Raw genomic sequence first — 115,343 nt, forward strand, 5'->3', positions numbered from 1 at the left:
GCCACTCGGGCGGCGCATTTCTATCTGGTCCTCGGCGACCTCGTCCGCACCACCGAGATCACACCCGAGTCGTTTCTGGTCCACAAAGATGCACTCCTGACGCATATGCGTGAGTTCAGCTCGGATCTGACGCGGTACGCCCCGAAGTTGGCGGAGGCCATTGCCGTCGTCGAATCGACATCCATCTCGATGCTGATCGAGCGTGCCGCAATCAGTGATGAGCGGGTCTTCCTGACCATCGACGAGCGTCGTGCCGACTGGCAGGCGCGGTGGTCGGGTCTATCTCATTGGTTCGTGGCTGCGGAGGCCGAACTCAGTGAGTCCGAACGACTACGTGAAGGCACGATGAGCGCCATTGCCGCGGTGTTGTCGCTGCTTCGACGGGTAACCGAGACGCGCAGAGGTGGTGTGAGCCGCGAGAGTCAACTCCGTCACCTCGCAGGTTGGTTCGCCAACACTGCGACCGAGGACAGTGCGCACGCTCTTTTCCATGCCGTGTTCGGTCTCGGCAGGCCCCGTCATCTGTCCATGGTCCACCCGGATGCGGACATCATTCCCACATCTCGATCCTGGTGGGAAGCCTCTCCCGTCGAAATCTCTCGCACCTTGGCGGAAACCGGTCGCGCACCGTCGCCCGGCCTGCCTGGCCGCGTCCAACGCAACGACGGCGGGATTCGTCGCCTCCGTGAACAGCAACTCGCCGCGCAACGCACTCGCAGTGCCGCAGCTCGATCTTTGGCCTCGGTTGGTGTGTACGACCGGACGCTGAACGAGGAGGAGACCGAAGTGTTGTTGAGCTTGCTCAATGCGGCGCTCACCGCCCGGGTCCGGGTGAGTGGTCGTACGTCCGGCTCGACGGGTTCGGACAGTGGTGTGAAATTGACACTGACCGACTCCGAAATATCGACCGTCGTCCGGACGACGCGTGGACGGCTACATCTGGATCGGCTGCAACTCGAGGTTGCGGATGTGACGCGCCGGTGAGAGCACGCGAAATACCCTCTCTGGCACTCGATTCCTATCAGCGTGCGGCGCGCGTTGCGTTGGCGAACCATCTGGTGACGGCGACGTACCCGGACCGGATCGCTCTTCCGCTTCTCCGTAGATGGGCAACGGAGCTTCGCGAGGATCTTCTCGAGTTGTTCGGCTATCGCCTCGAGGTCACCGAAACGACAGCCCGCTTGTTTCCGGTTCTCGACGCGCTCGATTCGACCCAGCCTGCCCGAACCGCCTCGGACCGCGTCTTCGATCGACGCAGATACGCCTACCTGGCGTTGTCCTTGGCTGCGCTCGGCCGAGCAGGCAATCAGATCACGCTCTCCGAACTCGCCGACCACGTAGCCGCCGAGGCAGGGCAGGTGGACGGGGTGGAACTTGCGACCGACCGCGCTGCGGACCGAGATGCGTTCGTCGACGCCGTCGGCTGGCTGGCCGCGCGGGGCGCAATATCGCTCGCCGATGGTGATGCAGGCGGCTGGGCGAACAACCCGGCTTCGGGTGAGGCTCTCTACGACATCGAGCGATCAGTGGTCGTGGCGATGTTCCGTCCGCCCCGAGCCGTTCAGCACCTACGTTCGGTCACCGGTCTGCTCGTGGGATCCGACGACTCGACCGAAGACAGCGATGAGGACGGGCAATCCCGACCGCCGATAGATCCCAAGGAGACTCTCAAAAAGGTGCGCCGTGCACTGGTCGAGCATCCCGTCGTCTATTTCGACGATCTCGATCAAGACGGTCGCACCGCACTCGCTGCGGTACGGACAGTGGCCGACGTCGAACTCCTGACCGGTCTGATCGCCGAGCGTCGCGCCGAGGGCGTCACGTTGATCGATACATCCGGGCGGATGTCGGACCTCCGCTTCCCCAGCACGGGAACGGTCGCTCAAGTCGCACTGCTTCTGGCAGGTGAGATATCGGACCGGGTGATCGATCCCGATGCCCCCGAATTGGCACACCATCCGATTCCCGAGGACGGCGACCTGATCGACCTCATCGACTCGGCAATACCTGGAGGTGGGGTTTTCGACGACCTCGCCGAGTTCGGTGGGCGTGGTCGAACCGTCGAAGGCTCTACTTTCGAGCTCTACCCTTTCGTGGAGAACAGTTGGGTGAACGGCGCGGTCGCAGGCCTGGTCGAGAGGTACGGACGCACGTTCGCGGCCCAATGGCAGGCCGACCCGATCGGTCTCGGTGAGCGAGCGGTCGGCATGCTGCATCGACTCCGGCTGGTGCACATCATGTCCGGCGGGATACTCGTTCTACCCGTCATCGCTCGCTACCGCGATGTGGTGATCAGTGTGCGAGACCGGGTACCCCAGGATTCTCTCTTCGAGTCCACAGAACCGAGTTCGCATTCTCACACCACGGAAACCGAGGCGCACTAGATGACCGCACATGCTCAGCGCTTCCGCCCGACCCGCGCCGGAATCATCAATCTGTGGGACTACCGCGATCAGGAATTCTCCTTTGCCGACGGTCGCCTCGTGCTTCGTGGACCGAACGGCTCGGGAAAGACCAAAGCGCTCGAGGTTCTGTTTCCCTTCGTGCTCGATGGACGAATCGAACCGAGGCGGTTGAACCCGTTCGCCGGTGAAGAGCGCACGATGAAGTCCAACCTTCTCTATCGCGGTCAGGAGAGCGCGCACTCCTATGTATGGATGGAGTTCGGGCGGGGCTCACGCGAGGATCCCGAGTCCGTCACCGTCGGTATCGGAATGCGCGCAAGTCGACAGAACGACAAGGTCACTCGCTGGTACTTTGTCGCCGACGGCCGTGTCGGCGTGGACTTTTCACTCCTGGGGTCCGACGATCGGCCGCTGACCAAGAAGCAGCTTGCCGATCAACTGGGCACCGACGCGCTTTCCGACCGGCCGGTCGACTACCGAGCGGCCATCGACGCTCGGATGTTCGGTCTCGGCGCGCAGCGTTACGACCAATTGATCAATCTGATCTTGACGTTGCGTCGTCCGCAGTTGGCAAAGAACTTGGATCCCAAGGGGCTCTCTCAGGCACTGACCGACGGTCTGCGCCCGCTGGACGAGCAACTGGTTCTCGAAGCAGCGCGCTCGTTCAGTGACATGGAAGAGGTCGGTCGCGCGCTCGAAGGCTTGACTCGGGCAGATCAGGCCGCCACAACCTTCGTCGGCGTGTACGCGAAATACCTTCGAGTGCAAGCTCGCTCGGACGTGGAACAGATCAGCCGCAGACTCGAGTCCGTTACCCACGCAACCACCGCACACTTCGCGGCCGCGGCACTGAAGGAACGCCGGTTGTCCGAGCGCGCTGCCGCGGAAAAGCGATTCGACGACGCCGAACGAGGCCTGGACCAAGCTCTCGCCGACCGCGAAACATTGCAGCGATCGAGTGCCTACGAAGGCAAACAGCAACTCGACGATCTCGCTGAATCGGCAGCGAAGCTGAAGATCTCCGCCGCCCAGCAGTCCGAGCGTGCCGGTAAAGCGCAGGCGGATCTGGCGCAGCGTTCCACCGAGGCCATCGACGCCGAAAGCTCGGTACGCGACTCGGTCGCCGCACTGACACGCGCCGAGGACGATCTCCAGATTGCTGCCGAGGACGCCGGCATCGCGTGGGCGTCGATGCCGGCCAGTGCGCGCACCGACCAGTTCAGCACGGCACTGCGCGGTCACGCCGAGGAACGTGACGGTGATGTGCGTGCCGTCCGCGATGCGCTCAGCACCGTCGAAAAGGCGATGACCGAACGCGCCCGTGCAGACAGAAGCGCCTCGCGTGCAAGAGAATTACTCGAAGCTGCTCGCGCGTCGGTCACCGAAGCCGAAGCTGCCGTGGAGTTGGCTCGTGCGCAGTATGCGTCGGGACTCCGGTCCTGGTGGGCCGAGAACTCGGCCCTGTACTCGGCTGCTGGAATCACCGTCGCCGCATTCGATTCCCTCGACGCTGCGGTACCTCACATCGGCGAGGACGACGCACCGAGCCTGGATGCCGTCCTTGCCGAGGCTTCGGCCGAGGGCCTCGAGAACGTGCGCGGACGGCGGACGCAGGCGGGTGCCGCCGCTGCAGCGCTGACCGAAGAACTGGCATCGATGCGTGCCGAACATGACCTCGTCACTGCTCAACGCGACGATGCTCCCCCACCGTTCGCAGCTCGTACGTCCTCGCGTGACGGGCTTGTCGGAGCGCCGCTGTGGCAACTCGTTCGATTCGCCGACGGCGTGGAACCTGCTGTAGCTGCTGGTGTCGAAAGCGCATTGCAGGCTGCGAACCTTCTCGACGGATGGATCTCGCCGACCGGCGCTCTCGGGTCCATGGAGTCGGACCAATTTCTGGTCGGCGTACCGAAAGCCGAGCGTCCGACGGGCCGCACGCTGGCTGACGTCCTCGAGGTCGAACCTGGAACGGACGTGCCAGAGGTCATGGTGCGCGATGTACTGACCTCGATCGCACTGCTGGAGGAAACTGGCGCATCGAAGAATGCGGTGACCTCGATCGGCATCGACGGGCGCTACTGGCAAGGCGTTCAACGGGGACGTCACGTCAAGCCGGATGCGGAATACATCGGGGCTACTGCCCGTGCGCGTCGTCGGGCTACGCGGCTCGCCGAACTGGACACCTCGATCGAAACGGCCGGCATGTCCTTGGCGGCCGCCCGCGAAGAGGAGCAGTCGGCGGCCGAACTCCTGCGCGGCCTCACGGTTGCTGCGAAGAATTTGCCGAAGGTCTCCGGAATCGTCAAGGCGCAGAAGACTGTCACCGAGTCGGCGGGCGCCCTTCGTACCTCACAGGCAGGTTCCACGGCCGCGGACAGTGAGCTCGACCAGGCTATCGCGGAGCTCTCGGCGAAAGAGAGACACCTGCGGAGTACCGCGGTCGCCCACCGAACTCCCCATAGCGCACGGGATATCGACTCACTCGCTGCAGCGATCCGGCACTTCGAGAACCAGGGTGGTCTCGTCCTTCGTCGCCGAGGCGAACACGTTCGCGAAGCCGAGCGGGCACGCGAAGCACAGAACCGATTGGAAGAATCCACCGGCCTCGCCGAGGAGTTGGCCGAGGAGTCCGCGATCGCACAGGAAAACCATCTCCAACAGGTTCAACGGTTGGACATCCTCACCGAGAAACTCGGATCCACCGCCGAACAGATCAACGCCGACCTGGAGAAGGCACGCGAAAAGATCGAAGCATGCAAGGTCGAGCAGCGCGCAGCACGCAAAGCGGACAAGGAAGCCGGTGAGGCGATCGGTAAGGCCGAAGGTGCATGCAACACAGCCCAGGAGGGTCTGCGCGCCGCGCTCACCGAGACACTCGACGACACAGCACGCCTCGCCCCGTATGCCCGCAAAGATCTACTCGCCATCCTTGGTGTCCACGAGCTCTATTCCTGGCCATCGTCCGACTCCGCGTGGCTCACTGTCGAACAGATCCTTTACCGAATTCAGAGTGCCTCGTCACCTGATGAAGAGATTTCGGTGCTGCCACCGGTGGTGCACCAACTGCACACGGCGCTCGACGAGGCCACCGCGTCGGTCAAGGCCGGCGACTCCTACCGCAAGAGCACGCGGACTGCGTTGACCGGTGCTTTGCAGGAATTCGACTCACAGCTGGCGTCGTCCGGGCAGGACTACCGGTTGCAGTGGGACGCACCCGACGGATTGACCATCGTCCGTGTGCAGGACGAGCAGGGATTCACCTCGGTCGGAGAGTTCGCTCACCGTATCGGTGACGCGCGGTCGAATCAGGAGACGTTGCTCACCGAACACGAGCGTCGGATTCTCGAGGATGCGCTGTTGACCGGCTTGGCGCAGCAGATCCACGAACGCACCGTCGATGCCCGCGAGCTCATCGCGCAGATGTCTTCCGAGATGAAGCAACGGAAGATGTCCTCTGGCAACACGATCGGTGTGCATTGGGTCCTCGCGGACAATCTCGACGAAGGCGCACGAGCGATCTCGAAGCTACTCGATCGTGATGCGTCCGGACTGAATTCGGACGACCTCGCCTCCATGCGCGCACATTTCGCGTCCGAGATCAGAATCGCCCGCGCGGCACACCCGGAGCGTTCGTACCCCGAGATTCTGGCCTCCACGCTCGACTACCGCCGTTGGCGGGTCTTCTCGTTCACGCTCATTCGCGGCGACGGCACCGAGGATCGCCTGACGGTCGCGCGTCACAGCGCGTTGTCCGGCGGTGAGCAATCGGTGTCTCTACATCTACCGTTGTTCGCGGCCGCGCACGTCATGCTGTCCTCGGCCGATCCGCACGCACCCCGGTTGCTGGCACTCGACGAAGCCTTCGCCGGCGTCGATGACAACGGTCGTAGTGAACTGCTCGGTCTCAGTGTGCAGTTCGATCTGGATCTGTTCATGACGGGCTACGATCTGTGGATCACCTACTCCGATGTACCCGGATGTGCGCACTACGACCTTGCGCATTCGGCAGCGGAAAACACTGTCAGCGCAGCGTTACTCGTCTGGGAGAACGGTGAACTGTTCGCCGAACACGATGGTTCCGATCTAGCCGCCGCTCTGGGTTCGCCGTTGACACGACGCGTGCCCACTCACGCCGAAGGCGGTCTCGAATTTGTCCGGTAACGAAGAACTCGGATGGCGAAACACGCCGGAACTCGACGCACTCTTGGCCGCCGCGCGCAAGAAGTTGGAGTCGAACTACCTGTTGGTCGGTGGCAACATCACCGTGCACCTGGGTGAGCCGGCAGAGCTATGGCGATTGTGCAGTGCAATTTCTCGATCCAGTACCGGCCTGCACAGCCGCGCCCAGACTACGAAACTCGATCTTGCCCGTTTCGACGAATGGCTCGCCCACCCACGAAACGGTGGGATCGGCTTGATTGCAACTCTCGACGCCGTCGCTCCGCTACAAGACAGAAAACAAATCGCATCCGACAAGGCCGCGGTCAAGGCCACTGCCCTCGCCGACGCGCGGGCTCTACTCGCCGAAACAACCGACGACTGGGCCGAGCATTGGTTGTCCTCGTTGCTGAATCAGGACGGCACACTCGGAGGACGCGTGGCCGTCGACGCCCTACGGGTGGCGGCACGGGTGTTGACGATCCTTCCCGTCGACGGCTTGTCGTTGACCGAACTCGCCGAATACGCGTGCGGGGACACCAAGGCACTTTCCTCCGGTGGTGCCCCCCGTCTTGTTCTCGACGCACTCTCGCTCCGCGAGGGAATACCCCGTCCAGTCGACCCCGTCGGCATTCGGTTGCTGTGGGAAACTGCAGGAGTCTCGGTCGACGCACTGTCCAGCAGGGTTCTCGTGTTCGGGTATCGAGTCGACGAAACGCACACCGTCGGCCGGTGGCTGAACGACGCTGCAAACGCCGGAATTCCGTTCCCACTCACCCTCGACATGGCCTCGCGCGGCCCGCTCACCAATATCGCAGATCGAATCTACGTGTGCGAGAACGTAGCAGTCGTCGCGGCCGCCGCTCGATCGTTGGGAAGTCGTTCCGCGACTCTTGTCTGCACCGATGGCCAGCCGTCGGCTGCGCTGCACAAACTACTCTCGGGCGTGCGGGCAGGCACGGAACTCTTCTGGCGCAACGACTTCGATTGGCCAGGCCTACAGATGACCGCTCGCGCCCGCTCGCGCTACAACGCCGTCCCATGGCGGATGGATGCGCAGTCGTATGCTCGTGCGCTCGACGCACGAACTTCCGAACCGTTGAAAGGCCATCCGGGGCCGAGTGAGTGGGATCCTGATCTTGCGGCGGCGATGCACGAGTCGGGACGTGCGGTCATGGAAGAGCGTCTCGTGCCCGACCTTCTTCTCGACCTGGCGTAGTCCGGTGGGGACGGTTGATCCCGGGCTATGAAAGCCCGGGATCACTGCCGGTTCGAAGGGCGTATCAGCGCAAGGGCACGCCGAGGAGTGCGTCGACGGCGTCGGCGAATGCACCGGGAGCGGTGGTGTCCGATCCCCCGCGTTCGACGGCGAAACTTGCCCACGCATCAAGTGCATCGAGAGCCCTCGGTGTGTCCAGATCGTCGGCCAAGTGCTGACGGAGGCGAACCACTGCGTCTTCAGCGCTGGCGGCCGACTCCAGTGCAGCTGCCTTGCGCCACAACGCCAACCGAGTATGTGCACGTTCGAGAACTTCGTCCGTCCACGGACGATCCTGACGGTAGTGCCCGGACAACAGACCCAACCGAACTGCAGCCGAATCGACATTGTCGGCGCGAAGCTTCGACACGAATACGAGGTTGCCGCGACTCTTCGACATCTTCTCGCCGTCGAGACCGATCATCCCGGTGTGCACATAATGCCGAGCGAATCGACCGCCACCGGATACAGCTTCGGCGTGCGCGGCGGAGAACTCGTGGTGCGGGAAGATGAGGTCGCTGCCGCCACCCTGCACATCGAAACCGGTCCCGATGCGATTGAGCGCAATTGCCGAGCACTCGATGTGCCAGCCCGGCCGGCCAGGACCGAACGGAGACGGCCACGCCGGCTCACCCTTGCGCTCTGCACGCCACAGGAGAGCATCGATCGAGTCCTTTTTCCCTACTCGATCCGGGTCGCCTCCACGCTCGGCGAAGAACTTGTCCATCGTCGCCCGGTCGTAACCGGACTCGTAACCGAACTCGGGCGTAGCGTCCGCACGGAAATACACATCGGGATACTCGGCGTCGTCGACGACATACGCCGCACCCGAAGCGAGCAACTTCTCGACCATGTCGATGACCTCGTCGATGGATTCGACAGCACCGATGTAATCGCGCGGAGGCAGAACTCGCAGCGCCTCCATGTCCTCACGGAACAAGGCGATCTCACGATTACCGAGGTCGATCCAGCTTTCGCCGTCGCGGTCGGCTCGTTCGAAAAGTGGGTCGTCCACATCGGTGACGTTTTGTACGTAATGCACCTCGTGACCCGCATCGCGCCACAGTCGGTTGACCAGATCGAAAGTTAGATATGTCGCGGCATGCCCGAGATGTGTCGCGTCGTACGGGGTGATTCCACACACGTACATCTTCGCCACTTTGCCGGGTGTGACCGGTCGCACTTGCCGATCTGCCGTGTCGTAGAGCCGGAGCGTAGGCCCCTGGCCGGGGATCGAGGGAACGGCTGGTTCGGACCAAGACTGCATGAAGACGAGCCTAACGGAGAGCCTTCAGAAGGCGGGCCACGGTATCGGCCTGCTCGATTGCGGCTCCGGCATCACCGGATTCGCCACCAACGCACGGGCTCGGCCGAGCAGGGACTCGATCTCCTCGTCGGTGATGTGCCCACGAAGTCGTGGTTCGACCACGGTGGTGAAGGACTCGACGAAAGCGACGACGTCGGACATAGCAGCGTCGTCGATCGCGGTGCCGGCCCAACCCCACAGCACCGTCCGAAGCTTGTTCTGCGAGTGCAGACAAATGCCGTGGTCGACGCCGTACACATATCCGTCCATGCCCTCGAGGGCATGGCCACCCTTACGGTCCGCGTTGTTGATGAGCACATCCAGCACTGCCATCCGCTGCAGGCGAGGATCGTCGGCATGAATGAGCGAGACTTCCTCGCCATCGCCGTCGTAAGCCTGCATGACCGGTATCCATCCGGTGGGAACGAGATCCGGCCTGCAGATATCGACCAGGTCGAGCGTGCGGCCGCGCTCCCCGTCGCGGTCCGGCGTGTCGATCCACCGCTGCACCATCCCCGGGCCGAACGGCCCATCCCGAAGAATTGTGGTCGGAATTACATTCCAACCCAAAGAGTCCGACACCTCGTACGACGCGATCTCTCGCCCGGCCAAGGTCCCATCGGGAAAGTCCCAGAGCGGCACTTCTCCGCGAACAGGCTTGTAGACGCACCGAACCGTGGACGTCTCACCGTCGTCCCCGGTGCCCGTTGCCTCGCAGACCAACGTCGCGTTGCTGGCCGACACCACTCGCCCGATGATGGTCAACTCGCCGGTTTCCATCACCTTGCGGCCCGCGAACGGCGGCCGGTCTTCGGTCAAAGCTCTTCGCCAAGTTCGCCGGCCGAGCCGAAGGTGGCATCTCGCTTGTATCCATTCGATCGAATACAGGTGTGTCCGTCCTGGGTCAGCGGCTCACCACACAAGGGGCACGGCGCACGGCCGGCAGCAATCACCCGCTCGGATCGAAGTGCGAACTCCCGTGCCGCGAGCGGCGTCAGGAAGACGCGGACTGCATCGGGGCCTTCGTCGGTGTCATCGAGGACGACAGACTCGTCGACCTCGACCTCACTGATAGCCAGGAGTTCTACCACCACCGCGTTCGCATCCGCGTCCCAGCCCAGACCCATGGTCCCGACCCGAAACTCGGTATCGATCGGAGTCATCAACGGACTCGTGTCGCCCAGTTCGGCTTCCTCGGGCGGGAACTCCGCACCGAACCGTCGTTGAACTTCGTCCAGCAGCAAACCTATCCGGTCTGCGAGAACCTGAACCTGCTGCTTTTCGAGCGCGACCGAAACGACGCGAGCGTCGTGGACTGCCTGTAGAAAAAACGAACGATCGCCTGGCTCCCCCACGGTTCCCGCGACAAAACGATCAGGGGTGCGGAAAACATGTATTGCGCGTGGCATTGCACCTCCTGGAGCTTCATTCTCGGATCCGAGAACTCGGACCCGAACTTCATTATCCGCTATCGGCGGGCCTACGCTCCGGAACCGCCACCGGGCACCGCATCGGAGTCCATGCTCGGTGCCGTCGGAACCGCAGGTACCAACGCGGTCAAGTCGAGACCTGTGTCGTTCGTCCGAAGCACGAACGGCCTGGTCGAGCTGTACCGGACGACACTGACGGAGGCAGGATCAGCAACGATACGTTGGAACGAATCCAAGTGGCAGCCCAAGGCGTCCGCGAGGATCGATTTGATGACGTCACCGTGTGAGCAGGCCACCCAGAGGACATCGCGGCCGTACTCCTCCGCGAGGCGCGCGTCGTGTTCCCGGATCGCGAACACAGCCCGCGACTGCACCTGAGCCAGTCCCTCGCCACCAGGGAACACCGCCGCGGACGGGTGTTGCTGGACCACCTTCCACAGCGGCTCCTTCACCAAATCCTTGATCAATTTTCCCGTCCACGACCCGTAATCGACCTCGATCAGCCGTTCGTCGACCGTCGGAGTCAGACCGCGCCGGGCGGCAAGAGGTGCCACCGTTTGCTCACACCGCTGCAGCGGTGAGTGCACGACCTCCTCGACCGGAAGCCCGCCCAATCTCTCCGCAACATGAGCGGCCTGTTCCAGTCCGCGGTCGTCGAGTGCGACACCGGCCGACCGCCCTGCCAGAGCGCCCGCAGTATTCGCAGTCGAGCGTCCATGTCGCAACAAGATCACCGTCATGAAACCCAGCCTAGGGCGTCTGGCGAATCAGGTGGCCGACACCACGCCCGCAGACAGCAGCGCCATCACGCCGATGCCGAGCACGATGCGATATCCGACGAACCAGTACAGCGAGTGATTCGCAACGAACTTCAGCAGCCATGCGATCGAGGCGTAACCAAGTGCGAACGCGACGACGGTCGCGACCAGCAACTGTGGGCCGGAGGCGTTGAGACCTTCCCCGGCAGGCTCGAACGCATCGGGCAACGAGAACAGTCCGGACGCAGTCACAGCCGGTATGGCGAGCAGGAACGAGAACCGCACGGCTGCTTCGCGTTCGAGACCCATGAACAGGCCTGCACTCGTAGTGGCTCCTGACCTGGACACGCCGGGAATCAACGCCAGACATTGCGCGGCACCCATCACGAGCCCGTCCCGTGTGGTGATTTTCTCCAGTGGCCGCTTCTTGGATCCGAGGTACTCGGCGACTGCGATGACGATGGCGAACACGATGAGCATTGTTGCGATGAGCCACAAGTTGCGTGCCCCGGTTCGGATCTGGTCTTTGAACAGGATCCCCAACAGCCCGATCGGGATCGTGGCGATGATCACGTACCAGCCGAGCCGATAGTCGAGATCGCGCGCCGTCTTGTCGAGGATTCCGCGGAACCAAGCCTTGACGATTCTCACGATGTCGCGCCAAAAGAACACGAGCACCGCCGCCTCGGTTCCGAGCTGTGTGACAGCGGTGAACGAAGCTCCTGCATCGGACCCGAAGAAGACGCTCGAGACGATTCTCAGGTGTCCTGACGACGATATCGGTAGGAACTCGGTCAACCCCTGCACTGCGCCGAGGATGATTGCCTGAAGCCAACTCATGGACTCACCGATCATCCTCGAACCTCCCCGAAGGTCGACGAGAGCATAGGGGTTCGGTTGAGGAAAGGTGCGCAATTCACGGCCCGACGGTACCTGGCGCGGCTCGCCCGGATCGACCGACACTCGCACCGCCGCCACCGGCGCACTACTCTGCTCACCTGGCGCCGTTTTCGTGATCGACTCAGAAAACCGACACCATCACAATCGACAAGGAATGTTGAAGAACTATGAAGCAGCGATCAGTCGGCTCCAGTGGCCTGCGCGTGTCGAGGATCGGACTCGGCACGCTCGGATGGGGCAGCGGCACCGACGGTGACGACGCGGCTGCCCAACTCGCTGCCTTCTCCGACGCCGGAGGAACACTTGTCGACACCTCACCCGTATACGGGGATGGACGAGCACAAAGAGTGCTCGCGGAGGTCCTCGACGACGTCGTCCCGCGCACGAACCTGATCGTGAGCAGTGCAGCCGGTATCGAAACCACGAGTGGGCACTACCGCATCGACTGCTCTCGGCGAGCACTACTCGGCCAACTCGATGCAACGCTGCGTGATTTGGGTACCGACTACCTCGATCTGTGGCAAGTCGCGGCATGGGATGCGAGCACGCCCGTGGACGAGATCGCATCCACCCTGGACTACGCCGTATCGAGCGGGAAAGTTCGGTATGTCGGTGCACGTGGCTATCTCGGCTGGCAACTGGCGACTGCGGCTGGAGCTGCGGGCGCAGGCCACATCGTCGCGACGCAGGCCGAGTATTCGCTTCTTGCCCGTGGTATCGAGGACGAATTGCTACCGGCCGCGCTTCATCACGGTGTAGGCATCCTCGCTGCTGTCCCGTTGGCCGGCGGAGTACTGACCGGAAAGTACCGACACGGCACGCCGGCGGACTCACGAGGTGCCGACGATCTCCACGCAGGATCGCTTTCCGGCTACCTCACCGACGCTGCCGTCAACGTCGTCGACGCCGCTGTCATGGCCGCAAGTGGCCTGCAAACTTCACCTCTGGCAGTGGCCTTGGCCTGGGCGCGCGATCGCCCGGGTGTCAGCTCGGCGATAGTAGGAGCCAGGGACCTCGCACAATTGACCGGGGTACTCGTCGCGGAAGACCTCGAGCTGCCTGCGGCCATCACTTCCGCATTGGACGACGTCAGTAGCTGACCGCGTGCCTACGCCGTCGCGTTCTGCCGCGCTCGAATCCGGTCGAGTATCGACACGATGCGCTGAAGAAACGACCGCGGGCTCGACAGCTCCGGCGAGCCCGGGCTCAGCTCGTCTGCATCTGTCACCGCGTCGCGGACAGCGGCGACGATACTGCGCTGATCGGTCAGATCGATTTCGGTCACCGACTGTTCCACGACGGCGATGACGTCCGACTTGCCCGGAACCTGCTCGAGCAGGTTCTCGCGATACATCTCCACGTACAGCGTCGACTTGTGCACGCGGAATGCGAACTGTCGGCCGTCTGCGTTTCGACCGAACCCATTCGCGTGCGCACCGACGGTGATCTGTTCGACGACGAACCGGCGCGTATCCGACACTTCCACGGAGCCGGAAATAACAGGGCGACCAGCTGTAACAGGGCGATGAGAACCCTCCGGTCGACTGAAATCTTTGGTAGTTACCATCTCGACTCCTCGTTCTCTTCCCGGAAAACACGGTACCGCCACCTTGCTTCGACCGCACTCGGGTAGTCCGACAGTGTCGACTTCCAACTCATCAGGCAGGGTGGACTCGACACTTCGTTCCGCTACGCCACACCATGGCACCTTTTCAGACGCACGACCACAGCATCCAGGAGCAGGCATTCCCATGAGAGACAGACGTTTGCGGTGGCGAACTCTCGCCGCGGTCGCGGCCACCTCGACGATCTTGTTGGCGGCCGGTTGTTCGGGCGACGGAGCCGACGAGGCCGATCCGGTGAGCGTCGAACCCTTGACCGGGGTCAGCTCCCCCGAAACCTCGACTCCCCCGGTGGGGAGCATCACGGCGTCTCGGTCCGGGATTCACTTCACCTCTTTCGACTCTGCCACGCGCAGCGTTCTCGCGCTCGACGACAGTTTTTCGAACCTGCTGGTTTTCGATACAGGCGACGGCAACGCCGAACCACGTGCAATATCGCTACCGGGCGAGGCAGCCACCATAGTGGCCCCCGGCGACGGGACAGTCGTGCTGCCGATGAACGGAAGCCTCGCACGCGTCGAGATAGGCGACTCGAAGGTCACCTCGACGGAAGTCGATGCGAATCTGCTCAGTGCTGCAGTTCTCGAGGACGGCAGAACAGCGGTGGGAGATGATCGTGGTTCGGTTCACATTCTCGAGCAAGACGGGACGGAATCGCAGACCATAGACGGTTTGACCTCGGTCGATGCCCTGGCCTCGACCATGTATGGGCTTGCTGCTCTGGATCGAGATCAAACCTCCGTCACCGTCGTGGATGTCGCCGACGGTTCCCTCGGCATCGCCCTCCGCGCCGGCGAGGGTGCAGCCGAGCTGGACACCGACCGGTTCGGGCGAATCTTGGTGACCGATGCCACCGGAGAAGAACTTCTCGTGTTCTCCTCGGACGAATTGTTGTTGCGTCAGCGCTTTCCTGTCGATGCGCAGCCGTGGGCCGTCACCTACGACAACGAGACCGACGTCGTATGGATCAGCGTCCCCGCCCTCAACCAAGTTGTCGGATACACGCTCGACACGGGAATTCCTGTCGAGGTTTCCAGGTTCGCGACTGTAAGGCAGCCGGACTCCCTCGCGATCGACTCCGCGACGGGTGATTTGCTTGTGGGGTCGGCCGCCGGTGAGGGATTACAGCGAATACCGGCAGGCGAAGGCCGGTAGAGGCAGCGAGAGTCGAGGCGATAACCCACGGTGTCGAAGAACAGCTATGGGAGCGGGCGGTTCCCTCGAGAGTGGGACTTGACGTCCGAGGAGTGGGACTACGTTCCACTTCGCCTGCCGCCGGATGTCACACGGGTGACGGCCTCGATGCGGCTTACAATCCAGGCCGAGTTCGGCGGCTGGGAACTCTCGCGCATGCGCGTGTACACCGACGGAAGTCGGCGGGTGCTGCTCAAGCGAAAGAAAACTGCCGAGCATATACCCGATCCTGGAATATGAGACCCGAGTATCAAGAGGGAAAGAAGAACTGTGGGCCAGACCTTGTACAGCGCGCTGCTTCGTTTGATGTTCTTGCTGCAGCCGGAGCGAATCCACCATCTCGCGTTCGCGACCATGCGCGCGCTGACGACCTTTACGCCGACGAGAAAGCTTCTCTCGCGAGTATTCGTCGTCGACGATCCCCTACTTCGAAGCACAGTTTTCGGCGTGGACTTCCCTAGACCACTCGGTCTCGCCGCAGGCTTCGACAAGAACGCGGACGGCGTGGATGCATGGGGGCCACTGGGCTTCGGGTTCGCCGAGGTAGGAACGGTCACCGCACAACCGCAGCCCGGTAATCCGACTCCCAGGCTGTTCCGGCTGCCTGCGGACCGCGCCCTGATCAACCGAATGGGCTTCAACAACCACGGCGCCGGCAACGCCGCCAACGTGCTGCGGAACCGCCGAGGCGGTGTACCGATCGGCGCGAACATCGGGAAGACGAAGGTCACGCTCCCCGCCGACGCTGCCGCCGACTACACCGCAAGCGCAACGCTTCTCGGGCCACTGTCCGACTTCTTGGTGGTGAACGTCAGCTCGCCGAACACCCCAGGGTTGCGGGACCTTCAGGCTGTCGCGTCTCTACGGCCAATCCTCGAGGCTGTGCAAAGCGTCGTCACGGTTCCCATCCTGGTCAAGATCGCACCCGATCTGTCCGATGAGGACATAGACGCCGTCGCCGACCTTGCAGTCGAGTTGGGACTGGACGGGATCGTCGCGACCAATACGACGATCGACAGGTCGGGCCTGCGCACCTCGGCCGAGGAAGTCCAGTCCATCGGGGCAGGCGGCTTGTCGGGAGCACCGTTGGCGGACCGCTCGCTCGTGGTTCTACGACGGCTGTACGCCCGAGTTGGGACACGCATTGCCATCATCTCGGTCGGTGGCATCGAGTCGGTGGATCAAGCCTGGGAACGCATCACCGCGGGCGCGTCACTGATCCAGGGCTACACAGGTTTCATCTATGGGGGCCCGTTCTGGATGCGTCGAATCAACAAGGGCATCGCCGGCAAATTGCGAGCGCACGGGTTCACGTCGTTGTCGGACGCGGTCGGATCGGATCACCGCCGCAGCTGACACAGCAAAAAGGCCGTGTTGTGCACCATCTGCACAACACGGCCTTTCTTGTGCATTGGGGCCTATCGAGCCTCGTACACACCCGTCAGGACGGCTCGTCCGATCGCGTGCGAGAACAGGTTGAAACCGAGAAACGCCGGCGTTGCCGTTTCGTCCACTTCCAGTCGCTCGACGTCGACCGCATGGACCACGAACATGTAGCGGTGTGGTCCATGACCCGCTGGAGGTGCCGCACCGATGTATCGAAACAGACCCGCATCGTTCTTCAACGTGACAGCAGCACTGGGCACACCCGTACCGCCGTCGTCACCGGCACCCGCGACTAGCGAAGTCGTCTCGACTGGGATGTTCGCTACCGCCCAGTGCCAGAAACCCGACGCCGTCGGTGCGTCCGGGTCGAAGACGGTGAGTGCAAAACTTTTGGTGCCTTCGGGAAACCCGGACCAGGAAAGTTGCGGCGAATTGTCGTGGCCGCCGGCGCCCATGATTCCGCTCAACTGCTGGTTATCGAGAGTGCCACCGTCCTGAACATCCTCCGAGGTGAGTTCGAAGGAAGGCAGTGCGGGAAGTGCGTCGTAAGGGTTGTACGCCATCAAAAGATCCTTTCGATTCAGCTGTGCAGCAGAAAGTGTTCCAACACCTGTGTACCGAACTTCAATGAACTGACCGGTACCCTCTCGTCCACGCCGTGAAACAGGGCTGCGAAGTCGAGTTCGGGCGGCAATTTGAGCGGCGCGAAACCAAAGCATCGAATACCCAAGCGCGCGAAGGCCTTTGCATCCGTACCACCCGACAGCATGTACGGAACCGTACGTCCGTTCTCGTCGTGTGCAAGTATCGCGTCGTTCATGGCGTCGACGAGGTGCCCGTCGAAAGTAGTCTCGTAGGAGTCGAGCTTGGTGACCCACTCACGTTCGACGTTGGGCCCGATCAGTTCGTCCACTTCCCGCTCGAACGCAGCCTGACGCCCGGGGACCACCCGGCAATCGATCATCGCCTCGGCGGTCTGTGGAATAACGTTCGCCTTGTATCCGGCTTTGAGCATTGTCGGGTTGGCGGTATCTCGCAGTGTCGCGCCCACGATCCGCGCGATGCTGCCGAGTTTGAGCAAGGAGCCGTCGAGATCGGGGCTTTTCGGGTCGAAATCGAGTCCGGTTTCCTCGGCCACCGCTGCGAAGAACTCTGCTACCGAATCGGAGATCACCAGCGGGAATGTGTGGTTGCCGAGCTTGGCCACAGCTTCTGCCAGATAGGTCACCGCATTCTCTTCGTGCAGAAACGACCCGTGCCCGGCTCGCGCCTTCGCGGTCAGTTTCATCCACCCGAGACCCTTCTCTGCCGTCTCGACCATGTACAGCCGCTTCTCCGTGCCGTCCGGCCTGGCGACCGTCAAGGAAAAGCCACCGACCTCACCGACTGCTTCGGTGACACCTTCGAACAGGTCGGGACGATGCTCGACGAGCCACTGCGAGCCGTACTTCCCACCGTTCTCTTCGTCGGCAAGGAAGGCAAAGAGAATATTGCGCGGTGGAACAGTGCCGTTCGATTTGAATTGTCGTGCCAGCGCCAGCGCCATCCCGACCATGTCTTTCATATCGATCGCGCCGCGACCCCACACGTACCCGTCTTCGACAGCGCCGGAGAACGGATGCACACTCCAATCCGCAGGTTCTGCCGGGACGACGTCGAGATGCCCGTGGATCAACAACGTGCCGCGGCTCGGGTCCGAACCCGGCAACGTGGCGAATACATTCCCACGGCCGGGAGCTCCGGATTCGACGTACTCGGTCTTGTAACCGACCTCGTGAAGTTTCTGCGCCACCCACTCGGCGCACTCCTTCTCCCCCTTGGTCGTTTCCAGTTCGCCGGTGTTGGAGGTGTCGAATCTGATCAAAGCGCTGACGAGGTCGACAACCTCGTCGAGTGCGGTCGTCGGGACAGGGTCGGGATGGGGATGATCGGCGGAAGACACCCCACGTTCCTACCACCCGGGCCGCGACGACGGGCGAACTGACGTGGGGATTTGGGCGATGGGCCACCCGTCATATATCTTTGTCCAGCACGCAGCGAGCAGGCGTGCGAACAAGATGTGTACACCGTGTTGCTGGCATTTACAGTGCACAACTGGTCCGAGTGGCGGAATGGCAGACGCGCTAGCTTGAGGTGCTAGTGTCCTATTAACGGACGTGGGGGTTCAAGTCCCCCCTCGGACACCAGGGAATTGCACAAGATCTTGTGTAAAAGTTCCAGAAGTTCTGCGTTGAGACAGACGACATAGGCCCCGATTCCCTGGAATCGGGGCCTATGTCGTTTTCGCACGTAGCAAGGAGAGGAAGACCGATGGTCGACGGGAACGCTGTTGCCGATTCGGAGTTACTCGGATCTTCGACCGAGTACTCGGGGATCGAGCCGGCCGATCTTGCGACCTGCCTCCGTGTCCTCGCCCAGGCTGGGTCGCTGGACAAGAATCATCCTGATTCGATCGTTGTGCAACGCGCTTCGGGACAACTGTTCAAGGACCTGAAACGGGCACGCCGTGTCGCTGCACGTTCGGCCAAGTCGGATGCGGATCGGGCCGTTGTCGAGGCAACCGCCACCGGGTCACCGGATCGCATCGACGACGAGACCGCGGGCATATCGTTGACCTCGCGGACCGAAACCGAGTTCGCAGGCACGTTGATTCGCCCCCGCCCGTGCTACATCTGTAAGCAGCGCTACACGCTGGTCGACTCGTTCTATCATCAGCTGTGCCCGGAATGCGCAGCGTTGAACCGGAGCAAACGCAATGCAACTACCGATCTGACCGGCCGCACCGCGCTTCTCACCGGTGGGCGAGCCAAGATCGGCATGTACATCGCGCTGCGACTGCTGCGGGACGGAGCTCATACGACGATCACGACGCGTTTCCCCAATGATGCCGTCCGTAGATTCGCGGCGATGCCGGACAGCGACAAGTGGCTTCACCGACTCCGTATCGTCGGAATCGATCTGCGTGACCCGGCTCAGGTTGTCGCACTTGCAGATTCGGTTTCCGCTCATGGACCACTCGACATCCTGATCAACAATGCAGCGCAAACGGTGAAGCGCTCGATAGGTGCATACAGTGCGCTTGCAGACGGTGAGTCGACACCGCTGTCCCTGGACTTCATCCCAGCCGGATCTCGGCCGGAAGTGACGAAGTTCGGCACGACGAGTGATGCGCATCCCGCTTCGCTGGCGAGTTCGCTGCCGGAGACCGCGATCACGGCGGGAGGTCGTGATTCTCTCACCGCCGAGGCCGTCGCATCTCTTGCGTTGGTTGCAGGATCGGCGAGCGCCGATCGAATCGAGCAGGGTATCGCTATCGACGCCGGTGGACTCGTGCCGGATCTGGCGGATACGAACAGTTGGATACATACCGTCGAGCAGGTCGATCCGGTGGAACTGCTCGAAGTTCAGCTATGCAATTCGGTGGCACCGTTCATTCTGGTCTCCCGTCTGCGCGCAGCCATGGAAGCCTCGACTGCCCGCCGCAAGTACGTCGTGAACGTCTCGGCAATGGAGGGGCAGTTCAGTCGGGCGTACAAAGGTCCCGGACATCCGCACACCAACATGGCCAAGGCCGCGCTCAATATGCTCACCCGAACGAGTGCCAAAGAAATGCTCGATCACGGAATCCTGATGAGCGCCGTCGATACAGGTTGGATCACCGACGAACGACCCCACCCGACGAAGATGCGGTTGGCGGACGAGGGATTCCACGCGCCACTCGATCTTGTCGACGGTGCGGCGCGTGTCTACGACCCCATCGTGCAAGGCGAGGCGGGTATCGATCTGTACGGCCAGTTCCTCAAGGACTACGGCCCCTCACCCTGGTGATGTCGACACGTTTGTGCCGCGACACTCGAGGGAATACCGGTTTGCGAAGATCGGGTCTCGGGCGTGGTGACGGATAGGCGGTTGGGGTATGGGCGACGATGTCGAACAGCGGAAGTTCACCAGGGAGGACCGTCATCGGTTCCGGCAGAAGGTTCAGGACTGCCTCGATGCACTCGCGACCATGCTCGCGCAGGAGACATTCGAGGTCGGGCAGCCGCAAATAGGGATGGAGATCGAACTCAATCTCGTCGACGACGCCATGGCGCCTGCGATGGCCAACGCGACCGTCCTCGACGCGATTGCCGACCCGGACTATCAGACGGAGCTCGGCCAGTTCAACATCGAGATCAATGTCGAACCACGCCCGTTGCGCGGCAGCAGCATCGAAGATCTCGAACGCGATTTGCGGACCTCGCTCAATGCTGCTGACGAGCGCGCACGGGCGTCGGGTAGCCGACTCGCGATGATCGGAATGCTGCCGACATTGACCGAGAAGCACTTCGAGCATCGCTGGTTGTCGGCGAACCCCAGGTACGACCTGCTCAACCAACAAATCTTTGCCGCTCGCGGTGAGGATATCGAACTCGATATCCTCGGGGTCCGGCTGCCCGGAGCAGATTCGGCCGAGAAGCTGTCGACCATCACGGACACGATCCTGCCCGAAGCGGCCTGCACGTCGGTGCAACTCCACCTGCAGGTGGCCCCGGAGGACTTCGCCTCGCATTGGAATGCAGCGCAGGCGCTCGCCGGCGTACAGGTAGCGCTCGCGGCCAATTCACCGTTCCTTGCCGGCCGTGCCCTGTGGCACGAAACGCGTATCCCGTTGTTCGAGCAGGCAACCGATACCAGGCCGAAGGAATTGGTGAATCAAGGAGTGCGGCCGAGGGTCTGGTTCGGTGAACGATGGATCACCTCGATCTTCGACCTGTTCGAGGAGAACTCACGATACTTCCCAGCGCTGCTGCCGGTCTGCAGCGACGAGGATCCACTGGCAGCGTTGGCAGAGGGCTTCACACCGAACCTGTCCGAGTTGCGCATGCACAACGGGACCGTCTACCGCTGGAATCGGCCCATCTACGATCGCTCGTCCGGCGGTCACCACATCCGACTCGAAAACAGGGTGCTACCCGCCGGTCCGTCGATCGTGGACACGCTCGCCGATGCCGCGTTCTACTACGGGACCGTCCGCTCGCTCGCAGACGCCGACAGGCCACTGTGGTCGCAGATGTCGTTCGATGCGGCAGAAGAAAACTTGCATTCAGCCGCTCGAGGCGGATTCGATTCTCGGCTCTACTGGCCGGAAGTAGGCTCGGTGAGCCCACAGGAATTGGTCCTTCGACGGTTACTGCCGATGGCCGACGCCGGGCTCGCGGCCTATGGCGTGGATGTCGCCGTGCGCGAGAAGTATCTCGGCATAATCGAGGGTCGTTGTTTGGCTCGACGTTCGGGCTCGGTCTGGCAACGCGAGGCGGTAGTGGCGCGCGAGCGTGCCGGTGAGGACCGACAGTCCGCGTTGGCCTGGATGCTCGGTGACTACGTCACGTTGATGAACGAAGGCGAACCGGTCCACACCTGGTCTTTCTGACCCGCTGGGGGCATAGGATCGGTTCATGATGTTCCGGGCGCTGGCCGACATCACGGCAGCGGCGCACCTCGCCTTCGTCGTGTATGTCGTCGCGGGCGGTTTTCTCGCCTGGCGCTATCGACGCACAATTTTGCTGCATGGCGTCGCAGTGGCGTGGGGGTTCGTCTCGATAGTGATCGGCGTCGACTGCCCGCTCACGCAACTCGAAAGCTGGGCCCGAGTGCGCGGCGGCGAATCAGCACTGCCGTCCACCGGTTTCATCGATTATTACCTCACCGGGGTCGTCTACCCCGAAAGCATGCTCGGCGTGATTCGGTTTGCGGCAATCTGCACCGTCGCCATCTCGTGGGCAGGATTCGCGGTGCTCCGATCGCGCTCACGGCACCTCAGCGCGACCTGATCGAGGATGGTGGGCGTCGTCGACTCTCGGCGTGATGCACGTTACTGTCGAGTACATGACTTCGAGTGTTCCCGAACCCGCCGAGACCGCTGACAAAACCCGCTTGTACGACATAGTCGTCTACGGCGCAACTGGCTTCGTCGGACGTCTTACTGCCGACTATCTGGCCCGCCACGCTCCGGAAGGAACGGTTGTAGCCCTCGCCGGCCGGTCCGCTTCCCGTGTCGAGACGGTTCGGCGCACCCTCCCCTCCGCTGCTGCGCAGTGGCCCATCATCGAGGCCGACGCTGCGGACGAAGAGGCGCTCCGAGCTCTCGCCGAGTCCACTCGAGTCGTGATCACTACTGTCGGTCCCTACGCGAAGTTCGGACTGCCGCTCGCTGCTGCATGCGCAGTCGCCGGCACCGACTATGTCGATCTCACCGGTGAAGTACTTTTTGCTCGTCAGAGCATCGACAAAAATCACGAGATCGCCCAGAAGTCCGGCGCACGCATCGTCCATTCCTGCGGATTCGATTCGATACCCTCCGATATCGGTGTCCATGTTCTGCACGCAGCCGTGGCCGCCGACGGCGCAGGTGAACTGACCGACACCACCCTCGTGGTCTCCTCGATGCGCGGCGGCGTCAGCGGCGGCACCGTCGACTCGGTTCGGACTCAACTTGCCGAGATGAAGAAAGACGGCAAACTTCGCAGACTCGCCGCTCGCCCGTATTCGCTGAGTCCGGACCGTAGCCTCGAGACCGACTTCGGTCGGCAACTCGATGCTCAGGTCGTCAACGGCACCCAGATCTCCCCCAGCCTTCGAGGTTGGAAAGCCCCGTTCTTCATGGCCTCGTACAACACCCGCGTCGTCCGGCGAAGCAATGCTCTACGAGATTGGGCTTACGGCAAGCAGTTTCGTTACCGCGAGGTGATGAACGTCGGCACCTCGTTCGCGTCGCCCGTCATTGCCGGCGCAGTCTCCGTCGGGCTCGGCGCCGCGTTGGTGGGAATGACGGTTTTGCCCCGCAAGCTTCTCGACCGCGTCCTGCCCGAGCCCGGCAAGGGGCCGAGCACCCAGGCGCAGGAGAACGGTCACTTCACGATGGACGTGTACACGACCACGACGTCCGGTGCTCGATACCGTTCGCGAGTGAAGGCCGACGGCGATCCAGGCTACAAGGCCACCGCGGTGATGCTCAGCGAGTCGGCGCTCGCTCTTGTCCACAACCGAAACAGTCTGCCCGAGGCTGCTGGAGTACTCACTCCCGCAACGGGAATCGGGGATGCACTGGTGACTCGCCTCCAAGATGCGGGCCTGGAAATCTGGGCTCGTAAGGAGTGACGGTAGCCGACGGGTCCGATGCCCACACCGATCTCCTGCGGGCGTACGAGAAATCGGTGGGGGTGTCCGGCGACGGAAGCGAGTTTGTGACGGCGCCGTGGGGTAATCGACTGTCGGCGGTCTTGCCGGTACGCCGACTCGCATCCGGGGCTGTCGCCGTGTTCGCGTCATCAGTGGATCGGTATCGGCGAAGTGTTGGGCTCGACACCACTGCGTGGACACTCAGCCCCGATCGCATTGCCGCTTCCTTCAGCGGTGACCGCATGTACCGGGAAAACGGTGTGCCGGTAACCGCCTTTGCCGAACTCTCCGGGTTCTTCGAATGCGCGGACGGCTGGGTACGTACGCACGCCAACTATCCACACCATCGTCGTGCGCTGCTGCAGGCGATCGGGCTCGGCGAAGCAGCATCTGTGGAGGCAGTCCGGTCGCGCATCGGATCGCTCGGCAGCGACGTCATAGAGCGCAGATGTGCACGCGCAGGCGCAATAGCGGTCCGGCTTCGCACCGAGCAGGAGTGGGCCGAACACGAGGTTGGCGCAGCGGTTGCCTCCGAGCCTCTCGTTCGCTCCAGCCTTCGATCCGACACAGCACTGCGCTCCGATTTCGTTGGGACACAACAGTATCCACTGCACGGAATCAGGGTACTCGACTTGACCCGTGTGATTGCAGGACCCGTCGCATCGCGTGCCCTTGCGCTTCTCGGTGCGGATGTTCTGCGCATCGACCCACCCGACCTGCCCGAGATCGAGTGGCAACACAGGGAAAACGGTCAGGGCAAACGCAGTGCCCTACTCGACATAGGGACTGCCGAAGGGTTGAACACGGCTCGACTATTGTGCGCCCAGGCCGATGTCCTCGTCTCGGGCTACCGACCGGGCGCCATCGAGAATCTCGGCTTCCTACCCAGCTCGTTCCGGCCGGGGATCGTGTGTGGATCGGTGTCCGCTTGGGGGGACAGTGCTCGGGAGAGCAATGCTCGGCAGAACACTGCGTGGCTCCAGCGCGGATTCGACAGCATCGTCCAAGCCGCGAGCGGGATAGCGGTGATAGAAGGATCAGAAGACGATCCTGGGGCCCTGCCCGCCCAGGCACTCGATCATGCCAGTGGCTACCTTCTCGCCGCCTGCATCGTCGATGCTCTCACCGCAACACGTATGTCGGGATCAGGCTGCGATGTATCGGTGTCACTGGCGCGAACTGCCTCCTGGCTCACCTCGGCAAAAGATCGGACCGAGCACCCCGAGGCGGCGTCCATACCCGGACCGAACTGCACCGACACACACGGATCTACGACAACTGCATTGCCTGCGCTCGCGGTTTACAGTCACTACCCGTTTCCCGCACACCCGCTCGGATCGCACGCCCCGAGCTTCGACGACGACCGAGGACCTATTTCCACATGACTATTCCGCTTGTCGTCGACGTCGACACCGGAATCGATGACTCCTTGGCACTGCTGTACCTGTTGGCCAGCCCCGAGGCCGAGATCCTGTCGATCGCATCGACCGCGGGCAACGTTTCGGTGAACCAGGTGGCTGCAAACAATCTGGCGTGGCTCGACCTGTGCAAGGCAACCGACATCGAGGTGACGCTGGGTGCACAGGTGCCGCTGGCGTCCCCGCTCATGACGACCGAAGAAACGCACGGCCCACGCGGAGTCGGGTTCGCCGACCTTCCGGTTTCCGATCGCTCACTGTCGAACCGTGATGCAGCAACTGCCTGGGTGGAACTGGTACGCGAACGGCCAGGCGAGATCGTCGGATTGGTCACCGGGCCGTTGACCAATCTCGCACAGGCTGTTCGAATCGATCCAGACCTTCCGCACCTGTTGAAGCGACTCGTGTTGATGGGTGGGGCTTTTCAGCACCCCGGTAACACGACACCGACCAGCGAATGGAATATCGCAGTCGATCCAGAGGCAGCATCGGAAGTGTTCGCGGCATTCTCTGGCCTTCCAGAGGCACGACTTCCCATCGTGTGTCCACTCGACATCACCGAAACCATCGAAATGCTCCCCCACCACATCGCGCGGTTGGCCGAGCGCGCGGGAAGCACACCCCGCGAGATCATTTCGGAGGCCGATGCGTCCGAAATCAGATCAACAGCGTCCAACGCGGTAGTACGTCACCTTTCCGATGCAGTCCGCTTCTACATGGAGTTTCATCGCGATCACGACCAAGGATTCCTGGCGCACATGCACGATCCATTCGCCGCTGCCGTAGCCTTGAATCCCGCGATCGCGACACTGCGCACAGCCACTGTCGACATCGAACTGGACGGAACCCTCACCCGCGGAACGACCGTCGCGGACTGGAGAGGAATGTGGGGCAGACCGCTCAATGCAGCCATCGCATCGACGACAGATCCTGAAGCATTCTTCGACGACCTGATCAAACGCATCGGAACGCTGGCCGCACGCCTGTACCCCTGACACTACCGATTCCTCGGAAAGTGCAGGGGTACAAGATGTTCACAACCGAACTACGTCCAGGTGGATGGCGAGGCAGCGTCGAAGGTGTCGAGCAACTCCTGAGCTGCCAATGCCGCAGTCAGGGACCCGTCGCGAACACGGTCTTCGACACCGAGACGAATAGCTTTCACCGCAGGATTCTGTGCGATCCGGCGCAGCATCTGATCGTTGACCATCGACCACATCCAGTCGACCTGCTGGCGTCGACGCTTTTCGGCGAACTCACCGGCGTCGGTGAGCACCTGCCGATGCCTCAGAACGGTGTTCCAGAATTCGTCGAGCCCGGTGCCCTCGATCGCGCTCATCGTGAGAACCGGAGGCTTCCAGATCGCATCGTGCGGGTAGATCATCCGAAGCGCGCCTGCCAACTCCCTGGCCGCGCTCTTCGCCTCCACGATGTGTTTACCATCGGCCTTGTTCACAGCCACCAGATCTGCCAGCTCCAGGACACCCTTCTTGATGCCCTGCAACTGATCTCCGGTCCGGGCCAGAGTCAAGAACGCGAAGCAGTCGACCATGTTTGCAACCGACACCTCCGACTGCCCTACCCCGACTGTTTCGACGAGGATGACGTCGAATCCAGCAGCCTCGAGTAGCACGATGGTCTCGCGGGTCGCGCGCGTCACTCCCCCGAGAGTGCCCGACGTGGGCGAGGGCCGAATGTAGGCATCCTTCTCCACCGACAACCGAGCCATCCGGGTCTTGTCGCCCAGGATCGACCCACCTGTGCGGGTGGACGAGGGATCGACGGCCAAGACCGCGACCCGGTGGCCCTGTTCGATCAACCGCATGCCGAGCGCGTCGATGAACGTCGACTTTCCTACCCCTGGGACGCCGGTGATGCCGACGCGATGTGCGCCACCGGCCTTCGGCAGCAGTTGCAGAAGCAACTGCTGCGCCAGGTCGCGATGGTCCGCTCGCGTCGACTCGACCAACGTGATCGCCCGAGCAAGCCCAGAACGATCATTGGCGAGGACCGACTTCGCCACCGCGTCGATATCGATATTCAGGGGCGCTCTGGTGGAGTTACTCATCCGTGTACGTCACGATCACGCGGTCGCCTCGTGCGGCTCCGGCCCGTTTCCGTGACCGAGCTGTTCGGATATTTTCTGGACGAGTCCGATAGCGGCATCGGCGATGACCGTCCCCGGAGGGAAGATCGCTGCAGCGCCTGCGGCGTACAACTCCTCGAAGTCGCCAGGCGGGATGACGCCACCGACGACGATCATGATGTCGGGCCGATCGACTGCTGCGAGCGCTTCCCGAAGTGCAGGCACCAACGTCAAGTGGCCTGCTGCGAGCGAGGACACACCGACGACATGTACGTCGTTGTCGGCCGCCTGCCGAGCAACCTCTTCAGGAGTCTGGAACAGCGGTCCGACGTCGACATCGAATCCGATATCGGCGAATGCGGTCGCAATGACCTTCTGACCACGGTCGTGGCCGTCCTGTCCCATCTTGCACACCAGAACGCGGGGACGTCGACCTTCGTCCTCGGAGAACTTCTCCACCAACTCTGTCGCCTTGATCAGGTTTTCGGACTTTCCTGCTTCGTCGCGGTACACACCACTGATTGTCCGGATTTCGGCCTGATGCCGCCCGTAAACCTTCTCGAGTGCATCGGAGATCTCTCCGACCGTGGCCATTTTGCGGGCAGCGTCGATCGCCAGATTCAGAAGGTTGTTTTCCATACCGGGCTCGTCGGACGCCGCTGCGCGCGTCAGGTTTGCCAGCGCCGCCTCCACCTCTTCGGTGTTTCTTTCCTCGCGGAGGCGCTTCAGTTTGTCGATCTGCTCTTTGCGGACCTTCGAGTTTTCGACCTTGAGAACCTCGATGGTGTCGGGCTCGTCCGGCACGTATTTGTTGACACCGACGAGTGGCTGGCGCCCGGAGTCGATACGAGCCTGAGTTCGCGCAGCTGCTTCCTCGATTCGCAGTTTCGGAATGCCTTCACCGATCGCCTGCGCCATTCCTCCGGCGGCTTCGACCTCGGCGATGTGTGCCCGTGCGCGGTTCGCGAGCTGGTGAGTGAGCCATTCGACGTAGTGAGAGCCTCCCCACGGGTCGATCGGTCGCACCGTGTTCGACTCCTGCTGAATCAGCAGCTGTGTGTTGCGGGCGATTCGAGCGGAGAAATCAGTAGGAAGCGCCAAGGCTTCGTCGAGTGCGTTGGTGTGCAGAGACTGCGTGTGCCCCTGGGTTGCCGCCATCGCCTCCACACATGTGCGTGAGACGTTGTTGAACACGTCCTGGGCAGTCAGAGACCACCCTGAGGTCTGCGAATGTGTACGCAGTGACAACGATTTCGCGCTCTTGGGCTCGAATTTCGCCACCAGCTCTGCCCACAGCAACCGGCCTGCACGCAGCTTGGCAACCTCCATGAAGAAGTTCATTCCGATGGCCCAGAAGAAGGAAAGCCGAGGTGCGAACGTATCGATGTCCATCCCCGCGTCCAGTCCTGCGCGGATGTACTCGACCCCGTCGGCGAGGGTGTACGCCAATTCGAGATCGGCTGTCGCCCCGGCCTCTTGGATGTGATAGCCCGAAATCGATATCGAGTTGTACTTCGGCATGTTTGCACTCGAGTACGCAAAGATATCCGAGATGATCCGCATCGACGGTTTCGGCGGGTAGATGTAGGTATTGCGGACCATGAACTCTTTGAGAATGTCGTTCTGAATAGTCCCCGCGAGCTTCTCCGGCCCGACGCCCTGCTCCTCTGCCGCAGCGACGTACAGCGCGAGGATGGGTAGCACGGCACCGTTCATCGTCATCGATACCGAGACGCTGCCGAGATCGATACCGTCGAACAGCTGCCGCATGTCGTAGATCGAGTCGATCGCTACACCGGCCATACCCACATCGCCTTGTACGCGCGGATGATCCGAGTCGTACCCGCGGTGAGTAGCCAGATCGAACGCAACCGACAGACCCTTCTGACCGGCCGCAAGATTTCGCCGATAGAACGCATTCGATTCCGCCGCAGTGGAGAATCCGGCGTACTGACGAATCGTCCACGGCTGGTTGACGTACATCGTCGGGTAGGGCCCACGAATGAACGGCGGCGTACCCGGGTAGCTGTCGAGCGGGTACCCCTCTGCTTCAGCGGCATCACGATCGGCCTTGGTGAACACAGGCTTGACGTCGATACCTTCGGGAGTGGACCACACAACCTGCTCGGCGGTGTAGTTGTTGGCCTTCGCACCCGCCGCAATGTGCTCTGACGCCTCTTCGGTCGTGGGCGAAGACGGGGGCGGCGACTGCGGATCCTTCAGTGGAACATCGGCGAAACTACCGATGACATGAGTTACCCGTGGTTCGGCTTCGTTGGTGGTCATTTCTCAGGCCCCCAGATTGGTGAGGAGATCGGACAGAACTGCGATGGCGTCGACCTTGGCGGTCAAGAAATCGTCCGGCCGACCTTGGCCGGTGATATCGGTGAACAGCTTTTCGGGCCCGGCGAGAAGTACCCGTTCGATGCCGGCCGCGCGGAGCGCGCTCACTGCGGACGAGGCCTCTTCGGTGTATCGCTTGTCGGTGCCGCATACGACAGCGATCCGAGCGCCTGCCGTGCGTACGGCCTCAGCGATACTCGACTCGGTCAACGGCCCTGGATTCTGCGACTCGATTCCGCCCGAAGCCAGTAGGTTCGCAGCGAAAGTCGTCCGCACGTTGTGCTCGGCTACCGACCCGAGCGGCACGAGCAGCGCCAGTGGCCGCGCATCGTGCTCGGCGAGGTATGCATCCGAGCGGTCGCGTAGAGCTTCGAATGCAGCTCCGTACCGAGCAACCCGTGGTGCTGTGCCCGCCTGCTCCGGGCCGACCGGAGGAAGTGGCGCTTCGGCCAGGTTGGGGAACTCGTTGACACCTGTGAGCGGCGTCCGGCGGTGGGCGACATCGGAATCACGAGCGGCTTTGGTCTCCGCAATCGACGACGCAAGCGTCCCCGACTCGAGTGCAGCACGATAGCCACCGTCGGCTTCGATCTTTTGCGTGAAAGCCCATGCCATCTCAGCGATGTCATCGGTGAGTTGCTCGATGTACCAAGAGCCGGCACCCGGGTCGACAACGCGCCCGAGATGAGACTCTTCGAGGAGCAACAGCTGCGTATTTCTCGCGATTCGTGCTGCGAAAGTCTTCGACACCCCGGCCGCTCCCCCCTCCAGGGCCACATCGAACGGAAGGACGGTGATCGCGTCGGCTCCACCGATACCGGCACCGAATGCCGCCAACGTGGTGCGAAGCATGTTGACCCATGGATCGCGCTGCGACATCATCGCTTCCGACGTGACCGCATGCTGCGGAGCGCCGCCGGCGTTGGGCGCACCGGACACCTGCGCGACGCGTGACCACAGCACACGTGCCGCACGGAACTTCGCGATCGTCTGGAACTGGTCGTCGGTCGCTGCAAAGCGAAACTCCAGTTGCCCGAGTGCATCTCCGATGGAGAGACCACTCGACGTCAGAGCACGGAGGTATTCGAGGCCGGCTGCAACTGCTGCCCCGAGTTCCTGCGCATCCCCGGCTCCGGCGTTATGGAACACGGTGCCGTCGACGGTGATCGCGCGAACGGTCTCGGCGCGGGCAGCCGACTGCGCGGCCAGGTCTACGAGCGTCTGAAGTTCGGGTGCGGCAGCCCCTGAGAACTGCGAGGTGAGAGTGGCACCACCCAACCGAACGTCGACGGCTTTCGGATTCTCGGCTGTGGTCCGGTCGAGCAATGCGAACACTGCGTGTGCGGCCGCTTCGGTGGCGTTGCCGGCGTCCACGACCAATGGTGCGAGATCGAGCAGGACGCCGTCGACTGCTTCGGCGATCGAAGCTGCCGGAAGATCACTCTCGCCGACGCGGAGCCAGAGTGCGCTGACACCGTTGTTCAAGCCGTCCAGTATCGACCGGTTGACCTTCGCTGCGTCCGACTCACCGACACCGAACCTGGCACTGACCTTCCACCCAGCGTTGACGTCTCGGGCCGCATCCCGTCCACGCACGAAGGGGAACACACCGGGGAGCGCGTTCTCGGGGTGCTCGTCACGAGGACCGTAGAGAGGTGCGATCGTCACCCCGTCGTAGGTAGTCGTCTCGAGGAGACGCTCAGGATCCTCTGGCAGATCTGCGACGTCGACTCTGCGTGACTTCGCCAGAACTCCGGCAACCGCCTTCTGCCAGGCGGCATACGCAGAGCGTGAGGCGTCTTCTTGTGAAGCAATGGGCACGATGACTGCTCCCTCAACTCGATCGACGAGAGTCGGTCGACAATAGCGACTTTTGTGATGTGAAACCCGATCTCTCCGACAGTATCGTGAGGATCACCTCATGTTCGAATCGGAGGTGGTTTTGTCAGGGTCGGAAACTCTCCGACGCAGGTAGGCTCGCTGATTGTGACGAGGCAATTGCGAGATCCACGGCTGATCGGCATCGTGGTTCTTATCGCAACTCTTGGAGTGGCAGCGGTATCGGCTCCTCATCTGTCGGCAGAACAGCTTCGACACTGGGCGCTGTCGATCGGTCCCATTTTTCCGCTCGTGTTCTTTCTCGTCCACGCGATAGTGACCATTCCGCCTGTGCCGCGCACACTGTTCACCCTCACTGCCGGAGTTCTGTTCGGTCCGGTCACCGGCATCGCGGTAGCGGTGGGTGCGTCGACCCTCAGTGCCGTTCTCGCCTTGTTACTCGTTCGGATGGTCGGCCGGGAGTGGTTTTCCGCAAGGATGACGCACCCAGCCGTTCGTGCGATCGACGACAGTCTGATTCGGCGCGGATGGCTAGCGGTGGGATCTCTCCGATTGATCGCACCGGTTCCGTTTTCGGTCGTCAACTACTGCTGTGGTGTTTCGTCGATTCGACTCGTACCGTTCGCCGTTGCCACCGCGGTAGGCATGGCGCCTGGAACGGTGGGCATCGTCGTCCTCGGTGACGCCATCGGCGGACACACGAATCCGGGGCTGCTCGCATTCTCCGGTGCGTGTATTGCTGCTGGAGTGATCGGCCTCTACGTCGATTGGCGACTATCGGCGTCGACTCGGTTGTCGGGTGTAGTTCCAGACCACCCCGGTAAAGTCTTGTAACTTGACTTAAGATAGTCAAGCTCTAATCATTGACTATGATTAGTCAAGCCTATAGAGTTGACGCATGTTCGTCATGACGGTGGACCAACGTCGAAGTCGACGCGATATCGACCGAGTCGAAGCAGTGCTGGAACTGACTCGCCACGCCCCCCTCCTTCGAGGTTTCGAACGCACGGCAGGCGATGAAATCCAAGCAGTGGCCACCGACGCGCAAACAGTCGTGGACCTCACGCTGACACTGGTAAGACTCGGAACGTGGAGCGTCGGGATCGGCATCGGACGGGTCGAAGAGCCGCTGCCAGCAACGACACGGGCGGGTCGGGGCCCGGCTTTCGAGGCAGCACGTGACGCGGTCACCCGTGCCAAGAACGCACCCGCTGCCGTCGCCGTCACGGCCGCGAATCCGGATCTCGATGCGCCTTGCCGAGATGCCGAAACGGCATTGACTCTGATCGCGCTACTCATCACCGACCGAACAGAACAGGGGCACGAGGCGACAGACCTGATGGCCCGCGGGCATACGCAAAAAAGCGCAGCGGAGACTCTCGGGATCACCAAGCAGGCCATGTCTCAACGGTTGTCGGTAGCTCGGTGGAGTATCGAGGCGCCCGGCCGCACCCTCGCCGAGCGACTACTCACCGAACTGGACGAAACCGTCGGAAACGACTGAATATCCGGTCCGATCGATCGCACTCGGCAACACTGCACGGAATACATAGGGGGAATTCATGATCGCGGTGACTCTGATACTTCTGGGGCTGTCGGCAACAGTGTCAGTCTTTCCCGCGAGAGCCTCGGTTCCGCGCTGGGCGCCTGCGGCACTGTCTCTCACGTTGTTGGCCTCGGCGGCAGCGGTCGGCACGACCACCGATCCGGCCCGGGGATTCGCCCTGGCCGCCACCTACGTCGTCACCGTTCTGGCGGCCGTAGCAGGTGGGTCACCGATAGTCGCCGAAGTCTTCCGCTTGGCGCGACGCGACGGGACACCGCACCCGGACACGCCAGCGGAACCACTGCACGGCGGTCGCACAATCGGAGTCCTCGAGCGCACCGCGGTTGCGGCATCCATTCTGGCCGGATGGCCCGAGGGAATCGCGATCGTTCTGGCGGTGAAAGGCCTTGCCCGATATCCCGAGCTACGAGGATCCCAGGCGTCCGCGGCGTCCGAGCAGTTCATCATCGGAACGTTCACCAGCGTCATGTGGGCGGTCGCCGTCTGTGGCGTCGGACAGGCACTCGCCACCTGAGCTGTGCGCAGATACACGTCATCCCTCGGCCGCCACCAAGTGACGTGCCGAGGGATGATTCGAGCTCGATGAGACTTTTACGAGGCCTAGCTCGGCTCTGCTGGCGGAGCCGTCAGATCTGTCTCGGCCTGTGGTGCAGGAAGTTGTCCGACTTCAGCGCCCTTGGTCAGCCTGGGGTCAGGCGCCAACGACGTATCGACCGGTGTCCGGGCAACCGCCTCGGCCGCAGCGACCGCCTGCGCCACCGCGGGGTCCGTTTTCGTTTCGAACCACTCGGCAACCTCGTCGGAATCGTCTGCAGCCTTGGGCTCGTCGCCGGTACTCGCGCTGGGCTCGTAACGGAAAACGCCGTCGTCACCTGGTGTTCCGAGGGTCTTGGCAAAACCTTTCAATGCGTCACCGAAGTCGCTCGGGATCATCCACACCTTGTTGGAGTCGCCTTGCGCCATCTGGGGAAGGGTCTGCATGTATTGGTACGCAAGTAGTTCCGGAGTCGGCTTTCCTGCCTTGATGGCCGCAAATACCTTCTCGATCGCTTTTGCCTGACCCTGAGCCTGCAGGTACTTCGCTGCCCTGTCTCCTTCTGCCCGCAGAATCCGCGACTGACGCTCACCCTCGGCTGTGAGAATCGAGGCTTGCTTCCCGCCCTCGGCGGCAAGAATGCGGCTCTGTTTGTCGCCCTCCGCAGTTTTGATCGCGGACTCACGGTGGCCTTCTGCCGTCAGAATCGTGGCCCGCTTCTCGCGGTCCGCCTTCATCTGCTTCTCCATCGACTCTTGAATCGACGGAGGCGGATCGATGCTCTTCAGTTCCACTCGTGCGACCCGCAATCCCCATCGACCTGTCGCCTCGTCGAGAACAACGCGCAGTTGACCGTTGATCTGATCACGAGAGGTCAGAGTTTCTTCCAGCGTCATACCGCCGACGACGTTACGCAGCGTCGTAGTGGTCAACTGTTCGACGCCGACAATGTAATTGTTGATTTCGTATACTGCGGACTGCGGATTCGTGACCTGAAAATAAACAACGGTGTCGATCGAGACAGTCAGGTTGTCCTTGGTGATCACCGGCTGCGGAGGGAACGAGACGACACGCTCTCGCAGATCCACCTTCGCTCGAATCCGGTCGACGAACGGTACGAGGAAAGTCAGCTGCCCGGAAACGGTGCGAACATACCGCCCGAGCCTCTCGATCACAGCTGCCTCGGCCTGCGGAATGATCGATACGGATTTGGCTACGAGTATGACGACGAGAAGAACGATGACGCCGAGAACGATCAGTGCTGCCATAAAACCTACGGTCCTCTCCACACGACGGCAGTAGCGCCGTCTATTTCCATCACGGTCACAGTCACTCCCGGTGCGTAGACCTCGGATTCGTCGAGGGGACGCGCAGTCCACACCTCGCCGCCGAGCTTCACCTGACCCTCGTGCGCCGAAACCTGTTCGAGCACAATCGCGCTCTTACCCGACAGCGCATCAGCGTTGGTGGCGAGCGCGGGCGGGGCAGCAAAGCGTCGCAACAACATCGGCCGCACACCCAGCACCAGCGCCAAGGACACGAGTCCGAACACAACCGCATCGGCCCACACTGGGAAATCCGTGACGGCCGAAACGCCGGCAGTTGCAAGAGCGCCGCCGGCGATCATGAGCAGAAAGAAATCTCCAGTCAGCGCTTCGGCTGCCGCGAGTGCAATTCCTGCAATGAGCCAAATTATCGCCGCCACAACCTCCATCTAACCAGAAATCGGACATCGGGCGGCGGTTCCTACTCCGTTACGAAGTCGACCAGCTGTTCGACTGCTCCAATCAATGGCGCTTCGAGATCTCGGAACGTCGAGACCGACGAATACACATGTCGCCAACCCTCCTTCGGAGTTCCCCACCCGAGCTCGCGACAGATTCCCGTCTTCCAATCCTGACCGCGGGGAATCTTCGGCCACGCGCTGATTCCGACTGCCTTCGGCCGTACGGCCTCCCACACATCGATATACGGGTGACCGGTGACGAGTACGTGCGGGCCGAGCGAGGCAGTCAATTTCGATTCCTTGGATCCGGTGACGAGGTGGTCGACCAGGACACCTACCCGCCTGCCAGGGCCTGGTTGAAATTCCGCCAGGCGCTCGCCCAGATTGTCCAGCCCCTCCAGGTGCTCTACAACAACGCCCTCTACCCGGAGATCGTGGCCCCACACACTTTCCACCAGGGCAGCGTCGTGCACGCCCTCGACCCAGATCCGGCTGGCGCGAGCGGTGCGAGCACGCAAACCCTCGACCTTGGTCGAGCCGGAAGCCGATCGTGTCGACTCTGCCTTCTTCGAAGATGCCGTCGCACGCACGAGGGTGACGCGTTTGCCGTCGATCAGAAATGCCGCTTCGCGCAACGCGAACAACCTCGTCGTGCGAGCCGAATCTTCGAGGCGTACGAAATCGCCGTCGTACGTGCGCTCGAACCCGACCACTGCACCGCAATAGCCGGTAGCGGAGTCCTCGACGACGAGTCCGCGCTCGGCCGGTACCTGCGGGACAGGCACCTTTCGCATGCGGCTGTGTCCTGAAAGTATGTCTTCGCCGTACATGTTCGTCACGGCCGACAACGGTAGCCACCCCCACGCCCGAGCGCGCGTCGCCACGCCGACCTATGCTTGGAAGTCGTGAGTTCTCCAAGTGCAAGCCTTGCCGTGTGGGCCAGCTCGTGGCTGGCTGGATTCAGCCCGCCCGACAACGTGATCGATTCGATGGCGGAGTGGGCACCGATGCATCTGGCAGTTGCCGGCGACCGAGAAACGGCGCTCGAGACCGGGCTACCATGGCCGAGCCCTCGCGACGAGGGCGTGGCAGGCCTACTCACCCTCATTCGAGCTCAGGTACCGAGTGACCGCACCAACCCCGCAATCGAACTCCTCCTCCCCCATCCTGGTGCCACGTCGAACGTGTCACCGAAGAGCCTGTTCGGACGCCTGGCCATTCAAACCGGCGAAGCCGTCCTGGTCGGCGATCCCGGGGCCCAAGGACTCGGACTCGTACCGACCGTAGAGGGGCCGGACGTCCTCCGATGGACGGTGTTCTCGATCGTCCTGCCGCCGCGTGCGATGCGCGACTTCACGCTCGGGGAAGCCGAATACGCCATGCGTGAAGCGGTTCGTGGCGCTGCCGAAGCCCTCGGCTCGCTTCAATCACTACCGACGCGAACCGAACTGGGAGACCCCCGAACACGTATCGCCGCCGAACTCGCCGATCTCGGCCGACACCGCTATCCGTCGGAAATGTTGGATCGGGCACTTCGAGTACTCGAATCGGCAGATCGCGTGGCAGCCATTCTGTCGGTGGCACAACACTCTTCCCCGACCGAACCCGCCACGGCACTCGGTGCGGCAGCACGTGAGGATTTGATCAGACCGTTGTGGGCTGCGGTGAGGAAAGCTCGTGCGATCGCACTCTCGACGAGTATCGAGGCCAGCGCGCCTGGCCGCTAGCTGGGGCGTGCCGGGCGAACCGGCTGCTCGCAGCATCGAATTGCACATCGGCTGCCGTTGAGTGTCGAACCGTACTTCGGGACACTTCCGATTCCACGCGGCGTCGCGTTGCCGAGGTGCTCTTCGACTAGTTCGAGGATCATCTGCACGAACCGAGGGTCGGTCCCAGGTGTGCCGGCTCGCGCGAAAGCGATATTGAGCTCCCGAGCCTTCTCCTCGGCCTCGGTGTCGAGATCCCAGACGACTTCGAGGTGATCGGAGACGAATCCCACCGGACAGACGACTACCGCTTCTACGCCCTTGTCCGACAGCGCATCCAAATGGTCGCAGATGTCCGGATCCAACCACGGCACCTGCGGCGGACCTGACCGCGACTGCCAGACCAGGTCGTAGTCGTCCACACCTACGGCTGCCGCCGCGAGCCTGGCCGCTTCCTCCACCTGCCTGCTGTAGAGGTGCCCGCCGTCAGCCGGAGGTCCAGCATTGGCGTCGGCAGCGCTCGGAATCGAATGTGCTGTGAACACCAACCTTGCGTTCGAGCGACTCTCGACGGAAAGCGAATCCCTCGCGGCCGTAATCGAATCGGCGAATGCAGCAATCAGCAAGGGATGGTCGTAATACTGTCTGATTTTCACCAGGTCGGGTGCGTCGGCACCGACAGCTTCTCTGGCTCTGGCCACATCCTCGTGGTACTGGCGACAACCCGAATAACCACCCCACGCCGACGTCGGAAACACCAGCGCGCGTTCGATACCGTCCGACTGCATCTGCGCGACGGTGTCCTCGACCATCGGATGCCAGTTCCTGTTACCGAAGTAGATCGGCAGGTCTACTTCGGCAGTAGCGAATTCGACTTCGAGAGCAGAAATGATGTCGCGATTGAGCGCATTGATCGGCGACACACCGCCGAAGTGCATGTAGTGCTCGACTACTTCGTCGAGTCGCTCGGGCGGGACCCCACGCCCGCGCGTCACATTCTCGAGAAACGGCCGAACATGGGCAGGCTCCTCCGGGCCGCCGAAGGAGAGAACCAGGATGGCATCGAAACCCGCAGACTCGGTCATGTCTCCATTGTGCGCGCTCGAAGACGACAGGTTCGCTCAGGTCGCCTCATGCAAGCATCGAGCCAGGTCTGGTAGGCCCCAGCCCGTCGATGTTTGCATGAGGCGAGACGGGCTACATGTCGTCGGGCAACCAGGTGTTGTGGCTGGCGCCGCCGTCGACGTACACGATCGAGCCGGTCGTTCCCGGCAACCAATCCGACAGCAACGCCACGATCGACTTCGCGACCACAGTCGGATTGTCGACATCCCAGCCGATCGGCGCCGATCCGGACCAGTAATCGTTGAGCTGATTCATCTTGGTGGCGTCGCCGGTAGCCGTTCCTGCGATGGCCTTGGCAGCAAGGGTCTTGATCGGCCCAGCGGCAACCAGATTGGACCTGATCTTCTTCGCTGCGCCCACTTCACGAGCCACGTACCGGTTGACCGACTCGAGTGCAGCCTTCGCCACGCCCATCCAGTTGTAGTACGGCATCGATGTCCGTGGATCGAAGTCCATGCCGACGATGGAACCGCCCTCGTTCATGACAGGCAGAACAGCACGCGCCAACGACGCGTAACTCCACGCCGAGATTTCGAAAGCGCGCGCCGCGTCGGGACCGGGGCCCTCGAGAAACGGTTTCGCATCCGGGCCCATGAGTGTGCGAGGTGCAAAAGCGATCGAATGCAAGACGCCGTCGATGCCTTCGGGAGCTACTTCACGAATGCGATCAGCGAGGGCCGACAGATGCTCCTCATTGGTGGCGTCGAGTTCGATCGCCGGGGGCACTTCATTGGGCAGACGCTTCGCGATGCGATCGATCAACCGAAGTCGATCGAACCCCGTGATGATGACCTTCGCACCTTGCTCCTGCGCCATGGCTGCGGCGTGGAACGCGATGGAGGCATCGGTGATGATGCCGGTGATGAGGATTGTCTTTCCTTCGAGCAGTCCGCCCATGTTCTTCCTTACCGATCGAGTCGAAACGAGAAAGAGGTGTATCAGTTGCGAGAACTCGGATGTCCGAGTGGTCAGTGACCCATGCCGAGGCCACCGTCGACTGGAATGACCGCACCCGAGACGTAGGCGGCATCCTCGGAAGCAAGCCAACTGACGACGCCGGCGACTTCGTCCGTCTTGCCCTTGCGGCCTAGCGGAATGGCGCTGACAGCCATCTCTTGGTACTTCTCGTCCAATGCTTGAGTCATCTCCGTGTCGATGAACCCGGGCGCGACGACATTCGCCGTGATCGACCGGGACCCCAGCTCACGAGTGAGCGATCGAGCAAGCCCGATGACGCCGGCCTTCGACGCCGCATAGTTGGCTTGGCCGGGAGTTCCAGCCAGCGCAACAACCGATCCAATGAAAATGAAGCGGCCGTAACGGGCACGAAGCATCGAGCGGCTGGCGCGCTTGGCGACTCGGAAGGCACCAGTGAGGTTCGCGTCGATAACGCGAGAGAACTGATCCTCGCTCATTCTCATGATCAGGGTGTCATCGGTGATCCCGGCATTCGACACCAGGACCTCGACCGGTCCGTGCTTCGCTTCGACCTCTTTGAAGGCAGAGTCGATCGACTCGGAGTCGGTGACGTCACAGACAACCCCGAGCAGGCCGTCCGGCACCCCGGAACCACGATGCGTGACGGCGACCTTGTGTCCGTCCTCCGCAAGTCTGAGCGCGATGGACAGACCGATACCTCGGTTCCCTCCGGTGACAAGTACCGATCGAGCAATGAAGTCTGGTTTGGACATGCCTGCAACCTATCTGTTCGTCCCGGAATGACAAAGCGAAACTTACTGGTGAGTAATAACAGGGGATCAGGGCAATCGTTGCCGAAGAACCAAAGCCGTGCCCAAACCCAATGCGGTGAGTACGACTCCGAGAATCAACCACGGACGGCTGGCATCTCCACGAGTGATTTCGAACCCGATCTGCTCCTCCAGCGTGTCGTACACCGCGCGTAGTTCTTCGAGTGAGGACGCAGTGAAGAAGCTCCCACCGGAAAGATCGGCAATCTCCCGCAAGGACGGATCGTCGACTGGAACCGGCACTCGTTCGAGACCCGACTCATCTTCGATATCGACTGTCCCGTAACTGGTTCCGAACGAGATCGTGGAGATCGGTACGTCCTTGTCCTTTGCAGCGCGCGCAGCAGTGTATCCACCTCGCGGATCGTCAGGGCTCTCCGGAACGGTCTGCTTGCCATCGGACAACAGAACAATGCGAGCGGGCGGGGCTGCATCGCCGCCGCCGAGGACTGCTCCCAACGTGTCGATCGATTGCAGCGAGGTGAAGATTGCCTCGCCAGTGGCAGTGCGTTCGCTCAATTGAAGTTTGTCGATGGCCGCCTTGGTCGCTTCTCGATTGGCGGTCGGCGATACCAGCACCGACGCGGTTCCAGCGAAAGCTACGAGCCCGAGGTTGATACCTGGAGTCAACCCCTCGGCGAACGATTTTCCGGCCTCCTGCGCGGCCGCCAACCGAGACGGTTCGACGTCTGTCGCCTCCATCGACAACGATACGTCGATCACAAGTATCACTGTTGCGCGGTTTCGCGGCACCTTTTGATCAGCAGTCGGGCCCGCCAGTGCAATTGTCAGTACGAGCAGACCGACCAGGATCAGTGCAGTCGGCACGTGGCGTAAGTAACTTGGCCGCGTCGGCGCCACCTTCTCCAACAGCTCCATGTTCGAGAACCGCAAAGTGTGCTTGTGGCGACGGCGCTGCGCCCATACGTAACCGACGACCAAACCGACAACGACGAGCAGAAACAGCAGCCACCACGGTGAGGTGAACTCGGACAGACTCACCGGCGGCCTGCCTGAGCCGAATTGACTGCACTGGAACCTAGGGTGTGTCGGCGTGAAGAAACGAAGCGGACCACGTCCGCTATCCAGTCGCCGTCGGTTCGAAGTGTCAAACGCGGTGCGCCACATCGACGAAGCGCACGCTCCACGTCTTCGCGATGAGACGCGGCGGCTTCGGCGAAATCGGCACGTAGCTGCGGCGTCGTGCTGAATTCACGGGTGCGGCCGGTTTCGGGGTCGTGGAGGACCACATCCCCGACATCGGGCAGCTCGAGGTCCCGAGGATCGAGTACTTCCACTGCCAACACATCGTGTCGTGCAGAGATCGCGCGCAGCGATCGCTCCCAATCGATCGGCCCGAGGAAATCACTGATCACCACTGCCATCCCCCGTCTGCGTTGCGGGCGTCGAAGCGCCTCGATGGCTGCGCGAAGTTCTCCTCGCACGCCGTCGGCGGCACTGGGCGTCGTCGCAATGGTCCGGAGCAACGTCTGCGAGTGGATTCGGCCACCCCTGGCCGGGACACGCGTCGTCTGCGCTCCCGTAGCAACCACAGCACCGATGCGATTGCCTCCGCCGCTGGTCAGGTGAGTGATTGCGGCGGCCGCCGCGACAGCCAGATCTCGCTTCTCGCACCCCGTCGTACCGAAATCGAGACTGGCCGACAGATCGACGACCATCCACGTTTCCAGCTCACGATCGGCAACGGACTGACGAACGTGCGGATGAGTCGTACGGGCAGTCACCGACCAGTCCATCTGACGTACGTCGTCACCAGGCTGGTACTCCCGCGCGTCACCGGGCTCGGAACCAGGTCCCGGAATCAATCCGAGGTGATCACCGTGCAACACACCGTCGAGGCGACGGCGGACTGTCAATTCCAAGGTGCGCAACGCCGCAGCAAGTGTGGGGTCACGCAGTTCACCGCTCCGGAACGACGGGGGCCGTGAGTCGGGTGGTCGACCCGTCCCGCGGGCAAGTGCCCCGCTCACTGCTGCTGGCTACCCACGGCTGGGGAATTCCCCGCGGATTTGTCCAGCGACGGCGCTGGACCCGGCTGTCCTTGTTGCAAGCCTGGGTTGTACCCCTGCGGTGGTACTCCTTGCTGTGGCATTCCCTGCTGGGGAACTCCCTGCTGTGGCATTCCTTGTTGCGGGGGACGCTGAGGCGCTGCGGCCTGATTGGCCGGTTGCTGCGGGACGAAAGGCGCTTGTGGAGCCTGCTGCGCACCGACCGCCTGAGGGGCTACCTGCGGAAGACCCACCGCCTGCAGTACTCGCGTGATCACATCTTCCGGAGTCACCTCGTCGGCGAGTGCGTCGTAGGACAAGACGAGGCGATGACGGAGAACGTCGGGAATCACCTCGATCACGTCCTGCGGCACCACATAGTCACGTCCTCGCAGCAGAGCGAGGGCCCGCGATGCCGAGATGATTCCGAGAGTTGCTCGCGGCGACGCACCGTAAGCGATCCAACTTGCGACGTCGTCGAGACCGAGTTGTTCCGGCGTCCTCGTCGCAGCGATGACGCGGACGACATAGTCGACGAGTGCGTGATGAACGAACACCGAACTCGCGACGTTCTGGAGCCGAACCAGTTCCACTGGATCGAGGATCTGCTTCGGCGTCGGAACAGCGGTGCCCATCCGGTAGACGATTTCGCGTTCTTCCTCCACCGAGGGGTAGTCGACGACGATCTTGAACAGGAACCGGTCACGCTGAGCTTCAGGAAGGGGATAAACACCTTCGTTCTCGATCGGGTTCTGCGTCGCCATGACAAGAAATGGATCTGGCATCGGGAATGTATGACCACCGATGGACACTTGCCGCTCCGCCATCACTTCCAGCAATGCCGACTGTACTTTCGCGGGCGCGCGGTTGATCTCGTCGGCCAGCACGAAGTTGGCAACGACCGGGCCCAGTTCGGTGTCGAATTCTTCGCGACCCTGCCGGTAGATGCGTGTGCCGATCAGGTCGGTGGGCACGAGGTCGGGCGTGAATTGAACGCGAGAGAACGTGCCACCGACAACCTTGGCGAAAGTTTCCACGGCAAGGGTCTTCGCCACTCCTGGCACTCCCTCGAGGAGAACGTGACCGCGCGCAAGAAGTCCTACGAGGATCCTTTCGACCAATCGATCCTGGCCGACGATCACCCGCTTCACCTCGTACACGGCCTTCTCCAGGATCTGCACATCATGTGCGAGCCCTGCCGCACCGGTGCGGTCCGATTCGTTCTCGCCCGAGACGCCGCCCTTGGACATGCTGCCGTTCGAACCACTGTCCTGCGAGACGCTGCCGTTCGCTTCGGCGCCGTCACGTGATGTCACCAAGAATTCACCGCTTTCACTCGAATCACTTCTCGGGCACGTTCGGTATCGACCGTCGACTATTTCAGACGACGACTGCCTGCGCCGTGGGGCCGCCCCCCCAAAGGCTACCGATGTCTCCTGTGTGGCGAGCCTACCGAGTGGCCCCCGATGAATTCTCTCAGGACACCATACGTACTGCATACGGAGTCATACCGTCGTAGCGAACGGGCGAAACCTTTACGATGTCACCGGATTGAGGGGCCTCGAGCATCTTGCCGTCGCCCAGATACAGCGCCACGTGCTGACTGGCGTTCGGCCCATAGAAGATCATGTCCCCGCGCTTCATGTTGGAGGATGGAACCTGCTTGCCAGCCGTGTATTGATAGCCCGTGTAGTGAGGCAGCGAAATGCCGAGCCCCCCGAACGCGTAGATCATCAATCCGGAACAGTCGAAGCCGATCTTGTTGTAGTCGCCGTAACTATCGGCCACTCCCCCGTCCCGGATTCCTTTCGTCGGTCCGTTCTCGTCGCCGCCACCCCAGGAATACGGGACGCCCAGCTGGGACATTCCGCGATCGATGGCGAGTTCGACTGCGGCACTCCCGGTGAGGGACGGACTCGATTGACCCGAGCTTCGCGGCTTCTTCGGTGTCGTGGTCGTTGTGGTGCCCGTGCCGCCGGTGGAGTCGCTGCCGACCGGGTCCTGATCTTCGTCGATAGCGGTGTGGGATCGTTGACCTGCTGCTGCGGCCGCCGCAGCAGCACTCGCAGCCTGGTTCGCTGCAACCCTGGCAGCAGCTTGAACTGCTGCTTGCTTCGCTGCGGCCGCCGCGGCGGCAATGGCTGCATCTTCTGCTGCCTTCTGTGATTCCCAGGTCGAATACGCGACACGCTGATCGGCAAGTCCTGCCACGTTCGATCGTGCGGAATCGAGCTGACTCTGCGCCGAGTCACGCTCGCTCTCGATCGCAGCCTTCTGCTCTGCCTGGGCTTGCAACGCGGCGCGCGCTGTCGCTATCGCTTCCTCGGTCTCTGCTTTCTTGGCCTCTGCGGTCGAGGTTGCGGCATCGGCTCGTTGTTTTGATTCGCGAGCGGCGGAGTCGCGGTTGGCCTGTTCGGTCCTGGCCCGCTGAAGGCCGTCGAGCACAGCGTTCTGACTGTTCGACAGAACCTTGAGCACCTGCGCGCGATCGAGAATATCGTCCGGTCCACTCGATCCCAAGAATGAGGACACCGAGGCGACGCCCGTCCCCTGCGTGTAGCTCGACACGGCGAAATCGTTGAACTTTTGCTGTGCAGCCTGAATTCGAACGCCTGCATCGGTGAGTGCCTGCTGAGCAACCACGACAAGTTGCGCAGCTACGTCGGCGGCATCCCGAGCATTCTGAAGATCGACGAGGGCTTTGTTGACATCCTCGCGTTTGATCGCCACGTCGGCATCGAGTTGGGCGAGCTGTTGATTCGCAGACGCGACCTGATTGATCAAGGACCCCACTGCACCGAGTTGTTGCTCTACAGCGGATCCTGCGGCGGCGATATCGGAGTCGGAGGGATTGGGCGGTGGCGGCGGGACAGCGACAGCGGTGCCGGACGCTCCACTGATCAACGCAACAACCATTCCGGCCCCAACGAAAATTCTCGCCGTTTTGGAGAACGCGCAGCGGTGTGTGCCGCGGAATGCTCGTCGCCTCAAAGTTGTCTCCCTCTGTTCCGGCGCTCGTGACGTTCTAGCGAACGTCGACACCGGAAGAGTGGACCCGGTACCCACATCGGATACCGGAAATCACGCTCACCGGGCAGGAAGGAAGCACGCAGCATCACCTCAGGTGCAGACCACATCGGTCCCACCAGAAGCAGGCGTCACCCGAGGCAACTCGGATTGACCCCTGCCTTTTGCGACACTCCTTCCCCAGCAGTGCCAATGGGACCGTACGACACTTTGCACACTAAAGAAACTCCAGCCACAAAGAACACATATGTAATTCGACCAGCGCGAATGCGCTGAACTCGGTGTTTACACGAAACAGTTTTTTCGACTTTTTTCTACACGCAAGAAGCGCCCCGACCAGATGGTCGAGGCGTTCGTTCGTGCGCTCTCTGGAAAGAGTCGATCTTCAGCGGTCGAGGGCGGACTCACCGGAGGTGTTGCTCGGTGCAGTCGGCGACGTATGCCGCTTCGTCTCGTGGAAATCCGATGTCGAGATACTCCGCACCTTGTGGCGCCGGATCTTCGCCACTGCAGTTGCTGCCGCCCCCGCCGTGACCAGCACCAGGATCAGACCCGTGATCAATCCCCACGGAGTTTGCGGTCCGACCAGCGTGTCGACGAAATTTTCGGCTCCGACGACCGGATTGCCCGTGTAGGTGCGATCTTGCCCAGCCTCTAGCGTCACTCGACTGACCGTGTCACTGAAAGACCCCACCTGACCTGGACTCAAGACGAGGACTGTGCCGCCGTCCTGGGTCCCGACCGCTGTCGCGAGATCACGCAACTGAGAATCGTGGACAGGGTTCTGTTCCATGACCACGATCCCGAGATCGACGCCGTGTTCTTCAGCTCGCTGGACTACGGCCTGCAGATCGCTCCGAAGTGCCGAAGGCGCACTGACACCGGACTCGGCGATGTCAGCCACGATCGAATCGATGTCTGTGCCGGGCGGGACTTCGGCGGCCAGCGGAACAAAAGCAAGAATCGGATCAGGCATCTCTCGTCCAGTCGCAATAGCGGAGTCGGTGGGTGGCGGTCGTTACCGAAGAGTACGAGCGGCCCGTCCGAACCCTACGTCACCGACACCTACCGGGACCGCATTGGACACTCACCGCACGCCTGTAGTGAGGTTGCCCTGCATTGCGAAGGTAGTGCCACTGCGTGAGGATTGTCGGTGCAGGGCTCGCCGACGCACCATCAGGCCTGCCCTCAGGGTTTCACAGGACAAGCGTACTGTTAGACTCACAACGAGGCGTTCGGCGCACCGCTCGGTCGCGTAGAAGGTCTCGCTTCAACCGTCGACACAGCCCCGTCGGCGGTGTGCCTCATAGACGAGTGGAGCTGAAGTGACCGCTAGTAATAACTCATTCGGTGCAAAAGGCACCCTCGAGGTCGGAAAGAACTCCTACGAGATCTTCCGGCTGTCGGCCTTGCCCGGTGCCGAAAAGTTGCCATACGCACTGAAAGTCCTCGCGGAGAACCTCCTTCGCACCGAGGACGGTGCCAACATCACCGCCGACCATATCCGTTCGATCGCTTCGTGGGATCCGTCCGCAGACCCGAGCATCGAGATCCAGTTCACCCCAGCTCGAGTCATCATGCAGGACTTCACCGGCGTGCCGTGCATCGTCGACCTGGCCACCATGCGCGAGGCCGTGACCACACTGGGCGGCGACCCAAGCAAAGTCAACCCGCTATCTCCTGCCGACATGGTCATCGACCACTCGGTGATTCTCGACGTCTTCGGCCGCGCCGACGCCCTCGAGCGCAACGTCGACCTCGAATACGAGCGCAACGGCGAGCGCTACCAGTTCCTTCGCTGGGGCCAGGGCGCATTCGACGACTTCAAGGTCGTCCCCCCCGGCATGGGCATCGTGCACCAGGTCAACATCGAGTACCTGGCACCGACTGTCATGACCCGTAACGGCCAGGCGTACCCCGACACGTGCGTCGGCACCGATTCGCACACCACGATGGTCAACGGCCTCGGCGTATTGGGTTGGGGCGTCGGCGGGATCGAAGCCGAAGCGGCAATGCTCGGCCAGCCCGTCTCGATGCTCATCCCTCGCGTCGTCGGCTTCAAGCTCTCCGGGGAGATTCAGCCCGGCGTGACCGCGACCGACGTCGTCCTCACCGCGACCGAAATGCTCCGTAAGCATGGCGTCGTCGGCAAGTTCGTGGAGTTCTACGGCAAGGGCGTCGCAGAGGTGCCACTGGCCAACCGAGCAACGCTGGGCAACATGAGCCCCGAGTTCGGTTCCACTGCGGCGATCTTCCCGATCGACGAGGAGACAATCAACTACCTGCGCCTGACCGGCCGCAGCGACGAGCAGCTGGCGCTTGTCGAGGCGTACGCCAAGGAACAGGGCATGTGGCACGACCCGGAGAACGAGCCCGTGTACTCCGAGTACATCGAGCTCGACCTCAACACCGTCGTTCCGTCCATCGCCGGGCCGAAGCGCCCTCAGGACCGAATTTTGTTGTCGGAGTCCAAGCCTGCGTTCCGCAGGGACATCCACAACTACGTCGACGAGAGCCACCCTGCACACGAAGGTGACAGCAAGCTCGACGAAGCGCTCAACGAGTCGTTCCCCGCGAGCGACCCCGCTTCCCTGTCCTTCACCGAGGACGACGCTGTCGCCGTCCAGTCCGCCGCGTGCGGTTCCGACGGTCGACCGAGCAAGCCGATCACCGTCAAGTCCGAAGAGGGCGCCGAGTTCGTCCTCGACCATGGCGCGGTCGTCGTCGCAGGCATCACCTCCTGCACCAACACCTCGAACCCGTCGGTCATGCTCGGCGCTGCACTGCTCGCACGCAACGCCGTCGACAAGGGCTTGACCACCAAGCCGTGGGTCAAGACCAACATGGCACCCGGCTCGCAGGTAGTCACCGACTACTACGAGAAGGCGGGTCTATGGCCGTACCTCGAGAAGCTCGGCTACTACCTCGGTGGCTACGGATGCACCACCTGTATCGGCAACACCGGTCCTCTCGCCGAACCGATCTCGAAAGCGATCAACGACAACGACCTATCGGTGACTGCAGTGCTCTCCGGTAACCGAAACTTCGAAGGCCGGATCTCCCCCGACGTCAAGATGAACTATTTGGCTTCTCCGCCGCTCGTCATCGCATACGGCCTCGCTGGCACGATGGACTTCGACTTCGAGACCGACTCCCTCGGAGACGACCAAGACGGCAAGCCCGTCTACTTGAAGGACATCTGGCCGTCCGCACAGGAGATCGACGACACGATCAAGTCGTCCATCAGCCAGGACATGTTCCGCAAGTCGTACAAGACGATCTTCGACGGGGACAGCCGCTGGCAGAACCTCTCGACCCCCGAGGGCGATACGTTCGCGTGGGACGAGAAGTCCACTTACGTGCGCAAGCCCCCGTACTTCGACGGTATGACGATGGATCCGGAGCCGGTCAAGGACATCAAGGGCGCTCGCGTCCTTGCGCTGCTGGGAGATTCGGTCACCACCGACCACATCAGCCCGGCCGGCCCGATCAAGGCCGGAACGCCTGCTGCCCAGTACTTGGACTCGCATGGCGTCGAGCGCAAGGACTACAACTCGCTGGGTTCGCGCCGCGGCAACCACGAGGTCATGATTCGTGGAACGTTCGCGAACATCCGCCTGAAGAACCAGCTCCTCGATGACGTTTCGGGCGGTTACACCCGTGACTTCACCTTGGAAGGTGGACCGCAGGCATTCATCTACGATGCTTCGCAGAACTACCAGGCTGCGGGAATTCCGCTCGTGGTCCTCGGTGGCAAGGAGTACGGTAGCGGCTCCTCACGTGACTGGGCAGCCAAGGGAACCAGCCTGCTCGGCGTCAAGGCCGTCATCACGGAGTCCTTCGAGCGTATTCACCGCTCCAACCTCATCGGGATGGGCGTTGTTCCGCTTCAGTTCCCGGTTGGCGAAAGCGCAGCATCGCTGAAGCTCGACGGTACCGAGACATTCGATATCGTCGGCGTCGAGAAGCTGAACGAGGGTGTCACACCCAAGACGATGGCTGTCACCGCGACGAAGACCGACGGCACGAAGGTCGAATTCGACGCCGTGGTGCGCATCGACACCCCCGGTGAGGCGGATTACTACCGCAACGGCGGCATCTTGCAGTACGTCCTCCGCAATATGATCCGAGGCTAGGCACTTCTTCAACGCTCAGCGCTGGTGAGTGAACTCGACCAGTGGGCACGCAGAACGCGCACGACCACTTCGAGCCCGGTTCAGGCTCGAACCGACAGTGGGCGTGCGCGTTCTGCGCTGAAGGCGGGACCACGTATCAGCCGATGAAGGAGGCAGTGTGCCGAAGGTCAGCGAGGACCATTTGGCAGCACGACGTAGCGAGATCCTCGACGGCGCACGACGTTGCTTCGGTGAATTCGGTTACGAGGGAGCGACGGTTCGCCGCCTCGAGGAGACCACTGGCCTGTCCAGAGGTGCGATCTTTCACCACTTCAAGGACAAGGACGGGTTGTTTCTCGCGCTCGCGCAGGAAGATGCTCGGCGAATGGCGGAAGTGGCTGCTCGTCAAGGCTTGGTTCAGGTCATGCGAGACATTCTCGAGCAACCCGATCGGTTCGAGTGGCTCGGTACTCGGCTGGAAATAGCGAGGCGCTTACGCACCGACCCGGAATTCAGGAAGAGCTGGGCGGAGAAATCCTCGGAACTCACCGATGCAACCCTTGCCCGTCTGGAACGTCAGAAAACGGCGGGCAAACTGCGTGAAGACGTTCCGAAGGATGTGATGCACGACTATCTCGATCTCGTCCTCGACGGTCTTGTCGCTCGCATCGCCTCCGGTCAGGGAGGACCTAACCTTTCGGCGGTACTCGACCTTGTCGAAGCATCGGTTCGCAGGCCCGACAACGCTTAGCCCGAGGTACAGCTATTCGGTGCTGTGTGACTTCTGCCGATTGGGGCCGCCCCTCGAACGTAACGCGACACCCGATTCGGCCAGTATCTTGTGCACGAACCCGTAGGATCTACCGAGGTCATGGGCGAGACTGCGAATGCTGGCCCCATCGCAGTACTGCTCCTGCAGTGACGCTCGAAGCCGATCGCGCGATTCGCCGGTAATTCGTGCGCCTTTACCGATAGGCGAACCCTCTGATTCGGTGACGGACCCTCGGGCTGGTAGTGATGGCATGGCGTTCCTCCAGTCAGCGACACTTCACTCACCGAACACCCCCGCAGATCCAGGGTAGAGGACGCCATACTTCTGCCACGAGAAAACCGCCGATCAGGCCAGCTGAATCAGTTCCAGGTAGTCCTGTGACCAGTGGTCCTCATTGCCGTCGGGCAGCAAGATGACCCGCTCGGGCGACAGGGCCTCGGCCGCGCCCGGGTCGTGAGTGACCAGCACGACGGCTCCCTTGTAACTACGGAGAGCATCGAGCACCTGTTCACGCGAAATCGGGTCTAGGTTGTTCGTCGGCTCGTCCAGAAGCAGGACGTTGGCTGCAGAGGACACCAGTCCGGCAAGTGCAAGTCTGGTCTTCTCACCGCCCGACAGCGTGCCCGCCGGCTGCTCCAGCTGCGGTCCGGTGAACATGAAGGCGCCCAGCAGCGAGCGCAACTCCTGCTCCCCTGTGTCCGGAGCCGCGTGGCGAATGTTCTCCCACACCGACGCGCGATCGTCGAGTGTGTCGTGCTCCTGTGCGAAGTATCCGACGCGTAGCCCGTGGCCGGCGAGGATTTCACCTGCGTCGGACTTCTCGGTACCCGCCAGAATCCGGAGCAAGGTTGTTTTGCCCGCACCGTTGAGTCCGAGTACTACGACGCGGCTACCGCGGTCGATGGCCAGATCCACTCCGGCGAAGATCTCCAACGACCCGTACATCTTGGTGAGGTTCTTCGCCATGAGGGGGGTCTTGCCGCAGGGTGCCGGTTCAGGGAAGCGGATGTGCGCAACCTTGTCCGAGACTCGCTCGGCGTCGAGGTTTGCCATGAGCTTGTCAGCACGCTTTGCCATGTTCTGTGCGGCAACAGCTTTCGTTGCTTTCGCACCCATCTTCGCAGCCTGCACGCGCAACGCGCCTGCCTTCTTCTCCGCATTGGCACGCTCACGCCGCCTGCGCTGCTCGTCGGTTGCCCGAGCATCGATGTACTTTTTCCAGTTCATGTTGTAGACATCGGCTTCGCCGCGTACTGCGTCGAGGAACCACACACGGTTTACCACGTCGCTCAGAAGGTCGACATCGTGGCTGATCACGATCAGTCCGCCATCGTGATTCTGCAGGAACCCCCGGAGCCAGGTGATGGAGTCGGCGTCGAGGTGGTTGGTGGGCTCGTCGAGCAGCAGTGTCGTGTCTGACCGTCCGCCGCTCCCGTCGGAGGCCGCGAACAGAATGCGCGCCAGCTCCACGCGCCGACGCTGGCCACCGGACAGCGTGCGCAGCGCTTGCGCGAGGATGCGATCGGCAAGTCCCAGGCTGTTGCAGATTCGCGCTGCTTCGCTCTCGGCTTCGTAGCCGCCCAGCGATGCGAATCGCTCCTCGAGCTCGCCGTACTTACGGACCGCCTTGTCGAGAAGCACCTCGTCGGCGACCTCGGCCATCAACGCCTGCTGCTTCTCCATTTGATGCAACAAGGTGTCGAGTCCACGCGCGGAGAGAACTCGATCCCTGGCAAGCACATCGAGGTCACCCTCTTTCGGATCCTGTGGCAAGTATCCGAGATCGCCCGTACGAACGACGGTGCCTGCGTAGGGCTCGCCCTCACCCGCAAGAATTCTCAGTGTCGTGGTCTTGCCCGCTCCGTTGCGGCCGACCAACCCGATACGGTCTCCGCCTTGTACGCGGAGTGCTGGTCCTTGCGTCGAGAGCAACGTGCGGACACCGGCACGAACTTCCAAGTCGGTGGCGGTAATCACGCGGGTGCTCCTAGCTATAGCGGGCGAAGTTCGGCGTCTGGCCGTTTACACGAGCGGTCGAGTCGCAGGCGGTAGCGAACGATGACTCGTCGAAGGTGCGCTGGGCCTGGCCCTGAAACCACTCATGGCCCATGAACCTCCTATTTTAACCCCTTGGGGCCGTGCTACCGACCGTCCGAGCAGTGACACCGGTAACGTCTTTAGTCATGACCGCCGCAAAAACAGCCCAAGAACAGGATCTAGCAGGCCGAGTGGCTCTCGTCACCGGTGCCAGCCGAGGAATCGGCAAGGCAATCGCCGCCGAGCTGCTCGCCCGAGGCGCACGTGTGACGATCACCGCTCGTAAACCGGAACCGCTGGCCGAGGCGGCCCGCCAACTCGGCGAAGCCACCGAAAACGGGACCGACAGGGTCCTGGCAATTGCAGGCAATGCCGGTGATGCGGACTCCCGTCGCGACTCGGTGGACAAGACGATCGAGGTATTCGGTTCGCTCGACATCCTGATCAACAACACCGGCATCAATCCTGTCTACGGTTCGCTGATGGACGCCGACCTCGACGGTGTCAAGAAGATCTTCGACACCAATGTCGTCGCCACATTGGGGTACATCCAGGAGGCCTACCGAGCCTGGATGGGCGCGCACGGTGGTGCCGTAGTGAACGTCGCGAGCGTCGCGGGCCTGCGCTCCACGGGTGTGATCGCTGCGTACGGCGCTTCCAAAGCGGCCCTGATCCGCTTGACCGAAGAACTCGCGTGGCAGCTGGGACCATCGATTCGAGTGAACGCGGTCGCACCGGGCGTGGTGAAGACGAAGTTCGCCGAGGCACTGGTGGCTGGAGGTGAGGAGCAAGCCGCTGCGGTATATCCGATGAAGCGGCTCGGATCTCCAGAAGACGTCGCAAGCCTGGTGGGATTCCTCGTATCCGACGCATCGTCCTGGATCACCGGCGAAACTGTCCGAGTGGACGGCGGATTGCTGGCCACCGGCGGACTGTGAACGATTCAACGATGTCCGAGGACGTCGCGGCGGACCTCGTCGTGGTTGGGCTCGGCCCGGCTGGTCGTGCTCTCGCACATCGAGCGTCCGCCGCCGGGGTCGACGTCGTAGCCATCGATCCTCATCCGAACAGGCGCTGGACCCCGACATATTCAGCCTGGTCGGACGAGCTTCCACATTGGCTCCCCGCCACAGCCGTCGCGTCGACCATCGCTCGCCCGGCGGCGTGGACGGTCCGACGTCACACGATCGATCGGCCGTATTGCGTCCTCGACACCGCTGCGTTGCAACAGGCGCTCAGCGAAGGATCTGCTCGTGTGCTCCGGGGAACAGCCACATCGGTGACCAAGGACGCTGTTCGTCTCGCTGACGGGAGAACGGTCACCGGACGCACGATTGTCGACGCACGCGGATCCGCAGGCGTAGTGGGTCTTGCCGAGCAGACGGCATACGGCATCGTCGTCGATCGCTCGGCGGGTGTTGCGCTCCTGGAGGACACCAGTGCGTGGTTCATGGACTGGCGATACGACAATGGCACCTCGCCTGCGGAGGTACCGAGCTTTCTGTATGCAGTCCCGCTCGACGACGATCGATTCTTGCTCGAAGAGACCTGCCTTGTCGGGAATCCGCCACTGGGCCTCGATGTCCTACGAGATCGCCTCGCGAAACGATTACACAACCGGGGTGCCCGCCCAACGGGGACCGAGCCTATCGAACGCGTCCGGTTCTCGGTACAACCTCCAAGACAACACAAACGTGAACGCGGTACTGTGCGGTTCGGCGCACGATCCAGTCTCATGCACCCGGCTACCGGCTACAGCGTCGCAGCATCATTGGCCGCGGCCGACACTGTTGTCGCGACACTCCGCACCGGGAATTCCGTTCGCCCCCTTTCAGTTTGGGCGGTCCAACGTCTGCGCAACCTCGGGCTACGTACCGCACTCAACCTCGAACCTGAGCTGATCCCCCACTTCTTCGCCAGCTTCTTCGAGCTTCCGGTCGCCCAGCAGACTGCCTACCTGTCCAATCGAGCAGATCCAGTTGCGACGATGAACGCAATGATGCGAATGTTCCCGACGCTGCCACCACGAGCTCGCATGGCGATAGCGCGAACGGTAGTGAATCCGCGGCGGGGAAACGGCCACCACCTGTCGTCTCGACAACGCAACACTCGACACGACACCCGTGCCTCGTGAATCATGAACCTCATGCGTTCCATATGGAAGGGATCTATCGCCTTCGGCCTCGTCAACGTGCCGGTGAAGGTGTACTCCGCGACGGAGACACACGACATCCGGTTCCATCAGGTACACGCGAAAGACGGCGGTCGTATCAAATACGATCGTGTGTGCTCCGAATGCGGCAAGTCGGTGCAGTTCGCCGACATCGACAAGGCGTACGACTCACCCGACGGTGAACGCGTTATCCTGACAGACGAAGATTTCGACAAGCTCCCTGCCGCCGAAAAACACGAGATTCCAGTCCTGGAATTCGTCCCCACCGAACAAATCGATCCCATCCTGTACGACAAGAGCTATTTCCTCGAACCCGACTCTTCGTCGCCGAAGGCATATGTGCTGTTGCGACAGACGCTCCTGGATACGGAACGTACCGCGCTGGTGCATTTCACCTTGCGGCAGAAGACGCGACTGGCGGCCTTGCGGGTTCGCGACAATACTCTCGTGATCCAGACATTGCTGTGGCCGGACGAGGTGCGGGCCGCGGAGTTTCCCTCGCTGGACGACGCACCCGAAGCACGGCCTCGGGAAGTCAAGATGGCTACCTCACTGGTAGAGAGTATGTCGGCAGAGTTCGATCCCACGGAGTACACCGACGACTACCAAATCGAACTACGCAAGCTGATCGAAGACACGATCGAAAACGGTGGAGAGAAGGTCGTCCACCCTGAGGGCGAGACCACCAGCGACGGCGAAGATGCCGAGGTCGTCGACTTGGTAGCTGCTCTCCAACGCAGCGTCGAAGCGGCGGGCAAGAACGCCAAGACGGCGAAGAAAGATGCGCCGGAAAAGAAAACTCCTCCGACGAAGACGGCTGCAAAGAAAGAGACGACTGGAAAGAAAGCACCCGCCAAAAAGGCTGCGCCGACAAAACAATCTGCTGCCGACAAGTCGACGCCGGCTCGAAAAGGGGCGTGACCGGATCCTGCAACATCGACAACCCTGCAGCCCGCGAAGCTAAGACGCTTCCAGTGCCGGTAAGTTCACCGGTACGTTCAGAATTTCCGAACGTACCGGTGAACTTACGCGTCACAACCTCTCGGAGGCAAGGTCACACGGTGAAGCCGAGGGCTCTGAGCTGCTCACGTCCGTCGTCGGTGATCTTGTCCGGTCCCCAAGGCGGCATCCAGACCCAATTGATCTTCAGGTCGGCGCATAGGCCGCTTCGCACCAGCGCGCCACGCGCCTGATCTTCGATAACGTCTGTCAGCGGGCACGCGGCCGAAGTCAGCGTCATGTCGACCGTGACGATGTCGTCGGCGTCGATATTGATGTCGTACACCAGACCGAGGTCGACGACATTGATCCCGAGTTCGGGGTCTACGACATCGCGCATTGCCTCTTCGAGGTCTTCGAGAACCTTGATCTCATCCGGGGTGAGAGATGCAGGCACCGCCGTAGGCGACGACTCGGCCACGGCCGACCCTGCCAAGTCGGTTTCCGGGGCGGCAGTGCCACCGTCCTGCGAATCGGTTATCTGTGTCTGGGTCATACTTGTCCTCCGGATCGTGCGGGTACTGCGGGAGTCTCTTCTACTATTCGAACAACCGCATCCTTGAAAGCCATCCATCCGAGCAGCGCACACTTGACGCGGGCCGGATATTTGGACACTCCGACGAACGCGATTCCATCACCGATCACATCCTCATCGCCATCCACGGTACCCCTGCTGCCGACCATTTCACTGAAGGCATCCACGACTCTCAACGCTTGCTCGACAGGTAGTCCGATGACCTGATCCGTCAGGACCGAAGTCGCGGCCTGACTGATCGAACAGCCCTGACCGTCGTATGACACATCAGTGACGATGCCGCCATCATCGATATTCACCCGCAATGTCACCTCGTCGCCGCAAGTCGGGTTCACGTGGTGGACCTCGGCTCCGAACGGCTCGCGAAGTCCGCGCCCGTGCGGATGTTTGTAGTGGTCGAGAATGACCTCTTGATACATCTGTTCCATACGCATATCAGGCAGCACCCTTGGTCCCGAAGAATCTCTGGGCGTGCTCGATCGCGAAACCGAGCGCTTCGACTTCGTCGAGCGTGTTGTACAGAGCAAACGACGCCCTCGCGGTGGCTGCGACACCGAATCGACGGTGCAACGGCCACGCACAATGGTGCCCCACCCGAATCGCAACACCGTCATCATCGAGAATCTGGCCGAGATCGTGTGCGTGGACGCCGTCGACGACGAACGACACCGCTGACCCTCGATCGATGTTCTCGGTCGGTCCGATCACTCGAACACCCTCGATCTTCGCGAGCATGTCGAGTGTCGCCCCGACGAGCACGTGCTCGTGCGCCGCAATTGCGTCCATGCCGATGGACTCGAGATATTCGACCGCTGCACCGAGGCCGACCACCTGAGAAGCCATCGGTACGCCCGCTTCGAATCGCTGAGGCGGCGGCGCGTAGGTGGTCTTCTCCATCGTCACTGTCTCGATCATCGAACCGCCTGTCACGAAGGGCGGCATGGCATCGAGGAGTTCTGCTTTGCCGTACAACACGCCGACGCCCGACGGCGCCAGCATTTTGTGACCCGAAAACGCTGCATAGTCGACATCGAGTGCATGAAAGTTGACGCTCATGTGAGGCACGGACTGGCATGCGTCGAGCACGACGAGCGCCCCGACCTCACGAGCCCGTCGAACGATCTCGGCAACAGGGGACACCGCGCCCGTCACGTTCGACTGATGAGTGAACGCGACAACCTTGACGGCATCCGTGAGCTGCAGAGAATCGAGATCGATCCGCCCCTCGTCGGTCACGCCGAACCACCGCAGCGTGGCACCGGTTCGTCTGGCCAATTCCTGCCAGGGCACGAGGTTGGCATGATGCTCGAGCTCCGTGATCACGATTTCATCGCCAGGTCCGACGTGGCGATCGAATCGATCGTCTCCAAGAACATAGGTGACGAGATTGAGGGCCTCGGTGGCGTTCTTGGTGAACACGAGTTCGTCGGCATCCGCACCGACGAACGACGCAATGGCGGCGCGGGCGCCCTCGTACGCATCGGTCGCTTCTTCGGCGAGCTGATGTGCACCACGATGGACCGCGGCGTTGCACGTCAGCAGAAATTCACGTTCTGCGTCGAGAACCTGGACCGGGCGTTGAGAGGTCGCGCCCGAGTCCAGGTACACCAACGGCTTACCGTCGCGAACCGTACGCGAAAGGATCGGAAAATCGGCACGGATCGAGCTGACATTCAATGCGCTGTTCGACAGTGCTGCTGGTGCAGCCATACTTACGCTCCTGTGGTCGCAGGCTGAGTGAAAGCGGTGTAGCCGTCGGCCTCCAGCTCGTCTGCCAACTCGGCTCCACCGGACTTCACGATCTCGCCATCGACGAACACGTGAACGAAGTCGGGCTTGATGTAGCGAAGAATCCGCGTGTAGTGCGTGATCAGCAGAACGCCGCCGTTTTCGCGTTCCTTGTACTTGTTGACACCCTCCGAAACGACTCGAAGCGCATCGACGTCGAGACCGGAGTCTGTCTCGTCGAGGATGGCGATCTTGGGCTTCAGCATTCCGAGCTGCAAGATCTCATGGCGCTTCTTCTCACCACCGGAAAAGCCTTCGTTGACGTTCCGCTCGAGGAAAGCCGGATCGATTTCGAGTTCGGAGAGCGCAGTCTTGGCTTCCTTGACCCAGTGCCGAAGCTTCGGGGCCTCACCTCGGACCGCCGTCGCAGCAGTGCGGAGGAAGTTCGACATCGATACTCCGGGAACCTCGACCGGGTACTGCATCGCGAGGAACAGACCTGCGCGAGCCCGCTCGTCGACGGTCATCGCGAGCACGTCTTCGCCGTCGAGCGTGATGGTGCCCGAGGTGACTGCGTACTTCGGGTGACCGGCGATGGCGTAGGACAACGTCGATTTTCCGGATCCGTTGGGGCCCATGATCGCGTGTGTTTCACCGGACTTCACGGTCAGGTTCACACCCTTGAGGATGTTGATGGGCTCTGCGGTTGTATCGGAGTTTGCGACGCTGACGTGCAGGTCGCGGATTTCGAGCGTGGACATGAAATTTTCCTTACGAATGTCGAGAAGTACGGGAGCCGGAATTTACGAGCCGACGAGGGCCAATTCGGCCTCGATCGCAGCATCGAGTCGTTCACGAACCGCGGGGACCGGAATTCTGTCGATGACTTCGTGGAAGAAGCCGCGTACGACGAGTCGACGAGCCACTTCCTCGGAGATTCCTCTGGACCGGAGGTAGAAAAGCTGTTCGTCGTCGAACCTGCCGGTCGCACTGGCATGGCCTGCGCCGACGATCTCGCCCGTTTCGATTTCCAGATTCGGTACCGAATCGGCGCGCGCACCGTCTGTGAGAACCAGGTTGCGGTTCAATTCGAAGGTTTCGGTTCCCTCTGCTTCAGCACGGATCAGAACGTCGCCGATCCATACGGTGTGTGCATCGTGCTTGCCGACACCGACCTCGCCCTGAAGGGCACCCTTGTACATGACGTTCGACTTGCAACGCGGCGCTGAATGATCGACGAGCAGACGTTGCTCCAGATGCTGTCCCGCATCGGCGAAGTAGACGCCGAGCAGGTTTGCATCGCCGCCGGGAGCGTCGTAATGCACGGTCGGGCTGATACGAACCAGGTCGCCACCGAGACTGACGTTGAAGTGCCTCAGTATCGCGTCGCGGCCCAGTCGAGCGTGGTGGGCTCCGACATGGACTGCGTCGGACTCCCACTCCTGGATCAGTACGACCGAGAGGTTGGCGCTGTCACCGATGACGAACTCGATATTTTCCGCATATGTGCCCGACCCGACCTGGTCGATCACCACTGTCGCCTTGGCGAACTTGTCGAGTCGAATCTGCAGGTGTCCGTATGACACAGCGTCGATGCCTGGTCCGGTGACTGTGATTTGCACAGGCTCGGAGACCTCGTTCTCGGCCGCCACCGAGACGATCGTAGCCTCGGTGAATGCCGAGAATGCTTGCGCAGCAATGCGATCAGCGGGAACGCCGGCGACACCGATACGTGCGTCGTCGCGGCCGACCGTCTCCACTGTCACACCCTCCGGTGCCTGTACGAGAACATCGGCCCCGGAGGTAGCCACGGCGGAACCGTCGTGCAGTCCCTTGAGTCGACGAATCGGCGTGAATCTCCACAGCTCGTCACGGCTGGAGGGGACCTCGAAAGCGTTCACATCGTACGAGGTGAACTGGGCACCCTTGTTCGCAACGATGACCGACTTGTCCTCGGCCGCTGGATTCTCCGACGCTACTGCGCCCTGCACTCCGGTGAGCGGCTCTTTCGTATTCGGATTCGTCACTTATCCGACCGACCCTTCCATCTGAAGCTCGATGAGCCGGTTCAGTTCGAGGGCGTATTCCATGGGAAGCTCACGCGCGATCGGTTCGACGAAACCGCGTACCACCATCGCCATGGCTTCGTCCTCGGTGAGGCCTCGGCTCATCAGGTAGAACAGTTGGTCGTCACTGACCTTCGAGACTGTCGCCTCATGACCCATGGACACGTCGTCTTCACGGATGTCGACGTAGGGATATGTATCCGAGCGCGAGATATTGTCGACGAGGAGTGCGTCGCACTTGACGGTCGAGCGGGAACCGTAGGCTCCCTTGTTGATCTTGACCAATCCTCGGTACGAAGTCCGTCCACCACCGCGAGCGACGGACTTGCTCACGATATTCGACGACGTGTGCGGCGCGAGGTGCAGCATCTTCGAGCCGGTGTCCTGGTGCTGGTCGGGACCGGCGAACGCCACGGACAGGACCTCACCCTTGGCGTACTCCCCCGTCATCCATACAGCGGGGTACTTCATGGTGACCTTGGAGCCGATGTTACCGTCGACCCACTCCATCGTGGCGCCTGCTTCTGCCTTCGCGCGCTTGGTCACCAGGTTGTAGACATTGTTGGACCAGTTCTGGATAGTCGTGTAACGGCAGCGGCCACCCTTCTTGACGATGATCTCCACGACGGCCGAGTGCAACGAGTCCGACTTGTAGATGGGTGCGGTGCAGCCCTCGACGTAGTGCACGTAGGCACCCTCGTCGACGATGATCAGAGTGCGCTCGAACTGCCCCATGTTCTCGGTGTTGATCCGGAAGTAGGCCTGCAGCGGGATGTCCACATGGACGCCTGGCGGGATGTAGATGAAGGATCCACCCGACCAGACCGCGGCGTTCAGCGCGGAGAACTTGTTGTCCCCTGCAGGGATGACGGTGCCGAAGTACTCGCGAAAGAGTTCGGGCTGTTCCTTGAGCGCGGTATCGGTGTCGAGGAAGAGCACGCCTTGCGCTTCCAGGTCCTCGCGGATCGAGTGGTAGACGACCTCGGACTCGTACTGCGCGGCAACGCCGGACACGAGACGCTGCTTCTCGGCCTCCGGGATACCCAGCTTGTCGTAGGTGTTCTTGATGTCCTCGGGAAGATCTTCCCAGGTCGCGGCCTGCTTTTCGCTGGAGCGGACGAAGTACTTGATGTTGTCGAAGTGGATACCTTCGAGGTCGGCACCCCAGTTGGGCATGGGCTTACGGTCGAACGTCTTGAGTGCCTTCAGACGCGACTCCAGCATCCACTCGGGCTCGCTCTTCTTCGCCGAGATGTCACGCACCACCAACTCGGACAGTCCACGCTTGGCGCTGGCTCCGGCGACGTCGGAGTCCGACCAACCGAAACCGTAGGTACCCAGCGACGCAATCGTCTCGTCCTGAGTAAGAGGAGCGGCGGGGGTCAGCGGCGCAACGGGTGTCACCTGGTCTGGTGTGACGGTCATGCGAGCTCCTTCCGGGGGCTTGTGCGATCTCCGGTACTGGGCTGAGCACCGGAAGTTATGGATGATGAGGGGTGGGGCATCGAATTCGACTTCTTCGAAATCTCGGGACGGTTGCGACCGGTCAACGGAACATGCGTAGTGCAGGCGCAGTCGCCGTTCGCGATGGTCGCCAGACGTTGCACGTGAGTTCCGAGGAGATCGGAGAAGGCTTGCCGCTCGGCGTCACACAGCTCGGGAAACTCGGAGGCCACATGCGAGACGGGGCAGTGGTGTTGACAGATCTGCACGCCGTTGCCTACTTGACGGGTCGTAGCGGCAAATCCAGCGGCCGTGAACGCGTCGGCGATCCGATCCGCTGCTTCTTCTACGTCCACAGCGCGACTTCCCACCGCAGGCTCGACGTCGGCCACGATGGCTTCGACTCGCTGACGTGCGAAGGCCTCGATTGCACTGTCTCCGCCGATCTTGCGTAACTGACGCATTGCCGCGCCCGCAAGATCGTCGTAGGTGTGCCCAAGCCTGCTGCGACCGATTGCCGTCAATTGAAAATACTTGGCTGGTCTTCCGCGGCCTCGTTGGGTGACGACGGCAGAGGAAGTAATTCGTGCCTCACCGTTGTCGATGAGGGCCTCGAGATGTCGTCTGACCCCTGCAGCGCTGAGGCCCAGACGGGTACCGATATCGGAGGCGGTGATCGGGCCCTCTTCGAGAAGTAGGGTGACAACAGCTCCCCGCGTCTGGCCTTCGTGACCGACAACAGCTGAACCCGTCACCGTGGAGGTGGTGCCGCGACGTGCGCGTTCTCCCCCATGCGTCGTACTCGCTGATGATTTCACAACACCAGTGTGACGGAATTAGCAGGGATGGTCCACCAAGGGTGCCCTACTTCACCACATGCCGTACCAGGGAATACGGGCGCGGTCTGCATCTGCTGCGGAATCTCGGTCGGATGCACCTGCGATCAACGGGCTGTGCAGAGTCACAGTTACGCTGCCATTCGTGTCGACGACCCCAGCCGAGAAGCAAACCGCCAAAGAATCCGGCGTGCAACTTCGCATCGTCGACCCTCTTCGTAAACTGGTCGGCCTCGATACCGATCGACCAGCACCGACCGTCGCCGCGCTACACGGCGACGAAACCGAAGCGCCCGGTCTGAACAAGACCGAGACGGCGCAGCTTCGCGGAGTCCGGCGATTCGGCGCAGTGGGTTCGATTTTGATGGCGATCGGTGCGCTCGGGGCGGGCGCCCAACCTGTTCTGCAGAACCCGGTCGTCGGCGTTCGCATTCTCAGCCTTCCCTCACGCATGGCAAGCTCGGCGCTGACCATCACCATGACAGGCACCGTCATGGTGGTTCTCGCCTGGCTCCTCCTCGGGCGATTCGCTGTCGGGCGTCTACGCGATGGAACAGTTCCAAGAAGACTGAGCAGATCACAGTTGGACCGAACGCTGCTGCTGTGGATTTTGCCACTGTGCGTGGCTCCACCGATGTTCAGCAAAGACGTCTACTCCTACCTGGCACAGAGCGAGATAACCGCGCGGGGGCTCGACCCATACGAGATCGGGCCGGCTGGGGCCCTCGGCGTCGACAACGTCCTCACCCGGACCGTGCCGAACATTTGGCGTGAAACCCCCGCGCCATACGGTCCACTGTTCCTGTGGATGGGTCGCGGCATCACGTGGTTGACCGGTGAGAACATCGTTGCCGGCATCTTCTTGCATCGACTTCTGGCCCTCGCAGGTGTCGCGATGATCGTGTGGGCACTCCCCCGGTTGGCGCGTCGATGCGGGGTCGCGGCGGTCAGCGCTTTGTGGCTCGGTGCTGCCAATCCACTCCTTCTTTTCCACCTGGTCGCAGGCATACACAACGAAGCACTGATGATCGGTCTCATGCTTGCTGGGTTGGAGATCGCGTTGCGCGCAATCGAGTCCAGTTCTGCGATGCGTGCTCCGTCCGTGCTCCTCCTGCTCTCCGGTTCTGCACTGATTGCGCTGTCGTCGACCGTGAAAATTCCGTCCTTACTCGCTCTCGGTTTCGTCGGGATGGCATTGGCCCGAAGATGGGGCGGGACCGTCCGAGCGGTACTGAGTGCGGCAGCAATACTCGGGCTTGTCACCGTCTTGGTACATGTCGGAGTCAGCCTCGGCAGCGGCCTCGGCTTCGGTTGGATCAACACGCTCGACACCGCAAGTGTCGTGAGGAGCTGGATGTCCATTCCCACGATTCTGGGAATCGGCACCGGATTCGTCGGTGTACTGCTCGGACTCGGCGACCACACCACAGCGGTACTCGGCCTCACTCGACCGATCGCGGCGGCTGTTGCGGCATTCGTTGCTCTTCGCATGCTCGTGGCCGTGTTGAAGGGGCGGTTGCATCCGGTGGGCGCACTCGGTGTCGCACTCGGTGCACTCGTCCTTCTGTTCCCCGTCGTCCAGCCGTGGTACTTGCTGTGGGCCGTAATACCCTTGGCCGCTTGGGCGACCCGGCCGGCGTTCCGCGTTCCGGCCATCGTATTTTCTTCCATCGTCAGCGTCATCTTGATGCCCAACGGAAGCGAGTATCTACCGTTCCAAATCGTCCAGGCCGCCATCATGACGATTCTGGCTGTCGGCCTTATGTTCTTCATCACCCGTAACCGATTGCCGTGGCAGTCGAACCTCGGACCGTCGGTGAACCCCACCGCCGCCGGGGCTTACGCTGGATCCTCGTGATCGCTAGCGCGTCCAATTCGACGCATCCTGCCGTACAGCTCACGGGTGTACGAAAGTCGTACGACGGCGTTGCCGCCGTCGACGGACTCGACATCACCGTCGAGAGGGGCCAAGTTCTGGCGCTCCTCGGCCCGAACGGAGCGGGAAAGACCACGACCGTCGAGATGTGCGAAGGATTCGTCTCACCGGAAGCCGGGTCTGTCCGGGTTCTCGGCCTCGACCCCATCGCACAATCGGCGCAACTGAGACCACGCATCGGGGTGATGCTGCAGGGCGGTGGTGCGTACCCAGGCTCGAAAACGGGCGAGATGCTCCGCCTGGTGGCCTCGTATTCCGCGAATCCGTTGGACCCCGATTGGCTCTTGGACTGCCTTGGACTCGACCGCGCCGTGAACACACCGTATCGGCGCCTGTCCGGGGGCCAGCAGCAACGTCTGGCACTAGCTTGCGCCATCGTGGGCCGCCCCGAGCTTGTATTTCTCGACGAACCGACTGCGGGACTCGATGCCCAGGCTCGACTACTCGTGTGGGAACTGATCGACGCGCTGAGGCGGGACGGAGTTAGCGTCCTGCTCACAACGCATCTGATGGACGAAGCAGAACAGCTAGCCGACGAATTGGTGATCATCGATCACGGCAAGATTGTAGCCTCCGGTACTGCTTCCGAGCTGACCAAACAAGGTGCAGAAGGAAGACTGCGATTCAGCGCGCCGCCTGGACTCGATCTGACTTCGCTCGCCGATGCGCTACCGAGCGGGTACAGCCCTCATGAGGAAGGGCCGGGCTCCTATGTCGTAGTGGGCGTCATCGAGCCCGGGATCCTTGTCATCGTCACCTCCTGGTGCGCTCGGCAGGACGTGTTGGCGACCGAACTACAGGTAGACCAGCGCCGTCTGGAAGACGTCTTTCTCGAGCTGACCGGAAAAGAGTTGAGAAGATGACGATCAACGGCAACGACCGTCGTCCGGACAACCGATTCGATGTCGGATTGTTCACTCCGAATCCGACCCCCAACACAGCCGGCGCGATGCTCACAGCGCAGTCGGTCCTCGAACTCAAACTGTTGCTGCGCAACGGCGAGCAGCTGCTCCTGACGATGTTCATCCCGATCACACTTTTGATCGGGCTCACATTGCTGCCGCTAGGGGCGATGGGCGACCATCCGGTCGATCAGGTCGTCCCGGCCGTGATGATGGTGGCGATCATGTCTACCGCCTTCACCGGTCAAGCGATTGCCGTCGGCTTCGACCGCCGGTACGGCGCACTCAAACGTCTCGGTGCAACAGCACTGCCCAGGTGGGGAATCATCGGCGGCAAGAGCATCGCGGTAATGATGGTGGTGATCCTGCAGACCGTCGTTCTCGGCTCGATCGCAGTGGCATTGGGTTGGCGTCCTGACATCGCCGGCCTGGCGCTCGGAGCAGTGGTGATTGCCCTCGGTACGGTGACATTCGCCACCATGGGGCTACTGCTCGGAGGCACACTCCGTGCAGAGATCGTCCTGGCTTTGGCAAATATATTGTGGTTCGTCATGTTGGGAATCGGCAGTCTTGTCGTACTTTCCGAGGACATGCCGACGGTGTTGCATACCTTTGCCCGACTGGTGCCGTCGGGCGCGCTGGCCGAGGCATTAGGGCAAGCAGTCGACGGATCATGGGATTGGTTCGGCGTTGCGGTACTCGCCGCATGGGCGGGCGTCTGCGCTTGGCTCTCGGTTCGCACCTTCAAATTCACGTGAGGTGCACGCCCACGCCTCGCTTGGCCTGCAGCATGGGGTCAACGACGCTCTGTAGTGGACGGCCGTTTACGATCATTGGGTGCTGTATCGAGGGTTTCTCCGTGTCGTTGACCTGCTGCCCATGCCTACGTTGCGGGTGCAGAAGATCGTGGCATTCATCGTCATTCTGACTCAGGGTGGCATCGCTGTCACCGGGGCCGTCGTGCGTGTGACGGCGTCGGGACTCGGTTGCCCGACGTGGCCGCAGTGCTTCCCAGGCAGTTTCACGCCGGTCGGCGTCTCGGAAGTTCCAGTTCTGCACCAAGCGGTCGAGTTCGGCAACCGGTTGCTGACATTCGCCGTGGTACTTGTTGCAGCGATGATCGTTCTCGCGGTCACACGTGCCCGCCGGCGTCGGGAAGTAATTCTCTTCGCCTGGCTCATGCCACTCGGAACCGTCGTACAAGCAGTGGTCGGTGGCTTCACCGTGCTGACAGGGCTGCTGTGGTGGACGGTTGCCGTACACCTGGTCCTGTCCATGATCATGGTTTGGCTTGCAACGCTGTTGTACTTCGAAGTCGCCGATCCCGATCCTGCCGGACCTTCTGTCCCCACCGTTCCGGAACCGCTGCGATTGCTGACCGGTCTGTCAGCAATCGTGTTGGGAGGCGTCCTGATAGCAGGGACGATGGTGACCGGCGCGGGCCCGCACGCAGGTGACAAAAGCATCGATGAACCTGTGCCACGCCTTGGAATCGAGATCGTGACGCTCGTGCATCTGCACGCTCAGCTGCTCGTAGGCTACCTGGCCCTTCTGGTCGGGCTGGGTTTCGCACTCTATGCAGTGAGAGCTCCGCTGACGATCAAATTCCGGTTGAAGGTACTGCTCGGCATCGTCGTGGCGCAGGCCTTGGTGGGAGTCGTCCAGTACTTCACGGACGTGCCGGCCGTACTGGTCGCAATCCACGTGGCGGGTGCAGGCGCATGCACTGCAGCTACCGCGGCGGTCTGGGCGGCCTGCCGGACCCGCAGTTCCCTCGATGACGTGTCGGCCGACAAGCTACCCGCCGCCCAGGCAGCAGCCACTACCAACGGATAGAAGAGGAGAGGTAGTCGGACTCCCCCTCAGACGACCGACGACCTCTCCTGCTTTCTTTGACGCACCCGATCGGTGAACGGTTCCGTCTGCTTCGAACTATTTTTCCATCGACGCGTTTCTGGCCTTCGGAAAGCGTGTCTGACGTGCGACCCACCCGGCCATTTTCCGGTAATGACCAGGTGCAGGGTTGACCGAACTGACGAGTTCGCGGTCCCACTCCGACTCGGTCAGATTGCCGGCGGCCTCGACCAATGCACGCGCGACCGCCGGGCTCTCTACAACCTGGTCGCCCAATATTCCGTCCGCGCCGACCATCGTCACACGTGTGCCTGCCCGCCCGACCGGCTGAATGACGACTTTGCCCGAACCACCGTGTTCGCCGACGAAGGATCGGACGGCCGACAACGCACCAGCAGGGACATCGATTGTCGGACCGGACTTGTTCTCGGAGGTCGAATCCTCGACGGGCGAGTTCTTTTCATCGGTTGCCATGGTTCGACAATACCGCTGGGTAACAGACATAGAGCAGACAGGTCGGCACCGGGCGCCACCCACGCATGTCGACAATCGAACCCGGGCGTCAGTACGAACACACGGGATTCGAACTCAGGACAACAGTTGAGCGAGCGTGTCCCAGCCGACGACCGAGTCCACTGCCAAGCCACAGAAGACCAGTGCCAGATACTCGTTCGAGAGGATGAAGAGCTTCATCGGCTTGACCGGGGTTCCCGCGCGTACACCTGAGTAGAGGCGATGGGCCACGGTAAGGAACCAAACTCCGGCGGCCACGGCGATCACGGCATATATGACGCCGGATCCGGGCGTGAGTGCCAGCGTTGCGGCGACAGTTGCCCACGCGTACAGGACGATGTGCTTTGTCACCTTCCGTTCCGATGCTACCGCCGGCAACATCGGAACATTCGCGGCCTGGTAGTCCTCCTTGTAGCGGAGCATCAGGGCCCACGTGTGTGGAGGTGTCCATAGAAAGATGACGAGGAACATCACCACGGCCTGCCAGCCGATCGTGCCGGTGACCGCCGACCAGCCAATCATGACGGGCATGCAACCAGCGGCGCCGCCCCACACCACATTCTGCGAGGTGCGGCGTTTGAGGATCAGGGTGTAGACGAAGATGTAGAAACAAATGGTGACGACGGCAAGGATGCCACTGAGCAGGTTGGTGGTTGCCCACAACCAGAAGAACGAAATCACGCCGAGACTGACGCCGAACACGAAGGCGTGCGATACGGGCATTGCTCCACGCGCAAGGGGCCTCTTGGCAGTGCGGGCCATGATCTTGTCGATGTCGGCGTCGGCGACCATGTTCAGGCTGTTCGCACTGGCGGCCGCGAGCATCCCGCCGAAAAGAGTAGTGAGGATCAGCATGGGCTGAACGTGACCGCGGTCAGCAAGCAACATCGCCGGAATCGTCGTTACCAACAGCAGTTCGATCACTCGCGGCTTGGTCAGGGCGACGTACGCCATGAACAGCGCCAAGGCCCGACGAGGGACTGAAGTGGGACGACTCGGATCGGCTTCGCTTCCAGCGTTGGCACCGAGGTCGTTATCCTCTGGATTGCTGGGACCGCTTGCGAATCCGTGGCCGCCGGACTGCTGCCCAATTCGCACTACGTCTCCTTGCACAGGCTCGAACACACATGATTACGTGTACGCCCGGTGATCGCGGTCGGCGATTACCTACGTACTACTACAGCCGATGGTAGACGCCGAGCATCTCGTCTCCAATTCGCAGGGGCCCAAAGTGAGAAACATACTCCTTGTCGCCTTCCCCGTCGGAGCCGAGCAGTGAGCACAGCGGTGCCCGACGGGGGGAAGACACGACAATGGGCGCGCGCGGAACTAGGCTGGTGATCGGCGGCATTTCGATCAATTCGAGATCGAACGCACGTCGGCCTCATTTATACGAATGTCAGGAGATCTCTGCTCGTGTCGACCACAGACGATATTGACGTCCTCACCACGGCGCACCACCCCAGCGACTGGACGGACCTGGACACCAGGGCGGTCGATACCGTCAGAGTCCTCGCTGCAGACGCGGTTCAAAAGGTCGGAAACGGTCACCCGGGTACAGCCATGAGTCTCGCGCCCCTTGCGTACACACTGTTCCAGCGGACCATGCGCCACGATCCGACCGACACACACTGGATCGGTCGCGACCGCTTCGTGTTGTCCTGCGGACATTCGAGCCTGACGCTGTACTTACAGCTCTACCTCGGCGGATTCGGACTCGAACTGATCGACATCGAGTCTCTACGCACATTCGGGTCCAAGACACCCGGCCACCCCGAGTTCCGGCACACCGATGGCGTCGAGATCACCACCGGTCCGCTCGGTCAGGGATTGGCGTCGGCTGTCGGCATGTCCATGGCGTCGCGGCGTGAGCGGGGATTGTTCGATCCCGAGCCTGCCCTCGGCGAAAGTCCGTTCGACCACTTCATCTACGTCATCGCTTCCGATGGCGACATCGAAGAGGGAATTACGTCCGAGGCGTCCTCGCTTGCCGGAACCCAGCAGCTCGGCAACCTCATTCTCTTCTACGACGACAACAAGATCTCGATCGAGCACTCGACCGATATCGCGTTGTCGGAAGACACCGCAGCACGCTACGAGGCTTACGGCTGGCACGTCCAGGTCGTCGAGGGCGGCGAAAACATAACGGCCATCGAGGCTGCCATCGAGGCAGCCAAGGCGGTGACCGACAAGCCGTCGATCATCGTTCTGCGTACGATCATCGGCTTCCCCGCGCCGACGATGATGAACACCGGCGCCGTTCACGGCGCGGCCCTCGGCGACGAAGAGATCGTGAAGGTCAAGAAGGCTCTCGACTTCGATCCCGAGAAGAAGTTCGAGGTGAGCGACGAGGTCATCGCACACACACGGACCCTCCAGGAACGCGGCCGCAAGGCGCACGAGGAATGGAACATCGAATTCGACGCCTGGGCAGCTCGTGAGCCCGAGCGCAAGAAGTTGCTCGACCGACTTACCCAAGGGGCCCTCCCCGAAGGATGGACCGATGTCCTCCCGACCTGGGAGCCCGGCAGCAAGGCCATCGCCACCCGAGCGGCCTCCGGCGAGGTTCTCAACGCCGTAGGACCCGTTCTCCCGGAACTGTGGGGCGGCTCGGCGGACCTCGCGGGCAGCAACAACACCACCATCAAGGGTGCCAAGTCATTCGGCCCCACCTCGATCTCCACCGATGACTGGGATGCAGAGCCATACGGTAGGACCCTGCACTTCGGCATCCGCGAGCATGCGATGGGCGCCATCCTGAGCGGCATCGTCATGCACGGACCGACGCGCGCCTACGGCGGAACGTTCATGCAGTTCAGTGACTACATGCGTCCCGCTGTCCGGTTGGCGTCGCTGATGGACATCGATCCCATCTACGTGTGGACACACGACTCGATCGGTCTCGGCGAGGATGGCCCGACCCACCAGCCGGTCGAGCACCTCGCTGCTTTGCGAGCAATTCCGAATCTCTCGGTGGTCCGCCCAGGCGATGCCAACGAGACAGCCTTCGCTTGGCGGGCCGTGCTCGCCAAGTCGAGCAGCAGTGGCCCGGTCGGGCTGGCGCTGACGCGTCAGGGCATCCCGGTTCTGGCGGGAACCAGCTACGAGGGTGTGTCCAAGGGCGGTTACATTCTGTCGGACTCCCCGACCGCACCCGACGTCATCCTCATCGGTACCGGCTCGGAACTCCAGTACGCAATCGAGGCACAGAAGCTGCTCGCCGAGCAGTCCATAGCCGCTCGCGTCGTGTCGATGCCGTGTGTGGAGTGGTTCGAAAGCCAGGACCAGAACTACCGCGACCAGGTGATTCCACCCACGGTCAAAGCCCGCGTCTCGGTCGAGGCCGGAATCGCAATGCCATGGTACAAGATCGTCGGAGGCTTCGGCGAGATCGTTTCGCTCGAACACTACGGCGAGTCGGCGGACGCCAAAACACTGTTCCGCGAGTACGGATTCACGGCCGAGGCCGTCACCGCCGCCGCGCAGCGTTCGATCACCAATGTGAAGGGATGACAGACATGACCCAGAACAAGAATCTCGCCGCTCTATCGGCCGCTGGAGTATCGGTGTGGCTCGACGACCTGTCGCGTGACCGTATCTCCTCCGGCAACCTGCAGGAATTGATCGACAGCAAGAGCGTCGTCGGCGTGACGACCAATCCGTCGATCTTCCAGGCAGCGCTCAGCAAGGGCAACGCCTACGACGCTCAGGTGACCGAACTAGCCGAACGTGGCGCCGATGTCGACGCCACCATCCGAACCGTCACCACAGACGACGTACGAAACGCGTGCGATATCTTCGCACCGGTCTTCGAGGCGACCGGCGGAGTCGACGGACGTGTTTCCATCGAGGTCGATCCACGACTGGCACACGACACCGAGAAGTCGATCGCTCAGGCGGTCGAACTGTGGAAGATCGTCGACCGTCCCAACGTCCTGATCAAGATCCCGGCAACCGAGGCAGGCATCCCCGCCATTGCCAAGGTCATCGGTGAGGGCATCAGCGTCAACGTGACGCTGATCTTCTCCGTCGAACGCTACGAACTGGTCATCGGTGCATACCTCGAAGGCCTCGAAGCTGCTCGCGCCGCAGGGCACGACCTGTCGAAGATTCACTCGGTCGCGTCGTTCTTCGTCTCTCGCGTCGACACCGAAATCGATGCACGCTTGGCCAAGATCGGCACCCCTGCCGCAAAGGATCTAGAGGGCAAGGCCGCGCTGGCCAACGCGCGGCTCGCGTACGTGGCATACCAGCAGGCGTTCGAGGTGGGCTCACGGTTTCACGATCTCGCTGGGTCCGGCGCTCGCCCGCAGCGTCCACTGTGGGCATCGACCGGGGTCAAGAATCCGGCATACCCGGACACCTTGTACGTCACCGATCTGGTCGCCCCCAACACCGTGAATACGATCCCGGAAAAGACCATGGATGCGGTCGCCGATCACGGTGAAATCACTGGCGACACCATTTCCGGGAAGGGCCCCGAATCTCAGGAAGTGTTCGACCGGCTTTCCGCTATCGGGATCGATATCTCGAACGTGTTCCTCACCCTCGAAAACGAAGGCGTCGAAAAGTTCGAGGCATCGTGGAACGAACTGCTCGAAGCCACCGGTGAGCAGCTTCGCCAAGCGGGCCAGAAGAGCTGATACGTGGCCACCGCAGACTCCGACCCGAAGAGCACTGCGGAGTGGCAAAACCCACTTCGCGATCCCCGCGATAAACGCCTTCCTCGTATCGCCGGCCCGTGCAGCCTGGTGATATTCGGCGTCACAGGCGATCTCGCTCGAAAGAAGCTCATGCCTGCGGTGTACGACCTGGCGAACCGAGGGCTACTCCCCCCCGGTTTCGCCTTGGTCGGCTTCGCTCGTCGCGAGTGGGGCAACGAAGATTTCGCGAAGATCGTGCACGATGCAGTTCGCGACCACGCACGAACGCCCTTCAGCGAAGAAGTGTGGAACACCCTTGCCGAAGGATTTCGCTTCGTACAGGGTTCCTTCGACGACGACGCCGCCTTCGACGAATTGGCCCGCACACTGGGCGAATTGGATGCAACACGTGGAACCGCCGGCAACCATGCCTTCTACCTTTCGGTTCCTCCCAGCGCGTTTCCGGTTGTGCTCGAACAACTCTCGCGATCCGGGTTGGCGCAGAGCACGGACGACAATTGGCGTCGCGTCGTCATCGAGAAGCCTTTCGGTCACGATCTTGCGAGCGCCAAGGAACTGAACGCCGTCGTGAACCGAGTGTTTCCCGAGGACACCGTTTTCCGCATCGACCACTATCTCGGCAAGGAAACTGTTCAGAACATTCTGGCGCTCCGGTTCGCGAACCAGTTGTTCGACCCGATCTGGAACGCGCACTACGTCGATCACGTCCAGATCACCATGGCCGAGGACATCGGTCTCGGTGGGCGAGCCGGCTACTACGACGGCATCGGCGCAGCACGTGACGTGATCCAGAATCACCTGCTGCAACTGTTGGCTATCACTGCCATGGAGGAACCGGTCAGTTTCAGTCCCACCGAATTGCAGTCGGAGAAGATCAAGGTTCTCTCGGCAACGAAATTGGCGGAACCACTGGCCCAGACTTCGGCGCGTGGGCAATACAGCGCGGGCTGGCAGGGCAGTCAGAAGGTCAAGGGCCTGAAGGAAGAAGAAGGTTTCGACACCGAGTCCAACACCGAGACCTACGCCGCCATCACACTCGAGGTCGACACGCGTCGATGGGGCGGAGTTCCTTTCTATCTCAGGACGGGCAAGGCACTCGGTCGCCGGGTCACCGAAATTGCGATGGTGTTCAAACGTGCGCCGCATCTTCCCTTCGACGAAACGATGACAGAAGAACTCGGCCAGAATGCACTCGTCATCAGAGTTCAACCCGATGAGGGTGTGACGATGCGTTTCGGATCCAAGGTGCCTGGCTCGAGCATGCAGGTTCGAGACGTCAGCATGGACTTCAGCTACGGCCAGGCGTTCACGGAGTCTTCACCGGAGGCGTACGAGCGGCTGATCCTCGATGTGCTGCTCGGCGAGCCATCACTGTTCCCGGTCAACGCCGAGGTCGAGCTTTCGTGGCAGATTCTGGATCCGATTCTCGACTTCTGGGCTGCGGGTGGCACTGCCGAGCCGTACGAGGCCGGTACATGGGGTCCGACATCGGGCGATGAAATGATGCACCGCACCGGACGCGAATGGAGAAGGCCGTGATCGTCGATATTCCCGCCACGACGACGAGGGCCGTGGGCAAGAAGCTGATCGAGCTTCGTGAATCCGGTGGCGCTGTCACCATCGGACGAGTGCTCACGCTCATCGTCGCCAGCCGTGACAGCGAGCAAGCCGAGACTGCCATCGAAGCAGCCAACGAAGCGAGCCGAGAGCATCCGTGTCGCGTCATCGTCCTCATTCGAGGAGACAGATCTGCCGAATCCGGGTTGGACGCCCAGATTCGGGTGGGTGGCGATGCGGGAGCATCCGAGGTAGTGGTGCTCAGGCTGCACGGTGAACTTGCCGAGCACGAACACAGTGTCGTCATTCCGTTTCTATTGCCGGACACCCCGATCGTAGTCTGGTGGCCGAACGAAGCACCCAGGGTCCCGGCGCAAGATCCGTTGGGCAAGTTGGCAATTCGGCGAATCACCGATGCCACGAATTCGCCGGATCCGACGTCGACGATCAAGTCGCGGCTCGACAGTTACTCCCAGGGCGACTCGGACCTGTCGTGGAGTCGAGTCACCTACTGGCGTGGGTTGCTCGCCACCGCGCTGGATCAGGCTCCACACGAGAAGGTCGTGGACGCCACTGTTTCCGGTCTCGCAGAGGAGCCCGCACTCGACATCCTCGCCGGGTGGCTCGCAGTGAAGCTCGAGGTACCGGTGCACCGTAGGACCGGTGAACTGAAAGTCGAATTGAAGCGCGAGAACAGCGCGATCAGCATCGTTCGACCCCAGACCGGAAAAACGGCGACGCTGTCGAGAACAGGCCAACCTGACGCCGAGGTCGCCCTCGCGCGCCGTGAGACTCGCGAGTGCCTTGCCGAAGAATTGCGTCGACTCGATACCGATGAAATCTATGAACTCGCATTGAAAGGGCTGTCCAAGGTGACCTATGAGTAAGATGTCGGTTCTGCAATTCCTGGACGCGCAAGCACTGGTTGACGCTGCGCGGTCCCGGTTCGTCGAAGTGGTTGTCGCCGCCCAGGCCGATCGTGGTTCTGCCTCGGTCGTGTTGACGGGCGGCGGCGCCGGAATCGCATTGCTCGAAGCTCTGCGAGAAGACTCCGGCGCAATCGACTGGTCGCAGGTGGACGTCTATTTCGGCGACGAGCGCTTCCTTCCGTCAGGCGATCCGGAGCGGAACGAAGTACAAGCCAGGAACGCTCTGCTCGACCATGTCCCGGTTCACCCGGACCGTGTGTTCCCGATGGCCGCGTCCGACGGGCCCCACGGGAGCGATGCACGACTCGCCGCTGTCACCTATGCGCAGATTCTGGGGTCGCATTCGGACGGTAACCACACTCCTGCGTTCGACATCCATCTGCTCGGCATGGGCGGTGAGGGCCATATCAATTCGCTCTTCCCACATACCGACGCAGTGCGCGAGAAGACCCACTACGTCGTTGCCGTCGAAGACTCCCCCAAACCGCCTCCGGTTCGAATAACGTTGACACTACCTGCAATTCAGCGTGCCAAGCATGTATGGTTGCTGGTGTCCGGTGCCGCGAAGGCCGAAGCGGTATCCGCTGCTGTGGGTGGTGCCGACCCAGTGGACATACCGTCTGCCGGTGCGGTGGGTTCTACCTCGACCGTATGGTTCCTCGACGCGGATGCAGCATCGGGACTTGCCACCGACTGAAGACACTCCAGACGGCGCCGATCCTGGTCATGTCAGACAGGCTCGGCACCGTGTGTGCCGGATTCGAGAGTCTGTTCGGTGTCGACAGGGTTCTGCCTGATCGGGGTTTGCCTGGCCGGCATCTGGATTCGACGTCCCCCGTGCCCGACCGAGCGGTAAGCCCTTCCGTCGCGCCATGCTTCGATGCTTTCTCTGCATTGTGACATTTCTGACTCCTTGGTCCGCGATCCCGTCCCCCTACCTCTTAAGACGCGCCGACAGCGGGGCCGGTTCCACCGACGGCCCTATTCGTCCGATCGTGCCGAACCGCTCGCCGCCCGGGACCGATCGAGCCCCGGGGTGAACGAAACCTCAGCCGCTGTTGCGAAGTGCGGTGGCGAGACCGTTCATCGTCAACAGAATTCCGCGTTTGACGCGTTCATCCGTATCGCCTGCGCGGAACCTGCGCAGCATTTCCACCTGCATCTGGTTCAGCGGTTCGAGATACGGGAACCTGTTGTGAACCGAGCGTTCCAATGCCGGGTTGTCCTCGAGCAGTCGGGTGTGGCCGGTGATCCGCAGATACATGCGCACCGTCTTCGCGTGCTCGGTCTCGATCATGCCGAAGATCCGTTTGCGTAGCTCTCGGTCCGGGACGAGCTCTGCGTAGCGTGCGGCAATACCCAAGTCGGACTTGGCCATCACCTGGGCAAGGTTGGACAACACGGTCTGGAAGAACGGCCATGTCCGATACAGATCAGTCAGAGCGGCGAATTTGTTCTCGTCCCCGCCGACCCACTCTTCTATCGCAGTTCCTGTTCCGTACCAGCCCGGAAGCATGACTCGACACTGACTCCAGGACATGACCCACGGGATCGCACGAAGGTCGCTCACCGAGTTGGTCGGCTTGCGCGAGGCGGGACGGCTTCCGATGTTCAATTCACCGACCTCTGCCACCGGCGTCGCCATCGAAAAGTACTCGACGAATCCAGGCTCTTCATGGACAAGCCGACCGTACGCCGCACGCGCTCGCTCTGCCAGATCGTCGAGTACCGCGTAGGCAGGCCCCGCATTCTCGCCCAGGCCCTCGACATCCAACAAACTCGACTCGAGCGTTCCAGCTACGAGCGATTCCAGATTCCGCCGAGCCCTGGAAGGCTCGGCATACTTCGCAGCGATGATCTCGCCCTGCTCGGTCAGTCGAAGTGAGCCTTGCACGACCCCTGGCGGCTGCGCCAGTATCGCGTCGTAGCTCGGGCCACCCCCGCGGCCGATAGTGCCTCCACGACCATGGAAGAGCCGCAACCTGATTCCGGTCTTGCGCGAGGCCTCGAGTAGGTCGAGTTCAGCCCGATACAGCGCCCAGTTGGCGGCTAGATATCCGCCGTCCTTGTTGGAGTCCGAGTAACCCAGCATGACTTCTTGGTTCATGCCGCGACCAGCGACAAGCGCTCGATACACGGGAACTTCGAGAGTGGCGATCAATGTTGCTGCGCCCTGTTGCAGGTCCTCGATAGTCTCGAACAACGGTACGACGCCCACGGACGACATCGGTGCCGACCCGTCGACTCCGGGGTCGAAGATTCCCGCCTCCTTGAGCAACAAGGCTGCCTCGAGCATGTCGCTGACGGACTCGCACATGCTGATGATGTAGTTCTGGATCGTGTCGGGACCCAGATGATCGATGGCTTCCTTGGCCGCTCGAACGATGCCCAGTTCCTTCGTTGCGAGCTCGCTGAGCTCGGCGGTCGGACCGATCAATGGGCGCCGGGTCGTCAGTTCACGAGAGAGGACCGCCACCCGGTCCACCTCGCCGAGTGACAGGTAGTCCTGGTGGACGCCGGCCCACGAGAGAAGCTCGGCGACCACAATCTCGTGCGTCTCGGAATTCTGTCTCATGTCCAACGCTTGCAGGTGAAAGCCGAATGTCTCGACGGACTGCCGCAACTTACGAAGGCGATCATCGGCGATCAATGCGTCACCGTCTGCTCGCAAAGCACGATCGACCGTGTCCAAATCGTCGAGAACCTCCTGTGGCCGAGCGTAGGGCGCCACCCCACGGTCGAGCGCCGATACCGGTACGGAGTCGAGGACCGCACCCGCCGTGGCCGACAGTCGTGCTCGAATACCTGCTATGGCCACTCGATACGGCTCATCGGACCGACGATCATCCGGCTCACCCGAGGTAGAAGCGAGGGCGAGCAGGTCCTCCGTGACGGCCACCAGCCTGGCAGACATCGACAGTTCCTTCTCGAGCGAGACCAATTCGTCCAAGTAGTACGCAAACGCCACGTACCCGGCTTGGTGCGTGGCGGTATGTACCACCTCGGCGGTGACGTTCGGATTTCCGTCGCGGTCTCCACCGATCCACGAACCAGGACGCAGGATGGGTCGCGCAAGCAGATTGCTGTCCGGCCACCGGAGCCGCAGTGCGCTCCGCACATCGGCGTTCAACGCGGGGATGACATCGAACAACGAGGATTCGAAATAGCGAAGACCGACTTCGATCTCGTCTTGAATACGCAAGCGCGACAAACGAATCAGAGCTGTTTCCCACAGGGTCAGTACTTGACGTCGGATCTGGGTGTCGATGGAAGTCAATTCCTGCGCGGAACTCGAGGCCTTGGCCGTCGAGACGACCTGGCGCCGACGCATGAGGTCGGTGATTTTCGCCTGGACGTCGAATACGGTACGTCGACGGGTCTCGGTGGGATGCGCGGTGATCACCGGCGAGACCAGTGCGTCCGCCAACGCTGCAGTCACTTGTGACTGCGTGAGGCCCGCTGCATCGAGTGCAAGCCACGTTGCATCGAGACTGCTGGCCTGCGGCGGATCGTTTTTGTCGACGTGGATGGCGCGACGTCGCTCGCGGTGTAGGTCTTCCGCGAGATTTGCAAGGAGCGAGAAATGACTGAACGCTCGAATCAATGGAATCGCTTGGGCCACATCGGCGTCGGCATAAAAGCTGGCAGAATCTTCGCGCTCCACCTCGGATCGGCGAACAGCAAAAGACTCGAGCCGTGCACGTTCGACGAGATCGAACACGTCAGGGCCTTCGTGTTCGCGAATGATGTCGCCGAGGATTCCACCGAGATAGCGGATGTCCTCACGGAGGGGCTCGGTCAACTCACGGCCCTGAGTGGTCGGTGTGACGAATGCTGGTGAACCGACCGATTCGAAGGAGGATTCGCTCATTCCCCCAGTATCGCCGAGTCGAGCCGCGTGCGCAGCCCAAGACCGGATCGGTACCGCAGTCAGCCGAATATCAGGAGTACTTGATCTCCAGACCGATTCCGAGAATTGCGATGAGCCACACCACTCCGGTGAAAATCGTCAAACGATCGAGGTTCTTCTCGACCACAGTCGAGCTGGACAAGCTCGACTGGACGCCGCCACCGAACAGACTGGACAGACCGCCGCCCTTGCCGCGATGCAGCAGGATCAACAAAATCAACGCCAGACTGGTGATAACCAGCAAGATATCCAGAAACAGATCCATGTCCACCTCAAAATCGATTGGATGCCTTTGGCAGCTTACCTGCCTTACGAACAGGTTCGGACACCGTGCCCGAGGAGCACGGTGTCCGAACCGTTCGAATCTGTCACGATCGCGTCTACTGCCCGACGACCGTTAGTACTCTCGTGCCTGAAACCCGAGGCTCGAAGCGAAGAACTCCGGATCAGGGAAGAGGCCCACCGGCGGCGATGGCCGACAGTGTGGCAAATTCGTCCGCCTTGAGGGAAGCCCCACCGACGAGTGCTCCATCGACATCGACCTGGCCGACGATCTCGCCGACGTTCTTGGCGTTGACCGAACCCCCGTAGAGAACCCGAACCACCGCGGCAACTTCGTCGGTAGCCAGGGTCTTCAGTTCCTCACGGATCGCGCCGCACACTTCCTGAGCATCGGACGCGCTGGCCACTCGACCTGTACCGATGGCCCAGACCGGCTCGTAGGCGATGACCACCTTCGAGATGTCCTCGGCCGACAGTCCGTTCAGCGAGCCGCGCAGTTGCTTGACGTTGTACGACACGTGCTCACCGGCCTCTCGGATGTTCAAGCCCTCTCCGATGCAGACGATCGGGGTGAGCCCGTTCTTCAGAGCGGCCTTGGTCTTGGCCAACACCGTCGCGTCGTCCTCGCTGTGTAGCGTGCGACGCTCCGAGTGGCCGACGACCACGAAAGTGACACCCAGCTTCGCCAGCATCGAGCCGCTGATTTCGCCTGTGTACGCACCCGAGTCGTGCGCCGAGACGTCCTGCGCACCGAAGGTGAGCAGTAGCTTGTCACCCTCGATGAGGGTCTGCACGCTGCGGATGTCGGTGAACGGCGGGATAACCGTCACATCGACCTTGTCGAAGTACTTTGCCGGCAGCGAGAAAGCGATCTTCTGCACCAGCGAAATCGCTTCGAGGTGGTTCAGATTCATTTTCCAGTTACCTGCGATGAGCGGCTTGCGTGACACGAGTCAGACCTCCAACGCTGCGAGTCCGGGAAGGTGCTTACCCTCGAGGTACTCCAGGGACGCGCCACCCCCGGTCGAGATGTGCGAAAAACCATCGTCCGGCAATCCGAGGGCACGAACGGCTGCAGCAGAATCACCACCACCGACGACGCTGAACGCACCGTTGGCAGTAGCCGATCCGATTGCCTCGGCCAAGCCCTTGGTCCCGGCTGCAAACTTCTCGAACTCGAACACGCCCATCGGACCGTTCCAGAACACTGTCTTGGCCGCGCGTAGGACCGCTCCGAAGCGTTCCACCGACTCAGGTCCGATATCGAGCCCCATCCAGCCGTCCGGAATCTCGTAGGACTGAACGATCTTCGATTCGGCAGAAGCAGAGAACGAATCGGCGACGACGACATCCTTGGGAAGATGGATGACGTCTCCGAATCGCTCGAGCAGGTCCTTGCAGGTCTCGATCATGTCCTCTTGCAGAAGCGAGGTACCTACCGAAACACCCTGAGCAGCGAGGAATGTGAAGCACATGCCGCCGCCGATCACCAGAGTGTCGACCTTCGGAGCAAGCGCCTCGATCACCGCGAGCTTGTCCGTCACCTTCGAACCACCCAGGACCACTGCGTACGGGCGTTTCGGAGTCTCGGTCAGTGTCTTCAAGACCTCGACCTCGGTGGCTACCAGATTTCCCGCGTACGACGGCAGGAGTGCGGCAACATCGAAAACCGAAGCCTGCTTGCGATGAACCACCCCGAACCCGTCGGATACGAAAGCGCCCTCGCCATCGGTCAATGCGACCAGTTCGGCAGCCAAGCTCGCGCGCTCGGTGTCGTCCTTGCTGGTTTCACGCGGGTCGAAGCGGATGTTCTCCAGCAGGAGTACATCGCCATCCGTCAGACCCTCGGCACGTGCCTGCGCATCCTGGCCGACGACGTCACCTGCGAGTTGAACATGACGCCCGAGCAGCTCACCCAGCTTCGCCGCGACCGGAGCCAGCGAGTACTTCGCCTCTGGCTTGCCCTCGGGTCGGCCGAGGTGAGCTGTGATGATCAGCTTTGCGTCGGCGTCGAGCAGCGCTTTCAGCGTGGGCAGCGACGCAACGATCCGACCGGGATCGGTGATGACACCGTTCTCGATCGGAACGTTGAAGTCGGCGCGCACGAGCACTGCGCGGCCGGACACGCCGGCCGATAGCAGATCCTGCAGTGTCTTCACGGCCATGTTGATCAGAGAGACTTTCCGACGAGTCCGATGAGGTCGACGAGGCGGTTGGAGTAGCCCCACTCGTTGTCGTACCAGGAGACGATCTTGACCTGGTCGTCGATGACCTTCGTCAGCGGTGCGTCGAAAATGCTCGAGTGCGGGTCGGTGACGATGTCCGAGGAGACGATCGGGTCGGTGTTGTATTTCAGGATGCCCTTGAGCGGTCCCTCTGCGGCAACACGCATAGCCTCGTTGATCTCCTCCACGCTCGCCTTCTTGGCGAGGTGAGCGGTGAGGTCGGTGACCGAACCGGTTGGGATCGGAACCCGAAGTGCGTAGCCGTCGAGCTTGCCGAGCAGCTGCGGGAGAACAAGGCCGATGGCCTTCGCTGCGCCGGTACCCGTCGGAACGACGTTCAGAGCGGCCGCGCGTGCACGACGGGGGTCCGAATGCGGGCCGTCCTGCAGGTTCTGATCCTGTGTGTACGCGTGGATGGTCGTCATGAGGCCCTTGACGATGCCGAAGTTGTCGTCGAGGACCTTCGCGATGGGGCCGAGGCAGTTGGTGGTGCACGACGCGTTGGAGATGATGTTCTGGCTGCCGTCGTACTTGTCGTCGTTGACGCCCATGACGATCGTGATGTCCTCACCCTTGGCGGGAGCGGAGATGATGACCTTCTTCGCGCCTGCGTCGAGGTGTCCCTTTGCCTTGGCAGCGTCGGTGAAGATACCGGTGGACTCCACGACCACGTCGACACCCAGATCGCCCCATGGGAGCGCCGAAGGTCCTTCGCGCAGCGACAGAACCTTGATCTTCTGGTTCCCGACAACGATCGTGTCGTCACCCTCGAGGCTCACCTCGTGGGGCAGGCGCCCAAGGATGGAGTCGTACTTCAGGAGGTGAGCGAGGCTCGCGTTGTCCGTGAGGTCATTGACGGCGACGATCTCGATGTCGGTTGTGCCCAAAGCCTTCTGCGCATCTACCGCCCTGAAGAAGTTACGTCCGATACGGCCGAAACCGTTAACGCCTACCCGGATCGTCACTGTTCGCTCCTAAGTTGTCGAATCGATGTCGTTGCACCGATGTTGTCGAACGATGTTGTCGAACGATGTTGTCGAACGATGTTGTCGAACCGGTGCTGTTGTACCGGTTCTTCGTGGTTTGCGCATGCAAACTTCCGCACGCGCAGATTCCACCCTAGTGTGCGGGCACCGCTTGCGCGCGCGACACCCAACACCGGACCGTTCAGGCCTCGTCGAGTAATTCCGCTGTGACGGCCGACTCGGTGTCCGGAATACCGGTGTCCTTGGCTTTACGGTCCGCCATGGACAACAGTCGACGGATTCTTCCGGCGACTGCGTCCTTCGTCATCGGGGGATCGGCGAGCTGACCGAGTTCTTCCAGCGACGCCTGGCGATGCTGTACGCGTAGAGCACCTGCGTCTGCCAGATGGTCCGGCACCTCGTCCCCGAGAATGTTCAAGGCTCGCTCCACCCGCGCCGCAGCTGCGACGGCAGCGCGAGCCGATCTCCGGAGGTTGGCGTCGTCGAAGTTCGCGAGGCGGTTTGCGGTGGCCCGCACTTCCCTGCGCATCCGACGCTCTTCCCACACCAACCGGGTGTCCTGAGCGCCCATTCGGGTCAAGAGTGCGCCGATCGCTTCACCATCACGAACGACGACCCGGTCGGTACCGCGAACTTCGCGTGCCTTTGCTGCGACACCGAGGCGCCTGGCAGCGCCGACCAAGGCCAACGCCGCTTCGGGTCCTGGGCAACTGATCTCGAGCGCGGATGAGCGGCCCGGCTCGGTGAGTGACCCATGGGCGAGGAACGCACCCCGCCAGGCAGCTTCTGCATCGCCGATCGTTCCGCCGACGACCTGAGCTGGGAGACCTCGGACGGGACGGCCCCGCATATCGAGCAGTCCAGTTTGTCTGGCCAACGCCTCGCCGTCCTTGGCAACCCGGACGACGTAGCGCGAGGTCTTACGCAGCCCGCCGGCACTCAGGACATGGACGTCGGACGAGTAGCCGTAGAGTTCGAAAATTTCGCGTCGCAGACGCCGAGCGATCGATCCGAGATCGACCTCCGCCTCCACGACGACTCTTCCTGCAACGATGTGAAGCCCACCGGCGAATCGCAGCAGGGCCGATACTTCGGCTCGCCTGCAGCTCACCTGGGTAATCGCGAGCCTGCTCAGCTCGTCCTTCACCTCCGCTGTCATGGCCACGAAGTGTTCCCCTCTCTGCGTGCGGAACCCATCGGTGCCTCGTCCCGCGACGAGACGATGTTACCGAGGGCAGCAGCCAACTTGCCGAAATGATGCGCGTGAGTTCCTGATTCGGCGACGTCTACGTACACGACGTCGGCCCCGAGCCTTGCGGCAGCTCGAGCTACGTGGTCGCGTTCCGCGCCGTCCGGGACGAAGGCCGAATCCACCACGACGTAATCCACGGAGAAATCAGGTGCGTGTTGGGAGAGTACGTGCAGATGACGCTCGGCAGAGAATCCTGTGGTCTCGCCTAGTTCCGGTGCCAGGTTCAGAATCAGAACCTTCTGCGCTGCTGTCGTCTCCAGCGCCGTCAGCAGATCCGGGACCAAAACATGGGGAATGACACTCGAGAACCACGACCCCGGCCCGAGTACCACAAGGTCGGCCGCCTCGATTGCCGCTATCGCCTCGGGCGTCGCCGGCGGACCGGGTGGCGTCAGCCGCACCCTTCTCACTTTGCCTGGGGTGGTGGCGACCGCGACCTGACCACGAATGACTCTGCTCACACGCGGATCGTCCTCGAGACCTGACACGTCCGCTTCGATGTCGAGCGGCACCAGTGCCATCGGCACCACTTGCCCCTCGATGCCGAGCAGCGATCCGATCTCTTTCAATGCCGACAACGGATCACCGAGAACTTCGGTGAGCCCGGCAAGGATCAAGTTCCCGACCGAGTGTCCCGCCAATGCGCCGGAACCACCGAACCGGTGCTGGAGGACCTCCGCCCATCGCTGAGTTCGCGGATCCTCGGCAGCCAGAGCAGTGAGCGCCATGCGTAGATCCCCTGGCGGCAGTACGCCGAGTTCGGCACGAAGTCGACCGGAGGATCCGCCGTCATCGGCCACGGTGACCACCGCGGTCACATCCGACGCCAGTCTGCGTGCGGCACTGAGCGTCGCGTACAGGCCATGTCCCCCACCGAGAGCCACGATCTTCAGCGAAGACCCGACAGCGCCTCCGTCTTTCGCACTCATTCGCGGCCCGCATCGCGATGCTGAACCCGCACCGACAGATCATCGTGCCGACCCAGAAGTATCGCCAAAGCCTCCGACATCGCCACGCTTCGATGTTTGCCGCCCGTGCAACCCACCGCCACCGTCATGTACTGCTTACCCTCTCGCCGATAGCCGTTCACCGTCAGCTGCAACAGGTGATGGAACGTCTGCAGATAGTCCTGCGCGCCGTCCTGACTCAGGACATACTCGCTCACCGCGGGGTTACGACCGGTGTGCTCGCGTAGTTCTGGAATCCAATGCGGGTTGGGGAGGAACCGTACGTCGCAGACCACATCAGCGTCCATGGGTAGTCCGTACTTGAACCCGAACGACTGCACGGTCACACCGATCAGATCTGCGTCGACACCGCTGAAGGCCGTCTCGATCTTCCGCCGCAGTTGATGCACGGACAGTGAGGTGGTGTCGATGGTGACGTCGGCGGTAGCTTTCACCTGCGCCAACCGAATCCGCTCCGCCGCGATGCCCTCGGTGAGCGTGCCGTCCTGGCCGTCGTTCTGCAGCGGATGACTACGACGATTCGATTCGAACCGTTGAATGAGGGCGGCGTCCGTGGCGTCGAGGAACAGCACACGATTGCGAACGCCCTTGGAATCGAGTTCGCGGACCACCCAGTCGAGGTCGCCCGTGAACAATCGACTTCTGACATCCATCACCAAAGCGAGACGATCGATCCGCGGTTCGGACTCCAGACCGAGATCGACCATCTGTGATATCAGCTCGGGTGGAAGATTGTCGGCGACGTACCACCCGAGATCCTCCAAGACCTTTGCAGCTGTCCGAAGCCCCGCGCCGGACAACCCGGTGACGAGCGCTACTTCGATGCTGTCACCTCGACCGACCTGCCTGTCCGGCCGGTCGGTGGCATGCTGGATATCGGGTTCGCTCACGTCATGCCTGCCCTGTCGAAGTTGCTTCCTGCCGACCGCGTTCGCCCCCATCGAACGTGCCGCCACCGGGGACATCATCCCCCACCTCGACGCCCGGCGCGCCGGAAGCCGCTTCGCCGCTGAGTGCAAGGAGTACAGCTTTGGCTGTCATCTCACCGATACCGGGCACCTCGATGATGTCGGCGACAGTCGCTTCTTTGAGTTTCGCGACCGAACCGAAGTGCCCGACGAGTGCATTTCGCCGACTCTCCCCCAGTCCTTTGACCGAGTCGAGAGCCGATGCGGTCATACGTCTGGATCGTTTACTGCGGTGGAACGTGATCGCAAACCGGTGCGCCTCGTCTCGCACACGTTGCAGCAGATACAGAGATTCACTGGTACGCGGCAGGATCACCGGGTCCGCCTCGCCCGGCACCCACACTTCTTCGAGTCGTTTCGCCAAGCCGACGACAGCCACATCGGTGATACCGAGCTCATCGAGAACCTCGGCGGCTGCGGCTACCTGAGGTGCGCCGCCGTCGACCACGAAAAGATTGGGAGGGTATGCGAACCGCCGCGGCCGCCCGGTGTGCGGGTCGAGCGCCGCCTCGGGCGCGAGATCTCCACCGGAACCGGCTCCGCTCGCATCGGAGCTGTGACGCAGGAACCTACGGCGTGTCACCTCCGCGATACTTGCCACGTCGTCGGAATGCCCGTCTCCGGCCGCTTCCTTGATGGAATAGTGCCGATAGTCGCTCTTGCGTGGAAGCCCATCCTCGAACACCACCAGCGACGCGACGACATCTGTTCCTTGCACGTGGGAGATATCGATGCACTCGATCCGAAGCGGTGCCGAATCCAGATCCAGTGCCTCTTGAATTCCTTGCAAGGCCGCAGATCTCGAGGTGAAATCGCCTGCACGCTTGAGTTTGTGCTGCTGCAGCGCTTCCTTTGCGTTGCGCTCCACCGTCTCGGCGAGCGCCTTCTTGTCCCCACGTTGCGGTACTCGAAGCGTCACATTGGATCCGCGGAGCGAGCTGAGCCACAGCTGCACTTCGGCTGCGTTGGCGGGCAACACTGGTACGAGAACCTCACGAGGAACCGCGTTGGCACTGCCGTCGTCGTTCTGGCTGTCCCGGTTTCCGGGCGCGTGTGACGACAGCGCTGCCTGCTCACCGTAGAACTGGGTGAGGAATTGCTCGACCAACGCCGGGAGATCGGATTGATCAGCCGCCTGCTGCTCGATCACCTCGCCTGCCTTCTCTACGACCCAGCCGCGCTGGCCTCGCACACGTCCGCCGCGAACGTGGAATACCTGAACCGCAGCCTCGAGTGCATCGGTGGCGAAAGCGACGAGATCGGCATCGGTGCCGTCACCGAGCACGACCGCCTGCTTCTCGAGCGCGCGACGCAATGCGCCGACGTCGTCGCGCAATCGGGCAGCGGTTTCGAAGTCCAGATCATCGGACGCCGTCTGCATCTGCTTCTCGATCTGACGAACCAGTCTGTCGGTCTTACCGGAGAGAAAGTCGCAGAAGTCTTCGACGATCGTGCGATGCTCGTCCGCCGAGACACGACCCACGCACGGCGCCGAGCACTTGTCGATGTACCCGAGCAGACAAGGTCGACCGATCTGCTTGTGCCTCTTGAACACTCCAGCCGAACAGGTGCGTGCTGGAAATACCCGCAACAGCAGATCGAGGGTCTCCCGGATGGCCCAGGCATGGGCGTACGGACCGAAATATCGCACACCCTTGCGCCGTGGGCCCCGGTAGACGAACAGGCGTGGATACTCTTCGTTCATCGTGACCGCGAGCATCGGGTAGCTCTTGTCATCGCGATAGCGAACATTGAACCGAGGATCGAATTCTTTGATCCAGTTGTATTCGAGCTGAAGTGCCTCGACCTCGGTCGTCACGACGGTCCACTCGACCGAGGCCGCGGTGGTCACCATCTGTCGGGTACGGGGATGAAGAGAGGCAACGTCGGCGAAATACGAGTTCAGGCGGCTACGGAGGCTTTTTGCTTTTCCGACATAGATGACGCGTCCATGCGGATCACGAAATTTGTACACACCGGGCTCGACCGGAATAGTTCCGGTTGCAGGGCGATAGGTAGCTGGATCGGACACGTATCCCAGGCTAGTCGCAGCTACCGACGGACCAGACCCAGCGCTGCGCGCCCAATCTTCTCATCACCTGTCGGCGCCCGTGTACTTCGCTTCGAGCGAACGGAACGCCCGCACTGCGTCGACGGCGTGGCCGCGATCGTTGGACTGAATTGCCATGACCGGGATGAACTCGTCGTCGGGTATATCCACTCGAGCCCACATCGCACCGTCGGGAAACGACAGGCCGCGCACCAGATCCCATTCGATCAGGCGCTCGGACAGAATGTTGCGAACGGCGACGCCTTCTCTACCGACACGTACCCGTGGTCGAGTCAGCAACAACGCGATCCCGGCGAGCAGGACACCGATTCCGGCGAGTGCAAGCTGATCGGCAGTGCGGAAGTAGACCCCGGTTGGGGACACTCGCAGAAGAATCGCCACGGTAGTGTGCGACACCAACAGCACGACCGCCGCCGCTATCGCGAACCGAGCGGACTTGATCGACCGAACCTCGAGTTCCCAACGAGCTTCGTCGGTCATCGGAACGCCTCGTCGGTCCACGGCTGACGTAAATGCTTGAGTGTCAGCGCGGTGTCGACAGCAGCTGCGACCGCTTGCGCACCCTTGTCCTCTTTCGATTCCGGAAGACCGGCCCGATCGAGCGCCTGTGCTTCATCGTTCGTCGTGAGCACTCCGTTGGTGACGGGCGTGCTTTCGTCGAGCGAGACCCGAGTCAGACCAGCAGTGACAGCGTCGCATACGTACTCGAAATGGGGGGTGCCGCCGCGGATGACCACCCCGAGTGCGACCACCGCGTCATGCGACTTGGCCAGAGCCTGGGCAACTACCGGAAGTTCGATCGCACCGGCGACACGCACCACGGTGACGTCGGTGATACCGACCTCTTCGGCCTTCCGCTTGGCACCTGCCAGCAGAGCCTCGGAAATCGTCCTGTGCCACTGGCCCGCAACGATGGCCAGCTTCAGGTCACCTGCACCGGTCAGCTGCAGTTCGGGTTCGCCGCCGCCGCTCATCGGTTGGTCCCAGCTTCGTACTCGTCCAAACCGACGAGGTCGTGTCCCATGCGGTCTCGTTTGGTGCGAAGGTATGTCAGATTCTCGGCATTCGCGCGGAGCGGCATGGGAACGCGCTCTGTCACGTGGAGTCCGTACCCGTCCAACCCGACTCGCTTCGCCGGGTTGTTGGTCAGCAACCGCATGGACGAGATCCCGAGGTCCACCAGAATTTGGGCACCGATCCCGTAATCCCTGGAGTCTGCTGGAAGCCCCAGCTGCAGGTTTGCGTCGACGGTGTCCGAACCTGCGTCTTGGAGTTGGTAGGCCTGCAGCTTGTGCAGCAAACCGATGCCGCGGCCCTCGTGACCGCGCATGTAGAGCACGACGCCCCGACCCTCCGCGGCAATCATGTCCATCGCAGCATCGAGCTGGGGTCCACAATCGCATCGGAGTGATCCGAACACGTCGCCTGTGAGGCACTCCGAGTGAACGCGAACGAGAACGTCGCTTCCGTCGCCGTCCGGGCCTGCGATATCGCCCATAACGAGCGCAACGTGCTCGACCTCGTCGTACACGCTCTGGTAGCCGACGGCACGAAACGTCCCGTGTCTGGTCGGGATGCGTGCATCGGCGACGCGGACCACGTGCTTCTCGTGCTTACGCCGCCACGCGATGAGGTCGGCGATAGAGATCAGAGCCAGGTTGTGTTCGTCTGCAAAGACCCGCAATTCGTCGGTTTGGGCCATCGCGCCCTCGTCCTTCTGGCTGACGATTTCGCAGATGACGCCCGCCGGCCGCAGATCGGCCATGCGTGCGAGGTCGACGGCAGCTTCGGTGTGGCCGGGGCGACGCAGAACGCCACCCTCTTTCGCACGAAGTGGCACGACGTGACCAGGGCGTGTGAAGTCGTTCGCGCCCGTGTCCGGGTCCGCCAACAACCGCATTGTCGCAGCACGATCGGACGCGGAAATGCCGGTGCCGATGCCCTCGCGCGCATCGACGGTCACCGTGTATGCGGTGCCGTGTTTGTCCTGGTTGGTGGCGAACATCGGCGGCAGCCCGAGTCGATCACAGTCCTCACCGGCGAGCGGTACACACAGATATCCGGAGGTGTACCGCACCATGAACGCGACGAGTTCGGGCGTCGCCTTCTCGGCGGCGAAGATGAGATCGCCCTCGTTCTCGCGATCCTCGTCATCGACAACCACAACTGCTTTACCCGCGGCGATGTCAGCGACCGCACGCTCGATACTGTCGAACCTTGTCACGTCCTGCGCTCCATACTTGTCATACCCCACCATGCATCCGAGGGTGCGGGTGCACCTTCGAGCGTACTTTCTAGGCACCTATGGTCTGCAGGCGCTCCACATACTTGGCGATGACGTCCACTTCCAGATTGACGGGCGCACCGACCTCGGCACTTCCCAACGTCGTCAAGTCGAGAGTGGTCGGGATCAACGAGATCTCGAACCAGTGCTCGCCGACTTCGTCCTTGCCGAGCGCCGATACTGTCAACGACACTCCGTCGACTGTGATCGAGCCTTTCTCCACGACGTAACGAGCGACCGACGTAGGCATCGATACGCGCACCACGGTCCAGTTCTCCGACGGCGAACGATGAACGACGGTTCCGGTCCCGTCGACGTGCCCCTGCACGAGGTGCCCGCCGAGGCGCTTGCCCATCGCCATGGCACGTTCCAAGTTGACTCGGCTGCCTACCTCGAGCCGTTGCAACGACGACCTGTCGAGAGTCTCCTGCATGACATCAGCGGTGAATGCGCCTTCTGCCAGCACGTCCACGACGGTCAGGCATACCCCGTTCACCGCGATGGAGTCGCCGTGACCTGCGTCCGAGGTCACGATATGCCCCTTGACCGTGAAGCGGGCCGAGTCGACAAGGTCTTCCCTGCCGATGATCTCGCCGAGTTCCTCGACGATTCCGGTGAACACTTCGTACTCACTCCTGTCCGGTCGGTCTCTCTGTCATTCCGCTACTCCAGCGGATGGTGTCTGCACGTGCGGTTCAGGCGTGTCGGTTCGGAACAGCACTGAGAAAAATGTCGGCCCCGATCGGCTGCACACTTTCGATAGAAAACCTCAAGGCGTCGGTGATTGTTCCGACACCTGCATTCTTCACTGCCGCCGGGCCGGATCCCAGCACGAGAGGAGCGATATAGGCCACGATCCTGTCGACCAGCCCCGCGGCCAGAAACGCGCCGGCCAATGTCGGACCACCTTCGATCAGGACATCGGTGTGCTCGGCCAGAGCGTGCATCACATCGGCCGGCTCACGGCTCCGCACGAACAGTGTCGGTGCGTCCGAACTTAGGACCTGCGCTGTCGGGGCTGTCTCCCGAAGTCCCACCACAACTCGTGTGGGCTGATGTGGCGAGTCGGTGCCGTCGGGCAACCGAGCAGTCAGTCTCGGATCGTCGGTCTTCACCGTGCCGGTACCGACGACGATGGCGTCGAGTTTGGACCGTTGCTCGTGAACGTGGGCACGCGCTGCCGGACCGGTGATCCACTGACTCGAGCCGTCGGCCGCAGCGCTCCGGCCGTCCAGACTTGCGGCGTACTTCAAGGTCACGTGGGGACGGCCGGTCCGCTGCTTGTGCAACCACGCACGCAGTGGCCCCTTGGCGACGGTCTCGGCGCCTGTTCCGGACTCGACGAGCACGCCTGCTTCGATCAGCGTGTGGGTGCCGCCCTGTGCCAACGGAGTGGGATCGGCAACGGCGAACACCACCTTGGCGATGCCGGCTTCGATGAGTGCCCGCGAGCACGGACCAGTTCTACCAGTGTGATTGCACGGTTCCAACGTGACCACCGCAGTGCCCCCGCGCGCCTTCGCGCCTGCTTCCAGCAACGCCACGACCTCAGCATGAGGACCACCAGGCGGCTGGGTCGACCCGACGCCGACGACTACACCATCGACGTCGAGAATGATCGCTCCCACCGGTGGATTCGGGCTCGTTCTGCCTCTGGCTTCCTCGGCTTCGTAGACGGCCATCCGCATCGCCTCGTCGATGGAGGTGGAACCGCCACCTGCCATCCAGGCGACACTCATTCGTGCAACAGGTGCTTCGAGGCCCGGGCTGCTTGCGCGCGTAGGCCTCGGACCGCGCCTGCCGGATCCGAAGTGCCGTAGACGGCCGAACCGGCCACAAAGCAGTCGATCCCGGCCTCCGCGGCCTGCTCGATCGTGTCGACGTTGATCCCTCCGTCGATTTCGACGATCAGCTTCAGCTCACCCGAATCGACGAGCGATCGGACGATACCGGCCTTGCTCAGCACCTCGGGCATGAACGACTGCCCACCGAACCCAGGCTCCACGCTCATGACGAGAAGCGTGTCGAACGAACGAAGGATCTCGAGGTACGGCTCGATGGGTGTACCGGGCTTGACGGCCAGGCCTGCTTTCCCACCCGCTGCACGAATGTCTGCGGCCACCGCGACCGGGTCGTCGGTTGCCTCGGCATGGAACGTGACGTTGTAGGCGCCCGCCTCGGCGTACGACGGTGCCCAGCGAGCCGGATCCTCGATCATCAGGTGGCAGTCCAACGGAATGCCGGTGGCCTTCAACAACGACTGAACCACCGGTAACCCCAACGTCAGATTGGGTACGAAATGGGCGTCCATGACGTCGACGTGCAGCCAGTCGGAGCCCTCGACTGCATCGGCTTCTTCACCCAAACGAGCGAAGTCGGCGGAAAGGATGGACGGTGCGATCATCGGAGCTGCCACACCACTGATCCTAGTCGGTACCGTCGTACTGCTTTCTCACAGTCCAGAAGGTCGAGATCGCGGCCGATCCTGACGTCGAGTCAGAGAGGTTTACGCAGCGCGGCCATGAACATCGCGTCGGTACCGTGCCGGTGTGGCCATAGCTGCACCGAGGGACCGTCGCCGATCAGAGGAACATCCGGAAGCAACTCCCGCGTGTCCAGTTGTGCGACGCCATGGCGTCGCACAGCATCGGCGACGACAGCGGTCGTTTCCGACAGGTGCGGCGAACACGTGGAGTAGACGACGACGCCGCCCGGCCGCACGAGTGAGATCGCCGAAGCGAGAAGCTCCCGCTGCAGAGTGACCAGTGTCGCAACGTCCTTGGGTGAGCGACGCCACCGCGCTTCCGGACGGCGACGCAGCGCGCCGAGTCCGGTGCAGGGGGCGTCGACGAGAACACGATCGAAGCCGGGTTCGAGGCCGGAGTCTCGGCCGTCGACGACGTGGACGGTGACCGGGAGTGATGCGGTGGTCTTTCGGACCAGTTCGGCGCGATGAGGAGTCGGTTCCACTGCGTCGACCCGTGCACCGTCGATTTCGGCGAGCGCACCGAGTAGCGCGGCCTTGCCTCCCGGCCCAGCACAAAGGTCGAGCCATCGACCGCCGTCCGGACCTTCGAGCGGCGCCAGCGTCAGCGCCCTGGCAACAAGCTGACTACCTTCGTCCTGGACTCCTGCCAGACCCTCGCGAACTGCGTCGAGCTTGCCTGGATCCCCGCCGTCGAGGTGCACCGCGTACGGCGAATACGGACCTTCTTCACCACCGGTGACGAGAGCGAGCTCCTCCGCCGAGATTTCACCCGGACGCGCGACGAGATGCACGGCAGGACGCGCGTCGTCTGCGGCCAGAACGTCCGCGAGTTCACCGGCGTCGGCTCCGAGCGCATCGGCGAACGCTTGGGCGATCCACTTGGGATGCGCGTATTCGAATGCCAAATGTCCGACAGGATCCTGTTCTGCGGATGGACTCAGCTCCTCCACCCATTGCGCCTCGGTCTTCTCCGAGACTCGTCGCAGCACAGCATTGACGAAGCCGGCTTTGCCGCTGCCGAACTCCGCTCGCGCGAAATCGACGGACGTGGCTACTGCCGCGTGCGGTGCAACTCTGGTGCGGAGTAGTTGATACGCCCCGAGCCGCAGAATATCGAGCAATCCACCGTCGATATCGGCGATGGACCGGCCCGAGCCACTCTCGATCACGGCGTCGAGCAGCCCGCGGGCACGGGACGCTCCATATGCGAGTTCGGTTGCCAGGGCTGCGTCTCGGGTATCGAGTTTGCGCTCGCGTAGCAGGCCCGGCAGGACCAAGTTGGCATAGGCGTCGCGCTCCCGAACAGCCTTGAGAACGTCGCGAGCCGCCAGACGGGCGGCGTCGACCGCACCGGCAGCGGCCGGGCCGTTTCCCCGCGGCGGCCGGTTGGTGCCCGTGCCTCTCGATGCCCCCTGCGGGCGGCGGGATGCTCCGTTGGTGCCGGACGACTCGGCAGATGTCGACCGACGCTTTCCTTGGCGTCCGCCTTGTTCGTTTCGGCCGCCTCCAGCATTGCCGCGACTGGACTTGTCTTCCGAACTCATTGCGCCACTGCCGTTTCCGTAAGCCGGGCTCCGCGAGCCCAGTCGAGTGCCTTCATCGGCTTCTTGCCTTGCGGCACTATGTCACCGAGGACGACGGCTGTGCTTGCCGTACCTATGTACACACCGTCCTTTCGTACAACGATGTGTCCAGGTTCCATTCTCTCGGTCGATACGGTCACTGGGAGGACCTTCATACGAATATCGCCTACAGTCGTCCATGCGCCAGGGTTGGGCGTGACTGCTCGGATCTGACGCTCGACTGCTGCTGCCGAACGCGTCCAGTCGATGCGCGCAGCATCGACGGTCACCTTCTTGGCGTACGAGACGCCATCCACGCTTTGCGGCAGCGCGGACGCTTCCCCCGCATCGATGGCATCCAAGGTGGCTTCCAACAGCTCGGCACCGCTGATCGCGAGCCTGGAGAGAAGGTCGCCGGCAGTGTCCGACGGCCGAACGACTTCGGTTACGACACCGAGTATCGGCCCCGTGTCCATCCCCTCCTCGAGCAGGAAGGTCGACGCACCTGTCACGTCGTCACCGGCCGCGATAGCTGCCTGTACGGGGGCGGCGCCACGCCAGGCAGGCAGCAGCGAGAAGTGCAGGTTGATCCAACCGAACCGGGGAATGTTCAACACCGGCCGAGGTAGTAGGGCACCGTAGGCCACGACGGGGCAGACGTCGGGCTCCAATGCCGCCAATGCGTCGAGAAACTCAGGATCGGAGGGGCTCGCAGGCGTCAGTACCGGGATGCCGTGTGAGTCGGCCAGAACACCGATCGGCGAGCGAACCTGTTTGCGTCCACGGCCCGACGCTGCATCGGGTCGGGTGACTACCGCAATCACCTCATGCTTGTCCGACGCTATAAGACGTTCCAGTGACGGAACCGCCGGGTCAGGCGTCCCTGCAAACACAACACGCACCAGTGAGCTCCCGCGAATAGGCAATACGACTCTTACGACGAACTCCCCATTCTAGGGACCATCTGCTCGGTTCCCGACAAACCACCGCTCCCGCGGGGTTCCCGCATGTGTCGGTCCTGCCTCGGATCCGCCCGGGGCTGCACTTACTCCGCACTATTGGGCCCGAGCAGACATGTTGCCCGCGATCACCCGCTAGCCTGGTCGGGCCAGCGAGCGTCGACTGGACAATCTCGATGTCAGCCGATACGCACCACCGCCACGGCCGATAATTTTTCGCGTACGAGAGGAGGGAGCTTGTCCATCGCAAGCCCCTCGGCCGCGGCAGTGTCCCAATACTCGGTGGGTCCACGAACAGCGGCCTATCTCATTGTGGTTGCCGTCGTCGTCGGCGTCGTCTCATCCGGAATTCTGCCGAAACAGCTCTCGGTGGTCCTGGACGATCTCGCGCAGCTGATCGGCGGAGTCGCAGCCGCGTCGATCTGTTGGTACACGGCCGGACATCGCACCGGAGCCGAGCGAAGGTGGCGGGTTCTGATGGCCGCCGGTATGGCCAGTTGGTCGGCAGGAATGCTGATCTGGGCGCTGTACCGTTCAGTTCTCCACACCGCACTGCCGTCACCGTCGTATGCGGACATCGGTTTCTTTCTGCTTCCGATCTTCTCCGTCTCTGCTCTGCTCGCGGTCGTCGGAAAGTCGCCGCGCCGCACCGGGGTCGGTTCCACTCATGCTTGGATCACCTCGGTTCTCGACGGCATGGTGATCGTCGGCTCACTGTTCGTACTGTCATGGTCCACCGCGCTGGGGCACGTCGCACGATCCGAGGAAACGAATTCCTTGCGATTCCTCGTCGCGTTGATGTACCCGATCACCGACCTCGTACTTGTCGTCATGGTCAGTCTGCTCGCCGTGCTATCCGACGTCCCCGGCCGCTATCGCGCACAATTGTCTCTACTCGGTGCCGGACTCGTGTGTGTGGCCATCTCGGACAGTCTGTACGCCTATCTCATCGCCGCCGGCGCCGAAGAAATGCCATTGTTCGCCGACGCAGGCTTCATCGCGGGACCCGTTCTTGTTGCACTCGCCGCGTCCGTACCTACCGGACGATCCGTCGACAGCGTCGGTCGGATCGAACGGTCGAATTGGACACCGAATACGAATTGGACACCGAATGCACAGTCCACGTCACCCCGACTGTCGCTTGATTCCTTGGCCGGTGATCGAACGCAATTGTTGCTGCCCTACGCATTGATAGTGCTGATCGGCACGTTCCTCGGGGTGCAATGGGCGGCCCACAGTTCCGTCGACACCGTGGTGCTCGCACTGTTCTTCGCCGTGGTGGTGCTCTCGTTGGCCCGTCAGGTAATGACATTGCTGCAAAACGACGCACTCCTCCGACGCCTGTCCGAAGCGCAGGCCGAGCTCAGCTATCGGGCACACCACGACGGGTTGACCGGCTTGCTCAACCGATCCGCATTCGACGAGCACCTGAGCGCAGCGATCGACCTCCACAACGCGAGCGGACGAATCGGTGTGTTGCTCTTGATCGACCTGGACAACTTCAAGGCTGTCAACGATCGCCTCGGCCACGGTGCCGGTGACCGCTTGCTCGAGATTCTCGCGAAACGGTTGGCGGACACCGTCAACGGCGGCGAACATGGTGGCGTCGTTGCCCGATTCGGAGGCGACGAGTTCGCCGTACTCATCCCCGCGGGTATCGACGCCGGTTGCCGGACCGCGAAAGAGATAGTCGACACACTACGTAAGCCGCAAACAATCGAGGGCTACATGGTGTCGATCGGCGCAAGCGTGGGAGTGGTCGAATTGACCGTTTTCGACGGCGACGCGACGGCAGATGCCGTAGTTCGCAGTGCGGATCGGGCTATGTACGAGGCAAAGAAGAGCGGCAAGGCTGGGGTGTTCACCTACGATTACGACGGCGCACTTCGGATGGTCTACAACCTGAACGACATTGCTGCGGCGTTCGACTGGAGGCCGAATCACCGCAGCCCTGACATCCTGCGTATTTCGATCGGTTCAGGTAATCAGGAAAGCCTCGGGATCAGTCCGAATATCGTTGCGGGTGAACCCGACCCGGCTCGGTTGATCGGGCCCCCGACCAAAACATAGGCCCCGGTGGTCGGCAACGAACCCAGGTTGGTGAGATTTTCCAAACTGATTCTGCGCCGGTCGTACAGTTTGACCGACACCGGATAGGTCTCGTCGTTGCCGAGATCGGGACCGAACGTATCGGTTCCCAACGCTCCTCGATCAGCCAGTCGGCCCGTATCGATGAGCCATTGTGCCGCGTCCGCAGAGAAACCGGGCTGGTGGCTCACGCCTTGCGCATCGGCATTGGCGTACGTATCCGAGCCCCACCGCTCATCCCACCCCGTCCACAACAAGACTGCTGCGCCCGACGGGATTCGGCCATTGACCGTCTCCCATTCCTGCAGGTCCGTGACCGTGACCGCGTAATCTGCGTTCGCGGCTGATTTCTCACGAATATCGATCTTCACTGCAGGCAGGAACAGATCTTCCGGTGCAAGTTGGTCGGCAGTGAGCCCGCCCTCCTGGAAGTGCGCCGGTGCGCCCCAATGTGAACCCGTGTGCTCGCCTTCTCTGACATTCTGGATGTAGAAACCGTCCTCGGCTACGGTCGCGGCAGTCTCCAGAACGAACTCTGGATCGCCCGGGAATATCGGTGTCGTGGCCGGGTCGTTGACGTGGGAAAGCGACACGATTTTCAGCAGACGATCCAGCGGGATCCCGATCCCAGGAAAATCCGCCGACCCCGTTCCCGGCGCCGCTTGCGCAAGCGTGGGCCCCGCCAAACGTGCTCCGGCAACTACTGCCAAACCTGTTGCCACGCGTCGAATCAGCTGTCGTCTTTTCATCGAGTGAGCCTTCGCTTCTCCCAGGGCCCGAACTGCACCCTTGCCCAGTGTCGTAGGAAACAAACTCTATGCGCTCGAAGTCTCACTCCCGCACCGACTACTCAACCGATTCTGATGGGATCGATCTGCACTCGAACCGAAGTAGTACTCTTCCTTGCACTTCTGGCCGCCTGCGCGTCTGCGAGAGAACGGGCAAGCGCCCCACCGGCGTTACGAGGCACTCGAAGCAAAAGTCGTTGGACATCGCCCGGCAAGCCATCTTCTCCCCCGCCGGCTGGAGCGCGCTGACCATCAGGGAGATCTACCGGCCCGAGTACCTCCACCTCGTCCGACAGCCCAGCCGCCTCGACGAGCGCAGTGATCGATGCCGTCGTCCCGTCGATTGCCGCAACGTGGACCGCCGGCGGGAAACGTACCTCTATTCGCTCCTCCAGCTGGCTTCGGGCGTGCCCGACCGGATCCCAACGCACGAGTGCCTGCACCGTCGGAATCTCCGATTCGGCGACCACGACCACTCGGCCGTTCTCGGTACCGGGCCGCACCAAGGCTGCGGCCGTCATCCATCGGCGAAGTGTCTCCTCTGCTGCACGCAAATCAGCGCGGCCGAGCAATGCCCACCCGTCGAGGAGCAGGGCAGCACCGAACCCACCGGGCGTGGTCGGTTCGGCTCCCACAGTGGATATGACCAGTCTCGGTCCGGATGCGACGGAGTCGAGCACCGACGCTCCCCCGGACGTCTGGACCGGCACTCCAGGAAACGCGCGTCCCAGCTCTTCCGCTGTTCGATGGGCACCGATGACGACCGCCCGCAAGGTTCGGGACCCGCAGACGGTGCAGCGATGGTTGGTATCGGCGACGCCGCACCAACTGCAGGTGGGGCTGCCTGCGCCGTCTGCTCCCGGAGCGGACGGCAAGGACAACGGTCCGTTGCAGCGACGGCATCTCGCTGGATTTCGACACTTGCCGCAGGCCAGCGACGGAACGTATCCGCCCCGTGGAACCTGCACGAGTACAGCTAGATTCGCAGCCAATGCTGCTCGTGCCGCATCGAATGCGATGGCAGGCAAACGCGCTGCACGTGCCCCCGGGTCTCGGGCCAACGCATGATCACTGTCCGCCAGCGCGACGACGTGTGGTTGCCGCGCCCGGACCACTTCCCGGGGCGCGAGAAGATCGTGTGCCCAACCGGAATCCACGAGTGCCTCGGCTTCGGCAGTTCTGGCATGCCCAGCCAAAACGACCGCACATCCGCATTCGTGCGCCCGCAACAACGCCACCTCGCGGGCATGTGGATAGGGCGATCGAGGTTCGGCATAACCGTCGTCACCGTCATCCCACATGAGCAGCAAACCCAGATTCCGTACCGGAGCGAATACCGCGCTTCTGGTGCCGACGACGATCGACACGTCGCGTCGTAGTGCCGCCAACCAGCGTCGGTAGCGTTTGGCAGGTCCGAGACCCGCGGACAATGCGATCACCGCGTCCGAGCCTGCTACCGCCTCGCAGGCGGTCGCGACACGATCCAAGTCGCGTTGATCCGGCACCACCACGACGACACTTCGCCCACTCGCCGCCGTGACTGCGGCGAGTTCGGCGATGCGATGAGCCCAATCCTCGCCCGGAAGTGCTTGCCACACCGCCCGCGGGCTCCTCGATGCCCGCAGTGCATCGAGAAAGGCATCACCGTGGGTGTACGACGACCATGCACTCGAATCGATTGCGGGAGCAACGATGACCGGCATGTCGCCGGACGGCTCCCCTTCGACCTTGGCATGTCGCGGTGGAACAGCAAGACGCAGGACATCGGCTCTCGTGCCGGCATATCTCGCAGCCACGGCAGTGACCAATGCGCTGATCTCGGGCGTCAGGACCCTCTCGGGAGAGACGACGCGGTCGAGCCAGCCGAGCTTTCCCGTGTGATCGCTGGTCTCGACACGCTCGACGATGTATCCGTCGACCAACCTGCCTGCGAACCGTATTCGAACCCGCACCCCGGGCTGAGCACTATCGGCGAATTCGGCCGGTACTAGATAGTCGAATTCCCGGTCGAGGTGAGCGAGCGGCAGCAGCGGCAACACCCGCGCAATGGGACGCTCCTCGGCTGCCGTTCTCGCTGCGCCGCTCACCTCACTCCGTTCGTGAACTGCTCTCCCTCGAAGTACCCGAAACCGATATCAGAGACCGGCGGCAGCGCGCAGCTTGTCGGCACGATCGGTCGATTCCCACGGCAGCGAAATATCCGTTCGGCCGAAGTGGCCGTATGCGGCGGTCGGTGCATAGATCGGACGAAGCAGATCGAGGTCACGGATGATTGCACCCGGGCGTAGATCGAACACCTCGGAGATCGCCGCCTGAATACGCACGGGATCGGTCTTTTCGGTTCCGAAGGTCTCGACGAACAGACCGACCGGAGCCGATTTACCGATTGCGTACGCAACCTGAACCTCGATGCGATCGGCAAGGCCCGCCGCCACAGCATTCTTGGCAACCCACCGCATCGCGTAGGCGGCGCTACGATCGACCTTGGACGGGTCCTTACCGGAGAAAGCGCCGCCGCCGTGACGGGCCATGCCGCCGTAGGTGTCGACGATGATCTTGCGGCCGGTCAGTCCGGCATCGCCCATCGGTCCACCGAGAACGAACTTACCGGTGGGATTGACGAGCAGTCTGATGTTGGAAGTGTCGAGCGTGGGGATGCTCAGATCTGCGAGCACCGCGCCGAGAACTTTGTCGCGAATATCCGGCGTCAGTAGATTGTCGAGGTCGATATCGGCGGCGTGCTGGGTGGAGACGACGACCGTGTCCAGTCGCACTGCCTGATCGCCGTCGTATTCGATGGTGACCTGGGTCTTACCGTCCGGACGCAGATACGGCAGGGTTCCGTTCTTGCGAACCTCGGTCAAGCGACGAGCGAGACGGTGCGCCAATGCGATCGGAAGCGGCATCAGTTCTGGAGTATCGGTATTGGCGTACCCGAACATCAACCCTTGGTCACCTGCGCCCTGACGGTCGATCTCGTCCTCGGAGAGTCCTTCGACGCGCGACTCGTGTGAATTGTCCACTCCCTGGGCGATTTCCGGAGACTGAGCACCGATCGCGACGTTCACGCCACACGAATTGCCGTCGAAACCTTTGGCAGAGGAGTCGTAGCCGATCTCGAGGACCTTCTCACGGACGATCCGCGGAATGTCGGCATAGGCGGTGGTATTCACTTCACCGGCGACATGGACCTGACCGGTCGTGACCAAAGTTTCCACTGCCACGCGTGCACGAGGATCCTCGGTGAGAAGTGCATCGAGAATCGAATCGCTGATCGCGTCACAAATTTTGTCTGGGTGACCCTCTGTCACAGACTCACTGGTGAAGAGCCGACTGCCGGACTTGCTCACGGATTTCCTCTCGACGCGTACTTTCGGCCGGCCAGGAGCGTAGCTCCCTGTCGGCCATCAACAATCATTCGATTCGAGCACATACCTGATGAAGAACTCAGAACTACAACTCACTCAGAACTACAACCATGAATTCGACGTCCCGAGCCGGTTTCCGACACGAAGCGCACGCCACTTTAGTCGGGCGGACGCGTGCTGTGCACCCTTCGGATCACCGGTGATCCGAAGGCTGGATCATGAGCATGCCGACAACGGCGTCGACGACTCGGCTCGCAAGCAAAGCTTTCGAACCCTCCCCGAGAGCTGATTCCGAACCATCGGATCCCAACAGCCACCCGTCGTTGTCGTCGACCTCGAACGCTTTTCCTTCTCCCACCGCGTTGACGACGAGTAGATCGCATCCCTTGCGTTCGAGCTTCGCTCGCGCGTAGGTGAGTACATCGCCCTGCTCGTCACCGGTCTCGGCAGCAAAACCTACGATCACAGTGGCTTGTGCAATGTCCCCGTTACGACGCGACTCGACCAGTCCCGCCAAGATGTCGTCGTTTCGAACCAGCGGGATCGAATCCGGTTCGTCGGCGCCCTTTTTGATCTTGCTCACGGCGATGGTTGCCGGGCGGAAGTCGGCGACAGCTGCCGCCATCACGATCGCGTCGGAATCCGGGGCGAACTTGCGCACCGCCTCCTGCATCTGTCGCGCCGTCTTCACGTGTACGACGTCCACTGCTGCGGGATCGGGAAGTTCGGTGGTGAAACCAGCGATGAGGGTGACATCGGCCCCGCGTTGAGCTGCCACCCGAGCCAACGCATATCCCTGCTTACCGGAACTGCGGTTGCCCAGAAATCGGACGGGGTCCAACGGTTCGCGGGTTCCACCGGCGGTCACGACGACTCGACGACCGGAAAGATCTTGCGGGAGTGCATCCGATCGCTCGGCCAGCAGCATCGCAAGTGCAAAAATTTCGGAGGGTTCCGGAAGGCGACCGGCTCCCGTGTCACTGCCAGTCAGACGACCGGACGCGGGTTCGACGACGGTGACACCACGACCACGCACGGTGGCGACGTTGGCGACCGTCGCCGGGTGCTCCCACATCTCGGTGTGCATTGCCGGAGCGAGGACGACCGGGCATCGCGCGGTCAGAAGTGTGGCGGTCAGGAGATCGTCCGCACGTCCGCCTGCGATCCGGGCCAGTAGATCTGCCGTGGCGGGTGCGACGACGACGAGGTCGGCCTCCTGGCCCAGACGGACGTGTGGAACCTCGGGCACATCGGAAAAAACTCCGGTGTGGACCGGGTTGCCGGACAGCGCTTCGAACGTTGCCCGCCCTACGAACTCGAGCGCCGACTCCGTAGGGATCACCCGAACATGATGTCCACCCTCGGTGAAGCTACGAATGAGGGAACAGCTCTTGTAGGCGGCGATCCCGCCGCCTACTCCGATGACTACGCGCAACGGCTGCTTCCTTACCAGCGGTTCTTATTCGCCTTCGGAATGCTCGAGGAGATCGGCATGAATCTCCCGGAGTGCGATCGAGAGCGGCTTCTCCTGCAGACCCGGCTCGACCAACGGGCCGACGTATTCGAGGATGCCGTCACCGAGCTGGTTGTAGTAATCGTTGATCTGACGGGCCCGCTTGGCCGCGTAGATCACGAGGGCGTACTTCGACGACGTGCGCGCCAAAAGTTCATCGATAGGGGGATTCGTGATGCCGAGCGGCGTGTCGTAGGCCGGCAGAACGCTGGATCCGTCGAAATCGGACACGGCCGCTGAAGTGCTGCTCACTATTGATCTCCTGAAAGTGCATCGGTACTGCTGCGAAAAATGCTGGTGCTGTCTGCTGGTCGAAGCCACACTGCTGGTACTGCAAGACTGCTGAAGCTGGCGAAAATCGGCTCTACATCGCCCGGAGTACGCCGGAATCAACCGACTGAAGACCTACCGACCAACAAGGATACCAACTCATCGCACGAATGGTCGACATCGGCATTGACAATGATCGTGTCGAACTCGTTCTGTGCCGCCAATTCGACCCGTGCAGTCTGCAGTCGCCGCTCGGTAGCCGCCGATTCTTCGGTGGCCCTGGATGTCAGGCGCTGCACGAGATCTTCCCAGGTAGGTGGTGCCATGAACACCAACAGAGCTTCGGGCTTCGACACCCGGACGGCACGTGCACCGGCGAGATCGAGTTCGAGCAGCACCGGACGTCCTCGCTCCAAGGCTTCCTCTACCGGGGCGGCCGGCGTGCCGGAGCGGTGCAGACCACCGTGCACACTCGCCCACTCGAGCAATTCGTCTCCCTCGACCATCCGATCGAACTCCTCGGCGGTAACGAAGTGATAGTCCTCGCCGTCGACCTCGCCAGGTCGCGGCGCACGCGTGGTAACCGAAACGCTGAACCACAGCTCGGGCAGGGTCCGTCGTACAACTCGAACGACGCTGGACTTACCGACGCCGGAGGGGCCGGACAACACGATGAGCCGACCCCTCCCACTCGGTGACGCGTCACTGTCGGACACGGTCGATACCTCTGCCATCAGTCGAACCTCTCAAGCTTCGAAATCGAATTTCGTCAACAGCGCCTTGCGCTGTCGGTCACCGAGTCCACGTAGACGACGGGTCGGCGCAATCTCCAACTCGGTCATCAGTTCCTGGGCCTTCACCTTGCCGACTTTGGGAAGTGCCTCCAAGAGCGCCGAGACCTTCATCTTGCCGAGGATCTCGTCGGTTTCGGCATCCTTCAACACCTGTTGAAGGTCGGTTCCGCCCCGCTTGAGACGCTCCTTGAGCTCGGCTCTCGTTTTACGGGCGAAGGCCGCCTTCTCCAAAGCGGCTGCTCGCTGCTCTGCGGTCAACTGGGGAAGGGCCACGTTTCCTCCGTCACATCGAAAGGTGAACAGCGCACGGGTATTGCGTGCACTTCGCTGCGGTATACCAGCGGTAACCTGCAACGACAGCGACGGTACCCACGCTCGACGGAGTTGGCGAACCCACCCCCACCGCCGAGCGCTTCCGGCCGGTGAGCTAAGCCAATGCAGTCTCGATCTCGTCGCGCAGCGTTCGAGCGGTGTCTTGGAGGGCGCCGATCGACGGCCCGGCAGCAAGCACTCCTCGAGACGAACTGGGCAGCAGCAGTTGCCGGCAGTCTCCGAAGATGTGCCGCAAGTCGGCGACCTCGGCGCCCTGAGCACCGAGTCCCGGTGCGAGAATCGGTCCATCGAAACCTGCCAGGTCCAGACCGTGATCTCGGGTGGCACCGACGACGAGGCCTACCGTGCCGAGACCGTCACGACCGACAATTCGTGCTCCGTCGACGACCGCTTGCGCAACCGATCGATCGTTGCTTTCGGCCAACTGCACCGAAGAACCTTCGGGATTCGACGTACGAGCGAGAACGAAGACGCCTTTCCCATGAGCGGAAGCCACGTCGAACGTCTCGGTCAAGGAGTCGAATCCGAGATACGGCGACACCGTCACCGCATCCGCAGACAACGGACTCTCCTCCCCCAGCCATGTCTGCGCGTACGCACGCATGGTGGTACCGATATCCCCTCGCTTCGCGTCGGCGATCACCATCGTGCCGGCGTCTCGCAAAACCGTGATCGTGCGTTCCAACACCGCGAAGCCTGCGCTGCCGTAGGCCTCGAAGAAAGCGACCTGAGGCTTCACGACGGCGATCTCACCGACGAAGGCTTCGACGCATATCTCCGCGAACGCCTCCAATCCGTCGGCGGACCTGGGCAGACCCCATGCGTCGAGCAGTGCCGGATGCGGGTCGATGCCGACACAGAGTCGACCCCGCGAGGCGGTCGCGGTGCGAAGTCGATCCAACCACCTGCCCGCGCTCATGCCTGACCGCGTCCGGCCATCGCTGCATGCAGATCCTGAAGCGAGCGAACACCGATGCCGCCTGCGATGGAGGCTTCGATACCTTGCACCGCTGCCGATGCACCCTGGACCGTCGTGATGCACGGGATGTTCTGTGCCACGGCCGCACTTCGAATTTCGTACCCGTCGACGCGTGGACCCGAGTTGCCGTAGGGCGTGTTGATCACCATCGCGATGTCGCCGGCGAGTATGCGAGCGACGATCGTCGTCTTTCCTTCAGGGACTTTTTCGCCGGACTGCTTGTACACCTGCTCGCAGGTGATCCCGTTGCGCCGCAGGACCTCTGCGGTTCCCTCGGTAGCGAGAATTGTGAAGCCCAGGTCGGCAAGGCGTTTGACGGGAAAGATCAGGGAACGCTTGTCCTTGTTTGCCACCGATACGAATACCGAGCCGGAGACTGGCAGCGATCCGTATGCCGCAGTCTGACTCTTGGCGAATGCAGTGCCGAAATCAGCGTCGATTCCCATCACCTCACCGGTGGACTTCATCTCCGGACTCAGCAGAGTGTCGACGCCGGTGCCGTCGGCTCGACGGAACCTGTTGAACGGCAACACCGCTTCCTTGACGGCGATAGGTGCATCGAGCGGTGTGGTCCCGCCGTCACCGACCGCAGGAAGCATGCCGCTCGCACGCAGATCGGCGATCGACTCACCCATCATGACCCGAGCACATGCTTTCGCAAGTTGCACTGCCGTGGCCTTCGAGACGAACGGCACGGTGCGACTGGCACGCGGGTTCGCTTCCAGGACATACAGAATGTCGTCCTTGAGTGCGTACTGAACGTTGAGAAGGCCCTTGACGCCGATCCCCTTCGCGAGGAGTTCGGTCGAGCGACGAACGTTCTCGATATCGGCTCGGCCGAGCGTGATCGGTGGTAGCGCACAGGCCGAGTCGCCGGAGTGGATACCGGCTTCCTCTATGTGTTCCATCACCCCACCGAGGTACACCTCGGTGCCGTCGCACAGCGCATCGACATCGATTTCGACGGCATCTTCGAGGAAGCGGTCGACGAGGACGGGCCTGTCGTGCGAGATCTCGGTTGCCCGGTCGATGTACCCGGCCAGTGACGGCTCGTCGTACACGATTTCCATCCCGCGCCCACCGAGAACGTACGAGGGACGCACGAGCACGGGATATCCGATGCGTGCCGCGATGTCGCGCGCGCCGTCGAAGGTCGTCGCAGTGCCGAATTTCGGTGCAGGCAAACCGGCTTCGTTCAGGACTCGGCCGAATTCACCGCGGTCCTCCGCGAGGTCGATCGCTTCAGGGCTGGTACCGACGATCGGGACACCCGCTGCTTTCAGCCGTTTCGCCAGTCCGAGCGGAGTCTGACCACCGAGCTGAACGATGACGCCCGCTACCGTGCCCGACTGTGCCTCGGCTCGGTAGACCTCGAGCACGTCCTCGAAGGTGAGCGGTTCGAAGTACAGGCGGTCGGCCGTGTCGTAGTCGGTGGAGACGGTTTCGGGGTTGCAGTTGATCATGACCGTCTCGTACCCGGCTTCGGACAATGTCTGTGCCGCGTGAACACACGAGTAGTCGAATTCGATTCCCTGGCCGATGCGGTTCGGTCCCGATCCGAGAATGAGGACCTTGTCGCGTTCGCGTTGCTCGGCGACCTCGGACTCGGCTTCGGGATCGAGTTCGTAGGTGCCGTAGTGGTACGGCGTTTTCGCTTCGAATTCAGCGGCGCAGGTGTCGACCGTCTTGTAGACCGGGTGGACTCCGAGTTCGCCTCGCAGAGCCCGGACGCCGTCTTCGTCGCCGAGTTCGGGTCGGAGCGCGGCGATCTGACGATCGGAGAGCCCGTGGTACTTCGCCTGACGCAGAAGGGCTTCGTCGAACTCTGCTGCCTCGCGGATGTCGTTGCCGAGCTCGTGGATCAGCTGGAATTGATCGAGGAACCATGGATCGATCTTGGTGGACTCGAACAATTGCTCGACCGTTGCGCCGAGCGCAAATGCCTTCTCGATGCCGTACATGCGGCCGTCCTGCGGCACGGCCAGATCAGCGAGCAGTCCCTCCAGATCCTCGGCAGGATCGCCTTCGGCATCGCTCGGCCAGGTCACTTCGGGGCCGGTCCAGTAACCCGCACGCTTGGTTTCGAGCGAGCGCATGACCTTGCCGAACGCCTCGGTGAAGTTGCGTCCGATCGACATCGCCTCACCGACGGACTTCATCGTGGTGGTCAGGGTGCCGTCCGCGCCCGGGAACTTCTCGAATGCGAACCGTGGCGCCTTGACCACGACGTAGTCGAGAGTGGGCTCGAAGCACGCAGGCGTTTCCCTGGTGATGTCGTTGACGATCTCGTCGAGCGTGTACCCGATGGCGAGCTTGGCGGCCATCTTGGCGATCGGATACCCCGTCGCCTTCGATGCGAGTGCAGAAGACCGCGACACCCGCGGATTCATTTCGATGACCACGAGCCGGCCATCGGCAGGGTCCATCGCGAACTGAATGTTGCAGCCGCCGGTATCGACGCCCACCTCACGCAGAATGTCGATGGAGAGGTCGCGCATAGCCTGGTATTCGCGGTCGGTGAGTGTCATCGCCGGGGCAACGGTCACCGAGTCACCGGTGTGCACACCGACCGGATCGACGTTCTCGATGGAGCAGACGATCACGACGTTGTCGCGACTGTCGCGCATGAGTTCGAGTTCGTACTCTTTCCAACCGAGGATCGACTCCTCGATGAGGACGTTCGCGGTCGGCGAGGCGGACAGACCTCCGCCGGCGATACGCGTCAGATCGGTATCGTTGTATGCCATTCCGGAACCGAGCCCGCCCATGGTGAACGACGGGCGCACGACGACCGGAAAACCTAGTTCTTCGACGGCAGCTCGCGCCTCGTCCATCGTGTAGCAGACAGCCGACTTCGCCGACTCGCCGCCGACTTTGGCGACGATGTCCTTGAACTTCTGTCGATCTTCGCCGCGCTGAATGGCGTCGAAGTCGGCGCCGATCAGCTCGACACCGTACTTGGTCAGAATCCCCTGCTCGTGCAACGCGACGGCCGCGTTGAGGGCAGTCTGCCCGCCGAGGGTCGCGAGAACAGCTTCGATCGGGTGACCTTGTTCGGCCTCGCGGGCGAAGATCTTTTCGATGAACTCTGCGGTGATCGGCTCGACGTAGGTCGCGTCGGCAAATTCCGGGTCGGTCATGATCGTCGCCGGGTTGGAGTTGACCAGGCTGACTCGCAGGCCCTCTTCGCGCAGTACGCGACAGGCCTGGGTTCCCGAATAGTCGAACTCGCAGGCCTGACCGATCACGATCGGGCCCGATCCGATGACCAGTACATGGCTCAGGTCTGTGCGGCGTGGCATTACTTCTTCTCCTGAAGGACGCTGGTGAAACGATCGAAGAGGTATGCGGCGTCGTGTGGACCGGCCGCGGCCTCGGGGTGGTACTGGACGGAGAACGCCCGCCCGCTCAACAGTTCGACGCCTTCGACGGTGCCGTCGTTGGCGCACGTGTGACTGACACGCGCTCGACCGAAGTCGGTGTCGAATTCTTCGCCGGCCTCGCCTTCGAGCGCGAAACCGTGGTTCTGCGCAGTGATGGCGATCCGGCCGGTGGTGTGTTCGACCACCGGGATGTTCATTCCGCGATGGCCGAACTTCATCTTGTAGGTAGAGCGCCCGAGTGCGCGTCCGAAGATCTGGTTGCCGAAGCAAATGCCGAAGAGTGGTAGGTCCCGCTCGAGAACGCTACGGGTGAGGGCAACACTGGAGTCTGCGGTCGCTGGGTCCCCGGGTCCGTTCGAGAGAAAGACGCCGTCCGGCTTCAATTCCAAAATCTGCTCGATGCTCGTCGTCGAGGGCACTACGTGCACTCGGACACCGCGCTCGGCAAACATGCGGGGAGTGTTCGTCTTGATCCCGAGGTCGACTGCGACGACGGTGAATCGAGTCTCGCCTGCAGGCTCGATCGTGTAGCTCGACGCCGTGGTCACTTCACCGGCGAGGTCGGCTCCCAGCATCGACGGCTGACCGAGTACCTGCTCGAGCATCTCGTCTTTGCTTCCGAGTGCATCTCCGGAGAACACGCCTGCACGCATGGATCCGCGGGTGCGGAGGTGACGCACCAGCGCGCGCGTGTCGATTCCGGCTATGCCGACGACGTTCTGTTTCTCGAGCTCGTCCTGCAGCGTTCCGGTCGAACGCCAGCTCGACGTACGGCGCGCCGGATCGCGAACGACATAGCCTGCCACCCAGATCTTGTTGGGGTCGCTTGCGCTCGAGGCTTCACCGTCCTCTTGGTTCCAGCCTGTGTTGCCGATTTGGGGAGCGGTGGCCACCACGATCTGGCGGTGGTAGCTGGGATCGGTGAGAGTTTCCTGATAACCGGTCATTCCGGTGCAGAACACTGCTTCACCGAGAGTTCGACCTTCGGCTCCGAAAGTTGTGCCGCGAAACGTCCGGCCGTCCTCCAGAACAAGAACTGCGCTGCTCACGCGGGTGTCTCCTTCGAATCATCTGTACCGGCACTCGAGCCGGAATCAGTATTTGTGTCTGTGTCGACCCACGCCGGGTAGACAAATTTGTCGTCGGCGCGAAATCCGGTGTCTATCTCGGTGCCCGTGGGCAATTCCCAACGGATCACCAGAAGCCCGTCCTTACTCATGACCTTGCCGGCGAGCCCACGCTCGGTTCGAATCGCGCGAATGGACTCCTCCGGAATCCAGATAGTGGATTCGCCGGTTCGGACCAACAAGATGCCGTGCTGGTGCCGTGAGAGCTCGGCGGTGGCCCGGTGGCCGATGTCGCCGACCGCGATACGGTCCTGCCAGCTCGGCGCTATGGTGCTGCCGACATACAGGCCTGTCGACGGCTCGAGAACCGTGCTACCGATATCCGACGGCACCCCTGGGAAAGTGCCGATTCGATCTGCCTGTCGTTTCTGCCGACCGCGCCAACCCCAGAAGATCAACGCGATCATCAGAAGCCAGAACACGATGAACGCGATCACGATGAGAACTCTGTCCATGTGCCTTACGCTCCTGTCGGCGTTCGGATCACACCGTCGCGTGCGGTGATTCGCCCGCGTAGCAGCGTGGTGGTTACTTTTGCCGAGAACGTCATCGATTCGAACGGCGTGTTGTCAGCGACACTCGCCAATTTCTTCCCCGTGACGGTCCAGCATGCTTTCGGATCCACGACGGTGAGATTTGCGATCTCCCCGACCTCGATAGGACGGCCCTGATCCGGCAGTCCCACGATCTCCGCCGGCCGCTCACTCATGACTCGGGCGACTCCTCGCCAGTCGAGTAGTCCCGGCTCGACCATCGTCTGCACGACAATCGACAGCGCAGTCTCCAACCCGAGCATTCCAGGCTTTGCCTGCGCGAACTCACAGCACTTGTCCTGTTCGGCATGAGGCGCGTGGTCGGTCGCGACGCAGTCGATCGTGCCGTCGGCCAGACCGCGCCGTAGGGCCTCGACGTCGGATGTCTCACGCAAAGGCGGATTCACCCGGTTGATCGCGTCGTACGTTTCGAGCCGTGAGTCGTCGAGAAGCAAGTGGTGCGGTGTCACCTCGGCGGTGATGGAAATGCCCTGACCGCGTGCCCACGCGAGTAGGGCGACGGTTCCCGCAGTCGATGCGTGACAAATATGCACCCTGGCACCGGCGTCTCGCGCGAGTAGAGCGTCGCGCGCGACGATCGACTCCTCCGCCACTCGCGGCCAGCCTGCCAGTCCCAATCGCGCGGCCGTCGGGCCTTCGTGTGCGATGGACCCGACCGTCAGCCTCGGCTCCTCCGCGTGTTGCGCAATCAGCACTCCGAGCGAACTCGAATACTCGAGCGCGCGACGCATGATCAAAGGATCGTCGACACAGTGCCCGTCGTCGGAGAACATGCGTACCTTGCCTACGCCCGCGGCCATGATCGCCATCTCGGCGAGTTGCTTTCCTTCGAGTCCGACGGTGACAGCACCTACCGGATGCACGTCCACGAGACCGACCTCTTGACCGCGACGCCATACGTAATCGGTAACCACGACCGAATCGGCGACCGGGGACGTGTTCGCCATCGCGAACACTGCGGTGTAACCGCCGAGCGCAGCAGCAGCCGAACCGGTTTCGATGGTCTCGGTGTCTTCGCGGCCGGGTTCGCGCAGGTGCGTATGCAGGTCGACGAAACCGGGCAGCACGATCTGTCCGCGCGCATCGACGACTTCGGCGTCACCGACTTCGAGATCTGTCCCGATCGCCACGATCTGACCGTCGTCGATCAGTATGTCTGTTTCCGGGCCCTCGCCGTAGACGAGCACACCGGTGAGTACAACGCTCATTCCGCTCCTCCGTCCGAGCCGACGAGCAACCGAAACAGCACAGCCATGCGCACGTGAACTCCATTCGTAACCTGTTGCAGCACAGCAGTTCTCGGCGAATCAGCAACCGAGGACGCGATCTCCATGCCGCGAAGCATCGGACCTGGGTGCAATACGACCGCGTGCTCGGGCAGCAGATCCATACGCTTCTGCGACAACCCGTACGTGATCGAGTATTCGCGAGCCGAGGGAAAGAACCCGCCGTTCATTCGTTCAGCCTGCACTCGAAGCATCAGCACGGCGTCGAGCCCAGGCAATTCGGCATCGATATTGTGCGAGACCCGAACCGGCCAGCTCGACGCTCCGACCGGCATGAGCGTCGGAGGTGCGATCAGCACCACTTCGGCTCCGAGCATCGACAGCAGGAGCGCGTTGGACCGGGCGACTCGGCTGTGCAGAATGTCACCGACGATGGCAACTCGTTTGCCCGCAATGGACCCGAGACGCTGCCTCAGTGTCAATGCGTCGAGAAGCGCCTGCGTGGGATGCTCATGCGTTCCGTCTCCCGCGTTGATCACCGCCGGACCAGTGCCTTCACCCTGCCCTGCCGTCCACGACGCGATCTGGTGTGCGGCGCCCGATGCCGGATGCCGCACTATCAAAGCGTCGGCTCCCGCGGCACGCAGCGTCATCGCCGTATCGCGCAGGGATTCACCCTTGGAAACCGATGAGCTGCTTGCACTGACGTTGATGACATCGGCGCTCATCCATTTTCCAGCGACCTCGAACGAGACGCGGGTTCTGGTCGAGTTCTCGAAGAACACCGTCATGATGGTGCGGCCGCGGAGGGTTGGAAGCTTCTTGACCTCACGGCCGAGCAACGCCTGCTCGAAACGATCGGCCTCGTCCAACAGCTGTGTTGCGGACTCGACGGTCAGGTCGGCCACAGACAAAAGATGCTTCATCAGGCCGAGCTCCCGTCGGACAAGCTGACGCCATCACGACCATCGCGTTCGGTGAACAGGACTTTCACGTCCTCCGACCGCGCCGTGGGGACGTTCTTTCCTACGTAGTCGGCGCGCAGCGGCAACTCGCGGTGTCCGCGGTCGATGAGGACTGCGAGTTGGACCGCACGCGGGCGTCCGAGGTCGCGAAGAGCATCCAACGCTGATCGGACCGTGCGACCGGAGAACAGGACGTCGTCGACGAGAACCACCAGGGCACCGTCGACGCCCCCAGCGGGAACGGACGTGCGTTCGAGTGGCCGGTGCGGCTTGTTTCGGAGATCGTCGCGATACAGGGTGATGTCGAGCGAACCCAGCGGCGGACGGACACCCGAGAACGCCTCGATACGTTCGGCGAGCCGGTCCGCGAGGATGGTGCCGCGGGTCGGGATCCCGAGCAACACGACCCGCGGAGCGTCTGCGGAATCGAGCGCTGTCTTTTCGATGATCTGATGTGCAATTCGCGCAATGGTCCTGCCGACATCGGCAGCGGACAACAGTTCTCGCGCGGACTCCGACTGTTCGGACGGAGGTAACGGGCTTTCGGGCGCAGGCAAACTACGACCTCCTTCTCCGCCTCTCTGGACGGATCGTTAAAGGATGTCTGACAATTGGACAGCCTAGCAATGCATCATGCCCTCGAGCACTGCCGGGGCAGCCTGGCGTGACGGACATTACTCGCCGGAAGGACGCTCTCGGCTTTCGACCGATGAGGTGTCTTCGTCAGCGCCGTCCAGCTGAGAACCGACAGCTGCAACGCGCGAAGACACTGCCGCTGCTGCCGCGCGAACCTGAGGCGCGACGAGGACGATTTGGCCGAGCACACCGTTGACGAACGACGGTGAATCGTCGGTGGACAACTGCTTGGCGAGTTCGACCGCTTCGTCCACAGCAACGACCGGGGGAACGTCGGTAGCGTGGAACAACTCCCATACCGCAACGCGCAGAATCGCACGATCCACCGCGGGTAGCCGCTTGAGTGTCCAGTCGTTGAGATGATCGGAGATCACACCGTCGAGCCGATCCAAGTTCTCTGCCACACCGACCACCAAGGTTTCGGTGTACTCACTCACGGGGGCGATCGAATCGTCCGCGCGAGCCAGCTCGATGCGTTCTTTGGCGAGGTTCACCGGATCGGTGTCCCGTGCCTCTGCCTCGAACAGGAAATCTACAGCGCGCTTACGGGCCTTGTGGCGCGCACCGAGCTTCTTCACGGGCTCGGTGCGCGCTGCTGCCTTCTTCGACGACACGTTAGGAATTCACACGCCCAAGGTAGTTTCCGTCGCGCGAATCGACCTTCAGCTTGTCACCGGTATTGATGAACAGCGGGACCGAGATCTCGGCGCCGGTCTCCAAAGTGGCAGGCTTCGTACCTCCGGTAGAGCGGTCGCCCTGCAGACCCGGGTCGGTGTGCTTGACCTCGAGTTCGACCGTCACAGGTAGCTCCACGTAGAGCGGTGAACCCTCGTGCATCGCGATCTGAACCCGAAGGTTCTCGAGCAGGAAACGGGCGCCGTCGCCGACCGTTGCCTCCGGGATGGCGAGCTGGTCGAAGGTGTCCCCGTCCATGAAGACGTAGTCGGTTCCGTCGTGATACAGGTACGTCATGTCACGACGATCGACCGTGGCCGTCTCGACCTTGACGCCGGCATTGAACGTCTTGTCGACGACTTTGCCGGACAGCACGTTCTTGAGTTTGGTGCGCACGAACGCGGGGCCCTTACCCGGCTTCACATGCTGAAATTCGGTGATCGTCCACAGCTGATTATCGATGCTGAGGACGAGACCATTCTTGAAATCGCTGGTGGAAGCCACTGGCTTTTATGTCTCCTCGTGTTCTTATCTCGCAGTGACCGTGATGTCACACGAGAGTGAGTTGCTTGCTGGTCATGGTGAGAAGCTCAGGACCGCCGGGGCGGACGATGAGTGTGTCTTCGATCCGAACGCCTCCGCGCCCTGAGAAGTACACACCCGGTTCTACAGTCACAGCAGCACCGCACTGCAGTGTACCGGTGCTCGTGCGTGCGATTCCCGGCGCTTCGTGGATTTCCAATCCGACGCCGTGGCCGAGTCCGTGCAAAAACAGTTCGCCATGCCCTGCTTCCTCGATGACCGACCGCGCCGCGGCGTCCACCGATGCAGTGCTCACACCAGGGACGAGCGCATTCCTTCCTGCTGCTTGAGCACGCAGGACCAGCTCGTATACATCCCGCTGCCAATCCGCTGGGCTCCCGATGACCACCGTTCGGGTCATATCCGAGTGATATCCGCCGACCAACGCGCCGAAATCGAATTTCACGAAGTCGCCCGATTCCAGGATCGCCGACGTCGGCCGGTGATGCGGCACGGCGGAATTCGCACCCGTTGCCACGATTGTCTCGAAGGAAATCCCGTCCGCGCCGTGCTCGACCATCAGCGACTCCAGTTCACGTGCCACAGCGAGTTCGGTACGGCCAGGCCGAACCGAACCTCGCTCGACGAGCACGGCAAAAGCGTCGTCGGCCGCGCGGCACGCCTCGCGTAGCAAGCCGATTTCGTACTCGTCCTTCACCATGCGAAGTTCTTCGACGAGTCCGGGACTGCACACCAAATCGAGCGAGGCATTCGCCTCACTCCATCCGCGATGCTGATCGACGGTCACGACATGGCTCTCGAATCCGATTGCAGCGTCCCTCGGTGCATACTCGCTCGCGAGCAGATGTGCCGCCGAAGACCGGTCGATCACTGCGCGAAGATCGGGGACTTGCTCGGCGACTTGACTGAGATATCGGCCGTCCGTGCAGACGACGGTTCTGCTTTCATCCTTAGACGAATCATCGCTTCCGACGATCAGCGCTGCGTTCGATCCGGTGAACCCGGTGAGATACCGAATGTTCAGCAAGTCTGTGACCAGCAGTGAGTCGAGTTCCCTTGCGATCAAGGATTGTCGAAGAGCCGAGCGACGGGCAGCGAAATCTGCAGGCATTCATACAACGTACCGCCGTCGCGAGTTCGATCCCCGGGCGACGCGAGGGCCCGATTTATGTGGGGCCCGCCACAGTGCCGCCCCGAAACGGATACGCTGTCCCCCATGACAGGGTGGGTGGTACGCGGAATCGGAATGGGACTGATCAACGTCGGAGTGCGAGTTCTGCTGGGTTTGGCAGTCGCGCGGTGGCCGTTGCATGGTTCGCAGCTTCGATGGTTGGGCTTGGCTGTGGTCTTGCTTGCAGTCATCGTGGGGGCTGGTATCGACGGAATTCGTGACCGTCGCGCAAACCCGGACCCGGATTACGGTGCCGATCTGACGATGCTGTGGCTCAAGGCAGCAGTAGTCGGCGGTCTGCTCGCCGGACTGGTCACATGGCTGATCGGACTGATAGTGGACTTCAGTCTCGGCCAGAACTCACTGTTCTTCGAAATGACCTCCGGTGCGGCGTTCACCATTCTGCTGATTTTCATCCCAGCGACCATCTCGGTGTTCCTGGGCCGCCTGCTCGTGGGACGCGAGGCGAAGAAGAAGCTCGCCGCATCCGATGCCGAACACGAACATGAACGCCACGATCGCCATCTGGTCGGCGCAGGGACTACCGCCTCGAGCCAGGGTTCGGCGGCACACCAGAGTTCGGTAGCGGACCGGAATCAGTGGGCCGACGACAACGCGGACACCGAGGTTTTCCAGGCTGTGCAGCCCGACGCCCAAGACCCGAAGGACACTTCGCACGGCGAGCATCGTTCCGGACACTGACTCTCGAACTCAAGAAATCCCCCCTGCATTTTCGGCCCTAGGGCCGAAAATGCAGGGGGGATTATCCATTCGGATCGCGCCTCGATCAGAGCAAAATGCCCGAGCTACCCGGTCCTGGGGCCTCCTTGGCGACTACCGAATATGCAGCGACGAGAAGAGCCGGATCAGGCCCTTCGAGCCTCCCGGGTTTCGCCAGTCCGTCGAGTACGACGAATCTGAGCATCCCGGCGCGATTCTTCTTGTCGGTTTGCATTCCCTTGAGAAGATCACCGAATGCGTCGCCGTCGTATCCGACGGGAAGTCCGACCGACTGGAGAATGCTGCGGTGGCGGTCGGCAGTGACGTCGTCGAGCCGACCCGCAAGCCGTCCCAACTCTGCCGCGAACACCAGACCCACCGACACGGCTGCACCGTGACGCCAGCGGTACCGCTCGCGTCGCTCGATGGCATGAGCGAGAGTGTGGCCGTAGTTGAGTATCTCCCGGAGGTCGGACTCACGTAGATCAG

103 protein-coding genes and 1 tRNA gene (2 of these 104 cut by a window edge) are annotated in these 115,343 nt (G+C 62.1%); 35 read left to right on the plus strand and 69 right to left on the minus strand.

Features of this window, described 5'->3' with window-relative positions; all coding sequences use genetic code 11:
- The 4 genes in view from BJI47_RS07345 to BJI47_RS07360 are tightly spaced (each overlapping or abutting the next) and all read left to right on the plus strand, a layout consistent with a single transcriptional unit that may run on beyond the window.
- Positions 1–984, plus strand: the 3' portion of a protein-coding gene (locus tag BJI47_RS07345) for a TIGR02677 family protein (protein ID WP_368655877.1). 492 nt of this gene lie to the left of the window's left edge; only the last 984 of its 1,476 coding nucleotides appear in the window; its start codon lies off the left edge, out of view; the stop codon is at positions 982–984.
- Positions 981–2,384 carry a DUF2398 family protein gene (locus tag BJI47_RS07350; RefSeq protein WP_088943108.1) on the plus strand — a complete coding sequence of 468 codons (1,404 nt, stop codon included), beginning with the start codon at positions 981–983 and terminating at the stop codon, positions 2,382–2,384. The genes BJI47_RS07345 and BJI47_RS07350 overlap by 4 nt, the downstream gene beginning before the upstream one ends.
- On the plus strand, positions 2,385–6,566 hold the full coding sequence (locus tag BJI47_RS07355; RefSeq protein WP_088943109.1) for a TIGR02680 family protein: 4,182 nt from the start codon (positions 2,385–2,387) through the stop codon (positions 6,564–6,566). It begins immediately after the preceding gene.
- On the plus strand, positions 6,556–7,782 hold the full coding sequence (locus BJI47_RS07360; RefSeq protein ID WP_088943110.1) for a DUF2399 domain-containing protein: 1,227 nt from the start codon (positions 6,556–6,558) through the stop codon (positions 7,780–7,782). Before BJI47_RS07355 ends, BJI47_RS07360 begins: the two co-directional genes overlap by 11 nt.
- A 64-nt stretch (positions 7,783–7,846) precedes the next feature.
- On the opposite strand, the gene mshC is transcribed toward BJI47_RS07360, so the two are convergent.
- The 5 genes from mshC to BJI47_RS07385 all read right to left on the minus strand — a co-directional run bounded on the left by mshC (position 7,847) and on the right by BJI47_RS07385 (position 12,167).
- The gene (mshC, locus tag BJI47_RS07365) at positions 7,847–9,088 is read right to left on the minus strand and encodes a cysteine--1-D-myo-inosityl 2-amino-2-deoxy-alpha-D-glucopyranoside ligase (RefSeq protein ID WP_088943111.1); all 1,242 of its coding nucleotides are present in this window, start codon (positions 9,086–9,088) and stop codon (positions 7,847–7,849) included.
- 24 nt (positions 9,089–9,112) lie between these two features.
- Positions 9,113–9,907 carry an SCO1664 family protein gene (locus BJI47_RS07370; protein ID WP_176224737.1) on the minus strand — a complete coding sequence of 265 codons (795 nt, stop codon included), beginning with the start codon at positions 9,905–9,907 and terminating at the stop codon, positions 9,113–9,115.
- A gap of 35 nt (positions 9,908–9,942) precedes the next feature.
- Positions 9,943–10,536 carry a DUF3090 domain-containing protein gene (locus BJI47_RS07375; RefSeq protein WP_088943113.1) on the minus strand — a complete coding sequence of 198 codons (594 nt, stop codon included), beginning with the start codon at positions 10,534–10,536 and terminating at the stop codon, positions 9,943–9,945.
- A gap of 71 nt (positions 10,537–10,607) precedes the next feature.
- On the minus strand, positions 10,608–11,297 hold the full coding sequence (locus tag BJI47_RS07380; protein WP_088943114.1) for a histidine phosphatase family protein: 690 nt from the start codon (positions 11,295–11,297) through the stop codon (positions 10,608–10,610).
- 27 nt (positions 11,298–11,324) lie between these two features.
- Positions 11,325–12,167: an undecaprenyl-diphosphate phosphatase gene (locus BJI47_RS07385; RefSeq protein WP_176224738.1), complete on the minus strand. Its 843-nt coding sequence runs from the start codon at positions 12,165–12,167 to the stop codon at positions 11,325–11,327.
- 215 nt (positions 12,168–12,382) lie between these two features.
- On the opposite strand from BJI47_RS07385, the gene BJI47_RS07390 reads away from it, so the two are divergent.
- Positions 12,383–13,315: an aldo/keto reductase gene (locus tag BJI47_RS07390; RefSeq protein WP_088943115.1), complete on the plus strand. Its 933-nt coding sequence runs from the start codon at positions 12,383–12,385 to the stop codon at positions 13,313–13,315.
- 8 nt (positions 13,316–13,323) lie between these two features.
- Here BJI47_RS07390 and BJI47_RS07395 read toward each other — a convergent pair whose 3' ends face one another.
- The gene (locus tag BJI47_RS07395; RefSeq protein WP_088943116.1) at positions 13,324–13,701 is read right to left on the minus strand and encodes a hypothetical protein; all 378 of its coding nucleotides are present in this window, start codon (positions 13,699–13,701) and stop codon (positions 13,324–13,326) included.
- Positions 13,702–13,966: 265 nt separating this feature from the next.
- Here BJI47_RS07395 and BJI47_RS07400 point away from each other — a divergent pair, with 265 nt between their 5' ends.
- Genes BJI47_RS07400 through BJI47_RS07410 form a run of 3 tightly spaced genes read left to right on the plus strand, consistent with a single transcriptional unit; the run spans position 13,967 to position 16,387 of the window.
- The gene (locus BJI47_RS07400; protein WP_088943117.1) at positions 13,967–14,992 is read left to right on the plus strand and encodes a YncE family protein; all 1,026 of its coding nucleotides are present in this window, start codon (positions 13,967–13,969) and stop codon (positions 14,990–14,992) included.
- 30 nt (positions 14,993–15,022) lie between these two features.
- The gene (locus BJI47_RS07405; RefSeq protein WP_088943118.1) at positions 15,023–15,271 is read left to right on the plus strand and encodes a DUF5703 family protein; all 249 of its coding nucleotides are present in this window, start codon (positions 15,023–15,025) and stop codon (positions 15,269–15,271) included.
- A 42-nt stretch (positions 15,272–15,313) separates the two neighbouring features.
- Positions 15,314–16,387 (plus strand): quinone-dependent dihydroorotate dehydrogenase, encoded by a 1,074-nt coding sequence (locus tag BJI47_RS07410; RefSeq protein WP_088943279.1) that lies wholly within the window; start codon positions 15,314–15,316, stop codon positions 16,385–16,387.
- 62 nt (positions 16,388–16,449) lie between these two features.
- On the opposite strand, the gene BJI47_RS07415 is transcribed toward BJI47_RS07410, so the two are convergent.
- Together BJI47_RS07415 and BJI47_RS07420 are read right to left on the minus strand one after the other, a co-directional pair.
- Entirely contained in the window at positions 16,450–16,980 is a 531-nt protein-coding gene (locus BJI47_RS07415; RefSeq protein WP_088943119.1) for a YbhB/YbcL family Raf kinase inhibitor-like protein, read from the minus strand.
- A 17-nt stretch (positions 16,981–16,997) separates the two neighbouring features.
- Positions 16,998–18,359: a M20/M25/M40 family metallo-hydrolase gene (locus tag BJI47_RS07420; RefSeq protein WP_088943120.1), complete on the minus strand. Its 1,362-nt coding sequence runs from the start codon at positions 18,357–18,359 to the stop codon at positions 16,998–17,000.
- Between the two features lie 155 nt (positions 18,360–18,514).
- Between BJI47_RS07420 and BJI47_RS07425 the strand changes: the two genes are divergently transcribed.
- The 7 genes from BJI47_RS07425 to BJI47_RS07455 all read left to right on the plus strand — a co-directional run bounded on the left by BJI47_RS07425 (position 18,515) and on the right by BJI47_RS07455 (position 25,991).
- Positions 18,515–18,603, plus strand: a tRNA-Leu gene (locus tag BJI47_RS07425).
- A gap of 124 nt (positions 18,604–18,727) precedes the next feature.
- Positions 18,728–20,245: an SDR family NAD(P)-dependent oxidoreductase gene (locus BJI47_RS07430; protein WP_254900440.1), complete on the plus strand. Its 1,518-nt coding sequence runs from the start codon at positions 18,728–18,730 to the stop codon at positions 20,243–20,245.
- Positions 20,246–20,333: 88 nt separating this feature from the next.
- Entirely contained in the window at positions 20,334–21,830 is a 1,497-nt protein-coding gene (locus tag BJI47_RS07435; protein WP_088943122.1) for a glutamate-cysteine ligase family protein, read from the plus strand.
- 25 nt (positions 21,831–21,855) lie between these two features.
- A complete protein-coding gene (locus BJI47_RS07440; protein WP_088943123.1) occupies positions 21,856–22,230 on the plus strand; it encodes a DUF2784 domain-containing protein in 375 nt (124 codons plus the stop codon).
- Positions 22,231–22,285: 55 nt separating this feature from the next.
- Positions 22,286–23,557: a trans-acting enoyl reductase family protein gene (locus BJI47_RS07445; protein WP_088943280.1), complete on the plus strand. Its 1,272-nt coding sequence runs from the start codon at positions 22,286–22,288 to the stop codon at positions 23,555–23,557.
- Positions 23,554–24,963 (plus strand): CoA transferase, encoded by a 1,410-nt coding sequence (locus tag BJI47_RS07450; protein ID WP_368655875.1) that lies wholly within the window; start codon positions 23,554–23,556, stop codon positions 24,961–24,963. The genes BJI47_RS07445 and BJI47_RS07450 overlap by 4 nt, the downstream gene beginning before the upstream one ends.
- A complete protein-coding gene (locus tag BJI47_RS07455; RefSeq protein WP_088943124.1) occupies positions 24,960–25,991 on the plus strand; it encodes a nucleoside hydrolase in 1,032 nt (343 codons plus the stop codon). The genes BJI47_RS07450 and BJI47_RS07455 overlap by 4 nt, the downstream gene beginning before the upstream one ends.
- A gap of 50 nt (positions 25,992–26,041) precedes the next feature.
- On the opposite strand, the gene meaB is transcribed toward BJI47_RS07455, so the two are convergent.
- Genes meaB through mutA form a run of 3 tightly spaced genes read right to left on the minus strand, consistent with a single transcriptional unit; the run spans position 26,042 to position 31,246 of the window.
- Entirely contained in the window at positions 26,042–27,064 is a 1,023-nt protein-coding gene (meaB, locus tag BJI47_RS07460) for a methylmalonyl Co-A mutase-associated GTPase MeaB (RefSeq protein WP_088943125.1), read from the minus strand.
- Positions 27,065–27,079: 15 nt separating this feature from the next.
- Positions 27,080–29,368 (minus strand): methylmalonyl-CoA mutase, encoded by a 2,289-nt coding sequence (gene scpA, locus BJI47_RS07465; protein ID WP_088943126.1) that lies wholly within the window; start codon positions 29,366–29,368, stop codon positions 27,080–27,082.
- A 3-nt stretch (positions 29,369–29,371) separates the two neighbouring features.
- Positions 29,372–31,246, minus strand: a complete 1,875-nt coding sequence (gene mutA / locus BJI47_RS07470) for a methylmalonyl-CoA mutase small subunit (protein WP_088943127.1) — start codon at positions 31,244–31,246, stop codon at positions 29,372–29,374.
- 165 nt (positions 31,247–31,411) lie between these two features.
- Here mutA and BJI47_RS07475 point away from each other — a divergent pair, with 165 nt between their 5' ends.
- The 3 genes from BJI47_RS07475 to BJI47_RS07485 all read left to right on the plus strand — a co-directional run bounded on the left by BJI47_RS07475 (position 31,412) and on the right by BJI47_RS07485 (position 33,345).
- A complete protein-coding gene (locus tag BJI47_RS07475; RefSeq protein ID WP_176224719.1) occupies positions 31,412–32,098 on the plus strand; it encodes a TVP38/TMEM64 family protein in 687 nt (228 codons plus the stop codon).
- Positions 32,099–32,162: 64 nt separating this feature from the next.
- Positions 32,163–32,768 carry a hypothetical protein gene (locus tag BJI47_RS07480; protein ID WP_088943128.1) on the plus strand — a complete coding sequence of 202 codons (606 nt, stop codon included), beginning with the start codon at positions 32,163–32,165 and terminating at the stop codon, positions 32,766–32,768.
- Between the two features lie 58 nt (positions 32,769–32,826).
- Complete coding sequence (locus tag BJI47_RS07485) at positions 32,827–33,345, plus strand: hypothetical protein (RefSeq protein WP_088943129.1); 519 nt, start codon at positions 32,827–32,829, stop codon at positions 33,343–33,345.
- A gap of 86 nt (positions 33,346–33,431) precedes the next feature.
- Here BJI47_RS07485 and BJI47_RS07490 read toward each other — a convergent pair whose 3' ends face one another.
- From BJI47_RS07490 to BJI47_RS07500, 3 genes are read right to left on the minus strand one after another with little or no spacing between them, the layout of a single operon-like run.
- A complete protein-coding gene (locus tag BJI47_RS07490; RefSeq protein WP_088943130.1) occupies positions 33,432–34,634 on the minus strand; it encodes an SPFH domain-containing protein in 1,203 nt (400 codons plus the stop codon).
- A gap of 5 nt (positions 34,635–34,639) precedes the next feature.
- A complete protein-coding gene (locus BJI47_RS07495; RefSeq protein ID WP_088943283.1) occupies positions 34,640–35,071 on the minus strand; it encodes an NfeD family protein in 432 nt (143 codons plus the stop codon).
- Positions 35,072–35,112: 41 nt separating this feature from the next.
- Positions 35,113–35,922 carry a DUF3097 domain-containing protein gene (locus BJI47_RS07500; protein ID WP_088943284.1) on the minus strand — a complete coding sequence of 270 codons (810 nt, stop codon included), beginning with the start codon at positions 35,920–35,922 and terminating at the stop codon, positions 35,113–35,115.
- 75 nt (positions 35,923–35,997) lie between these two features.
- On the opposite strand from BJI47_RS07500, the gene BJI47_RS07505 reads away from it, so the two are divergent.
- Positions 35,998–36,819: a hypothetical protein gene (locus BJI47_RS07505; protein ID WP_176224720.1), complete on the plus strand. Its 822-nt coding sequence runs from the start codon at positions 35,998–36,000 to the stop codon at positions 36,817–36,819.
- Here BJI47_RS07505 and BJI47_RS07510 read toward each other — a convergent pair.
- From BJI47_RS07510 to BJI47_RS07545, 8 genes are all read right to left on the minus strand, one after another.
- Positions 36,816–37,883, minus strand: coding sequence for a ferrochelatase (locus BJI47_RS07510; RefSeq protein ID WP_088943131.1), 1,068 nt, complete (start codon positions 37,881–37,883; stop codon positions 36,816–36,818). The two genes, BJI47_RS07505 and BJI47_RS07510, sit on opposite strands and share 4 nt — an antisense overlap.
- Before the next feature lie 112 nt (positions 37,884–37,995).
- Positions 37,996–38,820 carry an NADH-dependent enoyl-ACP reductase InhA gene (gene inhA, locus BJI47_RS07515; RefSeq protein ID WP_088943132.1) on the minus strand — a complete coding sequence of 275 codons (825 nt, stop codon included), beginning with the start codon at positions 38,818–38,820 and terminating at the stop codon, positions 37,996–37,998.
- A 71-nt stretch (positions 38,821–38,891) separates the two neighbouring features.
- Complete coding sequence (gene fabG1, locus BJI47_RS07520) at positions 38,892–39,614, minus strand: 3-oxoacyl-ACP reductase FabG1 (protein WP_088943133.1); 723 nt, start codon at positions 39,612–39,614, stop codon at positions 38,892–38,894.
- Positions 39,615–39,680: 66 nt separating this feature from the next.
- Positions 39,681–40,673: a VWA domain-containing protein gene (locus BJI47_RS07525; protein WP_088943134.1), complete on the minus strand. Its 993-nt coding sequence runs from the start codon at positions 40,671–40,673 to the stop codon at positions 39,681–39,683.
- Positions 40,670–41,662, minus strand: coding sequence for a DUF58 domain-containing protein (locus BJI47_RS07530; protein WP_088943135.1), 993 nt, complete (start codon positions 41,660–41,662; stop codon positions 40,670–40,672). Before BJI47_RS07530 ends, BJI47_RS07525 begins: the two co-directional genes overlap by 4 nt.
- A complete protein-coding gene (locus BJI47_RS07535; protein ID WP_254900441.1) occupies positions 41,659–42,996 on the minus strand; it encodes a MoxR family ATPase in 1,338 nt (445 codons plus the stop codon). The genes BJI47_RS07530 and BJI47_RS07535 overlap by 4 nt, the downstream gene beginning before the upstream one ends.
- A gap of 160 nt (positions 42,997–43,156) precedes the next feature.
- Positions 43,157–44,596, minus strand: a complete 1,440-nt coding sequence (locus tag BJI47_RS07540) for an NlpC/P60 family protein (RefSeq protein ID WP_176224721.1) — start codon at positions 44,594–44,596, stop codon at positions 43,157–43,159.
- 496 nt (positions 44,597–45,092) lie between these two features.
- Positions 45,093–45,683 carry a DUF6676 family protein gene (locus BJI47_RS07545; RefSeq protein ID WP_254900442.1) on the minus strand — a complete coding sequence of 197 codons (591 nt, stop codon included), beginning with the start codon at positions 45,681–45,683 and terminating at the stop codon, positions 45,093–45,095.
- A 349-nt stretch (positions 45,684–46,032) separates the two neighbouring features.
- Between BJI47_RS07545 and BJI47_RS07550 the strand changes: the two genes are divergently transcribed.
- Complete coding sequence (locus BJI47_RS07550; protein ID WP_088943136.1) at positions 46,033–48,843, plus strand: aconitate hydratase; 2,811 nt, start codon at positions 46,033–46,035, stop codon at positions 48,841–48,843.
- A gap of 157 nt (positions 48,844–49,000) precedes the next feature.
- Positions 49,001–49,573: a TetR/AcrR family transcriptional regulator gene (locus BJI47_RS07555; protein ID WP_088943137.1), complete on the plus strand. Its 573-nt coding sequence runs from the start codon at positions 49,001–49,003 to the stop codon at positions 49,571–49,573.
- A 12-nt stretch (positions 49,574–49,585) separates the two neighbouring features.
- Here the strand turns inward: BJI47_RS07555 and BJI47_RS24480 are convergent, their stop codons facing one another.
- Both BJI47_RS24480 and BJI47_RS07565 read right to left on the minus strand, forming a co-directional pair.
- Positions 49,586–49,846 carry a helix-turn-helix domain-containing protein gene (locus BJI47_RS24480; protein WP_088943138.1) on the minus strand — a complete coding sequence of 87 codons (261 nt, stop codon included), beginning with the start codon at positions 49,844–49,846 and terminating at the stop codon, positions 49,586–49,588.
- Between the two features lie 93 nt (positions 49,847–49,939).
- Positions 49,940–51,571, minus strand: a complete 1,632-nt coding sequence (locus BJI47_RS07565; RefSeq protein ID WP_088943139.1) for an ABC-F family ATP-binding cassette domain-containing protein — start codon at positions 51,569–51,571, stop codon at positions 49,940–49,942.
- 206 nt (positions 51,572–51,777) lie between these two features.
- On the opposite strand from BJI47_RS07565, the gene BJI47_RS07570 reads away from it, so the two are divergent.
- From BJI47_RS07570 to BJI47_RS07580, 3 genes are read left to right on the plus strand one after another with little or no spacing between them, the layout of a single operon-like run.
- Entirely contained in the window at positions 51,778–52,569 is a 792-nt protein-coding gene (locus BJI47_RS07570; RefSeq protein ID WP_088943140.1) for an SDR family oxidoreductase, read from the plus strand.
- On the plus strand, positions 52,566–53,765 hold the full coding sequence (locus BJI47_RS07575) for a lycopene cyclase family protein (protein WP_254900444.1): 1,200 nt from the start codon (positions 52,566–52,568) through the stop codon (positions 53,763–53,765). The genes BJI47_RS07570 and BJI47_RS07575 overlap by 4 nt, the downstream gene beginning before the upstream one ends.
- A gap of 12 nt (positions 53,766–53,777) precedes the next feature.
- Positions 53,778–54,725, plus strand: coding sequence for a Ku protein (locus tag BJI47_RS07580; RefSeq protein WP_088943289.1), 948 nt, complete (start codon positions 53,778–53,780; stop codon positions 54,723–54,725).
- Between the two features lie 133 nt (positions 54,726–54,858).
- On the opposite strand, the gene BJI47_RS07585 is transcribed toward BJI47_RS07580, so the two are convergent.
- The 7 genes from BJI47_RS07585 to BJI47_RS07615 are packed head-to-tail and all read right to left on the minus strand — an operon-like array spanning position 54,859 to position 61,330.
- Positions 54,859–55,299, minus strand: a complete 441-nt coding sequence (locus BJI47_RS07585; protein ID WP_254900445.1) for a metal-sulfur cluster assembly factor — start codon at positions 55,297–55,299, stop codon at positions 54,859–54,861.
- A complete protein-coding gene (gene sufU / locus BJI47_RS07590; protein ID WP_088943291.1) occupies positions 55,296–55,772 on the minus strand; it encodes a Fe-S cluster assembly sulfur transfer protein SufU in 477 nt (158 codons plus the stop codon). Before sufU ends, BJI47_RS07585 begins: the two co-directional genes overlap by 4 nt.
- A gap of 1 nt (position 55,773) precedes the next feature.
- The gene (locus tag BJI47_RS07595) at positions 55,774–57,048 is read right to left on the minus strand and encodes a cysteine desulfurase (protein WP_088943141.1); all 1,275 of its coding nucleotides are present in this window, start codon (positions 57,046–57,048) and stop codon (positions 55,774–55,776) included.
- A 2-nt stretch (positions 57,049–57,050) separates the two neighbouring features.
- Positions 57,051–57,827, minus strand: a complete 777-nt coding sequence (gene sufC / locus BJI47_RS07600) for a Fe-S cluster assembly ATPase SufC (protein WP_088943142.1) — start codon at positions 57,825–57,827, stop codon at positions 57,051–57,053.
- Between the two features lie 42 nt (positions 57,828–57,869).
- Positions 57,870–59,057, minus strand: coding sequence for a Fe-S cluster assembly protein SufD (sufD, locus tag BJI47_RS07605; RefSeq protein ID WP_254900458.1), 1,188 nt, complete (start codon positions 59,055–59,057; stop codon positions 57,870–57,872).
- A 36-nt stretch (positions 59,058–59,093) separates the two neighbouring features.
- On the minus strand, positions 59,094–60,557 hold the full coding sequence (gene sufB, locus BJI47_RS07610) for a Fe-S cluster assembly protein SufB (RefSeq protein ID WP_088943144.1): 1,464 nt from the start codon (positions 60,555–60,557) through the stop codon (positions 59,094–59,096).
- Positions 60,554–61,330, minus strand: coding sequence for a metalloregulator ArsR/SmtB family transcription factor (locus tag BJI47_RS07615; RefSeq protein ID WP_254900459.1), 777 nt, complete (start codon positions 61,328–61,330; stop codon positions 60,554–60,556). Before BJI47_RS07615 ends, sufB begins: the two co-directional genes overlap by 4 nt.
- A gap of 304 nt (positions 61,331–61,634) precedes the next feature.
- Here BJI47_RS07615 and mptB point away from each other — a divergent pair, with 304 nt between their 5' ends.
- The 4 genes from mptB to BJI47_RS07635 all read left to right on the plus strand — a co-directional run bounded on the left by mptB (position 61,635) and on the right by BJI47_RS07635 (position 66,085).
- Complete coding sequence (gene mptB / locus BJI47_RS07620) at positions 61,635–63,269, plus strand: polyprenol phosphomannose-dependent alpha 1,6 mannosyltransferase MptB (RefSeq protein ID WP_176224739.1); 1,635 nt, start codon at positions 61,635–61,637, stop codon at positions 63,267–63,269.
- The gene (locus BJI47_RS07625; RefSeq protein ID WP_088943146.1) at positions 63,266–64,210 is read left to right on the plus strand and encodes an ABC transporter ATP-binding protein; all 945 of its coding nucleotides are present in this window, start codon (positions 63,266–63,268) and stop codon (positions 64,208–64,210) included. The genes mptB and BJI47_RS07625 overlap by 4 nt, the downstream gene beginning before the upstream one ends.
- Positions 64,207–65,007, plus strand: coding sequence for an ABC transporter permease (locus tag BJI47_RS07630; protein ID WP_088943147.1), 801 nt, complete (start codon positions 64,207–64,209; stop codon positions 65,005–65,007). The genes BJI47_RS07625 and BJI47_RS07630 overlap by 4 nt, the downstream gene beginning before the upstream one ends.
- 79 nt (positions 65,008–65,086) lie before the next feature.
- Entirely contained in the window at positions 65,087–66,085 is a 999-nt protein-coding gene (locus BJI47_RS07635; protein WP_088943148.1) for a heme A synthase, read from the plus strand.
- Positions 66,086–66,181: 96 nt separating this feature from the next.
- Here the strand turns inward: BJI47_RS07635 and BJI47_RS07640 are convergent, their stop codons facing one another.
- Both BJI47_RS07640 and BJI47_RS07645 read right to left on the minus strand, forming a co-directional pair.
- The gene (locus BJI47_RS07640) at positions 66,182–66,577 is read right to left on the minus strand and encodes a hypothetical protein (RefSeq protein WP_084348838.1); all 396 of its coding nucleotides are present in this window, start codon (positions 66,575–66,577) and stop codon (positions 66,182–66,184) included.
- Between the two features lie 114 nt (positions 66,578–66,691).
- Entirely contained in the window at positions 66,692–67,714 is a 1,023-nt protein-coding gene (locus tag BJI47_RS07645) for a heme o synthase (RefSeq protein ID WP_088943149.1), read from the minus strand.
- A 318-nt stretch (positions 67,715–68,032) separates the two neighbouring features.
- Here BJI47_RS07645 and tkt point away from each other — a divergent pair, with 318 nt between their 5' ends.
- From tkt to pgl, 5 genes are read left to right on the plus strand one after another with little or no spacing between them, the layout of a single operon-like run.
- Positions 68,033–70,129: a transketolase gene (gene tkt, locus BJI47_RS07650; protein ID WP_088943150.1), complete on the plus strand. Its 2,097-nt coding sequence runs from the start codon at positions 68,033–68,035 to the stop codon at positions 70,127–70,129.
- 5 nt (positions 70,130–70,134) lie between these two features.
- Complete coding sequence (tal, locus tag BJI47_RS07655; RefSeq protein WP_088943293.1) at positions 70,135–71,259, plus strand: transaldolase; 1,125 nt, start codon at positions 70,135–70,137, stop codon at positions 71,257–71,259.
- Positions 71,260–71,262: 3 nt separating this feature from the next.
- Entirely contained in the window at positions 71,263–72,819 is a 1,557-nt protein-coding gene (zwf, locus tag BJI47_RS07660) for a glucose-6-phosphate dehydrogenase (protein ID WP_088943151.1), read from the plus strand.
- Entirely contained in the window at positions 72,816–73,724 is a 909-nt protein-coding gene (gene opcA, locus BJI47_RS07665; RefSeq protein ID WP_368655878.1) for a glucose-6-phosphate dehydrogenase assembly protein OpcA, read from the plus strand. The genes zwf and opcA overlap by 4 nt, the downstream gene beginning before the upstream one ends.
- The gene (gene pgl / locus BJI47_RS07670) at positions 73,717–74,463 is read left to right on the plus strand and encodes a 6-phosphogluconolactonase (protein ID WP_088943153.1); all 747 of its coding nucleotides are present in this window, start codon (positions 73,717–73,719) and stop codon (positions 74,461–74,463) included. The genes opcA and pgl overlap by 8 nt, the downstream gene beginning before the upstream one ends.
- Before the next feature lie 32 nt (positions 74,464–74,495).
- Here the strand turns inward: pgl and BJI47_RS24035 are convergent, their stop codons facing one another.
- The 18 genes from BJI47_RS24035 to fmt all read right to left on the minus strand — a co-directional run bounded on the left by BJI47_RS24035 (position 74,496) and on the right by fmt (position 93,664).
- Positions 74,496–74,669: a hypothetical protein gene (locus BJI47_RS24035; protein WP_176224722.1), complete on the minus strand. Its 174-nt coding sequence runs from the start codon at positions 74,667–74,669 to the stop codon at positions 74,496–74,498.
- Between the two features lie 145 nt (positions 74,670–74,814).
- Entirely contained in the window at positions 74,815–77,637 is a 2,823-nt protein-coding gene (gene ppc, locus BJI47_RS07675) for a phosphoenolpyruvate carboxylase (protein WP_088943154.1), read from the minus strand.
- A 70-nt stretch (positions 77,638–77,707) separates the two neighbouring features.
- Positions 77,708–77,941, minus strand: coding sequence for a preprotein translocase subunit SecG (gene secG, locus BJI47_RS07680; protein ID WP_084348831.1), 234 nt, complete (start codon positions 77,939–77,941; stop codon positions 77,708–77,710).
- A 181-nt stretch (positions 77,942–78,122) separates the two neighbouring features.
- Complete coding sequence (gene tpiA, locus BJI47_RS07685; RefSeq protein ID WP_088943155.1) at positions 78,123–78,908, minus strand: triose-phosphate isomerase; 786 nt, start codon at positions 78,906–78,908, stop codon at positions 78,123–78,125.
- 3 nt (positions 78,909–78,911) lie between these two features.
- Positions 78,912–80,123, minus strand: a complete 1,212-nt coding sequence (pgk, locus tag BJI47_RS07690; protein ID WP_088943156.1) for a phosphoglycerate kinase — start codon at positions 80,121–80,123, stop codon at positions 78,912–78,914.
- A 5-nt stretch (positions 80,124–80,128) separates the two neighbouring features.
- Positions 80,129–81,148 carry a type I glyceraldehyde-3-phosphate dehydrogenase gene (gene gap, locus BJI47_RS07695; protein ID WP_088943157.1) on the minus strand — a complete coding sequence of 340 codons (1,020 nt, stop codon included), beginning with the start codon at positions 81,146–81,148 and terminating at the stop codon, positions 80,129–80,131.
- A gap of 202 nt (positions 81,149–81,350) precedes the next feature.
- Positions 81,351–82,334: a DNA-binding protein WhiA gene (gene whiA / locus BJI47_RS07705; protein WP_084348827.1), complete on the minus strand. Its 984-nt coding sequence runs from the start codon at positions 82,332–82,334 to the stop codon at positions 81,351–81,353.
- Positions 82,325–83,350 carry a uridine diphosphate-N-acetylglucosamine-binding protein YvcK gene (gene yvcK, locus BJI47_RS07710; protein ID WP_088943159.1) on the minus strand — a complete coding sequence of 342 codons (1,026 nt, stop codon included), beginning with the start codon at positions 83,348–83,350 and terminating at the stop codon, positions 82,325–82,327. The genes whiA and yvcK overlap by 10 nt, the downstream gene beginning before the upstream one ends.
- Positions 83,347–84,213, minus strand: coding sequence for an RNase adapter RapZ (gene rapZ / locus BJI47_RS07715; protein ID WP_368655879.1), 867 nt, complete (start codon positions 84,211–84,213; stop codon positions 83,347–83,349). Before rapZ ends, yvcK begins: the two co-directional genes overlap by 4 nt.
- 67 nt (positions 84,214–84,280) lie before the next feature.
- Entirely contained in the window at positions 84,281–86,389 is a 2,109-nt protein-coding gene (uvrC, locus tag BJI47_RS07720) for an excinuclease ABC subunit UvrC (RefSeq protein WP_176224723.1), read from the minus strand.
- A gap of 63 nt (positions 86,390–86,452) precedes the next feature.
- A complete protein-coding gene (locus BJI47_RS07725; protein WP_088943294.1) occupies positions 86,453–86,908 on the minus strand; it encodes a PH domain-containing protein in 456 nt (151 codons plus the stop codon).
- Positions 86,905–87,402 (minus strand): 6,7-dimethyl-8-ribityllumazine synthase, encoded by a 498-nt coding sequence (gene ribH / locus BJI47_RS07730; RefSeq protein ID WP_088943161.1) that lies wholly within the window; start codon positions 87,400–87,402, stop codon positions 86,905–86,907. Before ribH ends, BJI47_RS07725 begins: the two co-directional genes overlap by 4 nt.
- Positions 87,399–88,652, minus strand: a complete 1,254-nt coding sequence (locus tag BJI47_RS07735; protein ID WP_084348997.1) for a bifunctional 3,4-dihydroxy-2-butanone-4-phosphate synthase/GTP cyclohydrolase II — start codon at positions 88,650–88,652, stop codon at positions 87,399–87,401. The genes ribH and BJI47_RS07735 overlap by 4 nt, the downstream gene beginning before the upstream one ends.
- A gap of 70 nt (positions 88,653–88,722) precedes the next feature.
- Positions 88,723–89,334, minus strand: coding sequence for a riboflavin synthase (locus tag BJI47_RS07740; protein ID WP_088943162.1), 612 nt, complete (start codon positions 89,332–89,334; stop codon positions 88,723–88,725).
- A 73-nt stretch (positions 89,335–89,407) separates the two neighbouring features.
- Positions 89,408–90,451: a bifunctional diaminohydroxyphosphoribosylaminopyrimidine deaminase/5-amino-6-(5-phosphoribosylamino)uracil reductase RibD gene (ribD, locus tag BJI47_RS07745; RefSeq protein ID WP_254900446.1), complete on the minus strand. Its 1,044-nt coding sequence runs from the start codon at positions 90,449–90,451 to the stop codon at positions 89,408–89,410.
- Positions 90,448–91,128 carry a ribulose-phosphate 3-epimerase gene (gene rpe / locus BJI47_RS07750; protein ID WP_088943163.1) on the minus strand — a complete coding sequence of 227 codons (681 nt, stop codon included), beginning with the start codon at positions 91,126–91,128 and terminating at the stop codon, positions 90,448–90,450. The genes ribD and rpe overlap by 4 nt, the downstream gene beginning before the upstream one ends.
- A gap of 80 nt (positions 91,129–91,208) precedes the next feature.
- The gene (locus tag BJI47_RS07755) at positions 91,209–92,744 is read right to left on the minus strand and encodes an RsmB/NOP family class I SAM-dependent RNA methyltransferase (RefSeq protein ID WP_254900447.1); all 1,536 of its coding nucleotides are present in this window, start codon (positions 92,742–92,744) and stop codon (positions 91,209–91,211) included.
- Entirely contained in the window at positions 92,741–93,664 is a 924-nt protein-coding gene (gene fmt, locus BJI47_RS07760; protein WP_176224724.1) for a methionyl-tRNA formyltransferase, read from the minus strand. Before fmt ends, BJI47_RS07755 begins: the two co-directional genes overlap by 4 nt.
- 294 nt (positions 93,665–93,958) lie before the next feature.
- On the opposite strand from fmt, the gene BJI47_RS07765 reads away from it, so the two are divergent.
- Positions 93,959–95,791: a GGDEF domain-containing protein gene (locus tag BJI47_RS07765; RefSeq protein ID WP_254900448.1), complete on the plus strand. Its 1,833-nt coding sequence runs from the start codon at positions 93,959–93,961 to the stop codon at positions 95,789–95,791.
- On the opposite strand, the gene BJI47_RS07770 is transcribed toward BJI47_RS07765, so the two are convergent.
- The 17 genes from BJI47_RS07770 to BJI47_RS07850 form a co-directional block, all read right to left on the minus strand.
- The gene (locus BJI47_RS07770; protein ID WP_088943298.1) at positions 95,707–96,558 is read right to left on the minus strand and encodes a cyclase family protein; all 852 of its coding nucleotides are present in this window, start codon (positions 96,556–96,558) and stop codon (positions 95,707–95,709) included. The genes BJI47_RS07765 and BJI47_RS07770 overlap by 85 nt on opposite strands.
- Before the next feature lie 101 nt (positions 96,559–96,659).
- Complete coding sequence (locus BJI47_RS07775) at positions 96,660–98,684, minus strand: primosomal protein N' (RefSeq protein ID WP_176224725.1); 2,025 nt, start codon at positions 98,682–98,684, stop codon at positions 96,660–96,662.
- Between the two features lie 48 nt (positions 98,685–98,732).
- Entirely contained in the window at positions 98,733–99,947 is a 1,215-nt protein-coding gene (gene metK, locus BJI47_RS07780) for a methionine adenosyltransferase (RefSeq protein WP_088943165.1), read from the minus strand.
- 211 nt (positions 99,948–100,158) lie between these two features.
- Complete coding sequence (gene coaBC, locus BJI47_RS07785; RefSeq protein WP_088943166.1) at positions 100,159–101,400, minus strand: bifunctional phosphopantothenoylcysteine decarboxylase/phosphopantothenate--cysteine ligase CoaBC; 1,242 nt, start codon at positions 101,398–101,400, stop codon at positions 100,159–100,161.
- 24 nt (positions 101,401–101,424) lie between these two features.
- Positions 101,425–101,730 carry a DNA-directed RNA polymerase subunit omega gene (gene rpoZ / locus BJI47_RS07790; RefSeq protein ID WP_084348816.1) on the minus strand — a complete coding sequence of 102 codons (306 nt, stop codon included), beginning with the start codon at positions 101,728–101,730 and terminating at the stop codon, positions 101,425–101,427.
- Positions 101,731–101,867: 137 nt separating this feature from the next.
- On the minus strand, positions 101,868–102,482 hold the full coding sequence (gene gmk, locus BJI47_RS07795; protein ID WP_176224726.1) for a guanylate kinase: 615 nt from the start codon (positions 102,480–102,482) through the stop codon (positions 101,868–101,870).
- 12 nt (positions 102,483–102,494) lie between these two features.
- Complete coding sequence (gene mihF, locus BJI47_RS07800) at positions 102,495–102,815, minus strand: integration host factor, actinobacterial type (protein WP_084348990.1); 321 nt, start codon at positions 102,813–102,815, stop codon at positions 102,495–102,497.
- A 154-nt stretch (positions 102,816–102,969) separates the two neighbouring features.
- Positions 102,970–103,794: an orotidine-5'-phosphate decarboxylase gene (gene pyrF / locus BJI47_RS07805; RefSeq protein WP_088943167.1), complete on the minus strand. Its 825-nt coding sequence runs from the start codon at positions 103,792–103,794 to the stop codon at positions 102,970–102,972.
- Positions 103,791–107,156, minus strand: coding sequence for a carbamoyl-phosphate synthase large subunit (gene carB, locus BJI47_RS07810; RefSeq protein ID WP_088943168.1), 3,366 nt, complete (start codon positions 107,154–107,156; stop codon positions 103,791–103,793). The genes pyrF and carB overlap by 4 nt, the downstream gene beginning before the upstream one ends.
- The gene (carA, locus tag BJI47_RS07815; protein WP_088943169.1) at positions 107,156–108,286 is read right to left on the minus strand and encodes a glutamine-hydrolyzing carbamoyl-phosphate synthase small subunit; all 1,131 of its coding nucleotides are present in this window, start codon (positions 108,284–108,286) and stop codon (positions 107,156–107,158) included. The genes carB and carA overlap by 1 nt, the downstream gene beginning before the upstream one ends.
- The gene (locus tag BJI47_RS07820) at positions 108,283–108,819 is read right to left on the minus strand and encodes a transporter (RefSeq protein ID WP_088943170.1); all 537 of its coding nucleotides are present in this window, start codon (positions 108,817–108,819) and stop codon (positions 108,283–108,285) included. Before BJI47_RS07820 ends, carA begins: the two co-directional genes overlap by 4 nt.
- A gap of 5 nt (positions 108,820–108,824) precedes the next feature.
- Positions 108,825–110,126, minus strand: a complete 1,302-nt coding sequence (locus tag BJI47_RS07825) for a dihydroorotase (RefSeq protein ID WP_088943171.1) — start codon at positions 110,124–110,126, stop codon at positions 108,825–108,827.
- A complete protein-coding gene (locus BJI47_RS07830; RefSeq protein ID WP_088943172.1) occupies positions 110,123–111,070 on the minus strand; it encodes an aspartate carbamoyltransferase catalytic subunit in 948 nt (315 codons plus the stop codon). The genes BJI47_RS07825 and BJI47_RS07830 overlap by 4 nt, the downstream gene beginning before the upstream one ends.
- Positions 111,070–111,666 carry a bifunctional pyr operon transcriptional regulator/uracil phosphoribosyltransferase PyrR gene (gene pyrR, locus BJI47_RS07835; RefSeq protein ID WP_088943173.1) on the minus strand — a complete coding sequence of 199 codons (597 nt, stop codon included), beginning with the start codon at positions 111,664–111,666 and terminating at the stop codon, positions 111,070–111,072. The genes BJI47_RS07830 and pyrR overlap by 1 nt, the downstream gene beginning before the upstream one ends.
- Before the next feature lie 117 nt (positions 111,667–111,783).
- Complete coding sequence (nusB, locus tag BJI47_RS07840) at positions 111,784–112,359, minus strand: transcription antitermination factor NusB (RefSeq protein WP_088943174.1); 576 nt, start codon at positions 112,357–112,359, stop codon at positions 111,784–111,786.
- A gap of 1 nt (position 112,360) precedes the next feature.
- On the minus strand, positions 112,361–112,924 hold the full coding sequence (gene efp / locus BJI47_RS07845) for an elongation factor P (protein ID WP_088943175.1): 564 nt from the start codon (positions 112,922–112,924) through the stop codon (positions 112,361–112,363).
- 46 nt (positions 112,925–112,970) lie between these two features.
- On the minus strand, positions 112,971–114,074 hold the full coding sequence (locus tag BJI47_RS07850) for a Xaa-Pro peptidase family protein (RefSeq protein ID WP_088943176.1): 1,104 nt from the start codon (positions 114,072–114,074) through the stop codon (positions 112,971–112,973).
- Positions 114,075–114,179: 105 nt separating this feature from the next.
- Between BJI47_RS07850 and BJI47_RS07855 the strand changes: the two genes are divergently transcribed.
- Complete coding sequence (locus tag BJI47_RS07855) at positions 114,180–114,836, plus strand: B-4DMT family transporter (protein WP_088943177.1); 657 nt, start codon at positions 114,180–114,182, stop codon at positions 114,834–114,836.
- Between the two features lie 85 nt (positions 114,837–114,921).
- Here the strand turns inward: BJI47_RS07855 and aroB are convergent, their stop codons facing one another.
- Positions 114,922–115,343 carry the end of a 3-dehydroquinate synthase gene (gene aroB, locus BJI47_RS07860; RefSeq protein ID WP_088943178.1) on the minus strand. Its footprint extends 691 nt past the window's final position, so only the last 422 of its 1,113 coding nucleotides appear in the window; its start codon lies off the right edge, out of view; the stop codon is at positions 114,922–114,924.

Source organism: Rhodococcus sp. 1168, assembly GCF_002091955.1.
GTDB lineage: Bacteria > Actinomycetota > Actinomycetes > Mycobacteriales > Mycobacteriaceae > Rhodococcoides.

Coding starts and splice junctions, on each gene's coding strand:
- BJI47_RS07370 (WP_176224737.1), bottom strand. CDS start 9,907: ATGGAAACCGGCGAGTTGACCATCATCGGGCGAGTGGTGTCGGCCAGC.
- gmk (WP_176224726.1), bottom strand. CDS start 102,482: ATGGCAGAGGTATCGACCGTGTCCGACAGTGACGCGTCACCGAGTGGG.
- pgk (WP_088943156.1), bottom strand. CDS start 80,123: ATGGCCGTGAAGACACTGCAGGATCTGCTATCGGCCGGCGTGTCCGGC.
- BJI47_RS07510 (WP_088943131.1), bottom strand. CDS start 37,883: ATGACCGAGTCTGCGGGTTTCGATGCCATCCTGGTTCTCTCCTTCGGC.
- BJI47_RS07585 (WP_254900445.1), bottom strand. CDS start 55,299: ATGACCCAGACACAGATAACCGATTCGCAGGACGGTGGCACTGCCGCC.
- sufB (WP_088943144.1), bottom strand. CDS start 60,557: ATGACCGTCACACCAGACCAGGTGACACCCGTTGCGCCGCTGACCCCC.
- pgl (WP_088943153.1), top strand. CDS start 73,717: ATGAGTAAGATGTCGGTTCTGCAATTCCTGGACGCGCAAGCACTGGTT.
- BJI47_RS24035 (WP_176224722.1), bottom strand. CDS start 74,669: ATGTCACAATGCAGAGAAAGCATCGAAGCATGGCGCGACGGAAGGGCT.
- BJI47_RS07755 (WP_254900447.1), bottom strand. CDS start 92,744: ATGAGTTCGGAAGACAAGTCCAGTCGCGGCAATGCTGGAGGCGGCCGA.
- BJI47_RS07415 (WP_088943119.1), bottom strand. CDS start 16,980: ATGGCGTACAACCCTTACGACGCACTTCCCGCACTGCCTTCCTTCGAA.
- BJI47_RS07400 (WP_088943117.1), top strand. CDS start 13,967: ATGAGAGACAGACGTTTGCGGTGGCGAACTCTCGCCGCGGTCGCGGCC.
- BJI47_RS07390 (WP_088943115.1), top strand. CDS start 12,383: ATGAAGCAGCGATCAGTCGGCTCCAGTGGCCTGCGCGTGTCGAGGATC.
- BJI47_RS07570 (WP_088943140.1), top strand. CDS start 51,778: ATGACCGCCGCAAAAACAGCCCAAGAACAGGATCTAGCAGGCCGAGTG.
- BJI47_RS07500 (WP_088943284.1), bottom strand. CDS start 35,922: ATGTACGGCGAAGACATACTTTCAGGACACAGCCGCATGCGAAAGGTG.
- BJI47_RS07830 (WP_088943172.1), bottom strand. CDS start 111,070: ATGAAGCATCTTTTGTCTGTGGCCGACCTGACCGTCGAGTCCGCAACA.
- pyrF (WP_088943167.1), bottom strand. CDS start 103,794: ATGAGCGCGGGCAGGTGGTTGGATCGACTTCGCACCGCGACCGCCTCG.
- BJI47_RS07725 (WP_088943294.1), bottom strand. CDS start 86,908: ATGACCGACGAAGCTCGTTGGGAACTCGAGGTTCGGTCGATCAAGTCC.
- BJI47_RS24480 (WP_088943138.1), bottom strand. CDS start 49,846: ATGCCATCACTACCAGCCCGAGGGTCCGTCACCGAATCAGAGGGTTCG.
- yvcK (WP_088943159.1), bottom strand. CDS start 83,350: ATGAGTGCGAAAGACGGAGGCGCTGTCGGGTCTTCGCTGAAGATCGTG.
- sufC (WP_088943142.1), bottom strand. CDS start 57,827: ATGTCCACGCTCGAAATCCGCGACCTGCACGTCAGCGTCGCAAACTCC.
- BJI47_RS07850 (WP_088943176.1), bottom strand. CDS start 114,074: ATGCCTGCAGATTTCGCTGCCCGTCGCTCGGCTCTTCGACAATCCTTG.
- ribD (WP_254900446.1), bottom strand. CDS start 90,451: ATGAGTGTCGCCTGGATGGCAGGTGGCGGTTCCACCTCCATCGACGAG.
- secG (WP_084348831.1), bottom strand. CDS start 77,941: ATGGATCTGTTTCTGGATATCTTGCTGGTTATCACCAGTCTGGCGTTG.
- BJI47_RS07440 (WP_088943123.1), top strand. CDS start 21,856: ATGATGTTCCGGGCGCTGGCCGACATCACGGCAGCGGCGCACCTCGCC.
- BJI47_RS07825 (WP_088943171.1), bottom strand. CDS start 110,126: ATGAGCGTTGTACTCACCGGTGTGCTCGTCTACGGCGAGGGCCCGGAA.
- BJI47_RS07855 (WP_088943177.1), top strand. CDS start 114,180: ATGACAGGGTGGGTGGTACGCGGAATCGGAATGGGACTGATCAACGTC.
- BJI47_RS07485 (WP_088943129.1), top strand. CDS start 32,827: ATGATCGCGGTGACTCTGATACTTCTGGGGCTGTCGGCAACAGTGTCA.
- BJI47_RS07820 (WP_088943170.1), bottom strand. CDS start 108,819: ATGGACAGAGTTCTCATCGTGATCGCGTTCATCGTGTTCTGGCTTCTG.
- BJI47_RS07545 (WP_254900442.1), bottom strand. CDS start 45,683: ATGCCTGATCCGATTCTTGCTTTTGTTCCGCTGGCCGCCGAAGTCCCG.
- BJI47_RS07480 (WP_088943128.1), top strand. CDS start 32,163: ATGTTCGTCATGACGGTGGACCAACGTCGAAGTCGACGCGATATCGAC.
- mshC (WP_088943111.1), bottom strand. CDS start 9,088: ATGCAGTCTTGGTCCGAACCAGCCGTTCCCTCGATCCCCGGCCAGGGG.
- BJI47_RS07640 (WP_084348838.1), bottom strand. CDS start 66,577: ATGGCAACCGATGAAAAGAACTCGCCCGTCGAGGATTCGACCTCCGAG.
- ppc (WP_088943154.1), bottom strand. CDS start 77,637: ATGAGCGAATCCTCCTTCGAATCGGTCGGTTCACCAGCATTCGTCACA.
- BJI47_RS07435 (WP_088943122.1), top strand. CDS start 20,334: ATGGGCGACGATGTCGAACAGCGGAAGTTCACCAGGGAGGACCGTCAT.
- inhA (WP_088943132.1), bottom strand. CDS start 38,820: ATGGGCGGACTGCTCGAAGGAAAGACAATCCTCATCACCGGCATCATC.
- scpA (WP_088943126.1), bottom strand. CDS start 29,368: ATGACCACCAACGAAGCCGAACCACGGGTAACTCATGTCATCGGTAGT.
- BJI47_RS07455 (WP_088943124.1), top strand. CDS start 24,960: ATGACTATTCCGCTTGTCGTCGACGTCGACACCGGAATCGATGACTCC.
- tal (WP_088943293.1), top strand. CDS start 70,135: ATGACCCAGAACAAGAATCTCGCCGCTCTATCGGCCGCTGGAGTATCG.
- BJI47_RS07770 (WP_088943298.1), bottom strand. CDS start 96,558: ATGAAAAGACGACAGCTGATTCGACGCGTGGCAACAGGTTTGGCAGTA.
- ribH (WP_088943161.1), bottom strand. CDS start 87,402: ATGAGCGGCGGCGGCGAACCCGAACTGCAGCTGACCGGTGCAGGTGAC.
- BJI47_RS07430 (WP_254900440.1), top strand. CDS start 18,728: ATGGTCGACGGGAACGCTGTTGCCGATTCGGAGTTACTCGGATCTTCG.
- BJI47_RS07580 (WP_088943289.1), top strand. CDS start 53,778: ATGCGTTCCATATGGAAGGGATCTATCGCCTTCGGCCTCGTCAACGTG.
- meaB (WP_088943125.1), bottom strand. CDS start 27,064: ATGAGTAACTCCACCAGAGCGCCCCTGAATATCGATATCGACGCGGTG.
- fabG1 (WP_088943133.1), bottom strand. CDS start 39,614: ATGTCCAAACCAGACTTCATTGCTCGATCGGTACTTGTCACCGGAGGG.
- sufU (WP_088943291.1), bottom strand. CDS start 55,772: ATGCGTATGGAACAGATGTATCAAGAGGTCATTCTCGACCACTACAAA.
- BJI47_RS07380 (WP_088943114.1), bottom strand. CDS start 11,297: ATGACGGTGATCTTGTTGCGACATGGACGCTCGACTGCGAATACTGCG.
- BJI47_RS07445 (WP_088943280.1), top strand. CDS start 22,286: ATGACTTCGAGTGTTCCCGAACCCGCCGAGACCGCTGACAAAACCCGC.
- BJI47_RS07540 (WP_176224721.1), bottom strand. CDS start 44,596: ATGGTTGTTGCGTTGATCAGTGGAGCGTCCGGCACCGCTGTCGCTGTC.
- carB (WP_088943168.1), bottom strand. CDS start 107,156: ATGCCACGCCGCACAGACCTGAGCCATGTACTGGTCATCGGATCGGGC.
- BJI47_RS07630 (WP_088943147.1), top strand. CDS start 64,207: ATGACGATCAACGGCAACGACCGTCGTCCGGACAACCGATTCGATGTC.
- BJI47_RS07375 (WP_088943113.1), bottom strand. CDS start 10,536: ATGCCACGCGCAATACATGTTTTCCGCACCCCTGATCGTTTTGTCGCG.
- BJI47_RS07490 (WP_088943130.1), bottom strand. CDS start 34,634: ATGGCAGCACTGATCGTTCTCGGCGTCATCGTTCTTCTCGTCGTCATA.
- BJI47_RS07355 (WP_088943109.1), top strand. CDS start 2,385: ATGACCGCACATGCTCAGCGCTTCCGCCCGACCCGCGCCGGAATCATC.
- BJI47_RS07595 (WP_088943141.1), bottom strand. CDS start 57,048: ATGGCTGCACCAGCAGCACTGTCGAACAGCGCATTGAATGTCAGCTCG.